General features: G+C 39.0%; 97 protein-coding genes, 2 rRNA genes, 1 pseudogene and 3 other annotated features (1 of these 103 only partly in view). Of the genes and pseudogenes, 21 read left to right on the forward strand and 79 right to left on the reverse strand.

All coding sequences use genetic code 11. The features are described from left to right. The 32 genes from ABID56_RS03440 to dnaE form a co-directional block, all read right to left on the reverse strand. A protein-coding gene (locus ABID56_RS03440; RefSeq protein ID WP_354219216.1) for a M42 family metallopeptidase crosses the window boundary here: on the reverse strand, nt 1–821 show its 5' portion. It extends 265 nt beyond the left edge of the window; only the first 821 of its 1,086 coding nucleotides appear in the window; the start codon lies at nt 819–821; its stop codon lies off the left edge, out of view. Nucleotides 822–896: 75 nt separating this feature from the next. Continuing rightward, nucleotides 897–1,385: a dUTP diphosphatase gene (locus tag ABID56_RS03445; protein WP_354219217.1), complete on the reverse strand. Its 489-nt coding sequence runs from the start codon at nt 1,383–1,385 to the stop codon at nt 897–899. Nucleotides 1,386–1,410: 25 nt separating this feature from the next. After that, entirely contained in the window at nt 1,411–1,983 is a 573-nt protein-coding gene (locus ABID56_RS03450; RefSeq protein WP_354219218.1) for a TVP38/TMEM64 family protein, read from the reverse strand. Between the two features lie 66 nt (nt 1,984–2,049). Then, on the reverse strand, nt 2,050–2,307 hold the full coding sequence (locus ABID56_RS03455; protein ID WP_354219219.1) for a DUF1294 domain-containing protein: 258 nt from the start codon (nt 2,305–2,307) through the stop codon (nt 2,050–2,052). 66 nt (nt 2,308–2,373) lie between these two features. Then, nucleotides 2,374–2,730, reverse strand: coding sequence for a 50S ribosomal protein L20 (gene rplT, locus ABID56_RS03460; RefSeq protein WP_354219220.1), 357 nt, complete (start codon nt 2,728–2,730; stop codon nt 2,374–2,376). Nucleotides 2,731–2,772: 42 nt separating this feature from the next. Further along, the gene (rpmI, locus tag ABID56_RS03465) at nt 2,773–2,970 is read right to left on the reverse strand and encodes a 50S ribosomal protein L35 (protein WP_354219221.1); all 198 of its coding nucleotides are present in this window, start codon (nt 2,968–2,970) and stop codon (nt 2,773–2,775) included. Nucleotides 2,971–3,012: 42 nt separating this feature from the next. After that, nucleotides 3,013–3,516 carry a translation initiation factor IF-3 gene (gene infC, locus ABID56_RS03470; protein WP_354219222.1) on the reverse strand — a complete coding sequence of 168 codons (504 nt, stop codon included), beginning with the start codon at nt 3,514–3,516 and terminating at the stop codon, nt 3,013–3,015. A gap of 87 nt (nt 3,517–3,603) precedes the next feature. Beyond that, nucleotides 3,604–3,756: a sequence feature (ribosomal protein L20 leader region), on the reverse strand. A gap of 391 nt (nt 3,757–4,147) precedes the next feature. Then, entirely contained in the window at nt 4,148–6,088 is a 1,941-nt protein-coding gene (thrS, locus tag ABID56_RS03475) for a threonine--tRNA ligase (RefSeq protein ID WP_354219223.1), read from the reverse strand. 72 nt (nt 6,089–6,160) lie between these two features. After that, nucleotides 6,161–6,395 (reverse strand) — a binding site (T-box leader). Between the two features lie 55 nt (nt 6,396–6,450). Then, a complete protein-coding gene (locus ABID56_RS03480) occupies nt 6,451–7,251 on the reverse strand; it encodes a hypothetical protein (protein WP_354219224.1) in 801 nt (266 codons plus the stop codon). 79 nt (nt 7,252–7,330) lie between these two features. Then, nucleotides 7,331–8,266, reverse strand: a complete 936-nt coding sequence (gene dnaI, locus ABID56_RS03485) for a primosomal protein DnaI (protein ID WP_354219225.1) — start codon at nt 8,264–8,266, stop codon at nt 7,331–7,333. Nucleotides 8,267–8,282: 16 nt separating this feature from the next. Next, nucleotides 8,283–9,653, reverse strand: a complete 1,371-nt coding sequence (locus ABID56_RS03490) for a replication initiation and membrane attachment family protein (protein WP_354219226.1) — start codon at nt 9,651–9,653, stop codon at nt 8,283–8,285. A gap of 16 nt (nt 9,654–9,669) precedes the next feature. Further along, nucleotides 9,670–10,140 (reverse strand): transcriptional regulator NrdR, encoded by a 471-nt coding sequence (nrdR, locus tag ABID56_RS03495; RefSeq protein ID WP_354219227.1) that lies wholly within the window; start codon nt 10,138–10,140, stop codon nt 9,670–9,672. 78 nt (nt 10,141–10,218) lie between these two features. After that, the gene (locus ABID56_RS03500; RefSeq protein ID WP_354219228.1) at nt 10,219–10,686 is read right to left on the reverse strand and encodes a hypothetical protein; all 468 of its coding nucleotides are present in this window, start codon (nt 10,684–10,686) and stop codon (nt 10,219–10,221) included. Nucleotides 10,687–10,807: 121 nt separating this feature from the next. Further along, nucleotides 10,808–11,830 (reverse strand): glyceraldehyde-3-phosphate dehydrogenase, encoded by a 1,023-nt coding sequence (locus tag ABID56_RS03505; protein WP_354219229.1) that lies wholly within the window; start codon nt 11,828–11,830, stop codon nt 10,808–10,810. Between the two features lie 113 nt (nt 11,831–11,943). Continuing rightward, nucleotides 11,944–12,561 carry a dephospho-CoA kinase gene (coaE, locus tag ABID56_RS03510; RefSeq protein ID WP_354219230.1) on the reverse strand — a complete coding sequence of 206 codons (618 nt, stop codon included), beginning with the start codon at nt 12,559–12,561 and terminating at the stop codon, nt 11,944–11,946. Between the two features lie 11 nt (nt 12,562–12,572). Next, nucleotides 12,573–13,205, reverse strand: a complete 633-nt coding sequence (gene ytaF, locus ABID56_RS03515; protein WP_354219231.1) for a sporulation membrane protein YtaF — start codon at nt 13,203–13,205, stop codon at nt 12,573–12,575. Nucleotides 13,206–13,264: 59 nt separating this feature from the next. Further along, nucleotides 13,265–14,098 (reverse strand): DNA-formamidopyrimidine glycosylase, encoded by an 834-nt coding sequence (gene mutM, locus ABID56_RS03520; protein ID WP_354219232.1) that lies wholly within the window; start codon nt 14,096–14,098, stop codon nt 13,265–13,267. Nucleotides 14,099–14,113: 15 nt separating this feature from the next. Next, nucleotides 14,114–16,735 (reverse strand): DNA polymerase I, encoded by a 2,622-nt coding sequence (polA, locus tag ABID56_RS03525; protein ID WP_354219233.1) that lies wholly within the window; start codon nt 16,733–16,735, stop codon nt 14,114–14,116. Nucleotides 16,736–16,794: 59 nt separating this feature from the next. Next, nucleotides 16,795–18,495 (reverse strand): two-component system histidine kinase PnpS, encoded by a 1,701-nt coding sequence (gene pnpS, locus ABID56_RS03530; RefSeq protein WP_354219234.1) that lies wholly within the window; start codon nt 18,493–18,495, stop codon nt 16,795–16,797. Continuing rightward, nucleotides 18,496–19,185, reverse strand: a complete 690-nt coding sequence (locus tag ABID56_RS03535) for a response regulator transcription factor (RefSeq protein ID WP_354219235.1) — start codon at nt 19,183–19,185, stop codon at nt 18,496–18,498. Nucleotides 19,186–19,649: 464 nt separating this feature from the next. Beyond that, a complete protein-coding gene (gene mdh / locus ABID56_RS03540) occupies nt 19,650–20,597 on the reverse strand; it encodes a malate dehydrogenase (protein ID WP_354219236.1) in 948 nt (315 codons plus the stop codon). Between the two features lie 25 nt (nt 20,598–20,622). Continuing rightward, nucleotides 20,623–21,894, reverse strand: a complete 1,272-nt coding sequence (gene icd / locus ABID56_RS03545; protein ID WP_354219237.1) for an NADP-dependent isocitrate dehydrogenase — start codon at nt 21,892–21,894, stop codon at nt 20,623–20,625. An 84-nt stretch (nt 21,895–21,978) separates the two neighbouring features. Beyond that, nucleotides 21,979–23,097, reverse strand: coding sequence for a citrate synthase (gene citZ / locus ABID56_RS03550; RefSeq protein WP_354219238.1), 1,119 nt, complete (start codon nt 23,095–23,097; stop codon nt 21,979–21,981). Nucleotides 23,098–23,309: 212 nt separating this feature from the next. Next, nucleotides 23,310–23,783, reverse strand: coding sequence for a DUF441 domain-containing protein (locus ABID56_RS03555; RefSeq protein WP_354219239.1), 474 nt, complete (start codon nt 23,781–23,783; stop codon nt 23,310–23,312). 120 nt (nt 23,784–23,903) lie between these two features. Further along, nucleotides 23,904–24,296 carry an FxsA family protein gene (locus ABID56_RS03560; RefSeq protein WP_354219240.1) on the reverse strand — a complete coding sequence of 131 codons (393 nt, stop codon included), beginning with the start codon at nt 24,294–24,296 and terminating at the stop codon, nt 23,904–23,906. A gap of 27 nt (nt 24,297–24,323) precedes the next feature. Further along, nucleotides 24,324–26,084: a pyruvate kinase gene (gene pyk / locus ABID56_RS03565; RefSeq protein WP_354219241.1), complete on the reverse strand. Its 1,761-nt coding sequence runs from the start codon at nt 26,082–26,084 to the stop codon at nt 24,324–24,326. Nucleotides 26,085–26,114: 30 nt separating this feature from the next. Beyond that, nucleotides 26,115–27,074 carry a 6-phosphofructokinase gene (gene pfkA / locus ABID56_RS03570; RefSeq protein WP_354219242.1) on the reverse strand — a complete coding sequence of 320 codons (960 nt, stop codon included), beginning with the start codon at nt 27,072–27,074 and terminating at the stop codon, nt 26,115–26,117. A gap of 144 nt (nt 27,075–27,218) precedes the next feature. Beyond that, nucleotides 27,219–28,184 carry an acetyl-CoA carboxylase carboxyl transferase subunit alpha gene (gene accA, locus ABID56_RS03575; RefSeq protein ID WP_354219243.1) on the reverse strand — a complete coding sequence of 322 codons (966 nt, stop codon included), beginning with the start codon at nt 28,182–28,184 and terminating at the stop codon, nt 27,219–27,221. Further along, nucleotides 28,181–29,041, reverse strand: a complete 861-nt coding sequence (gene accD, locus ABID56_RS03580; RefSeq protein ID WP_354219244.1) for an acetyl-CoA carboxylase, carboxyltransferase subunit beta — start codon at nt 29,039–29,041, stop codon at nt 28,181–28,183. Before accD ends, accA begins: the two co-directional genes overlap by 4 nt. 71 nt (nt 29,042–29,112) lie before the next feature. Next, a complete protein-coding gene (locus ABID56_RS03585) occupies nt 29,113–29,721 on the reverse strand; it encodes a FadR/GntR family transcriptional regulator (protein WP_354219245.1) in 609 nt (202 codons plus the stop codon). A gap of 29 nt (nt 29,722–29,750) precedes the next feature. After that, a complete protein-coding gene (gene ystJ, locus ABID56_RS03590) occupies nt 29,751–30,950 on the reverse strand; it encodes an NADP-dependent malic enzyme (RefSeq protein WP_354219317.1) in 1,200 nt (399 codons plus the stop codon). Nucleotides 30,951–31,089: 139 nt separating this feature from the next. After that, nucleotides 31,090–34,404 carry a DNA polymerase III subunit alpha gene (gene dnaE / locus ABID56_RS03595; protein WP_354219246.1) on the reverse strand — a complete coding sequence of 1,105 codons (3,315 nt, stop codon included), beginning with the start codon at nt 34,402–34,404 and terminating at the stop codon, nt 31,090–31,092. Nucleotides 34,405–34,571: 167 nt separating this feature from the next. Here dnaE and ABID56_RS03600 point away from each other — a divergent pair, with 167 nt between their 5' ends. The 3 genes from ABID56_RS03600 (at nt 34,572) to ABID56_RS03610 (ending at nt 35,731) form a co-directional block, all read left to right on the forward strand. Further along, nucleotides 34,572–34,901, forward strand: coding sequence for a YtrH family sporulation protein (locus ABID56_RS03600; RefSeq protein WP_354219247.1), 330 nt, complete (start codon nt 34,572–34,574; stop codon nt 34,899–34,901). 1 nt (nt 34,902) lies between these two features. Further along, on the forward strand, nt 34,903–35,409 hold the full coding sequence (ytrI, locus tag ABID56_RS03605) for a sporulation membrane protein YtrI (protein WP_354219248.1): 507 nt from the start codon (nt 34,903–34,905) through the stop codon (nt 35,407–35,409). A 130-nt stretch (nt 35,410–35,539) separates the two neighbouring features. Further along, nucleotides 35,540–35,731 (forward strand): YtzJ family protein, encoded by a 192-nt coding sequence (locus ABID56_RS03610; protein ID WP_354219249.1) that lies wholly within the window; start codon nt 35,540–35,542, stop codon nt 35,729–35,731. Between the two features lie 37 nt (nt 35,732–35,768). Here ABID56_RS03610 and ABID56_RS03615 read toward each other — a convergent pair whose 3' ends face one another. Further along, complete coding sequence (locus tag ABID56_RS03615) at nt 35,769–36,704, reverse strand: DHH family phosphoesterase (RefSeq protein ID WP_354219250.1); 936 nt, start codon at nt 36,702–36,704, stop codon at nt 35,769–35,771. A gap of 96 nt (nt 36,705–36,800) precedes the next feature. Here ABID56_RS03615 and ABID56_RS03620 point away from each other — a divergent pair, with 96 nt between their 5' ends. After that, entirely contained in the window at nt 36,801–37,106 is a 306-nt protein-coding gene (locus tag ABID56_RS03620; RefSeq protein ID WP_354219251.1) for a YtpI family protein, read from the forward strand. Here ABID56_RS03620 and ABID56_RS03625 read toward each other — a convergent pair. Next, nucleotides 37,103–38,407 (reverse strand): DRTGG domain-containing protein, encoded by a 1,305-nt coding sequence (locus ABID56_RS03625; RefSeq protein WP_354219252.1) that lies wholly within the window; start codon nt 38,405–38,407, stop codon nt 37,103–37,105. The genes ABID56_RS03620 and ABID56_RS03625 overlap by 4 nt on opposite strands. A 114-nt stretch (nt 38,408–38,521) precedes the next feature. Further along, nucleotides 38,522–39,202: a metal-dependent hydrolase gene (locus ABID56_RS03630; protein WP_354219253.1), complete on the reverse strand. Its 681-nt coding sequence runs from the start codon at nt 39,200–39,202 to the stop codon at nt 38,522–38,524. A 114-nt stretch (nt 39,203–39,316) separates the two neighbouring features. On the opposite strand from ABID56_RS03630, the gene ABID56_RS03635 reads away from it, so the two are divergent. Then, nucleotides 39,317–40,414, forward strand: a complete 1,098-nt coding sequence (locus ABID56_RS03635; RefSeq protein ID WP_354219254.1) for a M24 family metallopeptidase — start codon at nt 39,317–39,319, stop codon at nt 40,412–40,414. A 50-nt stretch (nt 40,415–40,464) separates the two neighbouring features. Here the strand turns inward: ABID56_RS03635 and ald are convergent, their stop codons facing one another. Then, entirely contained in the window at nt 40,465–41,577 is a 1,113-nt protein-coding gene (gene ald / locus ABID56_RS03640; RefSeq protein WP_354219255.1) for an alanine dehydrogenase, read from the reverse strand. A 79-nt stretch (nt 41,578–41,656) separates the two neighbouring features. Then, entirely contained in the window at nt 41,657–42,418 is a 762-nt protein-coding gene (locus ABID56_RS03645; protein WP_354219256.1) for an SDR family oxidoreductase, read from the reverse strand. A 157-nt stretch (nt 42,419–42,575) separates the two neighbouring features. Between ABID56_RS03645 and ABID56_RS03650 the strand changes: the two genes are divergently transcribed. Continuing rightward, nucleotides 42,576–43,022 (forward strand): universal stress protein, encoded by a 447-nt coding sequence (locus tag ABID56_RS03650; RefSeq protein WP_354219257.1) that lies wholly within the window; start codon nt 42,576–42,578, stop codon nt 43,020–43,022. A gap of 29 nt (nt 43,023–43,051) precedes the next feature. Here the strand turns inward: ABID56_RS03650 and ABID56_RS03655 are convergent, their stop codons facing one another. From ABID56_RS03655 to refZ, 13 genes are all read right to left on the reverse strand, one after another. Continuing rightward, entirely contained in the window at nt 43,052–43,867 is an 816-nt protein-coding gene (locus tag ABID56_RS03655) for an EcsC family protein (RefSeq protein WP_354219258.1), read from the reverse strand. 15 nt (nt 43,868–43,882) lie between these two features. Then, a complete protein-coding gene (locus ABID56_RS03660) occupies nt 43,883–44,863 on the reverse strand; it encodes a class I SAM-dependent methyltransferase (protein ID WP_354219259.1) in 981 nt (326 codons plus the stop codon). Between the two features lie 69 nt (nt 44,864–44,932). Beyond that, nucleotides 44,933–45,358, reverse strand: a complete 426-nt coding sequence (gene ytfJ, locus ABID56_RS03665; RefSeq protein WP_354219260.1) for a GerW family sporulation protein — start codon at nt 45,356–45,358, stop codon at nt 44,933–44,935. Continuing rightward, the gene (locus ABID56_RS03670; protein WP_354219261.1) at nt 45,336–45,995 is read right to left on the reverse strand and encodes a hypothetical protein; all 660 of its coding nucleotides are present in this window, start codon (nt 45,993–45,995) and stop codon (nt 45,336–45,338) included. Before ABID56_RS03670 ends, ytfJ begins: the two co-directional genes overlap by 23 nt. Nucleotides 45,996–47,206: 1,211 nt before the next feature. Continuing rightward, complete coding sequence (gene asnB / locus ABID56_RS03675; RefSeq protein WP_354219262.1) at nt 47,207–49,108, reverse strand: asparagine synthase (glutamine-hydrolyzing); 1,902 nt, start codon at nt 49,106–49,108, stop codon at nt 47,207–47,209. 781 nt (nt 49,109–49,889) lie between these two features. After that, nucleotides 49,890–50,738, reverse strand: a complete 849-nt coding sequence (locus ABID56_RS03680; RefSeq protein ID WP_354219263.1) for a C39 family peptidase — start codon at nt 50,736–50,738, stop codon at nt 49,890–49,892. Between the two features lie 889 nt (nt 50,739–51,627). Next, entirely contained in the window at nt 51,628–53,211 is a 1,584-nt protein-coding gene (locus ABID56_RS03685) for an amidohydrolase (RefSeq protein WP_354219264.1), read from the reverse strand. Nucleotides 53,212–53,596: 385 nt separating this feature from the next. After that, a complete protein-coding gene (locus ABID56_RS03690; RefSeq protein ID WP_354219265.1) occupies nt 53,597–53,788 on the reverse strand; it encodes an alpha/beta-type small acid-soluble spore protein in 192 nt (63 codons plus the stop codon). Nucleotides 53,789–53,864: 76 nt separating this feature from the next. Beyond that, complete coding sequence (gene thiI, locus ABID56_RS03695; RefSeq protein ID WP_354219266.1) at nt 53,865–55,067, reverse strand: tRNA uracil 4-sulfurtransferase ThiI; 1,203 nt, start codon at nt 55,065–55,067, stop codon at nt 53,865–53,867. 6 nt (nt 55,068–55,073) lie between these two features. Beyond that, nucleotides 55,074–56,213, reverse strand: a complete 1,140-nt coding sequence (locus ABID56_RS03700) for a cysteine desulfurase family protein (protein ID WP_354219267.1) — start codon at nt 56,211–56,213, stop codon at nt 55,074–55,076. A 107-nt stretch (nt 56,214–56,320) separates the two neighbouring features. Then, complete coding sequence (locus ABID56_RS03705) at nt 56,321–56,722, reverse strand: hypothetical protein (protein ID WP_354219268.1); 402 nt, start codon at nt 56,720–56,722, stop codon at nt 56,321–56,323. A gap of 15 nt (nt 56,723–56,737) precedes the next feature. Beyond that, the gene (gene ezrA / locus ABID56_RS03710; protein ID WP_354219269.1) at nt 56,738–58,432 is read right to left on the reverse strand and encodes a septation ring formation regulator EzrA; all 1,695 of its coding nucleotides are present in this window, start codon (nt 58,430–58,432) and stop codon (nt 56,738–56,740) included. Between the two features lie 110 nt (nt 58,433–58,542). Further along, nucleotides 58,543–59,151, reverse strand: a complete 609-nt coding sequence (gene refZ, locus ABID56_RS03715) for a forespore capture DNA-binding protein RefZ (protein ID WP_354219270.1) — start codon at nt 59,149–59,151, stop codon at nt 58,543–58,545. A gap of 329 nt (nt 59,152–59,480) precedes the next feature. On the opposite strand from refZ, the gene ABID56_RS03720 reads away from it, so the two are divergent. After that, nucleotides 59,481–59,960 (forward strand): GAF domain-containing protein, encoded by a 480-nt coding sequence (locus ABID56_RS03720; RefSeq protein ID WP_354219271.1) that lies wholly within the window; start codon nt 59,481–59,483, stop codon nt 59,958–59,960. 238 nt (nt 59,961–60,198) lie between these two features. Further along, entirely contained in the window at nt 60,199–60,801 is a 603-nt protein-coding gene (gene rpsD / locus ABID56_RS03725; protein ID WP_354219272.1) for a 30S ribosomal protein S4, read from the forward strand. A 75-nt stretch (nt 60,802–60,876) separates the two neighbouring features. Here rpsD and ABID56_RS03730 read toward each other — a convergent pair whose 3' ends face one another. Continuing rightward, nucleotides 60,877–62,352 carry a UDP-N-acetylmuramoyl-L-alanyl-D-glutamate--2,6-diaminopimelate ligase gene (locus ABID56_RS03730; RefSeq protein ID WP_354219273.1) on the reverse strand — a complete coding sequence of 492 codons (1,476 nt, stop codon included), beginning with the start codon at nt 62,350–62,352 and terminating at the stop codon, nt 60,877–60,879. A gap of 188 nt (nt 62,353–62,540) precedes the next feature. On the opposite strand from ABID56_RS03730, the gene ABID56_RS03735 reads away from it, so the two are divergent. Continuing rightward, nucleotides 62,541–65,282, forward strand: a complete 2,742-nt coding sequence (locus tag ABID56_RS03735) for a UPF0182 family membrane protein (protein ID WP_354219274.1) — start codon at nt 62,541–62,543, stop codon at nt 65,280–65,282. A gap of 47 nt (nt 65,283–65,329) precedes the next feature. Here the strand turns inward: ABID56_RS03735 and tyrS are convergent, their stop codons facing one another. After that, nucleotides 65,330–66,601 (reverse strand): tyrosine--tRNA ligase, encoded by a 1,272-nt coding sequence (gene tyrS, locus ABID56_RS03740; protein WP_354219275.1) that lies wholly within the window; start codon nt 66,599–66,601, stop codon nt 65,330–65,332. Nucleotides 66,602–66,642: 41 nt separating this feature from the next. Then, nucleotides 66,643–66,845, reverse strand: a binding site (T-box leader). A 125-nt stretch (nt 66,846–66,970) separates the two neighbouring features. Here tyrS and ABID56_RS03745 point away from each other — a divergent pair. The 4 genes from ABID56_RS03745 (at nt 66,971) to ABID56_RS03760 (ending at nt 72,747) form a co-directional block, all read left to right on the forward strand. Next, a complete protein-coding gene (locus tag ABID56_RS03745; RefSeq protein ID WP_354219276.1) occupies nt 66,971–70,168 on the forward strand; it encodes a transglycosylase domain-containing protein in 3,198 nt (1,065 codons plus the stop codon). Nucleotides 70,169–70,276: 108 nt separating this feature from the next. Next, on the forward strand, nt 70,277–70,915 hold the full coding sequence (locus ABID56_RS03750; RefSeq protein ID WP_354219277.1) for a GNAT family N-acetyltransferase: 639 nt from the start codon (nt 70,277–70,279) through the stop codon (nt 70,913–70,915). Between the two features lie 15 nt (nt 70,916–70,930). After that, nucleotides 70,931–71,578 (forward strand): acetoin utilization AcuB family protein, encoded by a 648-nt coding sequence (locus ABID56_RS03755; RefSeq protein ID WP_354219278.1) that lies wholly within the window; start codon nt 70,931–70,933, stop codon nt 71,576–71,578. Next, nucleotides 71,575–72,747 (forward strand): acetoin utilization protein AcuC, encoded by a 1,173-nt coding sequence (locus ABID56_RS03760; protein ID WP_354219279.1) that lies wholly within the window; start codon nt 71,575–71,577, stop codon nt 72,745–72,747. The genes ABID56_RS03755 and ABID56_RS03760 overlap by 4 nt, the downstream gene beginning before the upstream one ends. 51 nt (nt 72,748–72,798) lie before the next feature. On the opposite strand, the gene motS is transcribed toward ABID56_RS03760, so the two are convergent. From motS to ABID56_RS03780, 4 genes are all read right to left on the reverse strand, one after another. Beyond that, the gene (gene motS, locus ABID56_RS03765; RefSeq protein WP_354219280.1) at nt 72,799–73,578 is read right to left on the reverse strand and encodes a flagellar motor protein MotS; all 780 of its coding nucleotides are present in this window, start codon (nt 73,576–73,578) and stop codon (nt 72,799–72,801) included. A gap of 1 nt (nt 73,579) precedes the next feature. Continuing rightward, nucleotides 73,580–74,386, reverse strand: a complete 807-nt coding sequence (gene motP, locus ABID56_RS03770) for a flagellar motor protein MotP (protein ID WP_354219281.1) — start codon at nt 74,384–74,386, stop codon at nt 73,580–73,582. 51 nt (nt 74,387–74,437) lie between these two features. Then, nucleotides 74,438–75,439 carry a catabolite control protein A gene (ccpA, locus tag ABID56_RS03775; RefSeq protein WP_354219282.1) on the reverse strand — a complete coding sequence of 334 codons (1,002 nt, stop codon included), beginning with the start codon at nt 75,437–75,439 and terminating at the stop codon, nt 74,438–74,440. Between the two features lie 157 nt (nt 75,440–75,596). Continuing rightward, entirely contained in the window at nt 75,597–76,673 is a 1,077-nt protein-coding gene (locus ABID56_RS03780; protein ID WP_377946500.1) for a bifunctional 3-deoxy-7-phosphoheptulonate synthase/chorismate mutase, read from the reverse strand. Nucleotides 76,674–76,863: 190 nt separating this feature from the next. On the opposite strand from ABID56_RS03780, the gene ABID56_RS03785 reads away from it, so the two are divergent. Both ABID56_RS03785 and mntR read left to right on the forward strand, forming a co-directional pair. Further along, complete coding sequence (locus ABID56_RS03785) at nt 76,864–79,023, forward strand: cell division protein FtsA (protein ID WP_354219284.1); 2,160 nt, start codon at nt 76,864–76,866, stop codon at nt 79,021–79,023. A 110-nt stretch (nt 79,024–79,133) separates the two neighbouring features. Further along, nucleotides 79,134–79,559 carry a transcriptional regulator MntR gene (mntR, locus tag ABID56_RS03790; protein WP_354219285.1) on the forward strand — a complete coding sequence of 142 codons (426 nt, stop codon included), beginning with the start codon at nt 79,134–79,136 and terminating at the stop codon, nt 79,557–79,559. Nucleotides 79,560–79,635: 76 nt separating this feature from the next. Here mntR and ytxJ read toward each other — a convergent pair whose 3' ends face one another. The 3 genes from ytxJ to ABID56_RS03805 all read right to left on the reverse strand — a co-directional run bounded on the left by ytxJ (nt 79,636) and on the right by ABID56_RS03805 (nt 80,889). Beyond that, nucleotides 79,636–79,959, reverse strand: coding sequence for a bacillithiol system redox-active protein YtxJ (gene ytxJ / locus ABID56_RS03795; protein ID WP_354219286.1), 324 nt, complete (start codon nt 79,957–79,959; stop codon nt 79,636–79,638). An 89-nt stretch (nt 79,960–80,048) separates the two neighbouring features. Next, nucleotides 80,049–80,447: a YtxH domain-containing protein gene (locus ABID56_RS03800; RefSeq protein ID WP_354219287.1), complete on the reverse strand. Its 399-nt coding sequence runs from the start codon at nt 80,445–80,447 to the stop codon at nt 80,049–80,051. Between the two features lie 22 nt (nt 80,448–80,469). Further along, nucleotides 80,470–80,889 (reverse strand): DUF948 domain-containing protein, encoded by a 420-nt coding sequence (locus ABID56_RS03805; protein WP_354219288.1) that lies wholly within the window; start codon nt 80,887–80,889, stop codon nt 80,470–80,472. Nucleotides 80,890–81,026: 137 nt separating this feature from the next. On the opposite strand from ABID56_RS03805, the gene ABID56_RS03810 reads away from it, so the two are divergent. Next, nucleotides 81,027–82,142, forward strand: a complete 1,116-nt coding sequence (locus ABID56_RS03810) for an aminopeptidase (protein WP_354219289.1) — start codon at nt 81,027–81,029, stop codon at nt 82,140–82,142. 41 nt (nt 82,143–82,183) lie between these two features. On the opposite strand, the gene murC is transcribed toward ABID56_RS03810, so the two are convergent. From murC to ABID56_RS03840, 6 genes are all read right to left on the reverse strand, one after another. Beyond that, a complete protein-coding gene (gene murC, locus ABID56_RS03815) occupies nt 82,184–83,479 on the reverse strand; it encodes a UDP-N-acetylmuramate--L-alanine ligase (protein ID WP_354219290.1) in 1,296 nt (431 codons plus the stop codon). Between the two features lie 264 nt (nt 83,480–83,743). Continuing rightward, on the reverse strand, nt 83,744–84,853 hold the full coding sequence (locus tag ABID56_RS03820; protein WP_354219291.1) for a nicotinate phosphoribosyltransferase: 1,110 nt from the start codon (nt 84,851–84,853) through the stop codon (nt 83,744–83,746). 38 nt (nt 84,854–84,891) lie between these two features. Continuing rightward, nucleotides 84,892–85,512 (reverse strand): YtpR family tRNA-binding protein, encoded by a 621-nt coding sequence (gene ytpR, locus ABID56_RS03825; protein WP_354219292.1) that lies wholly within the window; start codon nt 85,510–85,512, stop codon nt 84,892–84,894. Nucleotides 85,513–85,517: 5 nt separating this feature from the next. Then, nucleotides 85,518–86,330, reverse strand: coding sequence for a DUF1444 domain-containing protein (locus ABID56_RS03830; RefSeq protein ID WP_354219293.1), 813 nt, complete (start codon nt 86,328–86,330; stop codon nt 85,518–85,520). A gap of 74 nt (nt 86,331–86,404) precedes the next feature. Further along, nucleotides 86,405–87,427: a PTS sugar transporter subunit IIC gene (locus tag ABID56_RS03835; RefSeq protein WP_354219294.1), complete on the reverse strand. Its 1,023-nt coding sequence runs from the start codon at nt 87,425–87,427 to the stop codon at nt 86,405–86,407. A 22-nt stretch (nt 87,428–87,449) separates the two neighbouring features. Continuing rightward, the gene (locus tag ABID56_RS03840) at nt 87,450–87,950 is read right to left on the reverse strand and encodes a hypothetical protein (RefSeq protein ID WP_354219295.1); all 501 of its coding nucleotides are present in this window, start codon (nt 87,948–87,950) and stop codon (nt 87,450–87,452) included. A gap of 111 nt (nt 87,951–88,061) precedes the next feature. Here ABID56_RS03840 and ABID56_RS03845 point away from each other — a divergent pair, with 111 nt between their 5' ends. After that, on the forward strand, nt 88,062–88,502 hold the full coding sequence (locus ABID56_RS03845; RefSeq protein ID WP_354219296.1) for a YtoQ family protein: 441 nt from the start codon (nt 88,062–88,064) through the stop codon (nt 88,500–88,502). Nucleotides 88,503–88,582: 80 nt separating this feature from the next. Here the strand turns inward: ABID56_RS03845 and ABID56_RS03850 are convergent, their stop codons facing one another. Then, nucleotides 88,583–89,650, reverse strand: a complete 1,068-nt coding sequence (locus ABID56_RS03850; protein WP_354219297.1) for a M42 family metallopeptidase — start codon at nt 89,648–89,650, stop codon at nt 88,583–88,585. Nucleotides 89,651–89,786: 136 nt separating this feature from the next. On the opposite strand from ABID56_RS03850, the gene ABID56_RS03855 reads away from it, so the two are divergent. Next, a complete protein-coding gene (locus tag ABID56_RS03855; protein WP_354219298.1) occupies nt 89,787–90,104 on the forward strand; it encodes a peptidase M4 in 318 nt (105 codons plus the stop codon). 688 nt (nt 90,105–90,792) lie between these two features. Here the strand turns inward: ABID56_RS03855 and ABID56_RS03860 are convergent. The 5 genes from ABID56_RS03860 to ABID56_RS03880 all read right to left on the reverse strand — a co-directional run bounded on the left by ABID56_RS03860 (nt 90,793) and on the right by ABID56_RS03880 (nt 94,055). Next, on the reverse strand, nt 90,793–91,650 hold the full coding sequence (locus tag ABID56_RS03860; RefSeq protein WP_354219299.1) for a YtnP family quorum-quenching lactonase: 858 nt from the start codon (nt 91,648–91,650) through the stop codon (nt 90,793–90,795). Nucleotides 91,651–91,666: 16 nt separating this feature from the next. Continuing rightward, a complete protein-coding gene (trmB, locus tag ABID56_RS03865; RefSeq protein ID WP_354219300.1) occupies nt 91,667–92,317 on the reverse strand; it encodes a tRNA (guanosine(46)-N7)-methyltransferase TrmB in 651 nt (216 codons plus the stop codon). A gap of 89 nt (nt 92,318–92,406) precedes the next feature. After that, nucleotides 92,407–93,207: a phosphotransferase gene (locus tag ABID56_RS03870; RefSeq protein ID WP_354219301.1), complete on the reverse strand. Its 801-nt coding sequence runs from the start codon at nt 93,205–93,207 to the stop codon at nt 92,407–92,409. Nucleotides 93,208–93,320: 113 nt separating this feature from the next. Next, on the reverse strand, nt 93,321–93,902 hold the full coding sequence (locus ABID56_RS03875) for a diacylglycerol/lipid kinase family protein (RefSeq protein WP_354219302.1): 582 nt from the start codon (nt 93,900–93,902) through the stop codon (nt 93,321–93,323). Nucleotides 93,903–93,935: 33 nt separating this feature from the next. Next, complete coding sequence (locus ABID56_RS03880) at nt 93,936–94,055, reverse strand: acylglycerol kinase family protein (protein WP_354219303.1); 120 nt, start codon at nt 94,053–94,055, stop codon at nt 93,936–93,938. 210 nt (nt 94,056–94,265) lie between these two features. Here ABID56_RS03880 and ABID56_RS03885 point away from each other — a divergent pair, with 210 nt between their 5' ends. After that, nucleotides 94,266–95,282 (forward strand): EAL domain-containing protein, encoded by a 1,017-nt coding sequence (locus tag ABID56_RS03885; protein WP_354219304.1) that lies wholly within the window; start codon nt 94,266–94,268, stop codon nt 95,280–95,282. Here ABID56_RS03885 and ABID56_RS03890 read toward each other — a convergent pair. From ABID56_RS03890 to ABID56_RS03905, 4 genes are read right to left on the reverse strand one after another with little or no spacing between them, the layout of a single operon-like run. Then, nucleotides 95,279–96,199: an NERD domain-containing protein gene (locus tag ABID56_RS03890; protein ID WP_354219305.1), complete on the reverse strand. Its 921-nt coding sequence runs from the start codon at nt 96,197–96,199 to the stop codon at nt 95,279–95,281. The genes ABID56_RS03885 and ABID56_RS03890 overlap by 4 nt on opposite strands. Continuing rightward, entirely contained in the window at nt 96,187–96,762 is a 576-nt protein-coding gene (gene thpR / locus ABID56_RS03895) for an RNA 2',3'-cyclic phosphodiesterase (RefSeq protein ID WP_354219306.1), read from the reverse strand. The genes ABID56_RS03890 and thpR overlap by 13 nt, the downstream gene beginning before the upstream one ends. Before the next feature lie 10 nt (nt 96,763–96,772). Continuing rightward, nucleotides 96,773–97,489, reverse strand: a complete 717-nt coding sequence (locus ABID56_RS03900; RefSeq protein WP_354219307.1) for a pseudouridine synthase — start codon at nt 97,487–97,489, stop codon at nt 96,773–96,775. A 12-nt stretch (nt 97,490–97,501) separates the two neighbouring features. After that, nucleotides 97,502–99,124, reverse strand: a complete 1,623-nt coding sequence (locus ABID56_RS03905) for a putative polysaccharide biosynthesis protein (protein WP_354219308.1) — start codon at nt 99,122–99,124, stop codon at nt 97,502–97,504. Nucleotides 99,125–99,213: 89 nt separating this feature from the next. Between ABID56_RS03905 and ABID56_RS03910 the strand changes: the two genes are divergently transcribed. After that, on the forward strand, nt 99,214–100,482 hold the full coding sequence (locus ABID56_RS03910; RefSeq protein WP_354219309.1) for a BaiN/RdsA family NAD(P)/FAD-dependent oxidoreductase: 1,269 nt from the start codon (nt 99,214–99,216) through the stop codon (nt 100,480–100,482). Between the two features lie 13 nt (nt 100,483–100,495). Continuing rightward, nucleotides 100,496–101,251, forward strand: a complete 756-nt coding sequence (locus tag ABID56_RS03915) for an exodeoxyribonuclease III (protein ID WP_354219310.1) — start codon at nt 100,496–100,498, stop codon at nt 101,249–101,251. A 31-nt stretch (nt 101,252–101,282) separates the two neighbouring features. Here ABID56_RS03915 and ABID56_RS03920 read toward each other — a convergent pair. The 4 genes and pseudogenes from ABID56_RS03920 to ABID56_RS03935 all read right to left on the reverse strand — a co-directional run. Further along, nucleotides 101,283–102,047 (reverse strand): annotated as a pseudogene (locus ABID56_RS03920) (FAD-dependent oxidoreductase). A 47-nt stretch (nt 102,048–102,094) separates the two neighbouring features. Further along, on the reverse strand, nt 102,095–102,415 hold the full coding sequence (locus tag ABID56_RS03925; protein WP_354219311.1) for an FAD-dependent oxidoreductase: 321 nt from the start codon (nt 102,413–102,415) through the stop codon (nt 102,095–102,097). Nucleotides 102,416–102,598: 183 nt separating this feature from the next. After that, a 5S ribosomal RNA gene (rrf, locus tag ABID56_RS03930) occupies nt 102,599–102,714 on the reverse strand. A gap of 98 nt (nt 102,715–102,812) precedes the next feature. After that, nucleotides 102,813–102,895: ribosomal RNA gene (locus ABID56_RS03935) — 23S ribosomal RNA — on the reverse strand; the annotation flags it as partial.

The raw sequence follows: 102,895 nt of genomic DNA on the forward strand, positions 1-102,895 counted from the left end.
CCTTTGTGCGAAATCATCGAAGCATCATAAAGAATAATTTGTGGCCCGTCGCCTAATTTCGCAGCCGCTTCTTTGTCTGAAACGCCTGGCATGTCACCTGCAATGCCAACATCAACACCAAAGCCAATATCTGGCTTGATCGCGTGAGCTGACGTACGTGCACCACGAAGACCTGTCTCTTCTTGTACCGTACCAACACCGTACACCTCGTTCGGATGATCTTCACCTTGCAATTGTTTTAAAACATCAATCGCAATCGCGCAACCAATTCGGTTATCCCACGCTTTTGCAAGTAACATCTTCTCGTTATCCATCACTGTGAAATCAAAGTAAGGCACGACAGAATCGCCTGGGCGTACGCCAAATTCCTCCGCTTCTTCTTTACTTGATGCTCCAATGTCAATAAACATGTCTTTAATCTCAACAGGTTTCTTACGTTGGTCAGCTGATAAAATATGCGGTGGTTTTGAGCCAATAACGCCTGTCACATCACCTTGTTTGGTGACGACCGTGACACGTTGAGCCAGCATGACTTGATTCCACCAGCCACCGAGCGTTTGGAAATAAAGAAATCCGTTTTCATCGATACGTGTCACCATGAAACCTACTTCATCTAAGTGACCCGCTACCATGACTTTCGGGCCTCCTGCTTGGCCTACTTTTTTAGCAATTAAACTGCCTAAATGGTCTGTTGTCACCTCATCACTATAAGGTGTTATGTACTGTTTCATGACGTCGCGTGCTTCACGCTCATTACCCGGAACACCTTTTGCATCCGTTAAATCTTTCAACATCTTAAGTTGATCGTCTAATGTCGTCAATGTTGGTCCTCCTCTTTGTACTAATTTTTTGACACCTTTTCTATTATAACGAAAATAAAGCGTTTTCTCAAAGGATTAATAGCCTTGTTCTTGGCGTTCGTGATTTTTTTCATTCTTATCGATATAAGCTTGGACAATATCGTCTGTAGAAAATGATAATACGTGACCTAACGCCAAATACTGATTCATAAGCCTATCATAGTCAACTCGATCTTTCGATTGCTTTAACCGTTCTATAGCTGAATACACCGATTGAAAACCTGTTGTTAGACGGTCAACATTAGGAATATCTAGCACTTCATCATCAAAGTGAAAGCCTAAGTCTAACCCGATTGACAAAATAAAATGAATGCCATCGACATACTCCTCTAATATCGTTTCTCGGTCACTTGGTCCTTTTTGACTCCAATATTTAAAGCAACGCGTTTCATTAGCCAATTCGCCAATTTCAACATATAATGCTAACACTTTGTCATCATAAATTTCATCTTTTGTTTGCGGTATCGCATTCATAATATGCTGGTCTAATTCAGCCTGCATTCTGTAAAGTCGTTTCCAATCCATCGATGATAACCTCCTACGTTTCTACTTAATCTGCATGACGTGCAAAATATTCATCCAACGTCCAGATCCATTCACGCCGTCTGAGTATGATAAACATAATAGTAAACAAGATTGCTAATACGATTATATAATGCCAGCTTAATGTGTGTAACCATTGACCAAGTGTCGTATAAAAAACGGCTAATGGCACATTAGACAACACTTGTAACTTCATATAATCACGAAAATTTCGCGTTATTTCAATCATAAGCAACGAAATAAAATGAAAATGTATAAAGGGCATTAAGCGTAACAACACAACTTGAGACGTCGATAAACCGTCTAGTTTATGACTCACGTGGTTTTTTAATTGATTCATTTTATGATTGGTTTTAGATGTGTGAACCATACCATAAAACAACAAGCTTGATAACGTGACGCCGATCCAGGAATAAAAGGTACCGTATGTTAAACCAAACAATAAACCGCCTGTAATACATATAGCCGCCACTGGTATAAATAAAAATGGACGAATGATATGAAAAATAATGAACATAACCGGGGCTACGATAGGGACATGCTGTTTAACATCATCTAACCACGATAGTGTATGTTCCATCTGACTCGCCCCCTATGCGCTAACACTTACTGTATCATATGACACGAGACGAGCCTTTATGACAGGCTAAACGAATAGCAATACAATCATCCACCCAATTGTTAGCGCTGGCATGCCATATTGAAATATAGCATGCTTTGTTTTATGTCGAAACGTAATCATGCCAAACCATGATCCTGGTGCTCCACCAACAAGTGCTATCATCCATAACGAACGTTCAGCAATCCGCCAGTGTCCTTGCTTCGCATAATATTTGTCAAGCCCCATCATGATAAATGCAATAACGCTTGCTATTAAGACTAATACATATAAAAAGATCGTCACAATACCTCTCCTCTTTCATATAGAAAAAGAGCTGCCCTTTTTTTAAGGACAACTCTTATTTAACCGTTATTTTAAAGCTGCTTTTGCTTTTTCAGCTAATTCAGCAAAGCCTTGCTCATCATTTACAGCTAACTCTGCTAGCATTTTACGGTTAACTTCAACACCAGCTAGTTTTAGACCGTGCATGAGACGGCTATATGAAAGGTCGTTCATACGAGCCGCAGCGTTAATACGTGCGATCCATAATTTACGGAAATCACGTTTTTTCTGGCGACGGTCACGGTATGCATACTGACCTGATTTCATGACTTGTTGTTTAGCTGTTTTGAATAACGTTCGTTTTGAACCGTAATAACCTTTGGCTAATTTCAACGTACGCTTACGACGTTGACGTGTTACTGTTCCACCTTTTACACGTGGCATAAGTAATCCCTCCTGATTAATCTTTCTATTTCGCGATCCTTATTATTTATAAGGCATTAATTTGTTTAAACGTGCTTCATCACTTTTAGCAACTGTCGTTTGTTTCGCTAAACGACGCTTTTGGTCTTTAGACTTGTTACGGAATAAGTGACTTGTAAACGCGTGAGAACGTTTGAACTTTCCAGTACCTGTTTTCTTAAAACGCTTTTGTGAACTTTTGTGCGTCTTCATTTTTGGCATGATAAAATCCTCCTCGAATCAAAGTTGTTTAGTTTGCTCACTTTATTTTTCGTTGATCGGAGCAAGCATTAAGAACATATTACGGCCTTCCATCTTCGGCTTCGTCTCAACTGTGCTGTACTCATTACAAGCTTCAGCGAAACGTTCAAGCACTTCTTGGCCTAATTCTTTGTGCGTAATAGCACGGCCACGGAAACGAACACTAACTTTGACTTTATCGCCCTTCTTCAAGAACTTCTGCGCATTACGCGCTTTCGTGTTAAAGTCATGATCCTCGATTTGAGGTGTTAGACGAACTTCTTTCACTTGAACTGTTTTTTGGTTCTTGCGTTGTTCTTTTTCTTTCTTCTGCTGTTCAAAGCGATACTTACCATAGTCCATAATACGAGCTACGGGTGGTTTCGCATTTGGCGCAACTAAGACGAGGTCTAAGTTGGCATTTTCCGCAATATCTAATGCTTCTTGACGTGATTTAACTCCTAATTGTTCACCATTGACATCAATGAGACGTACCTCTTTGGCACGGATCCCCTCATTAACATTCATATCCTTGCTAATAGTGAGCCACCTCCAAAAAATCTTTAAAAGTTAAGGCGCCGCAAGACAAGTGGTTTGCGTTATCGTCGCTTAATAAGCATAAAAAAAGTGTCGGTACACATACTGCACCCACACATACTTATTTCGTCGTTAGATACGCTTTAGGCGTATAAAATGCGAAAATTAAGTTACCTGTCAACTGCTTTCATGCGTCAATCAGGTGAGAAGCGGGTGCTTCTACTTGTCGTTCCTTCGCCTTATTCAATTACTTAACCTAGTATAACGAGTTGTATAGAACCTGTCAACTGTTTTTAGCATAATCATTTTCAAAATAAAGCTTTTCTCAAAGTCCGTTGTTGATATTGTGATCCGCTGCCGGTGGACGCTTTCCGACGACCCGGATGGTCTAGTGTCGACGTTGGCCACAAAAGCTGATTTCATAAGCTTCCTTGACTAATTCTGCGCCGAGTACTCGCAGGCGCAGGACGTGAACGCTTTTAGTCGACCAGGAGTCGCCACCTTCGCTTCTCACAATTCAACAACTCAGTGCTTATAATTGTATATCAAATCAACATTGTAATTTACAACAACTATTTTTAAATAAAAGGTAGCCCCACTTCATGAGGGACTACCTAACAAACTAAAGTTTACGATTTTGCACTTCATCAACAATGCGATTGACGAAGTTGTCTAATGAGATTGTTTCGCTGTCTTGTTCACCGTAACGACGGATGTTGACTGCTTCATCGTTCATTTCTTGATCACCTAGGACGAGTGAATAAGGAATTTTTTGTGTTTGCGATTCACGGATCTTGTAACCTAATTTCTCATCGCGTAGGTCCGTATCAACACGAATACCAGCGTATTGTAGCTTCTCTTCAACTTTCTTCACATAATCCATATGCGCATCTAAAGACACTGGAATAATGCGAACTTGCTCTGGTGCTAACCACGTCGGGAATGCCCCTTTATATTCTTCAATTAAGAATGCTACGAAACGTTCCATCGTTGATACAACACCACGGTGAATGACCACTGGACGGTGTTCTTTCCCGTCTTCACCAATATACGTTAAATCAAAACGATTCGGTAAGTGGAAGTCAAGCTGGACAGTCGATAGTGTTTCGTCTTTTCCGAGAGCTGTTTTCACTTGGACGTCTAATTTCGGACCATAGAATGCCGCTTCGCCTTGTGCTTCGACATAATCAACATCCATTTCTTCCATCGTTTCTTTTAATAACGCCTCTGCTTTATTCCACATTTCATCATTATCAACGTATTTCTCATTATCAGCTGGATCACGATATGATAAGCGGAAATAGTAATCGTTTAATCCAAAGTCTTGATAAACATTTTGAATCATGTGCACGACGCGCATGAATTCTTCTTTTAATTGGTCTGGACGTGCGAAGATGTGCGCATCATTCAGCGTCATCGCACGAACACGTTGCAAGCCAGCTAAAGCACCTGACATTTCGTGACGATGCATTGTGCCGAGTTCAGCAATACGGACTGGTAAATGACGATAACTATATAGTTGATTTTTGTATACCATCATGTGGTGCGGACAATTCATCGGACGTAACACTAAATCTTCATTATCCATTTCCATTGTTGGGAACATGTCGTCTTGGTAATGATCCCAATGTCCACTCGTTTTATACAAATCAACACTGCCCAATACAGGTGTGTACACATGGTCATAACCTAAACGCTCTTCTAAATCAACAATATAGCGTTCAATCGTACGTCTTATCGTTGCCCCTTTCGGAAGCCAAAGTGGTAACCCTTGTCCGACTTTTTGTGAGACCGTAAAGATTTCAAGCTCTTTTCCAAGTTTACGGTGGTCACGCTCTTTCGCTTCTTCAAGCAGACGTAAATGTTCATCTAGCTCACTTTGCTTTTCAAACGCGGTACCATAAACACGCTGCAACATTTTATTGTTACTATCGCCACGCCAATAAGCGCCTGAGATCGATAGTAATTTGAAGACTTTAATTTTGCCTGTGTGCGGAATATGTACACCGCGACACAAATCAAAGAATTCACCTTGTTCATAGATCGACACTTGCTCGCCTTCAGGGATGTCATCAATTAATTCTAACTTCAAGTCATCACCGATTTTGCGGTAACGTTCTTTCGCTTCCTCACGCGACACATCAACACGTTGAATTTCTAGCGCTTCATCGACGATTTTCTTCATTTCTTTTTCGATTTTAGGTAGGTCTTCCGGCGAAATCGTTTCCTCCATATCGATGTCATAATAAAATCCGCCTTCAATGACCGGACCTACGCCTAGTTTTACATCGCCGTATAAACGTTTAATCGCTTGTGCCATTAAATGAGCCGTTGAATGGCGCAACACTTCTAATCCTTCTTCATCGCGATACGTCACAATTTGAATGTCACCATCGTCATACAATGGCGTACGTAAGTCAACCATCTCACCATTAAACTTGCCCGCTAACGCTTGTTTCTTCAAGCCAGAACTAATCGAGCCAGCAATATCTTCTGTCGTCGTTCCTTGTGGAAACTCCTTTGCATTTCCATCAGGAAACGTTACTTGAATCATCTCACTCATGTTAAATTTCCACCTTTCTTTAATGATTATTACGTTATCTAAGACCATTAAAAAACACTCGTCCCTTAATCCAAAAGGGACGAGTGTGATTAACCCGTGGTTCCACCCTGATTCTGCTTCATATAAGCAGCTCTCAAGTCGTCGTTAACGCCGACGTGACGGTCATTATTACTGAGAAAAGTATTATTCCGTTCACAACAACTGCTCCGAGGTGGTAAACAATTTAGCATACTTGAAAGTTTTCAGCCATGACTTCCTTCTCTGTAAAGCTGTGTTAAATTGTTTCTATCCTCATCAACACATAACACGTATATTATGTACGTATTATATCGATGTTTATGATAAAAATCAATATCTATTGATCAACTTCTTGATAGGTTGTTTATTTCATGTGGAAATTCATGCTCCTCAAAAATAGTTGCGCGTTCTTGAAACAAATTTTTAACTTGATACAATGCATGCGTCTTTCGATAATTAGTAAAAATGTTGATCAATTCTGGCCTTAAAGATAACAGGCCATTCGTTAACGAGGGAATGATCAAGTAATCAGTTATAACCCTTTCTGTCGGTTGATCGATCCGTTTGCCTGTATCATCGAAAAACAACAATACATCAGCATCATACACATCGATACGACGATACAATGATCTTGATTGATCAATCCATTGCCGTAATCGCTCCATTTGATCTTGGAATTGCATTTCAAATTGCCACTCGTCAATCGCATATCCAACAACATCAACCCAATCTGAGTGACCATCAAACATAAATAGCTCGAGATTTGACAAGCTGATGTCATAAGGCGTTTCTAATTGGTGGACGTAACGAACTAAATGTGAATACAAGGATGTTAATTGACTATGTAATGGCAACGTATCCTCACTAAGGTTTAAAACAAACGGCATAATTTGCTCAATCTCTTCGTCGACTAAGTAATAATGATCTTTCAACATTCGCTTTGAATGTTTCGGTACCATCACAGCTTGCACATAAGAAAATAGTAAATCTAACCAACGAGACCACAAAACACTTTCGGTCGCAATCATTCGTACGACATTTGGATCATTAGTAACATGACTAAAAAATTGCTTGTCTTGATGCGAAAACATAACCCACTGCCTTGCATCAGCAGCTGTTTCAAAACGTAATACCCATTCTTTCATGATTCATCCCTCTTTCATCACAGTCGATATTACACCGTATGAAAAAAAGGAGGAAAACATGAAAACGCGACCTAAACAATTATAGGTCGCGGTGGTTATCGCCTGTCACTTCAACAGGTTCACTCACTTGTCTAATACGTTCCATAATTCGGGCGGCTTTTACTTCTTCTAAATCGGACTTACCGACTTTTGAAAACATTAACTCTAGTTCATTTAAATCATAATTCGATGTAAAAAATACAGGCAGGCGTTCCATCATACGGAATTGTAAAATCGCCCCGAGCACTTCATCCCTGAACCATGCTGAAGAAAATTCGGCCCCTATATCATCAAAAACGAGAACCGATGCCCGTTTAAACCGATCAATCTTTTCGTTAATCGTCGAATCGCTAATCGATGCTTTCATTTCACGGACAAATTCAGGCATATAAATAAACATCGTGTCCACCTGGATCGTCGCTAATTCTTGAGCTAATGCGCCTAACATATACGTTTTACCTACACCAAAACTACCGTGTAAGAACAGCCCTTTTTGCGGTAATTGATCTTGACTATCTTTAAAAAATTGCTGGATCCGCTTCAATGCTTCCGAACGGCCTGTTACATCTAATTTAATTTGCGAAAAACTAGCTTCGTGGACTTCCTTTGGCATATGCAAACTTTGGACAAATGAGCGTTGTTTTTCCATTTGAATCGCTTTTTGTTTGCGTTGACACTCATGATACATCAATTTAATTCGACCATTCTGTACGTGAGCCTCAGGAACATAGCCAGGAATCACATTGATACAGCCTTCGAGCGATGGACATTTCTTACAATTAAGCGATTGATAATCATATTCGTACAATTTAATTAATTGTTTATCAATCTGTTCTCGCGTTAGTTCTGGGTGTTCGGCTAATAGCGCCTGAATACGCTCTGATTGCAAAATTTTGTCGCGCATGTCATTCATCGATGTTTGAAAGTTTTCATTGTTTTTCAGCCAACTATTTAAGGCTGATTGGATCGGTTCCATCGTCATCATCCTTCAACTATTGTTTCGGTTGCGAAAAGCTTTTGAAAAAGGCTTCTAATTCTTCATCGCGTTCCTCTGATTGCTGTTCTTCATTTGGTGTGGCTTGTGATTGTTTCTGTTTTTGTTCTTTTTGCTGTTTGAACCATTTCGGTATGACTTCATTTGATTTTTTGGATGGCGATTGCTTAGCTGACGAGCGCTGTTGTTTTTTCTGTTGCCACGTTTGATACATTTTATGTTCTTGCTTAGCTAAATTCATCGCTTGTTCTGCCGTTTTAATACCTTCCCGACTCCAATGAGCGGCAATCGTTTCAATATAACTGCGGTTAAGCTTCTTTGCGTTTTTGTTAAGGACATAATGAACGAGAACATTCATGACCGGTTGTGTTAGACCGTGCTCCTCCATCACTTGTGTTAGCATGTCAACTTCTTTCATAGAGGCCAAACCGGAACTCGCATAGTCTTCTAATAATTCTCGGTGTGTAATTTGATTAAAATGTTGCACTAAACGTTCTTGTTTCGTTGCCGTCGTTTTCTCTTGAGGCTGTGTCGATTCTGGTTGCGTTTCTTCCATTGCTTCATGTTTAGCATATAAACGCGGTGGTACAGACCCATGCTTTTTATGATAAATATCTTTGCACATATCAAGGAATTCTTGACGGTCAAATACAGCATCTTCATTAATGGCCCACAGCAAGGCTTTTTCCAACTCTAAATAATCAACGTCATAAATTTTGATAACTTTTTCCATATACGATAAATTGGCGTTCGTTAAAATGTGTTTCGGTTCGATTTGTTGTTGCGTTAACATTTTATACAACCACTCTAGCGGTAATTCAGTATTAATAACAAGTGACTCATCTTGCGTTTCCTGAACCGGCTGTCGTTTATGTTTTAACGTCGTAAACACGTCATCGAAATGAACGGTCACATCTTCTACTGATTGATCGAGTTGAGGTGTTGGCGCTAGACGTTGTTGCAATGATTGGTGTGTTTCTTTTCCGACATGATGTTCTAATAAAATCGATAACGTCGGGTGATCAAAAAATTGATAGGCCGAAACCGGTCTTCTTAAAACATAATAATACGTTCGATACGTATCATCGTGCTTGAATGTTTTCAATAAACCAATGCCTTCCAACTTCTGACGTGCTTCGTAAACATCATCTAAGGACATATTTAACAACCCCATCAGATGATGGTGTGATAACTGTGAAGAACGAGCATCATGTTCACGCCAAAGCATTTGATACAGCGCAACACTCTTCATCCCAATTAACGGTTGGTATAACAAAGTCAATACTGCGTGAACATCTTCAAAAAATGCCGTCCGTTTCATAATGACGCACTGGTCATTAGGCAATAAATGTTTCATTCGATCTTGCACGTTCTTCACCTCCTGATCACGACGAATTATTCTTTGTCCGATTAATCATGTCATTCAATTCGTTCATGAACACATTGATATCTTTAAACTGACGATACACGGATGCAAATCGGACGTATGCTACTTCGTCCACTTCAGCTAACCTGTCCATAATGAGTTCACCAATATCATGACTCATAATTTCGGAATTACCTGCATCACGCAAATCGCGCTCTACCTCAAATGCTACTTGCTCGATTTGTTCAAGTGAAACCGGTCGCTTTTCGCACGCTTTAATCAAGCCTCGCTTAAGCTTCTCACGATTAAATTCCTCACGTGTCCCTTCTTTCTTCACAACGATTAATGGGATTTCCTCAACACGTTCAAATGTTGTGAAACGATACTGGCAACCGTCGCATTCGCGGCGTCTACGTATGGATTTCCCTTCATCTATTGGACGTGAATCTAACACTCTCGTCGTTTTTTCATCGCAATTTGGGCATCTCATGATTTCGCACCTCTGACTTTTATTCACTGAATCGTATATTTAGTATAACAAATATGTATGACCGTCATAAATTGTTGGTTAGTTATTTCCTCGATTTGGCGAATTCCAGTTTAAATCGAGAGACTCAATCGCTTCTATCAATCTGTTCTCACCGACGACGTGGTAAGTGTCTTGCATATTAGGCGTTTGCAAATAATCTTCTGTCATTCTAAGTGATAATGGCCTCGAGCCGTAATCTGAGTCGTGCTCAATATAAACCGTATAAGCCACTTGATGGAAATTCCCCGAAATCGGCTTTAATTCAAGTTGTTCAATCGTATCCACTATTTTAGATTGTTCACTTTCATTAGCTAATTCAGCAAATTGAAACGGGATACCACTATTAAAATTATGTTTTTCGATCCGCATTTGTTGGATTGGATTACCGTTGACATCGTCTAATAACGTTTCTCCTGAGACAACTTCTACTTCTTCACGTGTCGTCACATAGAGAACACTTCCTATAATGAAAAATATTAACGAAAATATGATCATCGAGCGGTTCATATACTGTCACCTTCTAATGTTTCATGTGACTATCATTTTATCACATTCCAACCGATAAGCGTATGGAGAAAATCGTCATACAAATTAAAAAGATCCCGAAAACAATCGGGACCCTCTCACTTTATGTTTGATGAATGACTAATTGATTGCCTACATATCGAACAAGATCGACGACACGACATGAATAACCCCATTCATTATCATACCAAGCTAATACTTTCACTTTACGATTATCCATCACCATCGTTGATAAACCATCTACGATTGATGAATAAGGCGATGTCGTATAATCGATCGATACAAGTGGATCTTGATTAATAGATAAATACTCATTTAATTCACCATTCATCGCCTCAACAAACGCTTGATTAACCTCTTCCTCTGTCACATCTGTCTCCAAATCGACAACGAGATCGACTAAGGATACATTCGGCGTTGGTACACGCAAAGCCATACCGTGTAATTTACCTTTCAAGTCAGGCAACACGTCATTGATTGCTTTAGCAGCACCCGTAGATGTTGGAATAATCGACTGTGTACACCCGCGTGCGCGTCGTAAATCTTTATGTGGGTTATCTAAGTTTTGTTGATCGTTCGTAAACGCATGCACTGTCGTCATTAAACCGCTTTCAATTCCGAAGTTTTCATGTAAAACTTTAGCAACAGGTGCTAGACAGTTCGTCGTGCAAGACGCATTTGAAATAACTTGATGGTCGTTCGGGTTGTAGTCTGATTCGTTAACCCCCATCACAATCGTTTGATCAGCTGGCTTGCCTGGTGCAGTTAACACGACTTTTTGTGCACCTGCATCTATATGTGGTTGTGCCTGTTCAGTTGAATTAAATTTACCTGTAGCTTCAATGACAATATCAATACCTAATTCATCCCAAGGTAATTCAGCAGGATTACGATTCGATACTGTTTGAACAACTTGTTGGTCAATCACTAAATGATCACCGTCAATTTCGACCGTCCCATCATAATGACCATGTACTGAATCATAACGTATTAAATGAGCAAGCGTTTCAACCGGATAACTTGCATTAATGGCTATGACATCCAATTGATCATCTTTCATCGCACGTCGAAACACCATGCGTCCGATTCGACCAAATCCATTAATTGCTACTTTTGTTGCGTTCATTTGAAGTCCCCCTCACCATGCATCTTACGCTCAATTGTATAACGTTTTATCAATAATAGTATAACACATTAAACGCATTCTTGTGAGAGATTGTGGTGAAAAAAACAAAAAAATTATGACTTAAATGAGGACGTGTTAATCTCCCATTTTTCTAAGACCGACAACAACTGCTCACGACTCGATTCAACCGTACCACCATTATCAATAATGGCATCAGCTCGTTTCTTTTTCTCAGTTATTGGGATTTGTGCGTTAATCCGCTTCAACGCTTGGTCTTCTGATACTTGATCACGTTCAGTTAACCGTGCTAGTTGAACATCCGGATCGACATAAACAACGAGCACTTTATCCACATAATCAAATAACTCACTTTCAAACAGTAACGGTATATCCATTACAATGATTGGATGTCCTTCTTCTTTCAATTGATCACGTTGATCGAGCATCGTTTGTCGAATATGCGGATGAATAATTTGATTTAATTTTTGTCGTTCGTCATCACGTTTAAACACAATCGACCCGAGCACTTCCCGGTTCAATGTCTTATCGTCATGCAACACTTCCTCGCCAAATGTGTCAACAATTTGTTGATATGCTGGTTCTCCTACTTCAACGACCTGGCGCGAAATACGATCAGCATCGATCACTGGTATTCCCCAGTTTGTCAACATATTCGAAACCGTCGATTTACCTGTCGCAATACTACCTGTTAATCCTACAACTAATGACATACGAACACCCCTTATTGTATAAAATGCCATAATCCTAAACTAATTAAAATAACACCTGGCAAAAATGACAGTGCATGAACCCAGTTAAACTGCTGACACCAACGCCCTAACCACAACCCGCTATAAAGAAAAGCAATAGAACATAACCCAATCATCATAGACGTTTGAAATACTGAAATTTGAAGAAAAGCAGCACCTATGCCACTAGCCAATGAATCAAGCGATAACGCTAACGCAATCATCACCGCTTCAATGCCTGTAATCGTACCCGAATGATCGCGGTCAGCTGTTTGTGGTTGTTTTAAAATATTCCATATAAGTGTTAAATTAAAAGTCATTTCACCATTTTCTTGATGCTTTTTAAATTTAACCTTTTGATCCTGTACCCACTGACCGATCACCCAACATCCAATCACGACAAATATTAAACTGCCTATGATATCGGTTAGCATTGGAACCATAAACCGAATGCCATCGCCGATTAAATGCCCGACAAAAAAGCTTAACGCCGTGACGAGACCGACAATCGCGATTGTCTCTTTAGGAACAGAAATGTGACGTAATTGATAGGTCATTCCAAAGAAGAAACTGTCAAAACTAACCGCCAAACTAAGTAACAGCACCATCATGATGACATCAACCAAGTGAAAAAGCTCCTTTCATAAGGGGTTCTGTTTATCTTATGAAAAGAGCTTATAAGCTGTTAGCGATAGACGGGTTGGCAATGAGGGCAAAAATGAGTCCCTCTACCTCCAACTTTTGTTTTCACGATAGGTTGTTGACAGACTACACATGGATTGTCCGTTTGATCATACACCGTTAAATCTAATTGAAATAAGCCGATTTCACCAATCGAATTTAGATACGTACGAATCGATGTACCACCTTTTTCGATCGCTTGTGTTAAGACCTGAACAATTGCTTCATGTAACACTTTCACATCATCATACGTTAACGTATTCGCTACACGTTCAGGGTGTAATCGACTATAAAATAACACTTCATCGACATAAATATTTCCTAATCCTGTCACAATCGCTTGATCTAATAACGTTGGCTTGAGTAAACGTGTCGTTTTCATTAATCGGTCATATAAATAATCGGGAGTAAAATCATCACTAAACGGTTCTAACCCTAATTTACTAATCGGTGGTGTGTCTAATTCAGTCCCTTTACGTTTTAGATGCATCGTGCCGAATTTACGAACGTCTTTATAACGTAATTCTTGATTATGATCGAGTTGAAAACGAACATGCGTATGCGTATCAACAGGCTCATCATTCGGAAACACTCCATATTTCCCTTCCATCCGTAAATGCGACACTAACACATCATCTGTTAAATCAAACAATAAAAACTTGCCTAAACGTCCGACTGATTGGATCGTTTGACCTTTCAGTCTTGCTGTAAATTCATATTGATCATCTGGTTCTTTTATAATACCTGCGTAATCAACGACGACATCATCAATCGTTCTGCCAACGACTAACTCTGATAATGTGCGTCTTACTGTTTCGACTTCTGGTAATTCTGGCATACTTGTTCTCCTCTATTATTTCGCATCGTACCAAGTGTCACCATAAGCGTAATCAACGGTTAACGGTACTGATAAATCAACGGTTTGTTCCATCGCCTCTTTCACAATAGCTTCAAGCGATTCAACATCCTCTTTCGCAACGTCAAAAATTAACTCGTCATGCACTTGCAACAGCATCGTTGCTTGAATATCCGTTTCAGCTAATTTAGTCGTGACATCGATCATCGCTTGCTTAATAATATCGGCCGCGCTTCCTTGAATCGGTGAGTTCATTGCCGTTCGCTCAGCAAAACTACGCTTATTGAAATTACGGCTATTAATATCTGGCAAGTAACGGCGACGATTCATAATCGTTTCAACATAACCGTCACGTTTCGCTCGCGTGACGATATCATCCATGTACTGTTTAACCCCTGGGTAGCTCTCAAAATACTTGTTAATAAATTGTTCCGCTTCTTTACGAGAAATACCGAGATTTTGACTTAACCCGTAGTCACTAATGCCATAAACAATACCGAAGTTCACGGCTTTAGCTTGGCGACGCATCAAGTCATCGATCTCTTCCTCCTTTACATCAAACACGTCCATCGCTGTTTGTGTGTGAATATCTTTGCCATTGTTGAACGCTTCGATTAATTTGTCGTCATTCGCGATGTGAGCAAGCACTCGCAATTCGATTTGCGAATAGTCCGCCGCAAATAAGACAGCATTGTCACCCGATGGAATGAACGCTTGGCGAATTTTGCGACCTTCTTCTAACCTGATCGGGATATTTTGTAAGTTTGGTTCAACTGAGCTAAGACGACCTGTTTGTGTTAACACTTGATTGAACCGTGTATGAATCTTTTGATTGTCTTCATGAACGACTTTCATTAGGCCTTCAAGATACGTCGACTGTAATTTCGATAGTTGTCGATAATGGAGAATTTGATCGACAATTTCGTGTTCATGTTGTAGTTTCTCTAAAACATCGGCTGACGTTGAATAACCCGTTTTTGTTTTTTTGATGACCGGTAACTCCAAGTCTTCGAATAACACTTTACCTAACTGTTTCGGCGAATTAATATTGAATTCTGAACCGGCTAATTCATGTATCCGCTTTTCGATGGAATCTAACCGTTCAGTCAAGTCTTGGTTCATCGTTTGTAAGCGTTCGACATCAATTTTGATCCCATTGTACTCCATATTAGCTAATATACTTGATAACGGCATTTCTAATTGGTAATATAACGATTCTTGTTCATTTTGTTTTAACTCTTGTTGTAATATATCAAATAGCTGATAGCCTGCGATTGCTTTGCGAACAATGTGATCATAATAGGTTGATTCGTCAGGCAAATGCTGTTTGGCTCCTTTGCCGTAAATTTCTTCATCGTACGATACGTTAGCTACGTTATAGTGATTCGCTATGGACGTAATATTTCCGTCATGACTAGACGGATTGGCAATATATGCTGCTAACTGTAAATCGAATTCAATACCTTGAACTTCTATACCCCGCCATTTTAACGCTACAACTAACGCTTTTTTATTGAAGACTAGTTTAGGTTGGTCATTGTCGTTTAAAAAGTTTCGAAAAGCTTCTTGTTCTAAGACAGATGTCGGTAACATATAGGTTCCATGACTATTTACTAAACCGAAACCAATAATCTCGGTTTCGTGATAGTTGTCATCGAGCATTTCCATATACAACAGATTAGCCTTTGAATCGAGTTGAACATCATTGAAATCATCGATGACCTCAAAATCAACGGTTTCATACGAAGATTCATGACCACCATCAACCGACTGAATCAACGATTGAAAGCCATACGTCTTAAACACTTCTAAGACATCTTTTGATTCATACCCGCTATAGTTTAAATCTTGTAATGAGATCTCAAGTGGCGAATCTTGCTTAATCGTCACAAGCTGTTTACTCATTATTGCTTCATCATGATTGGCTTCAAGTTTTTCTTTTAATTTTTTGCCTGATACATTGTCTAAATTGTCATAGATGGACTCCACAGTTCCAAACTGATTGATTAATTTAACAGCCGTTTTCTCTCCAACTCCTGGTACACCAGGGATATTATCCGATTGATCGCCCATCAATGCTTTTAAATCAATAATCTGCTCTTTTGAAATCCCCATCTTATCTTGTATCGTCTCAGGTGTGTACGTTTCTATTTCACTTACACCTTTACGCGTTAGCGACACTTGTGTGTTGTTTGAGGCTAATTGTAATAAATCTTTGTCACCCGAATAGACAGTGGTCGGGTGACCTGCATTGTCCGCTTCTTTTACAATTGTGCCGATAATATCGTCGGCTTCGTATTGATCAAGTTCATAATATTTTACGCCGAAAGCATCTAGCACCTCACGAACGATCGGAAATTGCTCAGACAATTCAGGCGGTGTCTTCTGCCTGCCACCCTTATATTCTTGATACGTCTCGTGTCGGAATGTTGTTTTACCAGCATCAAATGCCACTAATATATGTGATGGATCATGATCTTCAAATACTTTTAATAACATTTTCGTAAAACCGAATACAGCATTCGTATGAACACCTTGCTCGTTACTTAACAACGGTAAGGCGAAAAACGATCGATATAAAATACTGTTACCATCGATTAACACTAACTCTTTTGCCATATTGAACACCTCTTCAAATATTCATTCAACCACTAATTAGTATAACAAATAGCCATCGTTTATTGCGGTAACGTGACGTAAATCGTAGTTCCATGTCCTTCTTCACTATCTAAAGCTATGGATCCTTCATGAGCTTCAACAATATGCTTCACAATCGACAACCCTAAACCTGTTCCTCCAGAATGACGGCTTCTCGCTTTATCAACTCGGTAGAATCGCTCAAAAATTCGTTCATGCGCCGATTTTGGAATTCCAATACCTGTATCCGAAACACTAATGACAATCGATTCACCATCATGAAGAACATCTAACGTGATTGTCCCACCTTCTTCAGTATATTGAATCGCGTTATGAATTAAATTTAACATTAACTGATAAATGCGGTAATAATCTGCTTTGATCTTTAATTCATGATCGCAATTAAACTTTAATGTTAACGAATTAGCTTCGATTTGCGATTTTACAACGGCTGTGACGTCTTCCACTAATGATTGAGCGTCAAACTCAGACCGTTTAAGACTATAACCTTCTTTTTCTAATACAGATAAATCTAATAAGTCTTGAACTAAAATATTGAGCCTTTTCGTTTCTTTTTTGATAATCGTTAAAAACTGACCTCGTTTTTCTTCGTCCATCGCCGGAGCATCGAGCAATGTTTCAGCAAACCCTTGGATCGATGTGACAGGCGTTTTCAGTTCATGTGACACATTCGCAACAAAATCTTTACGCACTCGTTCTAGACGTTTAATTTCGGTTATTTCATGAGATACAATGACAACGCCACGCCAATCGCTTTCTTGTCCTTTAATTGGAGCCAAATATAACTCAAAGAACCGTCCGTCATGTGTTTCAATCGTTTGTTGTAATTTATCTTCAGTAAATATCGCCTCTTGAATGGCATTATTAATTTGGTCCTGTAAAATAACGTCATAGTATATTTCGCCAATAAATGGAATAGACTTCGTTTCAAATTGATTAATGAAAGCATCATTAACCAATCGTGTCATCCCTTTTTCATTAATTAATAACACGCCACTTTCCATATTATTGACAACGGTCTTTAAACGACTGTTTTGGTTTTCATATTTCGTCGTGACGTATTGCAAATGACGTCCTAATCGATTAACTAATAGCCCTAACTCCGATGCTACACCATACGGTAACTCATCAACTCTCGCTTCATAATTACCACTTGCTAATTCTTTAGATGTTTCCGTTGCTTGAATAGCAGGTTCAACATAACTATCATATAACCGATTACCGAAACGCCACAATAATATCGCCGTAAACAATGAAAAAGCGAACACACTCCACCAAATCGTTTGAGACAATGCCGGAAGAGGTAAAGGCTTTGTCGTGATCGTTAAATAATCTTGATTGTCATAAGTGTACGTCATCATTAAACGATTATTGATTAACGTCGCATAACCAAAATCATCGGTATTGTTCCGAATCGTTCGAATCACATTTAATTGGTCGTTTTGAAATGTATGTAAAATGCGTTCTTCAGATGGATTTTCATAGAATAAATCGACATTAAATTGACGGCTGTAATCATCAAGCGTGTTTTGTTTAGAATTCATCGAGCTTTGACCAATTTGTTCTGCGATATACGGTGCCTCTCCCATTAATTGATCTTCATAAGCACTTGTCACGTAATAACGAGCGATTTGATTAAATAATGCACCAATCAAGACAATCATAATAATACTAAAGACGATGTATAAAATAATTGTCCGCTTTTCTATAACAGTTCTCACTTATGATCCCTCAATCTTATAACCAACTCCTCTTACCGTTTTAATGAGCGTTGGTTTTTTTGGATTATCTTCTAATTTATCTCGCAAGTGGCTAATATGGACATCAACCATACGCGTATCCCCCATATAATCGAAATCCCAAATGTCTTTTAATAAAACATCACGACTGACTGGTTTACCGGGTTGCTTGGCTAGATAAAGCAATAATTCGAATTCTTTTTGAGTAAAACTAACAGGTTCCCCTTGCTTATAGACTTGATAATAATCTTCATCGATTGTGACATCATGCAATTTAATGGTGTCATCTGATGAAGGCTGTGATGAAGTGAAACGACGTAATACGGCATGAATACGAGCCATTAATTCCTTTGGGCTAAACGGTTTGGTCATATAATCGTCCGCACCGACATTTAACCCCGCAATTTTATCTTCTTCTTCACCTTTAGCCGTCAACATAATAACAGGCGTCTGGTATTGTTCAGCGCGCATTTTTTGGCATACTTGAACACCGTCTACTTCTGGTAACATGAGGTCTAATACGACTAAATCGAATGTGTTATGCTTCAAAGAGTCTAACGCTGCTTGTCCATCATGAACGACTGTCGTTTGAAACCCTTCCTCAGTTGCATGGTGGTCAATAAGTGTTGTAATTGATAGCTCATCATCTACAATTAATAATTTTTTAGTCATGAATCCAACAACTCCCAAATATTAATCAGGCTTTTCCTTTTATTATATAATAGTTGAAGTATTTGTTCACTATATCACGCTGATTCATAATAAAAAGATCTTAGCACAAAACCTCATCAAGCAAAGAAAACCCGAACGATTTAATTAGAAAATAAATCGTTCGGGTTTCTGCTTAATTGACGCTCCATCAAAACACTTCGCTTTCCGTGGGCACGGCTCGAGCCAGGCACCATCATCGAATAAGCTGCCTTGCAACTTCCACCGAGGAAGCCTGCCACGAAGCGCTGCTAGAAGACGCAGGTGCATCCCTCGGAAGAAAAACGCTTCCTGCGGGGTCTCGAGACTCGTACTGTTCCCACAGGAGTCTACGCGTTTTGATTCCGCTTCATGAGTGCTTAACTGTTACGACACTCAAACATTTGCCTTTTGTACAAATGAACATCCTGCTATCTCGGACCTTTTGTTTAATCTTGATTATCTAAAACATGCATGACGTGTTTGACAGATTCAGCTGACTGATCAAGCTGAGTTCGTTCATCTTCATTTAAATCAAGCTCAATGACTTGTTCAATACCATCGCCACCTAAAATAGTTGGTACGCCAAGATACATATCGTGATAGCCATACTCGCCTTCTAAATAGGCAATCGCTGGCAACATTCGACGTTGATCTTTCAGAATGGCTTCAACCATTTCTGTTATGGAAGCTGCAGGTGCATAATAGGCTGATCCATTGCCTAACAAGCCAACAATTTCACCGCCACCTTTACGCGTGCGTTCAACGATTTCATCTAAGCGTTTCTTAGAAATTAACGTTTCAACTGGAACGCCTCCAACGGATGAATACCGTAACATAGGTACCATATCATCTCCGTGACCGCCTAATACAAAACCAGTCACATCTTTCACAGAGACATTTAACTCCTGAGCAATAAATGTTTTGAATCGTGCTGAATCTAATACACCTGATTGACCAATCACACGATTTTTCGGAAAACCAGATTGTTTATAAACAGCATACGTCATCGCATCGACTGGATTTGTTAAGACGACGATATGGCAATTAGGTGAATAAGTGACCACTTGATCTGTCACCTGCTTCATAATATTAGCATTCGTTGCAACTAAATCGTCACGACTCATCCCTGGTTTACGGGCAATACCTGCTGTAATAACAACGACATCAGAATCTGCTGTATCTTGATAATCAGACGTTCCAATAATGTTAGCGTCAAATCCTTGTACAGGGCTTGCTTCTAACATATCTAACGCTTTTCCTTTAGTCGGGTCTTCCATATCTGGAATATCAACTAATACGACATCAGCCAATTCTTGTTGTGCTGTCATTAATGCCGTTGTGGCACCAGTAAAACCAGCTCCAATTACAGAAACTTTACGACGTTTATTAGGCATTGAACTCCTCCTCAATTAGCTTTGATTAGTCCATGTTTTTAATTAATTCATCAGCAAATTCAGAGCACTTAACTTGTGTAGAGCCGTCCATTAGACGTGCAAAGTCGTACGTGACAACTTTACTTGCAATTGTTTTGTCCATTGCTTTATGAATTAATTCACTTGCTTCACGCCAACCTAAGTGGTCTAACATAAGTGTGCCCGATAAAATAACAGATGAAGGGTTTACTTTATCTTGACCTGCATACTTAGGTGCAGTACCATGAGTAGCTTCAAAGATCGCATGACCTGACTCATAGTTAATGTTAGCACCTGGTGCAATACCAATACCGCCAACTTGTGCCGCTAATGCGTCAGAAATGTAGTCACCGTTCAAGTTCATAGTTGCAACCACGTCAAATTCTTTCGGACGCGTTAAAATCTGTTGTAAGAAAATGTCCGCGATAGCATCCTTAATGATGATTTTACCTGCATCTACTGCTTCTTTCTCAGCTTGATCCGCAGCGTCGCGACCTTTTTCTTCTGTAATCTTGTCATATTCTCTCCATGTGAATACTTTGTCACCATATTCACGTTCAGCAAGGTCGTAACCCCAAGCTTTGAATGACCCTTCAGTGAACTTCATGATGTTACCTTTGTGTACTAATGTCACGCTTTGTTTACCTTCATTAAGGGCATAGTCGATTGCGGAACGGACAAGACGCTCTGTTCCTTCTTTCGATACAGGCTTGATGCCGATACCTGATGTTTCAGGGAAACGGATCTTATCAACACCCATTTCGTTACGGATAAAGTCGACTACTTTTTTCACATCGTCAGTACCTTCTTGCCATTCAATACCTGCATAAATATCTTCTGTATTTTCACGGAAGATTTGCATATCGACATCTTCAGGCTTTTTAACCGGAGATGGAACACCTGAGAAGTGTTTAACAGGACGTAGGCAAGTGAATAAGTCAAGCTCTTGGCGTAGGGCAACGTTTAAAGAACGAATACCGCCACCTACTGGTGTTGTTAGTGGTCCCTTAATCGCGATTTTATATTCACGAATCGTGTCTAAAGTTTCTTGTGGTAACCATTCGCCTGTGTTATCTTTCGCTTTTTGACCAGCTAAAACTTCTTTCCACTCAATACCTTTTTCACCGTTATATGCTTTTTCAACAGCTGCTTCTAATACGCGAGATGCTGCAGCCCAAATATCTGGTCCTGTACCATCACCTTCAATGTATGGAATGATCGCTTGATTTGGAACATGCATATGTCCATTTTCTACAGTAATTTTTTTCGCTTGTGTCAATGTCATGACCTCCTAAAAATTTTAATATTTACATATTGATTGGTTGAACATCACAAAAGCCGGTTGCCCGGCTTTTCGTCATATTTATGATCTTTCTTCTAAATGAACAAATGTCTGCTTGTCTGGCCCAACATATTCAGCACGTGGGCGAATTAGGCGGTTATTTGAATATTGCTCAAGAATATGCGCTAACCAACCTGACACACGACTCACTGCAAAGATTGGCGTGAACAAATCATGCTCAATACCTAAGCTGTGATAAACCGAAGCAGAGTAAAAGTCTACGTTAGCAGGTAAACCTTTTTCTTCTTTAATGAATTCTTCAATTTTGACAGACATGTTATACCATTTTGATTCGCCTGTTATGCTCGTTAATTGGCGAGACATGTCGCGTAAATGCTTCGCGCGTGGGTCACCATTTTCGTACACGCGGTGGCCCATACCCATAACTTTTTCTTTGTTGGCAAATTTTTCTTTGATGTATGGAATAGCGTTATCTTCTTCGCCAATTTCACTTAACATCTTCATAACACGCTCGTTCGCGCCACCGTGCAATGGTCCTTTTAGCGCACCAATTGCTGCTGTTACACCAGAATAAACATCTGATAATGTAGCGACACAGACACGTGATGTAAAGGTAGATGCATTAAGCTCATGGTCAGCATGAAGGACTAACGCTTTGTTAAATGCTTCAACTTCAATGTCTTCAGGTTCTTTACCATTTAACATGTATAGGAAGTTAGCAGCAAAGCTTAGCTCCTTCTTAGGAGAAACTGGCTCTTCGCCATTTCGGATGCGTCCGAAAGCTGTTACGATCGTTGAGATTTTAGCTTGTAAACGAAGTGCTTTTCGACGGTTTGCTTCTTCCGTCATTTCATCTGCTTCATTGTCATATAATCCTAACATCGATACCGCTGTACGAACAGCTGCCATCGGATGGACGGATGATAAGTCATATGATTTCAAGTGATCGATAATTCCTTGAGGAACGGCCATTTCTTCAGCTAGTTCTGCTTTAAATGATGCTAATTCCTCTTCGTTCGGTAATTTAAGATTCCATAATAAATAAACCACTTCTTCGAAACTACAATTTTCTGTTAAATCATCGATATCATAACCGACGTATGTCAGTTTATCGTCGATGATTGAGCTTATTTGTGATTGTGTTGCGGTGATACCTTCAAGACCTTTAGTGCTAGACATAGAATCTCTCCTTCTTTAAAGAATAATGAAACAAATGGTGTGTATGTATACACCTCAATTTACAAAGCTATGCTAATACATCCCAATCACCATTATAAACAAAATTGTTTCGAAGTGAAACTATTAACTATACAAATTTCATAATAATTAGGTATAGTGCATAACTGTTATTATATATTCCCGTGTTGTGTATGTTTAAACACAGAATCATCTTATGAAACAAGCTTTAATATACCATCCACACCTTGCATGACGAGGTAGGCAATTCCAGCACCGATTAGTGGACCGACCGCAACGCCTTGTAGAAATACAACACCTAATATTGTTCCTAATACGAGCGCAGCCGTTAGATGAGGCTCATTAGCCATCAAATCTAAGCCGTCACGCGCCACATAAGCGACAAATGCCCCAGCAGCAATAGCAATCCAGGCATAATACGATTTGATACTTTGATAGAGCTCCGAAAAGCCTATTTCCCCTGTTGCAATCGGAACTAACACAGCTACTGTGATCACCACAACGCCGATAAAAATTCCTTTCGATTCTACAAAAGGCAACACACGATCTTCAAGGTTAAATAGTTTCACGCCTAATAATATATACACCGCAATTAATATCGGTTGGTTTTTTGCAATAAAGCCTAATGCAAGTAATATTAATAAAAATATTGTTGATGATGAAAACACGATGCATACCGCCTTTGTTTAAAATCTATACCTTTTATTGTAGGCTTCTTTCACGACATCCGCAAATAACGACTGATTAAAACACAAAAAAAGAAGGAGAGATTATTACTCCCCCTTCTTTTATCGCCGTATCACTTTCACGGTTCCTTTCTTGATCATCGCGTAAACTAACGCCTGTCCCCAACGTTTAAACGGGCTTCTTGTTGCAGGAATAAGCAAGATAAACCCGAATAAATCGGTTAAGAAACCGGGCGTAAACAAGACGACAGCCCCAACTAATATGGCAATACCATCAAAAATTTCTTCAGTTGGTGCGCGCCCGTAAGTCATTTCCCGCCTAGCTCGCATCAATGTCTCAGTGCCTTGGTACTTCGCTAACCACGCCCCTAAAAGGCCCGTTAAAATAATACCAAACAAGACAAACCAAACATTAAGTAAGTTGCCGAGCCAAACAAATAACGCAATTTCTATCGCCGATACGACGACGATAAGAACAAAAAGTATACGAAACATATCGCGATGCTCCTTTCGAGCAGTCGGTTATAAGACTGTTGTGCGACCTTGATAGACATTACCGTTTGTTGGATCAAGTGTGATTTCTTCACTTTCCTCAATAAGATTCGTCGCATCACTAGCTCCAACAATAACTGGGATATTGACGTTCAAACCGACGACTGCTGCGTGACTCGTTAAGCCGCCTTCTTCAGTAATCACACCGTTAGAACGCTCAATGTATGGCATCATATCTTTATCAGTACCACGAGTCACAATAATATCACCATCATTAAATGATTGTTCTAATTGTTCTTTCGTATTGGCAATAACAGCTTTACCTGCCGCCCCTACTTTACCAATACCTTGTCCTTTAACGACGATATTACCGACAACATGAACCTTAATTAAGTTTGTTGTACCACTTTCGCCGACTGGAACACCTGCTGTAATAACGATTCGATCGCCATTACTAAACAATTCAGATTCAAGGCCTTTTTCAACGGCTAGAGCAAGCATCTCATCGGTCGAATCAACAGCTTGTCCGTGTAAAGCGTGAACACCCCAAACGAGACTAAGTTGACGGCTGACATGTTCTTTAGATGTTACTGCAACGATGTTCGCTTTCGGACGATATTTTGACACATTACGTGCTGTATTTCCGCTTTCGGTCGGTGTGACGATCGCCTCTACTTTTAAGTCTTCTGCTAAATTCGCAACAGAATGACTAATAGCATCCGTAATCGTCGTATCTAACCGTTCGACATACGCACCCATCGCGATAATTTTATCGGCCGAGTTCTCTGAATACGTCGCAATATTATACATCGTTTCAACTGCTTCAACCGGATAATCACCTGCTGCTGTTTCACCAGATAACATAATCGCGTCTGTTCCATCGAAAATTGCGTTCGCCACGTCACTTGCTTCGGCGCGCGTTGGACGTGGATTGCGTTGCATCGAGTCCAACATTTGCGTTGCAGTAATAACTGGCTTACCTACGACATTGCATTGTTCGATTAAGTTTTTCTGTACGAGTGGCACTTCTTCAGCTGGAATTTCAACACCTAAATCCCCGCGTGCAACCATAATACCGTCACTGACGTTAATGATTTGTTCAATATTATCTACACCTTCGCGGTTTTCAATTTTCGGGATAATTTTAATATGTTCAGCTTGGTGCTCTTCTAACAATTCACGAATTTCTAAGACATCAGATGGACGTCTTACAAATGATGCCGCAATAAAGTCAATATCTTGCTCGATACCGAAAATAATATCATTAGCATCTTTTTCAGTGATTCCAGGTAAGTTCACACTAACATTAGGTACGTTTACACCTTTTTTATCTTTGATCATACCTGTATTCATCACTTTTGTTTCGATCTCATTGTTTTCGTGGTCAATCGACATAATATCTAGCCCGATTAAACCATCATCGAGTAGGATTTTCCCACCAGGTTCTACATCATTGATTAAACCAGGATAATTAACAGAAAAACGCTCAGCCGTTCCTTCGACATCGTCCATTGCGATATAGACTGTTGACCCTTTTACAAGTTCAACTTCATCTTCTTTAAACGTCCCTGTACGAATTTCAGGTCCTTTCGTGTCTAATAAAATACCGACTGTCGCTCCGCATTCATTAGCTGCTTCACGAATGTTTTCAATACGTGCACGATGTTCGTCATAATCACCGTGAGAAAAATTAAGTCTCGCCACATTCATACCTGCATTAATCAGTTGTTTTAACGTCTCAACCGATTCTGATGCCGGTCCAATCGTACTCACAATTTTCGTTTTCTTCATAACTTTATGTCCTCCTACTTAAAAGCTAAATTAAATGGATAAGCGATTCGATAATGCGTATAAATCTTGGTCAATTTCATGTTTTTTGTTTAACACATTCATAATATCATCATGGACTAATTGGTTGTTTTCGATGCCAACCATTCGTCCTGCTTGACCATCTTTCAATAAATCGACTGCATAAGCGGCTAATCGACTAGCTAAAACTCGATCATTAGCAGTCGGGGATCCACCACGTTGTGTATGTCCTAAGACGGTCACACGTGTCGATAACTCTAAATGTTCTTGGATGTAGTTGGCATAATCAACAGCACTACCTACACCTTCTGCAACCATGATAATGCTGTGACGTTTACCACGTTCATGGCCTCGTTTAACTTTTTCAAGAACGGCATCTATGCTCGTATCACGCTCTGGCACTAGAATACTTTCAGCACCGGCTGCTAATCCTGCCCAAAGCGCTAGGTCACCAGCATCTCGACCCATGACTTCAATCGCATAAATTCGTTCGTGCGACGTGGCGGTATCACGAATTTTGTCCACCGCTTCAATCACCGTGTTCAAGGCCGTATCAAAGCCGATCGTAAAATCAGTACCTGGAATATCGTTGTCAATTGTTCCTGGTACACCAATGCACGGAAAGCCTTGTTCAGACAGTTTCGTTGCGCCACGGAATGATCCGTCACCACCAATCACAACTAGTCCATCTATACCAAATGCTCTCATTTGATCAATGGCTTTTTGTTGTCCTTCAGGTGTTTTAAACTCTTCAGAGCGTGATGAATATAAGACCGTTCCACCTCTTTGAATAATATCACCGACTGACCCGATTGTTAACTCTTCAATATTACCATTAATCAACCCTTGATAGCCATAATAAATACCGTATACCTTTATATCATAGTAAACACAGCTCCGAACAACTGAACGAATAGCTGCATTCATACCTGGAGCGTCACCGCCACTCGTTAATACACCGATTGCTTTCATTAGATCCACCTCTTTACTACATTCAATTGTACTATTCATTTTAAATTATAACGTGACAAAATGCTATGTATATACCAAAAAGCTCGCGATTCTCGCTACATAATGTTGCAAAATGAAATAAAAAGGGAGCTGAATAACAGCCCCTTAAGTTTGAACAACAGACGCAACAGCGCCGATTTGTTTATATTTTTCCCAACGCTTCTCTAACAATTGGTCTTGCGATAAAGCATTGAGTGTCGATAATTCCGTTTCTAAGTGATTCGAAATCCAGTCAGCTTGTTGCTCTAAATCTCTGTGTGCACCGCCTTGAATTTCATCAATAACATCATCAATAATGCCTAAATCTTTTAAGTCATACGACGTAATGCGCATTTTTTCAGCTGCTTGTTGAGCTAAATTCGAATCTTTCCATAGTAAAGCCGCAGCGCCTTCAGGTGAAATGACAGAGTATGTGGCATTCTCTAGCATAAATAAACGATCACCTACACTGATACCTAAAGCACCACCACTACCGCCTTCACCAATGACGATACAAATAACCGGAACTGTTAATCCTGCCATCTCTCGCAGATTTCGTGCAATCGCTTCACTTTGACCACGTTCTTCTGCAGCTTTACCAGGATAAGCGCCTTTTGTATCGATGAACGTCACAATTGGACGATTAAACTTCTCAGCTTGTTTCATTAAGCGTAAGGCTTTGCGATACCCTTCAGGATGTGGCATACCGAAATTGCGTCGCAAATTATCTTTAGTATCTTTTCCGCGTTGATGACCGATAACTGTAACAGGTTGACCATTGAATTTAGCGATACCACCGACAATCGCTTCATCATCACCATATGAACGGTCCCCGTGCATTTCAAGGAAATCGGTGAACACTTGATTAATGTAATCGAGTGTTGTCGGGCGTTCTGCATGACGCGCCATTTGCACTCGATCCCACGGCGTCATATTGCCATACACTTCTTTTTCTAATTGTTCTAGACGGTTTTCTAGCGTTTCAATTTCGCCACTTAAATCGACGTCACTCTCACTCGTGAAGCTTTTTAATTCAGCAATCTTTTCGCGCAACTCGACGACAGGTTTTTCGAATGGTAATGCATGCTTCATGCTTGGCCACCTCCCATTTGGTGGATATCGAGGATCGTTGTAATCGTTTCTTTCATTTCATGTCTTGGCACAACGCGATCAAGTTGTCCATGTTTAAATAAAAATTCAGCCGTTTGAAAATCATCTGGTAGCTTTTCGCGAATCGTTTGTTCAATAATACGACGGCCTGCGAAACCAATCAATGCTTCTGGCTCTGCGAAATTATAATCACCTAACGAAGCAAAACTAGCTGACACACCACCTGTTGTTGGGTTTGTCATGTATGAGATAAACAGGCCACCTGATCGATCAAACCGTTCTAACGCCACGGATGTTTTCGTCATTTGCATTAAACTGAGAACGCCTTCTTGCATTCTTGCACCACCCGATGCCGTGAATAAAATAAATGGTAAGCCTTGTTCGTTCGCCTTCTCAATGGCTCTTGCTATTTTTTCACCAACGACAGAGCCCATACTCCCCATACGGAATCGAGCATCCATCACACCAATGGCGGTTGGTAACCCGTTAATCGTGCCACGTCCGGTGACGACAGCTTCATTAATTCCTGTTTTCTTCTGATCTTTCTCGACTTTCTCTAAATAATCCGGAAATTCTAATGGATTTTCAGAGGTTAAATCAGCATCCCATTCCTCGAACGATCCATCGTCAAATAATGTATCAATTCGCTCTGGGGCTGACATTTGATGATGGTGCTGACAATTTGGACACGTAAGTAAATTCTTTTCTATTTCTTTTCGGTAAAATATTTTCCGACAAGACGGACACTTAATCATTAACCCCTCAGGCAAATCTTCATGCTCTTCCTGTTTTGATACCGTCGCGTATTTACGCTTACGGTTGAACATGTCTTTTAACAAGCTGATTCCTCCTTTTACCCGGACACTTAACTTTAGTTTACATCAATGTCATTGCAAAACTTGTCATATATTCATTCAGTAGAGTCGTACATCATCATGTGGTAGTTCAATGCTTTATCAAATTGACGGTTTATAAAAGCTTTCAAAAATGGCTGAATGGTTAACTGATTAGACCTTTGTTGATCTATCGTTTGATTAAAACTCACCACTAAATGCCATATTTTTAATAGCAATTGATTCCCTAATAGATTGAATAATTGGATAAAAATCGTCGTATGCACCGCTTCATGATCTGAAACCATTTGTTCTATCGATGTTAACTCTAAAGATTCCTTTTGACTAAGTTCTCGTAAACATAGCTGTTCAAGCATAAACTGAACGTCTGTTAGTTCATCTTTTGTGTTCGCTTCTGTCAACACAAATGTCGATAGCAGTTCTACCGACTGATACGGTTTGTAGGTGCGCAGAAATGTCCCTTCACCATGTCGTGTTTCAATCAATCCTAATAATTCAATCGCACGCAACGCTTCTCGAATCGACGAGCGACTAGCATTTAATTGCTCAGATAGTTCACGTTCTGAAGGAATTCGATCACCATCTTGCAACTGACGGTCTTCAATATAGCGTCGAATTTCATTTAATACTTCTTGATAGACCTTCATTTTGGATTGGTTCGACATATGGCACACCTCAAACGCGTTGTTTCCACTTAGTTAATACTTGTTAATTCTTCTGTCTTTCGAACAACATCATCAGGGTCAACATCGACACGGGCAACACCTGATTCCATAGCCGCTCTGGCGACCGCACCTGCGACTGCTGGTGCAACACGCGAATCAAACGGCTCAGGAATGACGTAATCAGGTGACAATTTATCACCGACTAAGTCAGCAATCGCTTCAGCCGCTGCGACTTTCATTCGTTCATTAATACGTGTTGCTCTTACATCTAAGGCTCCACGGAAAATGCCAGGAAAAGCTAATACGTTATTAACTTGGTTCGGAAAATCGGATCGCCCTGTCCCAATCACTTTAGCGCCTGCCTCTTTCGCATCTTTAGGCAAAATTTCAGGATCTGGATTGGCCATAGCAAAGATAATTGGATTGTCATTCATTGATTCGACCATCTCTTGAGACAGTAATCCACCAACTGACACCCCAATAAACACATCAGCACCTTCCATCACTTCTTCTAAAGAACCCGCTTGTTTATCTTTGTTCGTAAACTTAGCAACTTCGTCTTTAACATCATTCATCCCTTCCGTTCGGCCATCATAAATAGCACCACGTGAATCACACATAATCATGTCACGGACACCGAAGTTATAAAGCAATTTAATAATCGCAATACCTGCTGCCCCTGCACCGTTTGCAACGACTTTGATGTCAGAGAATGATTTACCAGACAATTTCAACGCATTAATGAGGCCAGCTGCTGTCACAATCGCTGTTCCGTGTTGATCATCGTGAAAAATCGGAATGTTGGTTTCTTTCTTTAGACGTTCTTCAATGATAAAACAATTGGGTGCTGCAATATCTTCTAAATTAATGCCACCGAATGTTGGTTCCATTAATTTCACGGTTTGAACAAATTCATCAATGTTTTCTGTATTTAATGCAATGGGAAATGAATCGACACCAGCAAATCCTTTGAATAGTGCTGATTTGCCTTCCATCACTGGAATAGATGCATCAGCCCCAATATTACCTAGTCCTAATACAGCTGAACCATTTGTGACGACGCCGACCATATTCCCTTTCATTGTGTAATCAAACACGGCTTCTTTATTGTCATATATCGCTTTACAAGGCTCTGCTACGCCTGGTGAATATGCTAAACTTAAATCTCTCGCATTTCGAATCGGGACTTTCGAATGCGTTGCAAGTTTCCCTTGGTTTGCTTTATGCATTTGAAGTGCTTCTGCTTTTATGTTCGCCACTTATACCGCTCCTTTTTCATAATGGTCTGACCACTAACGCAATTAATTATAACAAATTACCAATGCATGTAAAGTCGTAAACGTGACGCTTACGGATAAGCGTCATTGTTTACGATTTTACTACAACATGGTCGTCTTTAAAATAAGCTTTCAACGCCTTGATGCTATCATCTGAAATATGTAAATCAAATGATGGAGCAAGCTGATAGACTTGATTTTGTTTATTAGAATACACCGTGATCGGTGACTGGCCTGGATAAGACGATTGAATTCGTTTAATTTCTTCCAACTGTTCTTGTTCATTGCCATCTAACAATTTTATAAACACTTTTTGTTGACTATCTTGTTCTAATTCATCAAGATCCACGAACGTAACATGTTGTAATATAACTTGTTTAGACCCTTGTCGCTCATCTAATTGTCCAGATACTTGGATCGTTTTTTCAGCATCAACCTCTCGACCGATTTGTCGGTATAATTGCGGAAATATCACGCCATCCATTTCACCTGTCTCATCTTCAAGCGTCACAAACGCCATTTGTTCTCCCCGCTTAGTTCGAATGGTTTTAACTTGGTGAATCGTCACCGTTAATTTGTTCACTTGTTTAAGTCGCATACGCTTAAACTGTTGAATCGAAACATATCCTTGTCGTGTTAAAGATCGCCTCATATTCTTTAAAGGATGCTCGCTAATTCTAAAGCCCATCACTTCTTTTTCCATATTAATCGCTTTAAGTAGTGAGAAATCAGGTACGTCAGTATATTGAACGTTCATATTGAACATTTCATCCATACCTGAAAATAATTCACCTTGGTCCATAGCTTGTACAACGGATGCTAACAATTGCGCTCGATTCGAATGAATGTCATCAAAACTACCGACGATTATTAACGATTCTAAAATCGGCCGTGTCACGATATTTAACGATACACGCTTACAAAAATCAAATAACCCTTGAAAATTCGATTGGCCACGAGCCCTCACAATATCATCATACGCTTGTTTACCTAACCCTTTGATAGCTAATAAACCAAAGCGAATCGTTTTCACGTCTTTCACCGTAAACTTCCCGAAACTTTCATTGACTGATGGCGGTAAAACACGCACGCCGATTTGCCTTGCTTCTTTTATATACATTTCCAATTTTGCTGAATCGTGCATGACCTGCGATAATAATTCAGCATAAAAGTAAGCAGGATAATGCGCTTTAAAATAAGCTAACTGATAAGCAATCATCGAATACGCGACAGCGTGACTTTTATTGAAACCGTAGTCCGCAAAGTGCTCAATCCAATCAAATAGTTGAACCCCTAACGACTCTTCGTAACCTTGTTCAACAACCCCATTTAAGAATGATTGTCGTAACTCCTCAATTTGTTCACGATCTTTTTTACTAATAGCTCGGCGCAATAAATCAGCTTGGCTCATAGAAAATCCAGCTAATTGACTAGCTATTTGCATAATTTGTTCTTGATAAACAAGCACACCATATGTCTCATTCAAAATCGGAGCTAAATCGTCGTGAATGATATCGACTGACTCACGACGATGCTTACGATTAGCAAATGTATCAATAAATTGCATCGGTCCCGGTCTATACAGTGAAATAACGGCTACAACATCCGCAAATGTCGTCGGTTGAATTAATCGTAATGCTTTTTTCATGCCGGAAGATTCCAACTGAAAAACGCCCGTTGTAAATCCTCTTTGTAGTAATTGAAAAGTTTTACTGTCATGGGACGGTATGTTGTTCAATGTTAACGGTTTACCTTCACGTTGATTAATTTGACTAAGCATACGTTCGATTAACGTTAAATTACGCAATCCTAGAAAATCCATTTTCAATAACCCTAAGGACTCAAGCTCACCCATCGGTAATTGTGTGAGCAATACCCCATCAGACCCAGGGAACATCGGAATACGATCAGTTAATGGACGATCACTAATGACAACACCCGCAGCATGAACCGAATGATGTCGTGGTAACCCTTCAATGACAAACGCTGCTTGAAACATCTTTTTTAAAACGTCTGACTCCGAAATATATTGCTTTAATGATGAATTGTCTTGCACCATACCTCGCAATTGCGTCGCATGTTGTGGTATAGCTTGCAATAAGTAATTTAATTGTTCTCGACTGATTTGAAACACCTTCGCCAATTCACGAATAGTAGAACGCGATTGGAACGTTCCGAATGTAATAATTTGCGCAACGCGATCATCGCCGTATTTGTTCTTAACATACTGCAAAACATCATCGCGACGATAATCAGAAAAATCAATATCAATATCAGGCATTGACTGACGTTCTGGATTTAAAAACCGTTCAAATAATAACTCATGCTTAATAGGATCGACATCTGTAATATTGAGTAGATAAGCGACGATGGAACCTGCCGCTGACCCTCGACCTGGCCCAACTAATATATGTGCTTGTTTAGCATACTTCACAAGATCCCATACGATTAAGAAATAATCCGCAAAAGCCCGATTATTAATGATCTCAAGCTCATGGTAAAGTCGGTTGTACGCATCACGTTGGCGGTCTTCGCTATATTTTTGTTTTACGCCACGTTCGCACAACGCTTTTAACATCTCTTCTGATGATTGATCGGTTTGTTTCGGAAACACAGGCAGATCAAACCATTTTTGAGTCATCGATATATCGCATGCTTGCGCTAATTCATTTGTCCGTTTAAAGGCCTCAGCCCATTCACTCACAAAATCTTCGTCATACTCATTTAACGATTTCAAGTGGGTTGCTGTATCTTGAAAAGACGATTGTTGATCTATTGTTGCTTGATGATCAATCGCCTGCAACGCTTGATAACCGATCACATCACGCTCTTGAACAAAACGAACATTATCCGTCACAACGACCTGTGATTGGTACGACCGCCCGTTATGATATAACCAATTTTCAATCAATCGATTAGCATTCGGTTGAAGGTTAATATACCAATCACCTAGCTCACGATCTAACATGGACAAGAGGTCAGACATGCGACTGTCATCTTGTAAGTAAATCAGTTCTTCAAATACATTATGATAAAACGACACGATCGGAATAATGTCTGGTAACGTAGCTAATTCCGATAAAGTTATATGTTCTTCGTTAATATGTAATCGATTAGATAAACCAACAAGTGACTGAAAACCTGTTTCAGACTTCGCTAATAAAATAAACCGAACAGGTCTTAACTCATCTGCTATATATATCGTTGTCGACATGCCAACAATTGGCTTAATTCCATATTCACGGCACGTATGGACAAACTGATAAGATCCATGCAACACATGTTCATCGGTCAAAGCTAAAGCATTGAAACCTTTTTGCTTTGCTTCTTTGACCACTTTATCGATAGAAACGGCACTCTTCATCAGGGTGTAACTACTATATACTTGCAAATGTACAAAATCCATGCATGAATCACCTTTCGCTTCGACTCAATTGTTATCTACTTAACTATATTATATCGGAGAAACCGTGAAGTTGAAATCAAACACATAAATCAATCGCATAAACATATAAATGGAAAACACGACCTATCTCATTTTTAAAATAGACAACCCTCTGAAAGGGCGATTAGATGGAAGAACGTATGATGATTTCAATAATAAAATGTTTTTTTATCGCGTTTGGTGTCTTAACAGGTGGTGCCTTGTTCGGTAGCTTAGGTGGTTATTTAACAGGACAACCTCCATTATCAGAAATGGTACTTGCAGCAAAAAAACTTCGGATTTGGGCGATTGTCGCAGCAATAGGGGGTACATTTGATGCGATATCAACGTTTGAAAAAGGGATCTTTGAAGCATCAACCATTGATGTGATTAAACAAATTGCCTTAATCATTTCTGCTATGAGTGGTGTTAAATCCGGATTAACGCTAATCAACTGGTTAACACAAGGTGATCTATAACATGCATATCCCGCCTTATTACAAAAAACCGACTTGGCAAACGTTTTTTATCGGCGTTTTAACCGGTGTCGTCGTTGGGTATATCTTTTTCCTCTATGTATATGGGGAACATACGGAGCGTTGGATCGAGGACAATTTAACGATACGCCAAGAACTACAACAAATCAAACAAGAGAATAAATTGCTAAAAGATGACCAACATGACCTGAGTCAACAAACTGAACAACGTTTAACCATTCAAGAAACAGATATCGAATGGACAAATGCTGAACAACTAGACTTAGATCGATTTACGACACACGAACTGGAAGAACAGCTACAGGCACAATTAGAATCAATCATTGGTCAAAATATCGAATCGTTATCTGAACAACGTACATTGCTTATACAGACGATCGAGAATAAAGTTTTCAATATTCGCGATGTTAAATATCAACTGACGGTTAGACATATGACAATTGCACCAACATTAATCATGTCATTAGAAATCGACTTAACATCGTCATAATTTTGCCAAAACTTTGTGACGTTTTTATAAACTTTCGAATATGTATGCGCATAGACAAATGACATTGGGTATAATAAAAGTAGAAAATAGTAACTATTCATAAGTGACATTTTTGAAAGAGGTGAGGATTATGTTTGTTCAATACAAACAACGCATTGCGAACGAGAAAATTAATCGTCTTAAAGATGGCTATTCTGCCTATGCCGAATCCGAAGAACTCATCCGCCTTATGAAACGACGTATACAAGCAAACAATTTAACTATTTACGAAGATCACACTGACATAGGTTCTTGGTTTATTCCACAAGATCGAAGTGGATAATGAACAGGCCTCAGCTCTGCTGCTGAGGCCTGTTTATTTATTCAAATTGCTCACAAACGTCATCTAATGCTTGAATGACGTTGTCAGATTCTTCCCAAGACGAAATTTTAGCACCAGATGCCATTGGATGACCGCCACCGTTAAACTGTTCAGCCACCCCGTTAATCACTGGACCTTTCGACCGTAGACGAATGCGTATAACATCGTCTTCCTCCACGAAAAAGACCCACGCCAGAACACCTTCGATATCTGCCGCAACACTGACGAATGCATGTGTCTCATCAGGCTTAATCTCATACTGCTCAAGCATATCTTGCGTTAATTTAAACACAACTAAGCCACTGTCACGGCATTCTAATGTTCTTAGTAATTCTCCTTTGAATTTAGCCATATTAAGCGACACACGATACATCTCATCATGCAATTCTTGACGGTCAAAATCATATGTCACTAATTCTTTAGCCGATTCAAACGTACGCTCTGTCGTATTGCCAAACAAAAACCGACCCGTATCAGCTATAATACCAGCGTATAATAAACGAGCAGCTTCATCCGTCATCACCCAGTCTGATGACGCTTGGTACAATTCATATACCATCTCGCAAGTCGAAGATGCATTCGGGTCAACCCACATGACATCTCCATACGGCTCACGATTTGGGTGGTGGTCTATTTTAATCAATTGCTTACCATTGTTGTAACGCTGATCACAAACGCGCTCTTCATTCGCTGTATCACAAACAATCACAAGCGCCTGATCATACACCTCATCACTAATCTCGTCCAATCGAGCTAAATACATTAAACTCGGATCCTCTTCCCCTACAACATAAACGTGTTTATTAGGATAGTTAGCTTGAATTAATTTAGCTAAACCAACTTGCGACCCATAAGCGTCCGGGTCTGGTCTTACATGTCGGTGTAAGATAATTGTGTCATATTGTTTAATCGCTTGAATAATGTCGTTTTGCATACGTTCAATCCTTTCGCATAATTGTCACTAGCCTTTTGTCATAAAAATCGATACAATAGAAACGGATTTCATGATGACAAAAAGGAGCGTTTTCTCGTGATTATTTTAGTAACGATTTTCGTCGTTTCAATCGTTTTTTATTTATATTTTAAAGTTCGTATATTGAACTATAAAAACCCGTTATACATGGAATATACTAATGGCAAGGCACGCATTGCCTTAGGTTTATTTATCAGTACATTTGGCATTAACGCGTACGGCTTTTATCAAACACAATTCGCTTTGTTTATTTGTATTATCTTTTTAGCACTTGGCATTGCACAATTAACACACGGTTATAAAGTCTTTAAACATTATCGCGAAGAAATTATCAAATTACAAGACGCTGGCGAATTAGATTAACGATTAATTAATTGAGCCATAACCATCGCTTTCCCAACTAATTCGTCGTTTGAAAAAACTTGTACGTCAATTTTGGCAAACTTTCGTCCTAATTCTAACAAGTCAGGTTTAATATTTAACATTACACCAATTTGAACAGGTTTCATGAAGAAGATTGATAAATTTTCAATCACCATGTCACCTGTTTTTTCTTTTTTTAACGTTTGATTACACGCTTCTGTTACAAGAGAAGCAAAAACCCCGTATGATAATGTCCCGATCTGATTCGTCATCTGTGGTGTGACTTCTGTTGCGAAATAACCATCTGTGTCATCTGAATGAAGTTGTTTGTTAATTAGATCATCAATCGTTTCACCAATCTGTGGTTGGCGTTGACTACTTTGTAAACCTTTAATCACATCTTGTCGGCTTATAACCCCTTTAAATGTATTCGTATCATCTACAACTGGCATCATTTCAATGCCTTGCCACACCATTGTATGCGCGGCACTCGCAAGAGATGTTGACGCTTTTGCCGTAATAGGTTGATTCGCCATGACTTTCTCGATCTTTAAATCGATTCGCTTATTAATAATATCCTTCGATGTGACAACCCCAACAACTTGATGATCACGGTTTAACACGGGATACCGACTATGTTTTGTTTGATCGTATAATGCATGCCAAGAAGATACTAGGTCGTCGTCGTATAAGACATGTGTATCATCAAAAGGCGTATAAATATCGTCCACAATGACAATCTCTTTTTTGATCAGTTGGTCATAAATCGCACGGTTGATCATCGCTGCCACTGTGAACGTATCGTAAGAACACGAAATGACAGGTAACTCATAGCGATCAGCTAAGTTTTTTACATAATCAGTTGTATCAAAACCACCTGTAATTAAAATCGCAGCACCAGCGTTTAATGCCTTTTCTTGGGCTTTGACACGGTTACCGACAATGAGTAAGCTACCCTTCTCCGTATACTTCATCATCGCTTCAAGTTTCATCGCGCCAATAACAAATTTATTCAGCGTTTTATGTAAGCCTGTTCGCCCACCGAGCACTTGTCCATCAACGATGTTAATAACTTCTGCAAACGTTAGTTTTTCGATATTTTCTTTACGTTTTTGTTCGATTCGTATCGTCCCTACTCGTTCGATGGTACTGACGAGGCCGGTAGTTTGAGCATCTTTAATGGCTCGATAAGCGGTCCCTTCACTTACGGCTAATTCTTTTGCGATCGCGCGAACAGAAATTTTCGACCCAATCGGCAATGCTTCTATATAATTTAATATTTGTTCATGCTTCGTGCTCATCGACTCACCTTATCCATTACAGTCATATAAAACCATTATATCGTTTGACGCCACATTCAGCAATTCAACCTACATGAAAAAAGCAGCCGAATAGAATCGACTGCTTAAATCATTTTATAAATCGAGTGCGTCACCTGGGTTCATGACATAACCGACGTTTTGACCTAGTGAATTCGCAAAGGCTTCTCCGTCTTGATTAATCAATGGGAATGTATTGTAATGGACAGGAACTACACGATCAGCTTTGATCCATTCAGCTGCTAAACGTGCATCATCAGGCCCCATCGTGAAATTATCGCCTATCGGTAAAAACGCTAAATCAATATCATTCAATTCACCGATTAATTTCATATCGGAGAATAATCCAGTATCCCCAGCATGATAAATCGTTTTACCTTCAACTGTTAACAGTAAACCTGCTGGCATTCCTGTATAAACGATTGTCCCGTCATCTTCAGTATAAGCTGAACCATGGAAAGCTTGTGTTAATTTGACATGACCGAAATCAAATTGATGGCCGCCACCAATATGCATTGGATGGGCATTCAATCCTTTATTACCTAAATAAGTCGCCAATTCAAACGGAGCTACAATTTGTGCATCATTCGCTTTAGCAATTTGTTCAGTATCCCCGACGTGATCATTGTGACCATGTGTTAATAAAATCACATCAGCTTCTAACCCTTCAGCTTGTAAATCGCAATTATCGTTTCCTGAAATAAACGGATCGATTAAAATAGTATGTTCGTTTGTTACAACCTTTACGACAGAATGACCGTGATAAGATACTTTCATGATTTTGCCCTCCTACATTATTTAAAATTTTCAACCAATTATAGTATCACCATTCATTTATTACCCGTTATCGTTTATGATTACACATAACAAGAAAAATTTTGAGGTGATAACATGAAAAAACGAAGCGAACAATTAATTGATGCATTGAAACAACATGACTTAGACAGCGTTTTTGTAACATCAAAAGCAAACGTCTTCTATTATAGTGGCCTTTATGCTGAAGCGCACGAGCGCCTTATTGCTGTTTATATCGACACATCAGGAAGACAAGCGATTATCGCGCCCGCGTTAGAATTGGAAGATATTAAACATACCGGGTGGTCCCATGATGTCATTACGTATTATGATCACGAAAATCCGTGGCATAAATTCAAACAATGGCTCACATCAACGGGCGAATTGCCTCAGACATTAGCCATTGAAGAAGACCATTTAAATGTCGTTCGTTTTCATGAAATTAAAGAATTAACTCAAAACGGTTCCGTCCAAAATGGTCAGAACGTATTAAATAACATTCGAGTCATCAAAGACGACACGGAACGAGAAAAACTACAGGAAGCAGCTCGTTTTGCGGATTTCGCAATCGAAACAGCTGTTCAACATATCCAGCCCGGTAAAACAGAATTAGATATTATTGCTGAAGTCGAATATGCATTAAAACGAAAAGGTATCCGCGATATGTCATTTTCAACTCTCGTGTTATCTGGCGACAAAACAGCCTCACCACACGGGACACCAAGTACAAAACCTATCGAAAACGGTGATTTCGTCTTAATGGATTTAGGTGTCGTTTATGAAGGATACTGTTCGGACATAACACGTACGGTAGCTGTAGGGCATGTGAGTGATGAACAACAAGCGGTCTATGAAACTGTTCTTGAAGCAGAGAAACGTGCGATTGCTGCCTGTCATGTTGGAACACCTTTAGGTCAAATTGATGATGCAGCACGCTCTGTTATTAATCAAGCTGGTTATGGTGATTATTTTACACACCGAATTGGACACGGCATGGGAATTGATGTTCATGAGTTTCCGTCGATGGCCTCTAATAATCAAGACCCGTTACAAGCCGGCATGACATTTACCATTGAGCCTGGCATTTATCAACCAAACGTCGGTGGCGTGCGCATAGAAGATGATATTTATATGACTGAAGACGGACCAGTTAGTTTAACACAATATCCAAAAGAATTGCAGATAATTAAATAACTGGATTTAAATAACCCTTCGTTCAAAAATGAACGAAGGGTTTAATAATCTTACAGTAAATTCCATAAGTCGTTATAATCTAATCCGTGTGCGTCAGCTACAGCTTTGTACGTCACATATCCTTGTAACGTATTAACACCTTTCGCTAATTCTGGATTATCTTGCACCGCTTCTTGATAGCCTTTATTTGCAAGCTGTAGTGCATAAGGCACTGTCACATTCGTCAAACCGATAGTTGACGTACGCGGGACAGCGCCTGGCATGTTCGCAACAGCATAGTGCTGTACACCATGGCGATCATATGTTGGATTATCATGTGTCGTAATATGATCGACCGTTTCGACAATACCGCCTTGGTCAATTGCTACGTCAACAATCACAGAACCATGCGACATTTCCTTCACCATATCTTCTGTAACCAGTTTTGGCGCTTTAGCTCCAGGAATGAGGACTGCACCAATTAATAAATCAGACTGTTTCGCCTGCTCAGCAATATTTAATGGGTTAGACATGACCGTATTAATTTGATTTCCGAACAGATCATCTAATTCACGCAAACGTGTTGGACTTAAATCGACAATCGTCACGTCTGCACCTAAACCAACGGCAATTTTCGCTGCGTTCGTCCCAACAACGCCGCCACCAATAACCGTTACTTTACTACGTTCAACACCTGGAATACCACTTAATAAAATACCTTTACCACCGCGCGTTTTCTCAAGGAATTGCGCCCCGATTTGTGATGCCATACGACCTGCAACTTCACTCATCGGTGTTAGTAATGGTAGTGTGCCTTGTTCTGATTCAACCGTTTCATACGCTATACCTGTCACTTTATGGTCAATCAGTGCTTGCGTAAGTTCTGGTTCTGCCGCTAAATGTAAATAAGTAAATAATATAAGGCCTTCATAAAAGTAATCATACTCTTCTGGCAGTGGTTCTTTGACCTTCATGACCATTTCTTGTTGCCACGTTTCTTTTGCTGATTGAACGACAGTCGCTCCTGCTTCACGATACTGTTCATCCGTGAAACCTGATCCATCTCCTGCGTTTGTTTCAACAAACAACTCATGACCTGCTTTTGATAACGTCATAACCCCTGCAGGTGTTAGCGCCACACGATTTTCGTTGTTCTTAATTTCCTTTGGCACGCCAATTTTCATAGCTAAACCTCCTATTGTGACTATTTATAAATTATGTAACCGTTTTAACTATAACATGGATTACATATTTTTAGTATCATCATGATAAATGTTTATGAATAACATCAAGTCCACCTGTCACTTCAACAACGGTACCTGTAATCATATCCGAATCGTCACCACATAAATAAGCAACGGTTCTAGCGATATCCTCACCAGACCCTGGTCGTCCAACAGGCGTTTCTGTATCGGGTTGATTTCGACTTTCGCTAATGGAGGCTTCTTTCATATCACCAGCGATTTTCCCGGGTGCTACCATGTTCGCTGTAATATGATGTTCTGCTTCCTCTAAAGCGACGGTCTTCATCAATGAAGCTAATCCGACTTTAGCTGAGGCAAAAGCTGATCGATAAATCCAACCTGAGCTATAGTCGACACCTTGAAATCCGAGAAATAATACCCTACCGAATTGTTGTTCACGCATAATCGGCAAAACGTTTCGCAATAAATAAAAAGAGGCATCTAAATTACCTCGTACCATTTCATGCCACTCATCTTCAGTGTAATCAAGCAATTTTTTACGCTCAAAAATATATGGCCCAGCATTGCTGATTAAACAATCAATACGACCAAAACGTTGGTAGGCTTCATTTATAGCATTTTCAATTGATTGTTTATCCATTGTATCTAAATGAACTACTTGTAACCGATATGAATCAGATTGATGAGCCGCAACTAATTCTTGTGCTTTTTGTTGGTCAGAACGATACGTGGCGGTCACACTGTATCCGAGTGATAAAAAATAATCTGTTATTTTTCGACCTAACCCTTTTGTTCCCGCAGTTACAATTGCATGTCTCATTATTAGAACTCCTATCATGGCTACATCTTCTAAAACTATTTTACCATGTTTGCGTCATAAAATGAACGAAATAGAACTGAGTTAATCGACTTCTCAACCAGTATGAATTTTCTGATATTCATGATATAATTAAAGTATAGAAATAAGGAGGGGTCATATGGCATTTGAATATCATAATGTTGTTATTGCAGTTGACGGTTCTAAAGCATCAGATTTTGCTTTTCAAAAAGCGATTAGTATTGCTAAACGTAACAACGCTAAATTAATCATCTCACACGTTGTTGATACTCGGGTTTATTCAACGATTGAAGCGTATGACCGCAGTGTCTCTGAACGTGTTCAAAACGATGCATGGGAACTATTAAGAACGTATCAAAACCGTGCTGAAGATGAAGGTGTTGAAAATGTCGTGACCGATTTAGAACACGGCTCTCCTAAAGTTAAGATCGCCAAAGAAGTTGCACCGAAACACAACGCCGATTTAATTATTTGTGGTGCTACTGGTATGAATACAGTCGAACGTTTCTTTATCGGTAGTGTGTCAGAACATATAACCCGCTACTCTAAAGTCGATGTACTCGTCGTAAGACCTGAAGATGAATAAATAAAGGGTGACCGTCCACTGGTCACCCTTTATTTATTCGCAGTATGAAGCGTACGATATTGATAAAAACGCGTCGCAAAATCGCTCACGTCTTTGGCTGTTTTGTAGTTCATAGCCGCACCAATGCCAATACTCATCAATGGTATTCCTTGCATCATTTTTTTGCGGAATAACACAATCGCTAATGTTTTGAAAATCGACTTCAACGGTTGTTCAGCCCATGTTGGGTCTGTCAAGGTGTCGTGATCCATCATAATAGAGTCATACTCACGAACCGCTTCTTTTAATTCTTCCCACGCTTGATAACGCAACCGTTTCGGTAGCGCCCCTGCATGAAAGATTTTTAGCGCTAATAACATCTCAATTGGGTTGTGCATATTATAACCGAAACTCGTTCCAATCAGTTGAATCGTTCGCAAATTCAAGCCAACCATAAGAGGAATATCCACACCTAGCAATAACCAGCCGCCTGAACCCGCTGTGCCTCCTTGGACAAATGAATATAAACGATTTTTGGCGACTTGTTGATGAGCCAGGTACGTCTGCTTTTCGATCGATAACGTTTGTAAATCTTCAACAGTATTGATGGATTCATCATAAGTTCGTCCGACTTGCAATAGACGAGCATACGCATCATTTTGTGTTTGTGTGCCTTGCAAAAAGGTATACGTGTATATCAACCATTGATCGACACTGTTGAAAAAGCGCTGCTGAATCACTTTAGGGAACTTATGAAATTGCTCTTGAATCCACATTTCATACAACTTCTCAAAGTCATTTGATACATACGATGCTAATTCTTGTTCCCATCGATTCAATTCCCGTAAAACGCGTTCCTCTCCCATGAACACATCCCCTTTTTACCGATCGTTTTGGAACCATTCATCAATCTGTTTAATGACGTTATTCGTTCCTTCTACATCTTTGAATGATGGTAATTGTGCTAACATGACTTTATTCGGATCACGTGTTTGTTCACCTTTTTTCTGTAATACTAATATACTACGCTTGAACTTTTCGTCTTTGAACATGGACTCAGGTAGTTCAAGCACACCCACTATATGAGCATGTTGTTTTAAGAAAGCTTGTAATGCATCTTTTTGTTCGCTCGCAAATAAGAAACTCGGCACAACAAAAAATAAATAACCGCCTTCTTTGACATACTTCAAACTTTGCTCAATAAATAAATGATGAGCAAAAGAGTGACCTTCTTCTGCCTTCAATTCATATGAACTGGCAGTATCATCATCCGGATAAAACCCAACTGGTAAATCAGATGTCACCACGTCAACTGGCTCTAATAAAATCGGTTTTAGGCTATCTTGATGAAAATACTCAATTTCTCGCTCTTGTAAATTCGTATTATTGAAAGCTAACCGAATCAACGTCGGGTCAACTTCGCTCCCGTAAGCTTCAACATCTAAATGGTCTTGTTGATTCAAAACTGTGAGTAGCAAATTACTTGAACCAGCTGCTGGGTCAAATAAACGATAAGATGTCTCCTCATCCATAAATTTATTAATTAAATACCCTATAAAGACTCCGATCGTGTCAGGTGTAATGTAATGATGTTGTTGAGTCGCACCTTTCATTCCTTTTAATATCGCTAATTGCATCGCTTTTCGACGCGCTTCTTTGTCGAATTGATCAAATTGAACAGATTGGACCTGTTCAACTAATTTTTGGCGATATTGAGGTTCTAAATCGTCAGGTACTTCTTGTTCAAACAGAAGATTACTGGCTGCGATTAATGCTTCAATATAAGGTGTATGTTCTTCCTGTTCAATCATTGTCGTCGTTTCATCTAACCATGTGAACAGATTATCAATTTGTTGCTCCATCAAAGTCCCTCCGTGAATCATAATACAGTCTTATTTTAGCAGACATTAAAGGACTTTGACAGCTATAGACTACTCTGGCGTTTCGGTTGATGATGACCATTCAGATTGTTGTTTATTTAAATAATGTTGCACTTTCTCAACAGCTTGCGGAGCTAAGTCAATTAATTTTTCGACGATATGGGTGTTTTCATCGAGATGAACCATTTGTACATCATTTGCTCTTACAATTAAAAAGGCAATCGGTGTAATAGATACACCACCACCTGCACCTCCACCGTACGGTAAATTCGATTGTGTTGTCGCATCTTGTTGAGAAGACGTTTGAAACTCACTCCCACCTGAGGCAAAACCGAATCCGACACGTGATACGGTTAAAATAACTGTTGATTTATCTGGCGTTTCAATTGGATCGCCCACAATCGTATTAACGTCAATCATATCTTTTAAATTTTCCATCGCTGTTTCCATCATGTTATGAATAGGATGTTCGCTCATTTTTATACCACCTCTTAAGTTTTTGATATTGCCATGCGATCGACAAACCGTCACATATAATGTGACCGATGCGAATCGACATTATACACGTTGCATTCGTCCTGACCGTTTTCGTTTGATAATTAGGTGATACGTCGTACTGCAAAGGTTTCGTTACCGTCAAAAAACGCGCTACCGTGTGACAGATAACACTTTTGAAACCGTAAGCCATGCCCACTAACGTCGCTGTGTGATCCGCTTTAGATGTCCCAATTTCACTCATCCAATTAAACTGTTGTACGTGTATTTTTTGCATCAACTGTTTGACACGCGGCAAGACATCTTGTTTTAAGTCAATCATTTTATCAACTACAGTCCATTCACGTTTAAGGTCATCTGTGTTGTAATGTTTCTTTTTTTCGGTTCCATGGTGTTGAAAAACTTGATCTTTTTCAACGACGTTCATTGATAAGTGATCATCAAGCTCAATTAATGGTATCGTCCGTTTTATAATCGTTTGCTTCAGCCATGACAAACGCATATAAATGTCTTGTCGGTGATCGACGTATGTAATTGTTAGTGTCAACGTCAACTTTGTAAACATAACAAACATCAATGCGATAATTAAGACTGCCATTATTATGATGACGATCACCATCTTTATTCACCCCTGACAATCTTAATATGGCTTGTAAAGGAATAATTATACAAAAAACTAAAGATTAGTGAGTAATGTCCTCGAAGATGTTATCCACCATTTCCTTTTTAGCATGGAGTGAGAAACAAAGTAAGCCCAACGAATCCTCAAATGAACCCGAAAAAATAAGTTTATTCGCTTTTATTTTCGAATCAAATCTAATTATATTGAGACCATTGGCTTCATTTATAGAAAATTAAAATTAATTGTAAGATAACCAATTTCATAATCACTTTCTTTGAAACGACAAAATTTTCATAATTTTTAATCTATATTTTACTTTTTTTAAGCCGATTGTTTATAGTTTAATTCAGCGTTAATACGATCGGCAGCTAATATTGAAGCATTATACATTAACGTAATGAAGATGGATATTCAATAAGTCCATCTTCGCCATTTTTTTGATTCAATAAAGACATATTTTTGAACCACTTATGACATCAGTAAGTCCACTACCTCCTATATAATAGACTTGCATCGATCGGTGCAAAACTATTATATAGAAGCCGTTCGTTATTTCACCATCAGGGCTTAGACCCACTTTAGGAGTATTTTCGACATCCATACATGGATAGGTTGAACGAAGGAATTTACGCGCCGAGGCGCCGAGAGACATAGTGGGGCCGCCATGTGCAAGTGGAGAACCAATGTGCGATTATATGCATCACCTGATTTTAGGAAAATGGATCATCAAGCTTATTTAGGTGCTCATCCGAATTCCACATTCAACTATAAGAGTTTAATTTTTCTACCTCTTAATCCAGCGTTTCAAATGAGAGAAAAAGAAAATCCATATTTCAGGAAGAAAGTGTTCAGAATTAATTAGCAAAAAGTGTTCATTTTTACTTGACGCTTACACTTGCCTTAATGTATGTCCACTATTAATACTAATTTTTTAAAGCTAATGTTTACGTAAATCAATCAAAAAATATTAAATCCCAGTCAGGGACATTTTAATAAGTCCACTAACTGGGATATAGTTCAGCAAGCAAATATAATAAGACTGCTTAAGTTAATTCATTATTTACATTGTCTAATTGAAAAGCAGAAAAATACAGTTTGTTTGTAGAGGAACACTATTACTAATGTTTAAAACTTTACTAACTTCTATTAAAGCTAATATATCTTAAAATGTTTTTGAGTATTATGTTTGATGTTGAGAATAATCATTTTTAAATCGCAATTTGTTTTCTCTTCGAAATAAATTTTTCTGTATCAAATTTATTTTCTATATATATCTGATGCCATAACATAAACATTAGTATTGTCCACAACTTTCGGCTATTATCAGCTTTCCCTTTGCAATGATCCTCTAGAAGTTCTATTATCACTTTTTTGTCCAGAATGTCACTTGTTTGACTCTCACTAATTAAGGTGCGCGCCCAACCATTTAATTCATTTTTAAGCCAATGCCGAATGGGTACAGGGAATCCTAATTTTTTACGATCCAAAACATGATCTGGTACAATACCTCTAGCCGATGAACGTAATAAATGCTTTGTTGTCCCTTCTGCAATCTTTTGATTAACTGGTAATTGACGGGCTATATCAAACACTTCTTTATCAAGGAAAGGGACCCTTAACTCTAATGAATGAGCCATAGTCATTCTATCAGCTTTTAAAAGAATATCGCCACGTAACCAAGTATGAATGTCTATGTATTGCATCTGATTCACAAGGTTCTCACTTCCTACTGATTGATAAAGTGGTAAAGTTATTTGTTGATATGAAATATTGTCTTGATGTATTTTTAAAACATTCTTTTTATCGTTTTCTTCAAACATTTTTGCGTTTCCAATGTAACGTTTTTCTAAAGGCTGTGTTCCTCGCTCTAAAAAACTTTTCCCTTTGACCCCTTCAGGAATAACTTGCGCTACTTTCGATAATATTCGCTTAATTACTTTTGGTGTAAATTGGAACACCTTTAAGGATTCCGGTTCACGATAAATGTTATATCCACCGAACAATTCATCTGCTCCTTCTCCTGATAAAACTACCTTTACATGTTTTTTTGCTTCCTTTGCTACAAAATATAAAGGTACACACGCAGGATCTGCTAGAGGATCATCAAGATGCCACATTATTTTAGGAAGTTCAGCAATAAATTCTTCTGGAGAAATTATATATGAATAGTTTTCAACCCCAAGGCTTTCTGCTGTTTCTTTTGCCACGTCTATTTCTGAATACCCTTCCTGTTTAAAACCTACTGAAAATGTTTTGATATTAGGATTGAATTCTTTTGCCATTGCAACAACTAATGATGAATCAATCCCACCTGAAAGGAAGGCCCCCACTGGTACATCACTTCTCATATGTACACTGACTGAATCAAACAAAACATCTTTAATTTTATTAGTTAAAAGTTTTTTATCTTGTTGTACCGGTTCAAATGTTGCCTGAAAATAACAGTGGAAAGTAAGCTTTGCATCAATTGGTTTTACAAAATAATGTCCGGGCTCAATTTTATTAATTTTTTCATTCATTGAATATGGCTCGGGTACATATTGAAAGCTCAGATAATGTTGTAGTGCTTCACGATTTATCGCTTCACCATCTTTAGAAAGTAAGCTTTTTTTCTCCGAAGCAAAATACACTCCATTTTGTCCCTCTTTATAATATAGAGGTTTTATTCCGAAGCGATCTCTTGCACCATATAACGTTTGGTTTCTTTTATCCCAAATGAGTATAGCGAACATACCACGGAGCTTTTCAAATGATCCTACACCATACTCTTGAAACATTGCTATTATAACTTCCGTGTCAGATTCGGTCGAAAACTCATATCCTTTTTCAGTTAAATCTTTTCTTAATTCAACATAATTATATACCTCACCATTGTATACCATCCAATATTGATCATCATTATAAGTGAATGGCTGATGCCCGCTTTCAATATCAATTATACTTAGACGACGAAAACCAAAAAGTATATAATCATCTTCATAATAACCTTCATCATCTGGACCCCGATGTCTGATTAATTGATTTCTTTCTACAATACTCTCAGTAACATGTTCTTTGAAATTTAAATTCTTATCCCAGTAATTTTTCAATATACCAACAAAACCACACACTTTTATTACCTCTTTTCTTAAATTATGTATTTAACCTTTTATATATTGACTGAAGAACTCATCATTAGCTTCAAACAAAATTCATTGGAGAAATATAGAATGATTCTCACCGTTTGATAATTGTTGTTTCACGGCTTTAGGATGTCGTAAACTCTTTTACAACTTCATTCATAAAAATTTTTTTCTTGATATATTACCTAGTTAGCATAGAGTTTAATACAATTGCTTGTTATTATTTTGACAAATTTACAAGAGACTCTTGAGAAATACTTTATAAAAAATAGATAAAAGTTTATCGTTTAAGTAAATTGGCCCAAAAATTAAATCGATCAATTTCGACGATATCGATAAACATAAATAACAACGCTATTGGATCTGCTTATTCCCCATAGAATATGTGGTCCGTCAGCTATATAACCAGTTATAAAAAAGCTTCTAGAGTTTTACAGTCGACCGCGAGAAAGAAATAGTGTGTTACAACAACATCTATCGAGAAACTGATATCTAGGTATATTTCGTAGAGCGATACGGACCTTAGTAACATGGTATTAATGAAAATGCGAATGGTTTGATGAAAAATATTCTTCCATAAGAAAATATATTTAGCATAGATTAATGGTGCAGTGTTAGACAAGGTACTATATTAAATTATAGACCAAAAACCCTTGAACTGGAAATCTGTATTGAAGTTTTACAAAATAAACTATTGCATTTAACTTAAAAATTGTAAGTTCAAAAACTTTAGAACCCTTAGGAATAACTTTAAAATTAAATAAAAATCCTATTTAATTGATATAGCTTGACTACCCAATTGCTCCCAAGCAGCAACAAATTCTTGTTTAGGTGCTTTTTTTTGTCTTCCATCGTATGGATCATTGAAATAAACACTTTGAGAATCGAACCCTGTTACCAAAACTGCATGTAACTTTTTCGTGATATCAATAGTACCATTTGGGGTTTCCCACGTAGTAAAGCTATCATTAGGCAAAACATTATAAGTAAGATTAGTTATGACAACAACTGGTTTCCCTTTAGCAACTAACTTTATTACATTTTCAAAGGATTGACCCGATATATCGATAGCTTTTTCACCTACATATTTTTTTGTTAGGTCAAATAGTGGCTTATGATAAACACCATATCCTGGATTCTCAATGTTATACATATCACCAACAAAACCAACATTGGGGTCACCAAAATGAATAACTCCATTCTTGTTATGATATGGTGTCTCACTTTTTTTTACTTTTTCAGCAACTTCCATTTTATTGACATCTATGTCGTGATATTGCAAGAGCATTGCTATTGATGTGACTTCACAACCTCTGGGCAGTTCTGGGTATTGTCGTATTACAGGTGCTTTAAATTGGTGTGCTATATTATTTTTTTTGATTAAATTGTTTCTTTTAATTCCAGGGATTTCAATTGAATAATCTTGTGAAATATTATTAGTAATTGAGAGAAAATTGAAATTATAAATGAGATAGGTGCCAACCCCAATACATAATGAACCAAACAATAACATATATGAAACTGCCATGTTTCGAAACACTTTTTTTCTAGTCTTTCTTCTAAGATGAAAAAGAAAAGAGAACATAATGAGTGATAATATAAAAGCAACAATCAGCATTACCTACTCTCCCGAAATTATTTTTAAATCGTTCCACACATGGTATCTCTTTGTTATCATTATAACATGACAAATTTTACTATTAAATACACCACTTAATAAAAGTCACATTCTATTTCATCACAATAATAGGTGAGTATAAAATGCAATAATTGATTTTCAATTTTCTCCTTCATTTGCTAGTGTCAACTTATTCTGAAATGAATTAATCAACAACTGATTCAACTCTCTATTTTGTACGGTTTTGAGCTATCTCACTTCGCTTGTTAACTCTTCTCTATTGGTTAGTTCTTACCGAGGCTTACCATTAAAGCAGAGTACTTATTGAAGGCTCATTATAGCTATCATATCGAGAGAAAATGCTTTTGGTATAAGCTAATTGAACTATGCTTCACATCTATAGGTGGTCGGATGTGTTGACCTGGACTTTTTGGCGCTGCGGTGTGTGTTTCACCTTCCATTTTTTATAGAACCCCAACGCTTCCTTGTTTCTTCACCTGTAGGTTATATCGATTTGTTTCAATTCCTTATTATTTAGACTTGAAGCTTCTAGTGGTGAGTTCTGTACTCGGGTATGCAAATCATAAACCCGATTCCAATTTCCGTAGAATATACCGGTGAAAATCCACCACTTCATCGTCATCTAATGTACTTTAATAGCTATCAAGCCACATGAAAGGCAGCCAATTAATTCAAAACCGCGTTTTCCGACTGAGAAAAAGCTTCTAAAACCGTTCCACTGTGTAACCTTGGCACCCCACTATTGGTTACGACTAGTCTAAGGTCTAGTCTATAACTATAAGCTTTATTACTTTGCACTTGTTCCCAAAACGTATCAATGGACTTCGTTATCAAAAACAAACATACTAAACTAAAACCGTTTGTGTAATTATTTTCTGTAAACAACTCGGCCACCGACAATCGTATGGGTCACATTCACGCTTCGGATTGCCTCAGCTGAACATTGTAAGATATCATCACTTAAAACAACGAAATCAGCTACCGCTTCAGATTGTATGATGCCTTGACGTTCTCCTTTGCCGACAATTTGAGCTGGATAATGTGTGTACAATTTCACTGCATCATACACCGATAAGCATTGTTCTGTTTGATACGTTTGTCCATCAAATTGCGAACGTCGGTCAATAGCAGCTGCTATACCATTTAGAGGGTTAACTTCTTCAATCGGCGCATCGGAACTACCGCCACATAGAATGCCCGCTTCAAGATAAGAGCGCCAAGGGTAGGACGTCTTAATTAAATCAGCACTGACTCGATCATTCGCCCAAGGGAAATCAGACGAAACAAAGGTTGGTTGAATATCAATACTGATAGGCATAACCTGCATTCGTTTGATTAAATCGTATCGCATAATTTGCCCATGAATCAAACGATCCTTAGCCCCTCGTTTAGGCGGGTGTTTTTCGAGTACATTTAATACATTTTCTGCGGCTAAATCGCCAATCGCATGAATCGCGACAGTCATGTCATAACTTCTAGCTTTTTTAACAAGTGATTCTAATTCATCATTCGTATGAATCGCAACACCATGCGTGCTTGGGTCATCGGCATAAGGTTGCGACAACAGCGCCGTTCGTCCGCCAAGTGCACCATCTGCAAACAATTTCATAGCCCCAAATTCGAGCCAATCATCTTGCACACCGTGAACGCCTTGCTCATTGATATAATCATCAACCACCTCATGATGAACGAGTAAGTGAGCACGAAAACGTTGATCACGCCCTACTGTGTATCTAAAGGCATCAGCTGTTTTTTGATACCCACCGTAATAACTTAAATCTTCACTATGCCCACTCACAATGCCATTAGATAATAAATCGTCAATTGATTTAGTAATCGCTTTTTCTAAATACGCTTGATCAGGTTCAGGCATCGTTTGTTTTAATAACTCTTGTCCTTGGTCTAAAAAGAATCCTGTTAAATCACCATGTTCATCACGCTCAATAACACCACCATCAGGTTCATCTGTATCATGATCAATACCTGCCAACGCCATGGCTTTTGAGTTCGCCACCATAGCATGTCGACATACGCGCGTCAAAATAATGGGGTTATCAGTTGCTATTTCATCAAGCTCACGACGGTGAATTACCACAGGTTCATCCCAATTGTTTTCATTGAACCCTTCAGCAATGAGCCATTCATTGGGGTCAAGTTGTTTTGAAGCATCTTCTACTGCTTTCAGTAAAGCTTGCCTACTCGTTTCGTATGTGACATCTAAGCGAAGCAAGCGCTCACCATGGCCAATAATATGTAAATGGCTATCAATAAAACCCGGTAACATCGTACCTGGCGTATAGTTCTCATGTTCGATTCGATCATTATATTGCGATTTCAGACTATCATAATCACCCGTATCAACAATGACACCTTCTTCTTCATAAATCGCTTCAACGGTATGACCTTCATCAATCATTGTATAAATTGTATCAGCTGTCCACAGATTACCCATGTTACATTCTCCTTTATTTTAACGCGTTAAATGATTGTTACCTATACTTTACCGAAAACATGACCATGACCGCAACAATTTTCTTATTGGCTTTGTTAAAGTCCGTTGTTGATATTGTGATCTGCTTTCGGTGGACGCTTTCCGACGACCCGGATGGTCTAGTGTCGACGTTGGCCACAGGACGTGACCGCTTTTAGTCGACCAGGAGTCGCCACCTTCGCTTCTCACAATTCAACAACTCAGTGCTATATCATTTAAAATCAACATTAAACTTTAACAGAGCCTTCTTATTAAATTAGTTTCACATGTGATACATAAAAAAGAGGCGGTTACACCTTAACATGTAACCACCTCTTTTCCATTCAATTTGTATCACCATGTTTAATTATTGATTCATTTGTTGTTGAGCTTGTTGCACAAGACGTTTCGTAATTTCGCCACCAACTGAACCGTTTGAGCGAGATGTTGAGTCAGGACCTAGTTGAACACCAAATTCTTGAGCAATTTCAGTCTTCATTTGGTCTAGTGCTGCTTGTACACCAGGTACGACTAAGTTGTTTGAGTTATTTTGAGTCATGTCTTTCACCTCCTCGTTACCTATTGTGAGATAACGAGGGTCCGTTCATACTATGCAAATGATGGAAGGCACGTCATTACAACAAATCATCAAATGTTTCGGTTTGTTGTGTTGTTTGATTTTTATAAACGACTGTTTCGACTTCATTTAACGCTTTTTCTATCTCCGGCGTAAAATCAACCGGCGCTTCAAATTGGTTAACTTTTTCACGACGTGGCCTCGTCTTAGGTTGTTTTGGAACAAATATAGTACAACAATCTTCATAAGGACGAATGGAAATATCGTACGTATCGATCGATTTTGCGACATCAATAATATCGTTTTTATCCATTGCTACAAGTGGCCTAATAATTGGGTAGTTCGTCACTTCGTTAATCGTGTTCATACTCTCCATCGTTTGACTCGCGACTTGTCCTAAACTTTCACCAGTCGTCAATGATAAAATATCACGATCACGCGCAATTTGCTCACTGACACGCATCATGATTCGACGCATGACAGTCATGCCGTAGTAATCTGGAATTTCTTTAAAAATCTTTTGCTGCAACTCTGTAAACGGAACATAATGAACCGTTACGTCTCCACCAAACTTCGTCAATGTTTGCGCTAAGTCTTCTACTTTTTGTTTTGCTCGATCTGATGTGAACGGTGGTGAGTGAAAATGAACAGCTTCTATTTTTACACCGCGCTTCATCGTTAAATAACCAGCAACAGGGCTGTCAATGCCGCCTGACATTAATAATAATGATCGACCGGTTGAACCGACTGGCAGACCACCTTTACCTTGTATTTTTCCAGATGTGATATAAGCTGCATCATGACGAATTTCGACTCGTATTTCAACGTCAGGTTGATGGACATCGACTTCCCAATCATCCGTGTGGCGTAACAAATGACCACCTAACACACGATTCACTTCTTGCGATGATTTTGGAAAATCTTTATTTGGACGTTTACAAACCACTTTAAACGTCTGACCTTCCTCTTTTTGTAAAGCTGCTAATGTTGACGCTTTAATCGATTCTTCATCGAGGTCAACTTTCATCGCTAAACTAAAGGATTGGATACCGAAAATATCGCGACAACGTTCAATAATTGGGTGTGGGTCTTCCCCGTTCAATAAAATATACATATGGTCGCGTTGTCCTTTAATAGACAAACCTTTATAATCGCTTAATGCTTGTTGCAAATTAGCGTGCAACGTTCTAATAAAGAACTTTTGATTTTTTCCTTTTAGTGCTAATTCCCCGTAGCGAATTAAAATGTGATCATAATTCATTCTTAATTACCCCATTATTTTTTCGTATTTTTCAATTACATGATGAAAGGCATTCAAGCATGATCGGATTTCCTGTTCAGTTTGATCGATGGACATACTAATTCTGATCGCCGTACCTGCTTGATTATCATCTAATCCACAAGCAACTAATACATGGCTCACATCATTCTCTTTTGATGAACAAGCCGATTTAGTTGATACAATGATTCCTTCCTCGCTAAGGGCGTGGATGAGCACTTCTGGTTTGAAGTGTTTCACGGACAAATTGACGATATGGTAAGCACCATCATCAGGTGAATTAATGTGAACATGTTTATACTCCGATAACTCACTTATTAGAGTACGCCTTAATGATTCTAATTCGTGATACCGATGTTCTGATTGTTTCGCAAGACGCATCGCTTTCGATAACGCAACAGCATTGGCCACGTTTTCTGTGCCCGGTCTGACGTTACGTTCCTGTGCTCCACCATGCTGAAGCGGTGTTAACCCGACATGCTCTTTCTTAATTAAACAACCAGATCCTTTCAACCCGTGAATCTTATGGCCAGAGATAGTGATTAAATCGAGGTGATTATGGTTGTATGGCAAGCTTATTTTACCGAAGCCTTGCACATGGTCGACATGAAAAACAACCTTTGGATAATCAGCTAACATATTAGCCACAGCTTCAATCGGCTGGATACTCCCTGTTTCATTATTTACATGCATGATACTAACTAAAATCGTATCATCGCGTAACGCCCCATGTAAGTCATGAAGAGAGATTTTGCCACGGCTGTCGACAGGTAAATACGTGACGTCAAAACCTTCTTGTTCTAAATAGCGACACGTTTCCAACACAGATGGATGCTCGATCGACGTTGTAATAATGTGACGCCCACGTTGTTGGTAATAGTAGGCCACACCTTTAATCGCTAGGTTATTACTTTCTGTACCGCCAGACGTATAAACGACTTCATGTGGTTTCACCTGTAATAACGAAGCAACTTGTTCTTTCGATTTAGTCAAAAGTGCTTCAACATCTCCGCCCAACGTATGAATCGATGATGGGTTAGCAAAATACTGTGTCGTCACCTTCTGAAACGTCTCAACGACATCGTTGTACGGTTTTGTTGTCGCACTATTGTCTAAATAAATCATCATGACACCGTCTCCTTTAATCTTCCGCGTTTCCATCATAATATCTTATCACACTTATCAAATTCTTATCAATTCAAGCTAATACTTACACAAAAGAAAAAGCTGTCTCTTTAGGATTCAGAGACAGCCTCATCAGGGCTAAAGATATTGAGTAATTCACTAATAGAAACGGTTCCTTTATTATCGTCTTCACTTGTAAAATAATCTCGCCATGGATCTAATGATGAATCGTCAATTGATTCAAATTCATTTGTGATTTGATTAAATCGTTCTGATAGTTCCTCATATGTGGATTCACGTTTAGCCATCTGTTTTTTCACTTCAGCTTGCTGTGCTTCATCATACATGACCCACAAAGATTCATTTGACTTCATGCTTAATGACATTTCCCCGGAAATATTATGATCTTTCGCCATATAAGTTGTTTGGCTTTCGGAAATAAACAACATGATAACGATCGCCCATGTTGCGACTAATACAATAGAACTAACAATCATAATGATACGTTCCACGCTACATCACTCCTTCTATGATGCAGTCATCTTAAGTTGCTCTTCAATTCGTTGGACGGCGCCGGGTTCAATTTCTTCTAGTACTGTTGTGACTTGTTCTAACGCTAATTCATATTCATTACGTCTGAATTGTTCTTCTGCTTCTGCTACTTTCGCTGCCAACACAGGATAACTGCTTCGATAACGGTTCGCATATTGGATGACGTATTCAGCCAACTGCGCTTGTTCAATTAATAAATTTGTTTGTTCAGCGGCACGTTCGACGTTTTTATCCGCTTCTTGCAGTGTTTCAGATACATCGTCAATATCAAGTGGTTGGACATTTAACCCCTCATTTGCACGATCGATTAATGCTTTAGCTTGGTCAATTAAATCGACAATGTATTGAGGTATGCCTGGTAAATTACTTTTATTCAAACGTTGTCTCACATAGCTAATCCGTTGTTTTAAATGATCAATATGCTCACGTGCTGTTAATTCATCTTTTCGTAAATTGTAAAGATGCTCAGCAAATGTGTTGTGTTCTTTTTCCCATTCTTCAAAATCAGCCAACCAACTCTCTAGATCGACTCGAATAGTCGAAAACGGCTGATCTTCGTGTTCAATCATTGATTTTAACCGTGTCGCTTTCTTATCTAATTGATCCAATGTTTTTTCTAATTCATATTGTTTTTCATATTTTTCATCTTTAAGATGATAATTTTCTTTTACAATCATGACGTTATTTTTCGTTTCAGCGAACGCCTCACGTGCTTGTGTCATCTTTTGCTCTATCACGTCCTCACGTTGCATAACGAAGTTTTTATCAAAGGCTTCTTTCTCTAGATGATCATAAATTTCAACCATACGAGATTTTATTTGATCAATTTTGTCTTGTACACCATCGTCTTTTCCTTTGTTTAATTGCTCAACTATGGCAAGCAATGTCTCATGATGGGTTTGAATTTCCTTTTCGACACCTAAATGTTGGACACGGTAACCACCGTCTTTCATTTCTTTGACACCATTTTGAAGCTGGTCTAGCTCCTCAGGCAATGTGTGCTTGCATAAACGATACCATTCTGGAAACACTTCTATTTTACGATCTAATTCGTTTAAGCGCGCCTTCACATTATGTATTAATTCTAACGCTTCAGTATAATTGCCATCACCTGTCAACTCTTCATAACGCGCCATTTCTTGTTGTAATTCGTCAAGTTCCACTTCAAAAACTACTTCTGCTTTCCCTAATTGATAACCATTTTGCAATACTTTTTTACGTACTTCGGAAATCAAGGGTTGTAATTTTTCAGCTTCTTCACGACTGTCTTGTTCTGAATGTAGTAGGCGATCAACTTCATCGAAAATATCATCAATCGTTTTTTCAACATTAGAAAGCTTTTGTTCCACTGTTTTCAAGCTACGTGATGCTTTACCGAATTTATACTTTTCTGCTGCTTCTTCAGCATCTAACAAATATTCTTCTACTTCGGTAAAGACATGGTCGTTAATGTCGTCCCATTCGTTTCGCCATGATTCAAACAACTCTTCTGTTTCACCCGTTAAGTTAAGGTGACGAACTTTAGCTAATTCGTCTGCTACTTGACGGTTCATCAGTTTAACTTTCCATTTTTCGAGTGTGTCGACTTTGTTATAAACTTTTTTGCGTGCTACAACTCCTACTAGAATAAAGGCAATAATGAGTATGATAATTCCTATTATGTATTCCATCGAAAGCCTCCTAACACTTTCCCGACCATATACTTATATACCCAATCATATCACGATTTAACCCGATTTGGCGAAAAAAATGTCAATTTATTTGATTTAATTTTAAATATTTAATCCTTCTTTAATAGCGGGACGAACCATTGCTTTAATAATTGAATGTATGAGTTTATAAAAATGTGTCGACTATCATCCCACTCATATTCCCTTTGCCACTCATTTCCGTAAACAAATGGACCATTCAGTAGACTTTTTAATTGTAAATAATACGCCTCTAAATCCATTTTACTTGAACTCAAGTGATCCGTTAATCGTTCAACTAACAATGTTAAATAGTATGTTTCTTTCGCCACATACGTCGAAAACAACTCACGAATGAACATATTATCCATCGTCAATTCCCGTTGAATAAAACAAGTGAATTGAAAATGCTGCTCCTTATAATGTATAATCTCCTCAATTACATGGAAGATATATTCTTTGGATTGCAAAGGGTTCTGATCATCGATTAATGATTCGAGCAATGCTAAATAACTTTCATAATACTCGACGGTTGCTTGTTCCAATAAACCTTGCTTATTTTTAAAATAATAACTGATTAATGATACATTAACAGCAGCACGGTCAGTAATCGCACGAATAGATGTCCCTTTAAAGCCATTATAATAAAAGAGTTCAATGGCTGCTTCCATAATTTTATTTCGACTTGATTGTTCTGTCATTATATATTCACCTCAACTTTGACGGCGATGCTTTTGGGTCATGGCTCTGTTAAAGTTTTATTGTTAATTTTAAAATCATAATAGCGCTTAGTTGTTGAATTGTGAGGAGCGAAGGTGGCGACTCTTGGTCGACTAAAAGCGGCCACATCCTATGGCCAACGTCGACACTAGACTATCCGGGTCGTCGGAAAGCGTCCACCGGCAGCGGATCACAATATAAACAACGGACTTTAACAAAGCCTAGGCCATATAGTTAATATTCGACAATCAAAGTCATAATCCTGTTAATTCGTAACAACAATTTTTTCATCATAAAAGGAGTTTTTTTAATGTTTGAAGTACAAGCTTATTCAGGGTCAAAACAAGAGAGTTATGAACAATTATTGAAACAGCTAGACAGTTTGTTAGAAGGTGAAGACAGTGTCGTTGCCAACCTAGCCAACGCTAGTGCTCTACTTAACCAGTTTTTAGACCAAGTAAATTGGGTCGGGTTTTACACAATGGACAATGGTGAACTCGTCCTCGGACCGTTCCAAGGCTTACCTGCTTGTGTGAAAATCCCTAACGGTAAAGGCGTATGTGGTACAGCAACTGAAAAACGTGCGACACAATTAGTTCCAGACGTTCACCAATTCCCTGGCCATATTGCTTGTGATGCGCAAAGCCAGTCCGAAATCGTTGTCCCTATCATTCAAAACGAAGAAATCTTTGGCGTCCTAGATATCGATGCGCCTGTTAAAGAACGTTTTGACGAAACAGATCGTCATTATTTAGAACAATTTGTAGAAACACTTAAAAAACACTTATAAAACAAATTCAGAATATGCCTTGACTTTATGTGCAATACATCCTATAATATCGTTTGTGTAAAATAAAAGGCAGCCTCGGTGGAATGACTGTGGTCTGCATTTTGTACCTCTTGTAATGAGGTGTATCGCGTAACTCTCTGCTGCTGGAGCGAAGGTACATGAAAGCAAAATGCGCATAGATCAGGAAACGCACTGTTTTTATTTTATGCAAAATAAAATAAAAAAGGAGGAGACGCTCGTGGCACGATTCACAGGCTCTCTATGGAAGAAATCACGTCGCTATGGCATCTCTCTAACAGGTACTGGTAAAGAATTAGAGAAACGCCCATATGCGCCAGGTCAACATGGTCCAACTCAACGTAAAAAACTTACGGAATATGGACTACAATTACAGGAAAAACAAAAACTTCGTTACATGTACGGATTAACTGAACGTCAATTCCGTCGTATTTTTGACGATGCAGCGAAAATGCGCGGTGTTCATGGTGAGAACTTCATGCAAATTCTTGAATCTCGTCTAGACAACCTCGTTTATCGCGCTGGTTTTGCTCGCACACGCGCGCAAGCTCGTCAACTTGTAACGCACGGTCACATCACATTAGATGGTGGTCGCGTAGACATCCCATCTTACCGTGTACAACCAGGTTCAGTTATTGCTGTCCGTGAGAAATCACAAAACATGGACGTAATTAACGAAGCATTAGAAGTAACAAACTTCATTCCTGAATACGTGACAACGGATGCGGACAAGAAAGAAGCTACTTTCAACCGCTACCCTGAACGTTCTGAGCTTTCTTCAGAAATTAATGAAGCGCTTATCGTTGAGTGGTACTCACGTTAATAAATCTGCCTTTGCAGATTTATTGCAAGAAGCCACCGTACGCTGTTCAAACAGTGTACGGTGGCTTTTTTATAATTATTCATTAGCTAATTTAACCTCTAACAGTTTGTCCACATATTGTACCGTTTCTTGATCGGTAGTTGTTCCCCATTCATTGTCATTCTCATACGTTTTATGACCTTGACCAGTTATGACAATCCAATCGCCAGGTTTTGCTCTTCTAATTGTTTTGTCGATAATGTTTAAACGTGAATCTTCTACTGAAATATGATTGCTGTCCCACTTATCCTTCAATAGGTTCAACTCATGAACCATATCTTCTTGTGATACATGATCTAAATCACCAATCGTTAAGTAAACGTCATCGCTATAGTTTAAAGATTCATTAATCATATCATCGCGTTTATGTTTATCTCGACTTGCTTTGAAACCTATAATATGAACGAGTTGATGATCCGTCATTTCACGTGCTGTCGATAGCACTTCTTGTATGGCTTTTGGCGTATGAGCATAATCGACGACAACATGGACTCCGTTTTTCATTTGAAATTGTTCAAAACGTCCTGGAACGCCTGGGTAAGATTTTAAGTGTTCAGCTAAGTCATTCTTATTTTTTCCGAGCTCATGATATACAGCAATCGATAACACTAAATTATACAAATTGTACACCCCTAAGACAGGTGATGGCAGATGAAAGCTCTCGCCTTTCACATGACACATGACGTCATGATGGTGTTGGTAGTTTAGCACATTGAACGACATATCGGCATTATCAGATTGCCCGACAGTTATGATGTCATGATGTTTGGTAGATAATTCATTAACCATACGTTTTCCCCATGAATCATCTATGTTAATGATTGCTTTTCCGTTTTCGTGTAATTGTTCAAACAATTTAACCTTCGTTTTAAAATAAGCGCCCATATCTCGATGATAATCTAAATGTTCGTGGCTTAAATTGGTGAATACAGCGAGATCAAATGTGATCCCAGCAACCCGTTGTTGATCTAACCCGTGAGACGATACTTCAATGACCATCACATCATCATGACTTTCGTAAGCGTAGCGGTACAAGTCAAGCACACCTGGTGTTGTTTGTGGTTGGGAAAATGTAACATCATTTATTTTACAAAGTGTTGTGCTAATCAAACTAACTGAAGACCCACCGGCTTGGAGCAAATGACTAATCATATGACTCGTCGTCGTTTTCCCATTTGTTCCTGTAACACCTATGATTGTTTTATGATCAAAAGGACATTGGTAATACGTTTTCGCTATTGTAACTAAGGCTTTTCTAGCATCTTCCACTTTAATATAAGGTACATCTAAACCATCAATATCTTTCTCACCAATCACTGCTGTTGCCCCATTTGTCACTGCGTGATCAATATAATCATGACCGTCAACCATATGTCCTGATAGCGCAACGAACAAAGAACCCGTATTAACCTGTTTGGAATGATCGACTATATTAAGAATCGTTATATGATCAATTACCCCTTTTATAATTGGCTGCTGTAAAGATGTTATTAAGTCACGAAGTAGAACCATAGGCTATTCTCCTAGCTGTTTTTTTATTTATTAAATTGTACTACTTAGTTAGAGATAATGAAAATGATTTATTTTAATTTTCAAATTTCGTACACTATCTTATGACAAACAAAGTTTAAAATGAAAACTATAATCACCAACTATATTTTGGTATAATATAGAGGAACTATGTATTGAGGAGAGATTTAATGAGCGAAGATAATGTGTTTGAACACCCAAACCAATCGAGCAAGCCAAAACGAAAATGGGTGAAACCGCTTAAATGGTTAGGTTTTATACTCATACCACTGATCATCATCGGTTTGCTAAGTTTTAATTGGTTTATTGATTACATATGGATGGATTCTGTCGGGTATCAGCAAGTCTTTACAACGATCTTCATGACCCGACTAGGATTAGGAATCGCTGGGTTCATCCTTTACTTCATCGTTGCTTATGTGACATTATTTTGGATTCATCGTGCTTACATGACATTTTTAAAGCCAAGTACGATCCCACCCATTTTAGTTAATAAAAAGTCAGCCAACCTAATTATTTTAAGTGTTGCTATTATTTTTGGTGTGATTGGTACAACGATGGTTCAAAGTATCGGTTGGGAACCTGCATTAAAAGTCCTGAATTACGAGACATTTGGTGAAACAGATCCGTATTTCAATCTAGATATATCATTTTATATCTATTTATTACCGATCTTTGAATTAGTGATCAATTTGTTACTCGGGTTAACCGTGTTTATGACCGTTTTAGTCGGGTTAGCCTATTCTGTGTTTAATATGTATCGTGACAGCCGAGTTGCACAGTGGCATTTAGGAATTAGCATCGCGTTAATCGGCTTTTTTATTGCGTTAAATCATTTATTAGAACCTTATAAAACATTGCTCACCAATCAAGTGAATTGGTTCCAAGACAGTGTTGTCTATGGGTTAAGTTACACGGATGATATGATTAATATTCCGAAATCGTATATATTAGCAGGTATCGCGGTTATCGGTGTTATTATTTTAATCGTTGCACTTGTCAAAGGTAATTTAACGTGGATGGCGATTCCGATTGCCTTATATATCACGGTTGCATTAGCTGGACAACTCGTTTCAGCAGCCGTTCAAAGTTATGTCGTATCACCTAATGAGTTCAACCAAGAAAAACAATATTTAGAACATAACTTAAATTACACGTTAGATGCCTATGATTTAAATGATATGACTGTGAAAGAACATCCAGGGGCACAAAGTTTAAGCGAAGATATGCTTGAACGAAATCAAGCCACGCTTAACAATGTTCGCATTAATGATTCAAGGCCTATACTAGATGTTTACAATCAATTACAAACATTCCGTAACTACTACGAATTTAATGACGTCGATATAGACCGATATACAATAAACGATGAATACGAACAAGTTTTCATCGGAACAAGGGAACTAAATACATCGGACCTCCCAGACCAAGCGAGAACGTGGCGTAACGAAAAGCTTCGTTATACACATGGTTATGGCGTCACGATGAGTCTAGTGAACGAAATCACTGATCAAGGTCAGCCAGAATACTTAGTACAAGACATACCACCAGAAGGCGAACTTGACATTACAAAACCGCAAATATACTTCGGCGAAGAACAATCTCAAAATGTCATCGTCGATACGAAAGTTGACGAATTCGACTATCCAATGGGAGACAGTAACCAGTCAACACGTTTCGATGCTGAAACAGGTATCTCATTGAGTGGCATCAACCGTTTATTGTTTTCGATCAGTGAAGGTTCCTTAAGAATGTTTACATCTGATCAACTGACGGATGACAGTCAATTGCTTGCGACTCGTAATATTCGTGATCGTGTCGAACGAATTGCTCCGTTTTTAGACTATGATCAAGACCCGTATATTTTTGTGCGTGATGATGGTTCTTTAGCATGGATGATTGATGCCTATGTTAAATCAGGCCAATACCCTTATTCAGAATCACATAACGGTGAAGATAATTACATTCGTAACTCCGTCAAAGTGATGGTCGACGCTTACACTGGTGAAGTTGATTTCTTCATGGTAGATGATGAAGACCCGCTTGTCCAAACGTATGCAAACATGTTCCCAGACTTATTTACACAAGATATTCCTGAAGACGTACGAAAACACTTCAGATATCCAGTAGATCTATTTACGATTCAATCAGACATCTATGGGACATATCACATGGGTAATCTAGAAATTTTCTATAACCGCGAAGATCGTTGGGAGTTTACAACAGAGCGTTATTTCGATCAAGACATTACGATGGAACCGTATTACATTACGATGGGACTTCCGGAAAATGATTATGAAGAATTCATGCTCATGTCACCTTACACACCACGTAACCGTCAAAACATGGTTGCTTGGATGGGAGCGCGAAATGACGGTGACAACTACGGTGAATTAGTAGTTTATGAATTCCCTAAACAACGTAACGTTTACGGACCACAACAAATTGAAAATCGAATTAACCAACATAGTGAGATTTCGCAAGAGCTGAATTTATGGTCACAAGGTGGCTCACGTGTCATTCGTGGTAATTTACTCACGATTCCTATTGAAGATACCGTTTTATATGTAGAACCTGTATACATTGAATCATCTAATGAAACATCACTTCCTGAAGTGAAACAGGTGATTGTTGCGTACGAAGAGGAAATTGTGATGGAAGCAACCTTTGACGAAGCGTTAGAGAAAGTTCTTGCTTTATCGAACGATGATATTCCCGATGCTGGAACTGACGATGAATCCGACAGTGAAGATCCTAGCAACGACACATCTGATGCCCCTAGTGTAGAAGCACAAGAAACGTTAGATGAAGTATCAGATCTGTTCGAGGAGTACCGTAACGCCTTATCCAATGGTAATTGGGAAGAAGCTGGACAAATTATGGACGACATCGAAACCATTATTGGTGAATAAACAAAGAGTAGAGCAGCTCTATCATTGAGCGCTCTACTTTTTATATTTTATGCGTCATGACGGATTAAGAAATATTTCTTTTTACCGCGGCGAATGACCGTGAAAGCATTGTCGATTCGGTCCTCATGATTCACAACGTATTGCAAATCTTGCTCGCGTTCGTCATTAATATAAACAGCACCGTTTTGAATATCTTCACGCGCTTGTCGTTTTGATGATGAAATACCCGCTTCTACAAGTAAGTCAATTAAGCCTTTTTCCCCTTCAGTTAAATGATACGTAGGCACGTCTTTAAACCCAACTTCAACTTCTTCTTTCGTTAAGTTCTTAATGTCGCCACCAAACAACGCTTCTGTAATGCGCTGAGCTTGATTTAAAGCATCTTCTCCATGAACCATTCGCGTCATTTCTTCCGCTAACCGTCGCTGGGCAATCCTTTGTTCAGGTCTTTCTTCAACTTCTTTTGCCAATGCATGAATATCGTCCAACGATAAAAATGTAAATGACTTCAAGAATTTAACGACATCACGGTCATCTGTATTAATCCAAAATTGGTAAAACTCATACGGACTCGTTTTCGACTCATCAAGCCATATAGCGCCACCTGCTGTTTTACCAAACTTAGACCCATCGGCTTTCGTAATAAGAGGTACTGTTAAACCGTATGCTTCAACGTCTTCTCCCTCTTCACTCGTTCGGCGAATAAATTCTAGTCCGGCTGTAATATTCCCCCATTGATCGCTACCACCAATTTGAAGCGTCACATTTTCGCGTTGATTTAATCGCTGGAAATCGAGTGATTGTAGTAACATGTAAGTAAATTCCGTATAAGAAATGCCGTTTTCTATACGAGATTCAACCGAATCCTTCGCTAACATGTAATTCACACTAAAATGTTTACCGACATCACGAAGTAAATCAATAACAGACATTTGTGATAACCAATCATAGTTATTCACGACTTTAGCGCCTGTTTGTTCATCTGAAAAATCGATGAACCGAGATAGTTGATTTTCGATATTTTTCACCCATTGTTGCACAACGGATTCTTCATTTAATTGACGTTCTTCATTGCGACCGCTTGGATCACCAATTAACCCAGTACCTCCACCAACTAATGCAATCGGGCGGTGACCCGCTTCTTGAAATCGTTTAAGCATTAATATCGGCAATAAATGACCAATGTGTAAACTGTCTGCTGTCGGGTCGAAACCACAATATAATGATACGCGATCCTCAGTTAAATGCTTTTCTAACCCCGCTTCATCCGTCATTTGGTTAACTAAATCTCTTGCTCGTAAGTCTTCTAGTATGTTCATCATAATCCTCCTTCAAAAAATATAAAAAAGCCCCTCATCCACTTAGGGACGAGAGGCTCGCGTTACCACCCTACTTGTGACCACATACAAGTCACCACTTCATTCGCTAACGGGATCAACCGTTCTCAACTCTTGAGAAAAGCTCCTAGCCGTAATTCAGTCCATACTGTGTACTGATTCGCACCACCCATCAGCTCTCTTCAACACGACATATGACCCTACTGCAACTACTCAACGCTCGTATTTATTATTTTTATCACTATATTTTTAGCATACTCTTTTAAATAATGCAACTGAATCCGCCTAATTGATGATATGACTGAATTAAAAGATATGCTATAATATAGTCGATATTTAGGAGGTCCGGCTATGAGTAATCAAGAACCCAACAATAAATTTCTAGCGTTTTTTCAAACAGGTAAATTTCCAAAAGTCACGCGCGTATCACTCGATATCGCGTGGAACGTGCTTTTATTTTTCCTTATCATCGGTATTGCTACCGCTTTTTTTGTAGGCGGTTTAGGTTTTGGCTACTTTGCTTCTCTCGTTGAAGATGTTGATGTAAGTGAAGCAAGTGAAATGCAACAAATGATTAATAGTTATGCAGAAACGTCCGAAGTTTATTTTGCGAACGAACAATATTTAGGAGAAATTCGCGGTAATATTCACCGTGAAGAAATCACAACAGACCAGGTGTCTGAGAACTTTATCGATGCTGTTATTTCAACAGAAGATGCTAACTTCTATGAACATGAGGGAATCGTACCGAAAGCGATTATGCGTGCCTTGTACCAACAGTTTGCAGGTACGCCAACACAGACGGGTGGTAGTACGCTTACTCAACAGCTCGTTAAAAACCAAATTCTATCAAATGAAGTCTCTTTTGAGCGTAAAGCAGAAGAAATCTTTATTTCACTACGTTTAGAAGAATTTATGGAAAAAGAAGATATACTTGAGGCCTATTTAAATGTCGTACCATTTGGTCGTGACTCATCTGGACGCAATATTGCGGGCATACAAGCCGCTGCACAAGGAATTTTTGATGTTGATGCTAGCGAATTAAACATAGCTCAATCTGCATATATAGCTGGTTTACCACAAAACCCTTACACATATACGCCGTATGCTGTCGGCGGTTCTATTAAGCCTGAGGAGCAACTTGAACCAGGGTTAGATCGTATGGAATCAGTGCTAGAACGCATGGAAGATGCAGGGACGATTACGGAGCAACAATATGAAGATGCGTTAAACTATGATATCGTAGCGAATCTTACGACGAAAAAAGAATCTATACGTGATGATTATCCGTACATTGCAGATGAAGTTCAAATGCGTGCGCGTGATATTATCGCTGAACAATTAGCTGAAGAACAAGGCGAGCTAGAAGAATACCGTAATGTTGACGCGACGCAACAACATTATCAAGATTTAGCTTTAAATGAATTGCGCCATAGCGGCCTCAAAATTCATACAACCATTAACAAGGACATTTATGATGAAATGCAGCGTGTTAAAAACGAATATCAATACTATGGTCCAACAATCTCAGCCCGTGTCGAAAACCCTGAGACAGGTGAGGTGACAACACAAGAAATACCAGTTGAAGCTGGTGCCTTGATGATGGACAATAACACTGGTGCGATCATCAGCTTTGTCGGTGGCCGTGATTTTGATCGTCGTCAAGTGAACCATGCAACTTATAACAAACGTCCACCTGGTAGTACGATGAAACCTCTCTTTGGTTATTCTGTTGGCATGGAACTAGGCATTATTCAGCCAGGGTCACCATTACTCGATGTTAGGTTCGAACATTACAGTTCAAGTGGCGTTTGGTCACCATCTAACTATATTACAGGGCAAGAGAAAGGACTTGTTGATGCGCGATCTGCACTTGCTGACTCGGACAACATCCCAGCATCTCGTTTAATGATTGACATTATTCAACAAGACGGAAATCCTGTACGCTTTTTAGAAAAAATGGGGATCGACGGTGGTTCAAACGTTCCAGCTAACGTATTAGGCGGATCACCCTATTTAACTGTTGAAGAAAATGTTAGTGCCTTTTCAACATTCGCCAATCAAGGTCAAAATATTGAACCTTATATGATTGAAACGATTGAAGACCGAGAAGGTAATGTCATATATGAGCACGAATCAACAACTGAAGACGTATTCTCACCACAAACAGCGTATTTAACAATCGATATGATGCGTGATGTCATCAACGGTGGTACAGCGACGTATCTAAATAGTGCACTAAATAGCCCTGGTGTTGATTGGTCAGGCAAAACAGGTACATCCGGTGACTTTGAAGATGCCTGGTTTGTTGGAACGAACCCGAACGTTACGATGGGGACTTGGCTTGGTTATTATAACCATGATGACGTTGTGAATCGATCACAATTAAATCTCAATAATTGCCCATCTTGTTCCTTAAGTTACAGTCAACGTAACTTAGAGTTTTGGTCACAACTCGTTAACGCAGCCGAACAAGTTGATCCAGAACTTGTAGCACCTGGGGAACGGTTCTCGAGCCCTGGCGGCATTGTATCTCGTAGTTTCTGTGGCTTAACAGGAGATGTCTCGAACGAGATGTGTTCTGAACTTGGGCTCGTTAAAACTGACTTGTTTAATATTGATCATGCACCATCGTCTAGTGATGCTGATATCTTCACAGAAAGTCGTTATGCTGAAATCGATGGCGACCGTTATCCAGCTGTCGATGCAACACCAGAAGAATTTACCGGTGAAGGATTCACTATGGAAAACGACTTTATTGATGAACTCGGTTGGGGTACGACTTACCGTGCTGGTTCTGGCTGGTCTAACCCAGTCGATATGAACGACATCATAGATGGCGATAACATTCCAGATTTAATATCCGTTGAAGATGAACTGAGTGACGAAGGTACGCCTAACGCACCAGCAAACGTTACACTTAACGGTGACACGTTAAGTTGGTCAGGTGCTAGTGGTCAAGTCGTAGGTTATCGCATCTTACGCGCAGCTGATCAAGACAGTTCATTTACAACAGTCGGTAGTACGACAGAAACGGAATTTGCTTTACCATCAAATGATTCTGTTTATGCTGTTATCGCCGTTAGCTTATACGGGCATGAATCTGAACCATCTGAATCAGTCGTTTACGGTACGATTGAGGAAGAGGAAGAAGACTCTGAAGGTAATGATGGGTCGGAAAACGATTCCTCAGACAACTCTGATTCCAATGAAGATGGTGATGGTGATGGGTCAACGGGGGATGACTCTAACTCATCTGGTGATGGATCAACAGATGATGGATCGTCTAACGACGATTCTGGCTCATCTGATGATGATTCTAATTCATCGGGCGACGGTTCTAACAACGATGGGTCTGGTTCTTCAGATGACGGATCAAATTCGCCAGATGATGGGTCTAACTCATCTGGCGATGGAACTGATGGATCATCTGGAAGTGATTCTGGATCAACTGATGGTGGATCAAACGATGATTCTAATTCGACGGATGACGGATCAAGCTCAACTGATGATGGAAGCTCTAACAACGATTCAAACTCAACCAATTAATTAATATTTTATTTCCTTAATGCCACTGTTTTCAGTGGCATTTTTTCTATAGGAATTACGTCACAACATGTTATAATAAAGTTACAATTCGATTTAGGTGGTGTCGCTTTGAAACATCCAAAAACATATTATCAACAAACGATCCAGCAAAATGATCAAACGATTATTGTTGAAGGACCGTTATCATCGACTTTTTTAGCTGATTATTATTTCGATGATCACTTAACGGCTTTTCGCCCACCTCACAAGCAATTTGAAGCCGTTAAATCGATTGCGGACTTTGAAGAAGGCCGTGTCATTATTGCAAGAGACGAAGACAAAATTGTTGGCTATGCAACGTTTCTTCACCCTGATCCATTAGAACGTTGGTCCGCTATTAAGATGGATGATTTACTCGAACTAGGAGCTATCGAAGTATCTCATGATTACCGTGGGTTAGGTATCGGCTCAACTATCTTAGAAGTTTCAATGCTAGACTCACAAATGGAGAACTACATTGTCATTACAACTGAATATTATTGGCATTGGGATATGGATTCGACTAGACTAAATATTTGGCAGTACCGAAAGATCATGGAACGCATGATGGGACATGGAGGCTTATCACCTATGTCGACAGACGACCCAGAAATTATGTCTCACCCAGCCAACTGTTTACTCGTAAGAATTGGCGCCAATGTTCCAAACGAATCGATTGAAACATTTGATTCGTTACGATTTATGGGGAATCAAGATCCCTGGATCTAATAGAGAGGTGATACGATGTTAGTAGAAGAAATGATGTCAAAACCGATTGTCACACTAAGCCCAAACGATTTAATTGAAGAAGCGCTAGTATTATTAAACGAACATAAAATCCGTCACATCCCTGTCATCGATGATGATCAACAAGTTGTTGGTATTTTATCAGATCGTGACATAAGAGACGCAACGCCATCTATTTTAGAAAATGACCAAAACAAAGATATATTAAAACATGATGTTTCATCTATTATGACGTCCCCTGTTATCACCGTCCATCCCTTAGATTTTATTGAAGATATCGCATCCATATTTTATGATCATGAAATTGCATGTGTCCCTGTAACAAAAGGAAATCAAATCGTTGGTATCGTAACTGAAAAGGATTTATTATATCGACTCATACAATTGACAGGCATACATGAACAAAGTTCACAAATTGAAGTTAAAGTCCCTAATAAAGTCGGTGTATTACCGGACGTCACCAAAATTGTTAGCGATCGTAACACGAACATTTCATCAGTGTATGTGTATCCTTACCAAGATAGTTATACTGAGAAAATTATTGTGTTACGTATTCAAACGATGAATCCTATGCCACTCATTGATCAATTAAAACAACATGGCTATGAAGTGATTTGGCCTAATATACCGGGGCTATCAAAATGACAGCAAAACGCACTGGCTTCATTTACTCAGATACATTTCAAAACTATAATTTTGGTGACGGTCACCCATTTGACCAACAACGCGTTAAACTTACCTACGACTTATTACAAGAAATGCAAGCGATACAACCAGAACAAATCATTACACCCCGTATTGCAAATGATCATGAAATCGCTTTAGTCCATGATCCGAAATATATCGATGCTGTAAAACGTGCCAGTCAAGGTCAACTTAAAGAAGAAGAAACATTTGAGTATGGCATAGGAACTGAAGATACGCCTATTTTTGCTGACATGCACCATGCAGCAAGTCAATTGGTAGGTGGCACGCTAACAGCAGTCGATTACGTCTTGAACGATCAATATGACACGGTCGTTAATCTTGGGGGCGGGTTGCATCACGGTTTTAGAAGAAAAGCTTCAGGATTTTGCATCTATAATGATGCAGCAATAGCCATTCAATACATCCGTGAACATTATGACTATAAAGTGTTGTATGTCGACACAGATGCACACCATGGTGATGGAGTCCAATGGATGTTTTATGACGATCCTAACGTGTGTACATTATCGATTCATGAAACAGGTCGTTATTTATTTCCTGGTACAGGTAATATAAACGAACGCGGACATAATGATGGGTATGGAACGTCTTTCAATGTTCCAATCGACGCCTTTACTGAGGATGAATCTTTTTTAGACGTGTATCATCAAACATTAACCCACGTCGCAAATTACTTCCAACCAGACATTATTGTGACGCAAAATGGGGCTGATGCCCATGTGCTTGACCCATTATCACATCTTGCTTGTACGATGAAAATCTATGAGGAAATCCCAAAACTAGCACAATCCATTGCGAACACGCATTGCAACGGAAAATGGATTGCGTTAGGTGGTGGCGGCTATGATATATGGCGGGTTGTACCTCGTGCTTGGTCACAATTATGGAGTGTGGCCAATACAGGACAAGCTTTCTCAGGAGCATTACCTAAAGAGTGGATCGACCGCTGGCGACAAGACAGTCCAGTCACGTTGCCTGAAACGTGGCATGATCCAGACGGATTATACAAACCCATTCCACGTAAAGATGAAATAACTGAAAAAAATGAAATACTTGTTCAAAAGTTACTTCAGACCGTAACAAATAATTCAAATTATATGATGTAATGAAAAAAGCCTGATAAATGACAGACAAGTCATTCATCAGGCTTTCAATCGTTAAGATGAGCTTTGATCTAATTCGAGTATAATGATTTCAACACGACGGTTTCGTTGAAGATTTTCTTCTGAATCATTGTCTGATACTGGTCTATATTCAGCATATCCTGTTGCTTCAAAACGCGTTGGGTCTAGATCCTGACTATTAATAAAATATCGAATCACACTACTGGCACGAGCTGTGGAAAGCTCCCAGTTAGACGGATAACGATACGTATTAATTGGTCGATCATCCGTGTGTCCCTCTACTTCAACATTGTTCGGCATGTTGCTTAGTAACAACGCCAACTGGTCGAGAAACGGCTGAAAATCTTCAATCAATTCAGCTTGTCCCGTTTCGAATAAGACACGTTCCTGTAACACTAAGACAACACCTTGGTCTGTTTGATTGGCTGTAATCATATCGTTCAATTCGTTTTCATCTAAGTATGCTTGAATTTCTTCATATAATTCTTGTAAATTCTCCTGGTCTTCTTCAGCTGTTATCGCTTGTTCCGTTTGATTTTCTGTTGCAGATTCGTCCTCAGAGTCATTCTCCCCATCTGTCTCGCTTTTCTCTTCAAAATCAGTCGGGTTGTCTGCTTCTACTTGAGAAGGGAGAAAATCAAAAATGACATTTTGTCGATAAGATTCCGCAACAGCGTTAAACTTGGTCGCATCAATTTGAGACATTGAGAACAATAAGATAAAGAATACCAATATGAGTGTCATCATATCTGAATATGTAACCATCCAAAGCGGGGCGCTACTTTTCGGTTGCTTTTTCTTTTTCGGCTTCATATTACAACTCCTCTTCTTGGTCTTCCTCCTCATTCTTATCATTCAGATCTTCAGCTGGTAAAAATGCACTCAATTTCTCTTCTAAAATTTTCGGATTCTGACCTGATTGTACGCCGATAACTCCCTCTACAACAACTTGTTTCATGAAAATTTCTTCTTCCGTACGTGAAACAAGTTTACCTGCAATCGGTATAAAGACAAGATTTGCAAGGACCATACCATAAAAGGTTGTTAACAAGGCTACAGCCATACTCGGTCCAAGTGTTCCTGGATTATCTAATTTATTTAACATAAGGATTAAACCAATTAATGTACCAATCATTCCCCAAGCCGGCGCATATTCACCAGCTTTTTCAACGATTGAACGTCCTTTTCCATGTCGTTCTTCAGTTGCAGCAATTTCAGCATTCATAATATCGTTAATAACTTCTGGTTCGATACCGTCAATTGCTAAATAAATGCCTTTTTTAATAAATTCATCATCTAATTCTTCAACTTCGCTCTCTAATGCTAGTAACCCTTCACGTCGCGCCTTTTCCGACAATGATATGAATAACTGTATAAGATCTCTTAAATTATAATCATCATCACGAAACGATTCGCGAAACACTCTAATACTTAGCTTCATTTCGTCTAGGTTAAAGTTAATAAATAATGCACCTAATAAACCACCAATCACGACGATCATGGAACTTACTTGGATAAATGATGTGACCCCGCCGAACCCATCATTAAAATAAATACCAAGCAAAATCATCGTAGCACCGAGTCCAATTCCGACCGGTGTCAGTATATCGCTTTTTTTCATATTCCTCTCACCCTATTTCTATAGACCTATCTACGTATTTTATCGACAACATTATGCATTTGTTGAGTCTCTTTCAACAATTCGATGAGGTAAGACGACTTGTTCTTGCTCAATTTCCTCTCCACGTAGCAATTTCGTTAATAATCGCATCGATACAGCACCAATGTCATACATAGGCTGTAAAACACTCGTTAATGTTGGTCTAACCATGTTGGCTAAGCGTGTATTGTCGAAACCAATTACGCTCAACTCATTTGGGACACTCACACCATGATCTTGAGCCCCGTGGATAACACCTAACGCCATTTCATCAGATGACGTGATAATCGCTTTAGGAGGGTGTTGTTGTTTTAAGAAATAATTCGCTGCATCTAGGCCTGATTGATAACTATCATCGCCTGGATAAATATAGTCTTCATTGAATGCTAAGCCACTCGCTTTGATAGCATCAACATAGCCTTGTCGTTTCATGTCGTTGATTTTTGCATTTAACGGTGATGTGACAAATCCTACCGCTTCTTGATCCATCTGTTCACTTAAATAAGTCACAGCATCTTTCATCGCTTCGTAATAATCGATATTCACTGATGGTAGTTGCTCGGTGTCATCAACTGTAGCAGCTAAAATGACGGGCACATTGGCCTGGTTAAACGCTTCAATATGGTCACTCGTTACAGATGACCCCATAAAAATGACACCATCAACTTGTTTTTCTAACATATTATCGAGGAGGTCGAGTTCTTTCGTCTTTTGTTGGTCGGAACTGCTTAAAATAATATGATATTTGTACATTGAGGCGATATCTTCTATCCCTCGTGCTAACTCAGCAAAAAATAAATTTGAAATGTCTGGAATAATGACACCGACTGATGTTGTTTTTCGGCTGGCTAATCCCCTTGCAACCGCATTTGGTCTAAACCCTAATTCGTCAATAGCTGTCAATACTTTTTGACGTGTGGCTGGTTTTACATTTGTGTTCCCGTTAATGACACGTGATACTGTCGCCATGGAAACGTTGGCTTCTTTAGCTACATCATAAATAGTTACACCCATTGTCAACGACTCCTTACTAAACTATTCTCTTCTGTCTTATGACTAAACAACTATATAAAGTTAAGAAATTAAATCTTTATAAAAATGCCATCAATAATAATTTTAAGCATAAGACAAAAAACACTTTATCGCAACAACATACGAAAGATTTTGCAATTTAGTCATGTGCCAAAACATTTGGTTGTTTCAGCTGTTGTATAAACGATTCAAAGGTCGGGATATCCATCTGTTGTTGAGAATCTGATAGGGCTACTGCTGGATCTGGGTGAACTTCTGCCATCACGCCGTCAGCTCCAATGGCTAATGATGCTTTGGCTGCAGGAAGTAATAAATCTCGTCTTCCTGTAGAATGAGTGACATCGACCATGACTGGTAAGTGGGTTTCTCGCTTCAACACGGGTACGGCCGTGATATCTAACGTATTGCGCGTTGCTGTCTCGTAAGTACGAATACCACGTTCACATAAAATAATATTGGCATTTCCTTGTGAGACAATATATTCTGCTGCATTTAAAAACTCATTAATGGTCGCTGCCATCCCCCGTTTTAAAATAATCGGGACATCGACCTTTCCGGCTTCTTTTAATAAGTCGAAATTTTGCATATTTCGAGCCCCGATTTGGATCATGTCCAAATAATGCTCTCCCAATGCAATATCTTGTGGGTGAGTAATCTCACTGACGACCTTTAATCCGTGTTTATCACCAACATCGCGCAAGATTTTCAAGCCTTCTTCACCTAATCCTTGAAAATCATACGGTGAGGTACGTGGCTTAAAAGCGCCACCCCTTAATAAGTTAACCCCTTGATTTTTAACAGATTGAGCAACTTGATCGACTTGTTCATATGATTCCACGGAACACGGGCCCATCACAAACTGGGTTTCACTATTACCAACATGTACATCGCCGATGGAAACAATCGTGTCATTCGGCTTTTTCTCTCGCGACACGAGTAATGTTTTATGGTAATCTTCTTCTTGTAATTCTTTTGCAGCCTTAAATATTTGTTTAAATATGTGCTCGATTGTAGCGTATTCAAAAGGCCCTTCATGTTGATCAATGATATGATTTAACATGTCACGCTCGCGTTCTGGATCATACGCTTTCATTCCTTGCGCCTTTTTAATATCACCAAGTTCCTTAACTAGGCGACCTCTTTCATTAATTAATTCTAATAATTTTATATTAACGTCATCGAGTTCATCACGTAAATTATCTAGTTGATTATTCATTTGACCCATCCTCCAGCATTAGTTTATATCATCCCGTTTTTATGGTACATTATCCTTAATAATGATTGATATAATATTCTCCAATATATAGTCACATTATATCGAACCATGGCTTTCTTGTCATTATTAGTCGATTGTCATTTCGAGAAAATTCAAAAACGTATTTGAACATAAAAATGAGGTGACTGAAATGAGTCAATTGTTCGCATTAGACATTGGAACGCGTAGCGTCGTCGGCGTTATTTTAGAAAAAGATGGCGACATTTATAACGTCATTGATATGATTTCAAAAGAACATAAAGAACGATCGATGGTTGATGGTCAAATACATAATGTGATGGCCGTATCTGAAGTGATTCAAGACGTTAAACAGGAATTGGAACAAAAACACGGTCCATTAACGCACGTTTGTGTGGCTGCAGCTGGTCGTGCGCTAAAAACACAGCAAAGTCAAGTCACGGTTAACATCGGTGAACAGCCATTAATGTCAACTGAAGATGTCTTTCACCTCGAGCTGTCAGCTGTCCAACAAGCTCAATACCAATTAGCGGAACAACATGCTAAAGAAGCGACAAGCACACAATATTATTGTGTCGGTTACTCTGTGACTCATTACTATTTGGATGACCAAGATATTGGTTCGTTAATTGACCAACAAGGTGATGAAGCAACGGTTGATATTATCGCAACCTTTTTACCGAAAGTTGTCGTCGAATCCTTATTAGCAGCACTGCAACGAGCTAACTTAGAAATGGAAGCCTTAACATTGGAACCCATTGCAGCGATTCAAGTGTTAATTCCACAATCGATGCGCAAATTAAATGTCGCTTTAGTTGATATAGGGGCTGGCACGAGTGATATTGCCATAACAAAAGACGGCACCGTCGTCGCATACGGAATGGTACCGAAAGCTGGCGACGAGATTACTGAAGCGATCAGCCAGGCGTATTTACTCGATTTTCATCAAGCTGAACAAGCTAAACGTCAGTTGATCGAACAAGACGTTATGGAAGTTGAAGACATATTAGGTTTTACAACAGAAGTCACCGTTAAAGATGTTGTCCATCAACTACATGACACCATTAACGGTTTATCTCAAGCGATTTGTAATCAAATTATGGCGTTAAACCAAGAAACACCTCAAGCGGTTATGCTAGTTGGAGGTGGTAGTTTAACACCACACTTATCTAGTTATATAGCTAATCAACTGCAACTACCGACTAACCGTGTAGCTGTTCGAGATATCGACGCGATTAAGAACTTAACAGGGCACGAACACTTACCGCATAGCCCAGAATTTGTGACCCCAATTGGTATTGCGATTGCGGCTAAACAAAGCCCTGTCCATTACATTAGTGTCACCGTCAACAATCGTTTGGTTCGCTTATTCGACGTTAAACAGTTAACCATTGGTGACTGTCTGTTAGCGGCTGGTGTGGAGGTCAAAAAACTATACGGCAAGCCTGGAATGGGGCTGTTTGTAACATTTAACGGTAAGCCAGTCACACTGCCAGGCACTTACGGCAAAGCTCCGTCCATTTATATTAATGGACAATTAGCGTCACTAAAAGATTCTATTAAACATGGTGATGTGATCGATGTCATCCCTGGAGAAAATGGTGAGACACCAGATTATACGATTGAAGCTTTAACAGGCCCAATTGACAATAAAACGGTACAACTAAATGGTCACGACATCAATTTACCAGCAAAATTAAAGCAAAATGATCGTCTTGCTCGACTAACAGACCGTCTTAGCGATGGTGATGACATACAATGGCATTCAGCTCAGACCATTCAAGATGTATTATTAAAAGAAGAGACTATTGACTTGAACGATGCAACAAAACCATTCGAAGTACAGGTCAACGGACAAACCATACAAGTCGCACCACAACAATTAAAAATTAAGCAAAATGATCGTCTTGCCCATTTAGATGATCACGTACATGATCATGATTCTATATCGTATGAATACATGCAATCTTTCACTTTGAAAGCATTAATAGACCAACTTGAAATTCAGAAACATGCAACCGTGACAGTCTTTTATCACAATCGTCCCATTGAATTAGGTACTGAATCAAACTATATGACACGTAACGGACAGCCGATTCATGAAAACGAGCTAGTCTATCCAGATGATATCATTCATATAGAACAATCAAGTCAGCAATCATTCATATTCCAAGATTTGTTTCGACTGATTGATCTCGATTTATCAGATATGAAAGGTAAACAGTTTAAACTTTACCGTAACGGGAATGATGTTGGATTCTCTGAACCGATTCAAGATGGTGATCAATTAAGCATTGAGTGGTTCAATGTTTTTGATCAAGAATCATCATAATGTATCTTTATTGATTGATATACCCGATTGCAATTGACGATAGCCCTTTTGCAATCGGGTTTAGTTTGCTAAAATAGATATTAATCACGTAATAATGACGGAGGTTCATCATGCCAACTCCAAGTATGGAAGATTATATTGAACAAATTTATTTACTCATTGATCAAAAAGGATACGCACGCGCTTCTGATATAGCGGAACGACTCTCTGTCCACCCGTCATCAGTAACCAAAATGGTCAAAAAACTTGATGAAAAGGATTATCTTCATTACGAAAAATATCGTGGGTTAGTACTGACTGATAAGGGGAACAAAATTGGCAAGCGACTCGTTTATCGCCATGAATTACTTGAACAATTTCTCGAATTAATTGGGGTTGAAGAAAGCAATGTTTACGAAGAAGTCGAGGGGATTGAGCACCATTTAAGTTGGGATAGCATTTTCAGAATAGGTGACCTTGTTGAATATTTTCAAGAAGACCCCGATCGCTTAAAACAATTAGAAGCCATTCAATCTCGGAATAACAATAAAGAATAAACGAAGAGCCTGAGAAAGAAAAATAGTGGATAATGTCACCCATCGATGACATTACCCACTATTTTTAGTATGTTTTTTATGAAGTCACGACGTTATTAAGCTGCTCTTCTGTTATATCAAAATGTGATGCATGATATTGAACATCACCCTGTTTCAAGTAAAGGACTTGAGGTGATTCGTGTTTAATGCCGACTTGGTTTGAAACTTCATTCGACAGATCACGGTTTTCTTGAATATGAATCACATAAGTCGGTACATCATGCTTATTTGCAAATGCTTCAACATGTCCTTTTGCCTGAGCACTGATTGGACATGTTAAACTATGTTTTAACAAAATAGCTTCGTCCTCACTCAACAACTGATTTAACTCTTCTTCAGCTGATAGTTGTTTTACTGTCATATGATCACTCCTTATTATAAACGCTATAATTAAACATAAAAAAAGCTGTTAGTCATGTCAACTAACAGCTTTTGAGATAACACATTCAATTAATATTGTTGAGAACGCTCGTACAACTCATTCGCTTCCTGACGTTCAAGTTCTTCAGTCGCTTCTTCAATGGCATCAGCAATATCTTGAGCTACGTCTTCACCGTTCCCATTTTGTGCTTGTTGTCTTAAATCAGCTACTTTATCTTGAAGTTGACCTTTTGTTTCTTTAACACGTTGAGACAATTCATTACTTTTTTCGTAAGCAACGTCTTTCCACTCATCAGCACGTTCTCTTACTTGTTGAGCACCTGTATTGATGTCTTCACGGAACTCTTTACCTGTTTTCGGTGCGAATAATAGAGCAACTGACGCTCCTACAATTCCACCTAATAATGTACCAATCATAAAGTCCTTGCTATTAATGTTTTCTTCTGTGTTTTGTTTTTGTTCTGTCATACGTTATCCTCCTCTTAGTGTGTTACTGTTTTTCTTTATATTTTTTCCACAAATGAATCGCTGCTTCTCCCCACTTAATCGTCTGAGATGTTTGAGCTGCATGTTCATTTGCTTGATCCTCTAATTCATCAGATAATTTCTGTAATGACTCATTGAATTGATTTACAGTATATCCTATTCCTTTAATTCCATCAAATAGAATATTAACTTTTTCTGTTTTTCCAGAAATATCTTCAGCTAAATGATTCGTTTTATTTAATAATAATTCCGTCTCTTTCGTCACACCTTGAAGTTGTCCTTCTAAACCTTCGACTGTTGTCGCAACGTTATCCAATGTTCTCGTCACAGATTTCAACGTTTTTGACACGTAAACAACTAAAACAATAAATCCAATAGCAAATGCCACAGCTGCAATTAAAGCTGCAATATGTAACAGGTTCAATTAGTCCATCTCCTTTCTAAATGTATTATACTCAATCTATACCCGAACAACGAAATTGTCAAACATCTAAATGCTTTATTTTTTTATTCGAATATATTAAACTGAGACCATCTTACATCGAAATAGGAGGCTTCATCATGCGTGATCCAAGAATCAATAAACTAGCCGATTTACTCGTTAACTATTCTGTTAAATTACAAACGGACGAAAAATTATTAATTGAAAATACGGGGTTGCAACAAGAACTCGTGTCAGCTGTCGTTGAAAAAGCCTATGAAGCTGGCGGCCATCCATTTGTTGAATTGAAAGATCAAAAAGTGATGCGATCGCTCTTAAAAGGAGCTAACGAAACCCAGCTTAAAGCATGGGAGCATTATGAATCAACCGTGATGAATGATATGGACGCTTACATTGCCATTCGTTCTGGTGATAACATTAATGAATTGGCTGATGTACCAAGTGATAAAAACCAGTTGTATGGTCAAACGGTCATGAATGTTCATCGCCACATTCGCGTACCGAAAACAAAGTGGTGTGTGTTACGTTATCCAAACGAATCAATGGCACAATTAGCTGAAATGAGTACGGAAGCTTTTGAAGATTTTTATTTCAATGTGTGTACACTTGATTATGCTAAGATGAACCGCGCAATGGATGCACTCGTTAAGAAAATGGAAGAGACAGATCAAGTGCATATCAAAGGACCTGGCACTGACTTAACTTTCTCTATCAAAGATATTCCTGTGATTAAATGTGCTGGCGAGAAAAACATCCCTGATGGTGAAGTCTACACCGCCCCTGTGCGTGATTCAGTCAATGGTCAATTAACGTACAATACACCATCACCTTACCAAGGGTTCACATACGAAAATGTGTCCTTAACATTTGAAAATGGACAAATTATTGATGCTCAAGCAAATGATAGCGAACGAATCAAGCAAGTGTTTGATACGGACGAAGGTGCGCGTTATATCGGGGAGTTTGCGATTGGTATTAACCCTTATATCCAGCACCCGATGAAAGATATCTTGTTTGATGAAAAGATAGACGGTAGTTTCCACTTCACGCCTGGTCAAGCATATGATGACGCCTATAACGGCAATGATTCATCCATTCATTGGGATATGGTGAATATTCAGCGTGCAGATTACGGCGGTGGTGAGATGTACTTCGACGGCGTTCTTGTTCGTAAAGATGGCCGTTTCGTCGTTCCTGAACTTGAAGCACTTAATGCAGATCAATTGAAAGCATAAAAATAGCCACTCGGTCACATAGATCGAGTGGCTATTTTAAATTAAGCTAACGCTTTAAACGCTTCTTCATATTTTTGTATGTCGCCGGCACCCATAAATAAAATAACACTATTATCGTGTTCTAATAGTAAATCCGTTTCATCCTCTTTCATAAATGAGGCACCGCCTACTTTTGTTTTTAAATCGTCAATCGTTAATTGACCATTTGCTTCACGTGCAGAACCAAAAATATCACATAAATAGACATGGTCTGCCTTCGATAAACTATCCGCAAATTCATCTAAAAACTCTGCTGTTCGTGAATACGTATGAGGTTGAAATACCGCAACAACATCTTTATTTGGATATTTTTTGCGTGCTGAATCGATCGTTGCATCAATCTCAATCGGGTGATGAGCATAATCATCAATTAACACTTGCCCATCTTTCCACTTTGTTTCCGTAAAACGACGCTTCACACCCGTAAATGAATAAATCGATTTGATTTTATCTGATGAGAAGTTTTCATAATCACATAACGCAATCACACTTAATGCATTTAACACGCTATGATTGCCGTATGTTGGGATATCAAATGTGTCATAATACATACCGCGTACATAGACTTCAAATGTCGTTCCCTTATCTGTCTCTACAATGTTAGCAGCTTGGAAATCGTTTTCTGGTTGCAACCCATAATAAACAATCGGCACTTGAGCATGAATTGCTTGTAAATTCTCATCATCACCGCATGCAATAATGCCTCGTTTGACATTCATGGCCATATGTTGAAACGCATCGAATACATCATTAAGATCAGTAAAATAATCTGGATGATCAAAATCGATATTCGTCATGATCGCATAATCAGGCTCGTAGGCTAAAAAGTGGCGACGATATTCGCACGCTTCAAATACAAAATATTCACTATCTTCACGTCCTATACCTGTTCCATCACCAATCAAATATGACGTCGGGACATGTTCACTAAGAGTATGAGCGAGTAAACCTGTCGTTGAAGTTTTACCGTGTGCACCTGTCACAGCGATACTCGTGTATTGTTGGACGTATTGACCTAAAAATTCATGGTAACGGTAAAAAGGAACATTCATTGCTTTAGCTTGCTGAATTTCATCATGGTCATCACCAAATGCATTACCTGCAATCACAATATGGTCGTTTTGAATATTTTGAGCATCAAATGGTAAGATCGTTATATTTTTTTCGCGTAAGATTTCTTCTGTGAAAAATGTTTTATCAATATCTGAACCTTGCACAACTTCACCTGAATCATGCAATATCTGTGCTAAAGCACTCATCCCGGTTCCTTTGATACCTATAAAATGGTAAGTCGACATGAATCGAACCCCCGTATACTTCATTCTGTAATACTATATGACGTCAGTCAAAAATTGCTTTTTTTATTATAGCAGAATGACATCATACGTCTACCATAATCCGCTAATCCAACAAAAATGCTTCTTTTCGATTAGTATGGACATTATAACACTGATTAAACCTTATCAAATGTATAGATAATTGGCTAGTTAAAGCTTATATCCTTTTAGACACTTAAACTATTATCCTTTTAACCGAAAAGAAAAGCGGTTGATTTATGACAATCAACCGTCTTGGTAATCCACTTTTTGAAGACGAGGGTTAGGCATATATTTGCGACCTTGTTTGGCTTCGTGTCGGTCGTTTAATAACACGTTATCACCGGTGAAACCGATCTTCATCTTTAACAAACTACTTCCAACGCCATACATATCTACAGGGACATGTTTAGACTCAAAGAAACGTATTTTTTCTTCAGTAAAACCACCACTAGCAACAATTTTTACATGGTCAAACCCTTCATCATCCAACGCCTTTCGTAAAGCGAAGATCAGCTCTGGATTAACCCCACGCGGGTCAAAGGAACCCATCAAATGTTGGTTACGGAAAAAATACTTATCCACCATATTTTTTGACGTATCGAGGCGGACACCTTTTAATTCATCTCCAAATTCGCGTGCGACTTTTAACGAATCAGTGATGACGTCGTTATTATAATCGACAAGAGCGAGTAATTCATCATCTGGAAAAGTGTATTGATACGCCTTAGTTGCCTTCACGATATCTCCATTATACATTTGAATGAGGGCGTGTGGCATCGTGCCCATACCTTCTTTACCCCACCATTCGTTCATAGCATGCGTTGCTTGAGCCGTTGAACCTCCGATGTAAGCGGCATAACCATCACCTGACTGTTGCGTATAATGATCATCACGATCTCCCATGAAGATAATCGGTTTTTGAATTCCCGCAGATCCTGCTGCATTAACAACTTCATAAACATTTGTTGCAACGGATGAACGTCGACCGAGAACACCATCGATAATGCCCTCTAAATAACCAAAGTCTTGATAGCGCCCCGTCACTGTTAACACAGATTCATACGGGTTAATCTTATCACCATCTTCTAATGCATATATGTCTAGAGATTCGGGATAATCAGCAAACGTATGTAATAACGCAATCGCTTCATCAACGCCACATAAAACAGCATTGTTTTTTTGGAAAAATTGCATCGTCACGATATTATCGCTTAAGTGCTCTTCGACAATCTTTTTCGTTTTCAAAAAATAAACAGCTGAAAACCAACCATCTTTTATCCGTTCATCAAATTTAAACGTTCTATTGGTTAAACGTTTGATTTTACCCTGTCGTTTCAGTTCAAATTCTTTCATCGCTGACCCCTCATCCACTTCATATTTAATGACCGAACTTATCCGGAACGATACATACTTAACGCGAACGGCTCACCAACTGTTTCTTGATCGTCTAAAACTAAAATCCCTTTTTCTTGGGGTGCATTTGGAAGATTTAATTCTCTTGCAGCACAGATCATGCCTGTTGATGACACGCCTCTAAGTTCTGAATCTTTAATCTCCAAACCACTTGGCATGATGGCACCAACTTTTGCCACGACGACTTTTTGTCCTTCTGCAACGTTAGGTGCACCACATACAATTTGCAACTGCTCATCACCAACATTAACATGGCAAACACTTAACTTACTCGAATCTTCGTGTGAATCAAGCTGATCGATTTGACCAACGACAAATTTCGGCGAGACATCAACATGTAACGATTCATTCAAATCATTTTGTTTAAAAATCGAGTCTACTTGTTTAACAAACTCTTCATCGATATTGAGTAATTCATAATGATTAACATCTAAATATGCCGACGCATTAAAAATGTTATATGCGACCGCTTCATTTGTGTCAGCCTTGGCAATACGTGTCACATCTCCATATTGTTCGACTGTTGTTTTCTCATCTGTTTGATGGAGTGTTAAAAGCAATACATCTCCTATACCTTCACGGTTATAAACAACTTGCATGATCTCTACTCCTTATCATTTTCTGGTTTTTTTTGAGCTAAAATGAAGATTGGCTCTAACGCATTATTTTCATATAAGAACGGTAACGACGTAATAGGAATACGTCCTTCGGCAAAAAATTGCATCATCATTTGTGCTAGGACATCGTAACCGACTTTGTTATGAATATCAGCAATAATTAATACATCTTGATGTGGTACACCTATCGCTAATTCACCTTCAGTGGTTGCACGCATTTCTTCGATTAAAGCTTCATTTAAAATGCGGCTTGCATCATACCCATCATTTGTTGATAAAAAGTAAAACGTGTTGCCTGCAACCTCATCTGACTTCATATCTGTCGGTAAACGACGGATATTAAACATCGCCACTTCATGAATTCGTTGCTTCGTCCAGTTTTCTTTTTCCATCATTTGTTGATCGATTAAACGATAAGACTGTCCTAAATCAATCGCATAATAAATCCGTGTTTCAGCTGTATGATCGGTGTAGATGAGTGGAACACCCTCGTTAGATTCCGTTGCGAACGAGCCCGCGCGAATCACTGGGAAAATCTGATTTTCTTTACCTTCTAGTGTTTGCTCTTCATTCATAATGTGAAGTGCTTCACTAATGTGGGAAACAAGCTCATCGACCGCTTGATCGCCTCGATTTTCCCACTTAGAGATGACACCTGGAAGTGAAATGGTGACACCTTGTCCACTATGCTTCCACTCTATACGAAATGTATCTTCATCTTTATTAAATGTTGTTTTCCATTCATTATGTTCGAACCGTTGTTCTAACATTTTTTTCATTTTAATACTTGTCATTTTCATTGTTCTTCACCCCGTCATAAAACGCATTAAATTTTATTTTATCATGACATGAATGGTTAGAAAAGTTACGGGGTTTATGCATCCAATTTCATGTCACCATCTTGAATAAGTCCTTTCTTTCGGAACCATTCAGATAAGATTAAACTAATCATAGCAGGTAACAAAATGAGTAGTAAGACGATTGACCACCATACGACAGGCTGTGATCCCATCGTTTCAACTAACATAATTGGACCAACTAATCCACTCGTCCCCATTCCAGCGCCAATCGCATTATTTTCTAATTGTAACCAAACAGTCGCGACTGGAGCTAGTAACATGCCTGCCACAGTGGGCGGTACGACGATAATTGGTTTCTTCACGATATTGGCGATTTGTAACATGGACGTTCCAATGCCTTGCGATACGAGTCCACCGAAACCATTTTCGCGGAAACTACTCGCTGCAAAACCAACCATTTGTGCAGCACAGCCTACAGTAGCTGCACCAGCTGCTAACCCTTGAAGATCAAGCATAACCGCTATCGCAACACTCGAAATAGGCGCGGTTAACGCCAAGCCCATTAATGCCGCTACAATCATTCCCATTAAAAACGGTCTTAAGTCAGTCGCCCAATTAATGATTGAACCAAATCCTTCTAATAGTGACGCTATCGGCGGTCCTACAGAAGATGCAACTAAAAAGCCAACTAAAATCGTCACGAGTGGCGTTATAACAATATCAAGCTTCGTTTCTTTACTCACTAATTTCCCGATCTCAACAGCGATTAAGGCAGCTAAAAAACTACCAGCTGGGCCACCACCAATCTCAGCAGCATAACTTCCGGCAAATAACGCACTGTATAAAACGAGTGGTGGTGCCTTTAAACCATGAGCAATCGCCACGCCAATCGCACCACCATAAATGATCGGCTGTATAGCAAAAGCGCCAACATCAACAAACGCTTGGGGTAAAAACGGGACCTCGTTTCCCAACGTTTGAATAATCGTTCCAATGATTAGTGATGCAAACAGTCCTAACGCCATATAACTCAATGACGTTAAAATATATTGTTGAAAAGATGGGTAGACACCTTTACGATGCAAGAATGCTTTCACTGGTCACGACCTCCATATATGATTACTTTTGTTCAACGGACTTAATCATGTTGATCATCATCGTGATGTCATCTTCCATTTGATTAGGTGTCGTCACAGTAGACATCTTAATGCCACCGATACCGACATGCACTTCGTATGAATCTTCTTCATAGTTATCTGCATGTAAATAAGCGAAAGCTTCATCTGTTTGGAATGTTCTTAAGTATTGGTCTTTATTTTCAATTTGGTTATAGAACCAACGACTATTGGGTGCTTCAAATTCATTAATAAACAATATATAAGATTGTCCACTATCATTAAAGACAATATTGCTAGCATTTTGTTCACTGACTCGTAGCTCATCTGGTTTATACAATTCAAAGTCATTAACGGTATAATTCGCCTCAGGTCCTTCTGTCGATAAGAACGTATCTTTCACATGACTTTCGCCTTTATCAAAGGCTTCTTCCATTGACTGGCTACAACCTGTAATGACAAGTGCTAATATTAAAAATGACAACCCTTTTAATACCAATTTCAATCCTATTCCCTCCATCATTAACATTTCATCTATAAGGCATCATCAGTTGACAAATGACCGCAAACTATTCATGATTAATCATAACATTTATACCTTTAAGGAGGATATGTCATGGAACTATCAATCTATTTAGCAGGTCAAATTCACGATGACTGGCGCGATCAATTAAAACAAAAAGCCAAACAACAAAACTTATCTATCACGTTTTACGGTCCACAAGAAAATCATGATTTATCTGATAACATCGGCGAACAAATTAAAGGTGAACAACCCAATCAAATCGACCGAGACGACGCTGCATCCAGTATTAACAATTTCCGCACCCAATTAATGATGCAACAATCGGATGCGGTGATCGCGCTTTTCGGAGAATCATATAAACAGTGGAACACCGCAATGGATGCCGGCATTGCAATCGGACTGAATAAACCACTCATTCTAATACGACCGCAATCGTTGATTCATCCGTTAAAAGAATTATCCAATCAATCTAACGTTACCGTTGAGACGATCGATCAAGCTTTGGATGTTTTAGCTTATACGTTTAAATAATCTAAAATAAGAGAGATGGACATCCTAAATGTCCATCTCTCTTATTTTAACGTGCCCACAAACGTTGTCAAGCACTGTTACTAGCTATTTTGTTTAATAGTATCAACCGTCGATTGATCAATTGATTTAACAAGTTTTGTGAGCAATTCTTTCGCTGCAGCATAATCATCAATATGAATCATCGATGAACTCGTATGGATATAACGTGAGCAAATACCGACAACAGCTGAAGGTACACCGTCATTAGAAATATGAACGCGCCCTGCATCAGTTCCACCTTGTGAAATAAAATATTGGTAAGGAATATCATGAGATTCAGCTGTATCCAAAATGAACTCTCGCATGCCACGGTGTGTGATCATCGTTTTGTCAAAGATTCTCAGTAATGCCCCTTCACCTAATTGACCAAACTCTTTGTCATCGCCTTCCATATCATTGGCAGGTGATGCGTCTAGTGCGAAAAAGAGGTCCGGATCAATCATATTCGCTGCAACTTGAGCCCCGCGTAAACCGACTTCTTCTTGTACAGTAGCGCCTGAATAAAGGGTATGATTTAATGTCTCACCTTGAAGTTCTTTTAATAACTCAATAGATAAACCACATCCATAACGATTATCCCAAGCTTTCGCCATGATTTTCTTATCATTGGCCATTTCTGTAAACGGACATACCGGGACGATCGGTTGGCCAGGTTTAACACCAATACGTTTCACATCTTCCTCATCGTCAGCACCAATGTCAATTAACATATCTTTCATTTCCATCGGTTTTTGACGTTGTTCTGGTGTTAAATTATGAGGTGGCGTTGAGCCAATGACTCCTGTGACAGGGCCTTGGTCTGTTAGCACTTGTACACGTTGAGCCAATAACACTTGGCTCCACCAGCCACCTAATGGTTGAAAACGGATCATGCCATTTTTCGTCACTTGTTTAACCATGAAACCGACTTCATCCATGTGACCCGCTACCATCACAGTTGGTCCTTCATTTTGCCGTACGCCAAACACACCGCCTAAACGATCTTGGACGACCTCGTCAGCATATTTATGTAGTTCTTGTCGCATAAATTGACGCACTTCATGTTCATGTCCTGGTGCGCCCGGGAGTTCTGTTAATGTTTTAAACATCTGTTTTGTCTCTTGGTTCACCTTTATCACTCCAACTCTAGTATAATCCTCTTTTATTTTAACAGAAAATTTTTGATAATCCATCCTATTTTATTTTCTTTTCTATCATGCTCTCGTTATAATAGGACTAAACATTGTTTAATTGGAGTGAGTATGGATGAAATGGTATAAAATTGTCGTGCCAGCCGCTGTCGGTATTGCAGTAGGAGCTGTGGCTGGTAAACGTGTGAAGGACAACTGGTTAGTACCAGAAGTCGCGCTAAATCGAGTGAAAGAAGAATTTAAGCAAGACGGACCAATTAGTGGATCGTGGATATTAATGGACAAAAAAGGTTTCAGCCATAATGGCAAATCGTATCAAGTCTATGAAGGCGGTGTCACGCGAACAATTGATGGCAAAACCGAACAGTTCCAATTCATTGTCGACGCCACAAACGGCACCCTTTTAGATAGCTATCCATTATTAGATGGCTAATATTCAAACGAAAGTATAAGACATCTAATCAAGGGGTTGAGACAAAACCTAATTCAGTAAAGTAAAACCCGGACGATTTAATTAAAAAATAAATCGTCCGGGTTTTCTGCTTGAATAACGCTCCATCAAAACACTTCGCTTGGTTCTTCGTGACATAAGCTCAACATCGGCTCTGCTGGCGCAATCGCCGTGTTTCCTTTACCGGGGCACGGCTCGAGCCAGGCAACCTCATCGAATATGCTTCCTTGCAACTTGCACCGAGGAAGCCTGCTTCGAAGCGATACGAGAAGACGCAGGTGCATCCCTCGGGGGACAAAGGAACTTCGGCTAAGTACCGGACGTCCTGTCCGAACGCCGAAGTGACCCACGTCCTGTGCGCCTTCGTGCTATTCCCGTGACGACCCGGACGGTCTAATGTCGACGTTGGTCACAAAAGCTGATTTCATAAGCTTCCTTGACTAATTCTGCGCCGAGTACTCGCAGGCGCAGGACGTGACCGAACTTAGTCGACCAGGCGTCTACGTGTTTTGATTCCGCTTCATTAGTGCTTAACTGTTATGATGTCCAAACATTCGTCTTTTGCACAATTTAATATCCTTCTATCCCAGCCTCTTTTACTAACATTCTTCTTTTGTGCAATTAAATATCCTTTTGTCGCAACTTCTGCCTATTTAAATTCAAATCTTATTTACTCATACGAATACCGTTCGCGTTCAATGTATTCATCTATCTCTTGGTTATCGTCGAAACGAACCGCACGGTAATACGCGTCGTGGTAAAACACAAACCAACGATTGTTTTCATAAGCTTCGTTCAACAAGGCTTGCTTTTCATGAACACTCGTAACAGGATAATCATCGTATGCTAACACCCATAACGGATTTTGGTGTCCATGTGTTGGCATTAAATCCGCCATATGAATGAATTGATCTAAATCATCTTCATAATGAATGACACTATGACCATGACTATGGCCACTCGTATGCGTCATGGTCAATCCAGGTAACACCTCATAACGACTTGAAAATGTTTCCACTTGATCTTGTACCGGTTCCCAGTTCTCACGCCAATACGTATTTTGCGAGCGCATATTCGGTTGTCTCATCTCATCCCATTCTACATCAGAGGTTATAATTCTAGCATTAGGAAACGTTGAACATAATTGACCTTGATCATCTCTATACGTTAAACCACTCGCATGATCGAAATGCATATGGGTCATTAATACGATATCAATCGACTCTCTCGTTAAGCCGAGTTCTTCTAACGACGAGAGCACTTGGGACTCTTCTAACACACCGAAATTACGTTTCAACTTATCATTTAATTTGCCAAAGCCGATTCCTGACTCAATTAAAAGGTTCTTCCCTTCGACTTGTAACAAAATCGGATCACAACGTAATTCGATCTGGTTTTTATCATTATGAGGGTATTTTTTCGTCCATAATGGTTTCGGTACAACGCCGAACATTGCCCCGCCATCCATGTGAGTAACGCCACCATTTAACCACGTTAATGTCGCATGTCCAATCGTTAATGTTTCCATCCTATCACCTCATATATTAAGATTGTTTAGCTGAGAAAGATGCTTCACATCGATAAATGACTTGCCCTTTTTGTGAGAATTTCTCTTCATATTCTGTCATGATATTCGTCTCATCGTCAGACGCGTGCAAATCAAGCTTTACGTCTTGTAATGTCATACCAAATTGAGAAAAACTCACTAAACTATATTCAAACAATTGGCGGTTGTCCGTCTTCATAATCACTAAGCCGTCATCCTTTAGCACGTTTTGATACTGCTCTAAAAATGTATAATACGTTAACCGGCGCTTCTCATGTCTAGACTTTGGCCAAGGGTCTGAAAAATTTAAATAAAGGCGATCAATTTCATTTTCCCCAAACATATCACGTAAATCTTTTGCATTTTCATGGATTAATGTCGCGTTTGTCACGTCAGGGTCGTTTAATTTATCGATCGCGCTAACGATGACATTTTTATCGCGTTCAATGCCAATAAAATTCATGTCCGGGTGTTGTCTTGCCATCCCATCGATGAACCGTCCCTTTCCTGTACCAATTTCTAAAGCGAGAGGCTGTTCTTGTTCAAAGCGACTCTGCCAGTTACCTCGTCGTTGATACGGATCTAACTCGACAATTGTCGGATGATTTTTAATATAGTCTTCTGCCCATGGTTTGTTTCGTAATCTCATAGTTAACACCTTTCTTTAATGACAATCTAAGTCCATTATACAATAAAAACATCTATATCCAAGATGTAATCAAGGATATAGATGTTTCATTAACGATTTATAAATAAGGCCTGTTCCTGTAATAATTGTTTTTTCCATTTTTCGCTCTCATGTTCATCGCCTTGATCGAGATGCCATAAATAATAAGACAACGATTGAGCAAGTCGATACCATTGAATACGTGCTAATAATGGCTGGTCAAGCTCAATGCCATATTGTTGTAACCAATCATCCCAGCTGTCACGTGGAATATATTGATAAAGCATCATGCTTAAATCCATCGCAGGATCAGCTAATACCGCATTATCCCAATCGATTAAATATAAATGATTATCTTCACCTAAGAGCCAATTCTCATGATTAACATCTGCATGACAGACGACTTTACGGTGATTTTCTACATGTTTTATATGCTGTGTTAAAAACTGAATGACTTGCTGCACGAATGATGTATTTAAAACGGATAATGAGCGGCTTTTCTCCTGTAATTGTACAAGGAAATGCCACGGCTCTAACGGTTTTTTACCCATACGCATAAATAAGTGCAAGATCTCAGATGAGTGATGGATTTTACTCATTAGCTGGACGACCGCTTCCTGTTGCATTTCATCTTTTGATAAAACGCGTCCTTCAAGCCATTTTTGCGCTGTAATGACATCGCCATCAGCTAGTCGTTTCGTCCATACAAGTTTAGGGACTATACCTTCTGCAGATAAAATCGCTAGAAATGGGGATGAATTACGTTTTAGAAATAACTTTTGTTGCTGGCTGTTTTCTGCTAAATATGCTTCACCGGACGTTCCACCAGCTGGGGTGATTAGCCAGTCCGAGCCTAGAACGTGTTGTTCCATGCTTCACTCACCTACTTTTCACTATGACGTGTCGTTCGAGTTCTATTTAAAAAGTCAGACTTGATTAGAATAACTTATGATTATGAATGATTTCAAGAGGTAGATTAATAAAGTTATCGAATAAACGTCTGTTTTCGATTCGATGAATTAATCTTTAATCGTTTTGCTCGTCCTGTTGTTCCATCAGTTTGAAAGGTTAGTCGCGTATCAGCTTCAATCGTTATAACTGATCCACGGTATTCGTTGACTGATTTCAATCGAGAATGTTGGCCTATCAATATTGTGGGTAATAATAGAAGTAGTAACCAACGACTCAGCGAATTAACAGTTGTAACAACAAAATCTTGTTGTGTCCAACTTGCTTTAGGAGCAATTGGGAGGCAGATCCCAAAATAAGGAAGTCGATTAACTGTTACGAGCCATGTATTATTCATTTTAATACAACTACCATCTACATTTAAAGACAAATTTTTAGTTTTTCCTCGAATAATTTTTTGGAATGTCGTTTTCATGTAGATAGACCGCCTATTACCACTATTTATAAATCTATGTTGCTTACGTTTCTGATTAACAGTTTCAGCGACATCAGCATCCAAGCCGACGCCAATACTTGTCGTAAAATAGCTTAATTGGTTGTCAGATTCATAACGTCCCAAACGAAGGTTAATCGACTCAGGGTGGTCAAATACTTTCATCAATTGCTTAAGTGGATGACGTTTAACACCAATTCATCTCGCAAAATCATTGCCTGTACCTAACGGGATGAATGCGATAGGAATATCTGCTTTCAATCCGTGTATCACTTCTTGTAATGTGCCGTCACCGCCTAAAACGACGAGGCAATCCACTTGATGACCTATGACTTAAGTCGTTATTCTTTGCACGTCCGCTTCACCTTACGTATAATAAAAGAGAACATTGATGAACGAGGTCCGGTCTGAGCTCGAAAAATTGTCGTACAATGTCGATAGCTTTTTGCCGGCCAGCCATAGGGTTAATAATCCATAGATACATGGTCATACCCCTTTTTATTTTACTTGATTTGGAGTGATTTCATTATGCAATGTCATTTTTGCGAGAAAATATCGCCACTACCAACGAGTGGGTCTATTTTTGTCCATGAACGTACGAACGCTTATCAGTATTTGAAAGAGAGCCAAGGACTCGATGGTCATGAAGAAAACACAACATTTCTCGCTATTCCTTTTTTATCCCATGATGAACTAAAATCTATCTTATATCCGATGATTAACACTGGAGCTGAGCAAAATTGGATTCGTGTGTATAGTGACGACGACGATAAACATCCCATTCACCTAACTATCCAACATTTATACCATCGCATTTCTGACCCAGAACTTGTTCAATTGATTGAAGATGAAGCTTTTGAAACGCATCTCCAACCGATTTTCAACTTGCAAACTGAAAAATTGTATGGCTACGAATCTTTGCTTCGCACCCATCAAAACGTCGTTAACCCGGGGCGATTGTTTCAATTCGCACAACAAGCAGGCTTGCAGTCGTATTTAGATCAACGTGCAAGACGTTTAGCGATTCAAACGAAAGCGAATAAAATTGGGCGAGAATACTATATATTTATTAATTTTTTACCGTCATCCATTTACAACCCAGACTTTTGTTTAAAACATACATTTGAAGCGATCGACGAATATAACGTCTCAAAAGATGAACTCGTCTTTGAAGTTGTTGAGACTGAGTATATTGACGATCTCTCTCATTTAGAAGGCATTTTAAATCGATATAAACAATCAGGGATGCGCGTCGCTCTTGATGATGTCGGTAGTGGTTACAACAACTTAGACGTATTAAGTCAATTGAGCACGGATATTATTAAGATTGATCGTTATTACGTCCGCAATTGCCATGAAAATGATGACAATCAACTATTCATCGACCGGGCCATTGACATTGCCAAGCAATTAAACCTCACCATATTAGCTGAGGGTATCGAAACCGAAGAGGAATTCCGCCATTTACAAGCGAAAGGGATTCACTTAGCACAAGGTTTTTACTTAGGTAAACCATCCGCAGACATTGTGCATGAACTCGATTAAAAATCATCCTCGACATCTTCCCATTCTGGACGTCTAATCGATGTCGTTTGAGTATGTTCTAGCAGAGCACCAGCAGCTTTTAGTTGCTGGTGCTTTAATGGGGTTGTAACTGACCGATGATGAGAAAACCATGATTCATAGTTTGATTGATCAATATATTTCGTCTGGTAAGGTAAATGATGATATTGAATGCGTCCATTTGGTGCTAGCACAACTTTTTCGATCGTGTAATCAATATCATGGTGGTTCAAAATACTTCGGACTGCTCCTTCCATACGTTTTAAGGCTGTATTTGGATTCACAATGCTTTCTTCTTTACCATCAAGACGTTGAATCCATTTACGTTGGTCAACAGCTTCAAACACCGCTTCTTCCTCATGATCAAGCCAATAAATACAGACAATAGACGTGGGCGTCACTAAAATAATATCGCCTTCCAACAGCGCTTTATTCAGTTTGAATATAGGTTTATAAAACAACAAAAACGTGTCTGGAAAACGCGTTAAAAAATATTTCAAACGACTATCACGTTCGAAAACACGATCTAAAAAAGATACTTCTTGTAACGTACTCGATGCCCATTTTAATTGAAAGTGAAATATACGATCTAAAAAATCTTGTTTTAATTCATCTTCATTGTCTGGCAGTTTGGGAACGGAATGATCAATCGTTTCAAACGGTTCATCATCCTCATGTTTTTTAAATAACCGTTTAAAAAACGTGTCTTTCTTGTCTTGTCGAGCTTCTTCATCTTCATCAACATCCGATTCAATGTGATCCCATTCTCTCTGCCTTATCCATTGTTGTTTGATCCCATCATAGTTTTCTTTTTTTAGACGAATGAACTGTCCGGGGTAGCGAAAAATATCCCGTTCATAACGTGAAACATAATCTTGAAGTTTGATTAGTTGTGCCATGATGATTCACCTTTTCCTTCTAAATGACATGTTTGAACGATACGGTATTTCGGTTGAGTGTTAGGATCAATGTGGAACAATTGAAACGCATTTGCTTGCCAATGAAGTGGTCGCTCTAACGCAGCCTCTAACTGGTCTATCCTCTTGTCTATAGAACCACCATGCCATTTCTTTGCAAGCGTAATATGCGGTTTATATGGTCTGGATTCGTTCATAAAACCACACGCTAAAGCAACGTTTTCAACCTCACTTTTCAATCGCGATAGTGGTTTTGTTCGCTCCACTTCAGCATATAAGACACGTGGTTGGTCAGGTTTCCCAAAATAATTCAGCCCATTTATGGTCAGATCAAGTGGTGCATGCCCATTTAACTGTGATAACGTATCATTTAGTTTGGACAAGGTTTCCTGTTCAACAGCGCCAAGAAATTTAAGCGTCAAATGAAAATCCTCTTCATGAACCCATTCATTATAACTGACGTGAGGTTTAACACTATGTTGCCAACTATGAAGCGTCCTACCAATTGTTTCGGGTACTTTGATCCCAATGAAATAATGACTCATCCTGTCACCCTCATTCCGTTTCGAGTAATTGATTAAGCTCAACGTCTGTTAATTCTCTCGCTTCACCCAAAGCTAACTCATCGTCTAACGTTAATGACCCCATTGCTAAACGTTTTAAATACACAACTTCTTTATCAACCGCTTGAAACATTCGTTTAATTTGATGATACTTCCCTTCCGTAATCGTGATGTATACTTTCGATTCGTACTCAGATTGTTCTGCAATATCTAAATGGGCTGGTTTTGTCACGTAACCATCATCTAACGTCACACCTGCTTGAAACTTACGGACATCATCTTCGGTGACTTCGGCATTGATGATTGCCTCATATTGCTTGTCTACTTTATGCTTCGGCGAAGTTAGACGGTGTGCTAATTGACCGTCATTTGTTAATAAGAGCAATCCTTCTGTATCACGATCGAGTCGGCCAACCGGAAATAGATGAAACTTATCATAATACGGATCAAGCAAATCAGTTACAACCTCATGACGATCGTCTTCCGTTGCTGAAATGACACCTTGAGGTTTGTGCAACATGATATAGGCATATTGTTGATAGATGATCGGGACACCACTGACAATAACGTCTGATGTTGTTGGGTCCACATGATAACTCACATCTTTAATGACCGCTTCATCAATCGTGACAGCCCCTTTTTTAATTAATTTTTTTACATCTTTACGCGAACCAAAGCCTTCGTTCGCTAACAATTTATCTAATCGCATAAACGCTTACTCCTATATAAAGAATTTCGATAAACGACGCGCTCGGTTACCGAGTAATCGTTCTAACAGTGTCGTCTTGTACACCATCCATAAGTAAGCATAACCCCCAATGATGACTGGGACAAATAATTGTAACGACACTTGCCATTTCGTCATATCACCTGAGAACGGTAAACCAACGAGGTAACGACTAATCAAAACGACAATAGCCATGATCGCGGTTAAAATGACAACCAATAAAGACTTTTTAAATAATGGTCGTAACTCAAACTGCGTCGCGCGGTATAGAACCGCTAAATTAAGAAAAGCTGCCGTCATAACACCTAAACCGGTCGCTAAAACGGCTCCCTCTGCCTCTAACCATGTAATGAGTGGAACATTAAGTGATAGTTTAATGAGTAAACCGACAGCTAAACTGATTAATGTGAAGTTTTGACGGTTCACGCCTTGTAACATCGACGCGCTAACGGTAAATAAAGCAAATAGTAATGACACGGGTGCATACACTGCTAAAATTGACCCCGCATAACTGATCGAATCGATACTATAAAACGTGCCATACGCTTCATCCGATAAAATCGATAAACCGATCGCTGCTGGGAAGATAAATAACATCACAATTTGCAAGGATTGGCTAATATACTGTCTATAACGTTGGGAATCATTTTGAGTATATGCTTCTGTAATCGATGGTAATAACGCCATCGCTAACCCAATTGCCAGAGTGACTGGAATAATCACTAGTTTATGACCATAAACGATAATAACCGATAACAATGATTCTGACACATCCGCTAAACCGATATTCGCCATCGCACGGTTAAACGTCATTTGATCGATCATTTGATATAAAGGCGTTGCAATACCGACTAAAATAAACGGACCTGCATACGATAACAATTCTTGATAAAGATCACGTTTGGCCGGCGTTTCTTTTGGTTTGGAACGTTCAACCTGTCTTAATAGATCTGGCCGTTTCTTACGATAAATATACAACAACGTCGCGCCAGAAGCGAGTGCTCCGACAAATGCGGCAAATGCTGCCAAACCAACAGCGAGCGTCATCGTTCCTTGAAATACACGTAAAACGACAAATGCTGCAATCAATAAAAAACCGATACGCACGATTTGTTCAATGACAATCGAAATTGCACTCGGCCCCATCGATGCATGACCTTGAAAATAACCACGAACTAAACTCATCGGTGCAACAACTAACAAGGCCACACTGACCATTTTAATGACAAAGGCGACATCGCTCGTTGAGTTTTGAAAATTACCGCTTTCAGGCACAAATAATTGCGCTAACCAATCAGCTGTCAAAAACATGATCAAAAATGTGATAACCCCTGTCACGACCATAAACCATAAGCCTGATCTAAACATCGTCTGTTTTGTCTGATAATCTTCTAATGCATTATATTTGGCAACGAATTTCGACATCGCCATCGGAATGCCAAGTGACGAGATTGTTAAAAAGATTTGATAGGGATTATAAGCATACGAGTAAAGCGCGCCACCCGCATCCCCTACTAAGGCAAAAAACGGGATGACATAGAGTAATCCGAGCACTTTTGATAAGTAATTAGCACCCGTTAACATCATCGTGCCTTTAAATATATTGGATTGGGACATATTTTCACCTGCAATAACTAGTCTATTTCATGTTATTATTTTATCATAAAGCGTAAACAAATTAATGAGTAGAAGGGTATGAAATCATTTTGACATATGATGTAGTCGTGATTGGAGGTGGGCCATCTGGATTAATGGCTGCTATTACAGCTGGACAATCCGGAGCTAACACCTTATTAATTGAAAAAGGAAAAAAACTAGGCCGCAAACTCGCGATCAGTGGTGGCGGACGTTGTAATGTCACAAACGTCTTACCTGATAAAGAATTAATTGAGCACATTCCTGGTAATGGCAAGTTTTTATACAGTGCGTTTAGCCATTTTAACAACTATTCCATTATTGATTATTTTGAGTCATTAGGTGTTGAACTTAAAGAAGAAGATAAAGGTCGCATGTTTCCCGTGAATGATAAAGCCATGACTGTCGTCAATAAACTCGTCGAACTACTCGACGTCTACCAAATTGATACCTCTCTTCAAACGAAGGTCGATGCTATTCATTATGGGGATACACACCATACCATTATTTTAGAAAATGGCAATAAAATCGATACGACGTCGGTAGTCATTGCTGTCGGAGGTAAATCAGTCCCTCACACTGGAAGCGAAGGACAAGGGTATGCATGGGCGAAAAAAGCTGGACATACCATTACGGAATTATACCCAACCGAAGTTCCGATGACATCTAATGCTCCGTTTATTAAAGCGCAAACGTTACAAGGTATTTCATTGCGAGATGTTGCAATCACTGCCTTAAAACCGAATGGAAAGCCAATTAAAACCCATCGTTGGGACGTCTTGTTTACACACGAAGGTATTTCAGGACCAGCGGCTTTACGGTTAAGTCAATATGTCGTCAAGGCATTAAAACGACATAATGTGGATGAAATCACGGTATCTATTGACTGTTTTCCAGATATAAACGAAGACCAACTTGTCCAACAGTTGCTTGATGCCTCTAAAGAAGTACCTAATAAATCGATCAAGCATGCATGGAAGCCATTTATGCAAGAACGTGTGTTAACGTTTTTGTTAGAACAAGCCGACTTAGATGAATATACGACCTATCATCATTTAGAAAAGAAAAAAGTATTACAACTGGCTTATTTGATGAAACATTTTAGTTTTGCCGTTAACGGAACCTTATCGATTGAAAAAGCCTTTATCACTGGTGGCGGTGTATCCTTAAAAGAAATCGTTCCAAATCAAATGGCGTCCAAAATAATGGACCGATTGTTTTTCTGCGGTGAAATTTTAGACATTCACGGTTACACAGGTGGCTTTAACATTACAGCAGCTTTTTCAACAGGCCATGTCGCTGGTATGAATGCGGCTTATATCGCACTAGAAAACCGTTAAAGGAGTATCAACTATGAACATCATCTCATGGAATGTCAATGGCCTAAGAGCAGCTGTTCGTAAAGGGTTTTTAGACTATGTACAATCTGAAGATCCTGACATCATATGTGTTCAGGAAATTAAATTACAAGAAGGTCAAATCGACTTACCATTAAACCAGTATCATATATATTGGAACTACGCTGAGCGAAAAGGCTACTCTGGAACAGCAATTTTCACAAAACAACAACCCATACGTTCGTTTCATGGCGATTTTCATCCAGCCGCTAATTCAGAAGGACGTGTACTAGGCGTAGAGTTTCAACACTTTTATCTAGTCAATGTTTATACACCCAATTCGAAACGATCGTTAGAACGCTTATCAGAGCGACTCGAATGGGAAGACCAATTTTTCGATTACGTTAAAACATTAGAAGATGAGAAACCTGTTATTATTTGTGGTGACCTTAATGTCGCTCATCAGTCAATTGATGTAAAAAATGATAAATCGAACGTTGGTAACTCAGGATTCACAGATGAAGAACGAGAGAAAATGACCCGTCTGTTAAATCATGGTTTTATCGATGTATTACGCTACGTTTATCCAGACCGGGACGACTTATTTACGTGGTGGTCTTACATGAAAACAGTAAGAGAACGGAACATCGGATGGAGAATCGACTATTTTTTAATTTCTAAACCACTTCTAAATAAGCTAGAACATTTTCAAGTCGATAGTCACATATACGGAAGCGATCACTGTCCGATTCAAATGACGATTGACTTATAGTAAAAGGGAAAAGCTCAGCTGCTTTTCCCTTTTATATGTCCTGATTAAATCGATTATACCGGAACGATGATAAATCAAACGACAATTCACCATACAAGACAAACTCAGACAAAATTTCACCGATAACACTACTAAACTTAAACCCATGCCCCGAAAAGCCACACGCGACATGAATATTTGGATAGCCTGGCAGTGGATCAATAATAAAGTCACCATCTGGCGTATTCGTATAAGTACACACTTGTCCTTCCTTATGCACCATGTCATGTGCAAACAGCCGTTTTACTTGATCCGTCACGTCATGAACATCACTTGAATAGTCACCAAACGCTTCCAACTCATCATAAGGATTAACAGCCTGACCGCCATCATGTCGACCTATTTTTATGCCTTATTGCTCAATACTCGGAAAGCCATAATATGTTTGACCATTCATATCATATGCCCAGCCTGGCAACGCTTGTTGTCCATACACTACTTCATCGGAATGAAACCATGAAAACGTTTTTCGTGTTGGTGTTAACGGAACTTGTTCTCCCAACATAGCTAACAAATCATTAGTTTGCTTGCCAGCACTAATAATCATGTGTTCTGCATAAACCGTTTCATCCTTAAGTTCAACTTTAACGTAATTAGTGTCAGGCATAATCGTTTGAACCTGAGCATACGTCTTCAATTTAGCTCCTTTTTCAATTGCTAATTCACGATAAGTTTGAAGTATACGTTCGCTCATTAATACACCAGAATCGGGTTCAAAGCATCCAACCAAGTGAGGCGCGAGGTTAAAACCAGGCATCTTTCACTGACTTTGAAAGCATTCCATTCAATTAAAGATAAATCATATTAATGTGCGCTCTGTTTAACTTCTTGAATAAATTTTGATTGATCGTCACCAATATTCAATACACCTGTTTGATAAAACAATGTTCGGTGTGAGAATCGATCTAACTCTTTCCATAATGTCATCGCTCTTAAAGCTAATGGTACATAACTGGATCCTTCACCATATGCCTGACGAATGAGTCGTGTATCCCCGTGATGTGATCCTTTATTATGAGGCGGGTTATTCGAATCGATTAATAACACACGCTTGCCTGCCTTTGACAGATAATAACCTGCTGCCATTCCCATAGACCCTGCTCTAATAATTGCAACATCATACATATCATAACACCTGCTTTATCGTTAATTAAACGCATTCTAGCAACCGCACTGTCATCTATCAAAAAAGTGTTTAATCAAAGCCTTTATGGACGATCATTTGAAATGAATACGAATGGATACGGTGTTTTTCGATAAAAAAATAACACCACATAATGATATGTGGTGTTTACGTTCTTATTATTTGCCCGGCGGCGTCCTACTCTCGCAGGGGAAGAACCCCAACTACCATCGGCGCTAGAGAGCTTAACTGCTGTGTTCGGCATGGGAACAGGTGTGACCTCTCTGCCATAACCACCGGACTACTATGATGAAATTTGTTGAAGGATTTGAGTACCTTCAAAACTAGATAAGATGTTGACCAAGCATTGATTGATGAGCGTGACTCGCGTCTTAACCGTTAGTTAAGTCCTCGATCGATTAGTATCTGTCAGCTCCACGTGTCACCACGCTTCCACCTCAGACCTATCAACCTCATCGTCT

This window comes from Alkalibacillus flavidus, assembly GCF_040545925.1.
In the GTDB taxonomy this organism is placed as follows: Bacteria; Bacillota; Bacilli; order Bacillales; family Alkalibacillaceae; genus Alkalibacillus; species Alkalibacillus flavidus.

Excerpts from the sequence above, each read along its gene's own strand:
- ABID56_RS03445 (WP_354219217.1), bottom strand. The coding sequence starts at position 1,385 with ATGGATTGGAAACGACTTTACAGAATGCAGGCTGAATTAGACCAGCAT.
- ABID56_RS03450 (WP_354219218.1), bottom strand. The coding sequence starts at position 1,983 with ATGGAACATACACTATCGTGGTTAGATGATGTTAAACAGCATGTCCCT.
- rplT (WP_354219220.1), bottom strand. The coding sequence starts at position 2,730 with ATGCCACGTGTAAAAGGTGGAACAGTAACACGTCAACGTCGTAAGCGT.
- rpmI (WP_354219221.1), bottom strand. The coding sequence starts at position 2,970 with ATGCCAAAAATGAAGACGCACAAAAGTTCACAAAAGCGTTTTAAGAAA.
- infC (WP_354219222.1), bottom strand. The coding sequence starts at position 3,516 with ATGAATGTTAATGAGGGGATCCGTGCCAAAGAGGTACGTCTCATTGAT.
- thrS (WP_354219223.1), bottom strand. The coding sequence starts at position 6,088 with ATGAGTGAGATGATTCAAGTAACGTTTCCTGATGGAAATGCAAAGGAG.
- ABID56_RS03480 (WP_354219224.1), bottom strand. The coding sequence starts at position 7,251 with ATGAAAGAATGGGTATTACGTTTTGAAACAGCTGCTGATGCAAGGCAG.
- dnaI (WP_354219225.1), bottom strand. The coding sequence starts at position 8,266 with ATGGAACCGATCCAATCAGCCTTAAATAGTTGGCTGAAAAACAATGAA.
- nrdR (WP_354219227.1), bottom strand. The coding sequence starts at position 10,140 with ATGAGATGCCCAAATTGCGATGAAAAAACGACGAGAGTGTTAGATTCA.
- ABID56_RS03500 (WP_354219228.1), bottom strand. The coding sequence starts at position 10,686 with ATGAACCGCTCGATGATCATATTTTCGTTAATATTTTTCATTATAGGA.
- ABID56_RS03505 (WP_354219229.1), bottom strand. The coding sequence starts at position 11,830 with ATGAACGCAACAAAAGTAGCAATTAATGGATTTGGTCGAATCGGACGC.
- coaE (WP_354219230.1), bottom strand. The coding sequence starts at position 12,561 with ATGTCATTAGTTGTAGGATTAACAGGTAGTATTGCGACAGGTAAATCG.
- mutM (WP_354219232.1), bottom strand. The coding sequence starts at position 14,098 with ATGCCAGAATTACCAGAAGTCGAAACAGTAAGACGCACATTATCAGAG.
- polA (WP_354219233.1), bottom strand. The coding sequence starts at position 16,735 with ATGGCAAAAGAGTTAGTGTTAATCGATGGTAACAGTATTTTATATCGA.
- ABID56_RS03535 (WP_354219235.1), bottom strand. The coding sequence starts at position 19,185 with ATGACTAAAAAATTATTAATTGTAGATGATGAGCTATCAATTACAACA.
- mdh (WP_354219236.1), bottom strand. The coding sequence starts at position 20,597 with ATGCCTAATAAACGTCGTAAAGTTTCTGTAATTGGAGCTGGTTTTACT.
- citZ (WP_354219238.1), bottom strand. The coding sequence starts at position 23,097 with ATGTCTAGCACTAAAGGTCTTGAAGGTATCACCGCAACACAATCACAA.
- ABID56_RS03560 (WP_354219240.1), bottom strand. The coding sequence starts at position 24,296 with ATGTTTCGTATACTTTTTGTTCTTATCGTCGTCGTATCGGCGATAGAA.
- pyk (WP_354219241.1), bottom strand. The coding sequence starts at position 26,084 with ATGAAGAAAACGAAAATTGTGAGTACGATTGGACCGGCATCAGAATCG.
- pfkA (WP_354219242.1), bottom strand. The coding sequence starts at position 27,074 with ATGAAAGCAATCGGTGTATTAACGAGTGGCGGTGACGCTCCAGGTATG.
- accA (WP_354219243.1), bottom strand. The coding sequence starts at position 28,184 with ATGAAGCATGCATTACCATTCGAAAAACCTGTCGTCGAGTTGCGCGAA.
- ABID56_RS03585 (WP_354219245.1), bottom strand. The coding sequence starts at position 29,721 with ATGTCGAACCAATCCAAAATGAAGGTCTATCAAGAAGTATTAAATGAA.
- ystJ (WP_354219317.1), bottom strand. The coding sequence starts at position 30,950 with ATGCATAAAGCAAACCAAGGGAAACTTGCAACGCATTCGAAAGTCCCG.
- dnaE (WP_354219246.1), bottom strand. The coding sequence starts at position 34,404 with ATGGATTTTGTACATTTGCAAGTATATAGTAGTTACACCCTGATGAAG.
- ABID56_RS03600 (WP_354219247.1), top strand. The coding sequence starts at position 34,572 with ATGGAAGAACGTATGATGATTTCAATAATAAAATGTTTTTTTATCGCG.
- ytrI (WP_354219248.1), top strand. The coding sequence starts at position 34,903 with ATGCATATCCCGCCTTATTACAAAAAACCGACTTGGCAAACGTTTTTT.
- ABID56_RS03610 (WP_354219249.1), top strand. The coding sequence starts at position 35,540 with ATGTTTGTTCAATACAAACAACGCATTGCGAACGAGAAAATTAATCGT.
- ABID56_RS03615 (WP_354219250.1), bottom strand. The coding sequence starts at position 36,704 with ATGCAAAACGACATTATTCAAGCGATTAAACAATATGACACAATTATC.
- ABID56_RS03625 (WP_354219252.1), bottom strand. The coding sequence starts at position 38,407 with ATGAGCACGAAGCATGAACAAATATTAAATTATATAGAAGCATTGCCG.
- ABID56_RS03630 (WP_354219253.1), bottom strand. The coding sequence starts at position 39,202 with ATGAAAGTATCTTATCACGGTCATTCTGTCGTAAAGGTTGTAACAAAC.
- ABID56_RS03635 (WP_354219254.1), top strand. The coding sequence starts at position 39,317 with ATGAAAAAACGAAGCGAACAATTAATTGATGCATTGAAACAACATGAC.
- ald (WP_354219255.1), bottom strand. The coding sequence starts at position 41,577 with ATGAAAATTGGCGTGCCAAAGGAAATTAAGAACAACGAAAATCGTGTG.
- ABID56_RS03645 (WP_354219256.1), bottom strand. The coding sequence starts at position 42,418 with ATGAGACATGCAATTGTAACTGCGGGAACAAAAGGGTTAGGTCGAAAA.
- ABID56_RS03650 (WP_354219257.1), top strand. The coding sequence starts at position 42,576 with ATGGCATTTGAATATCATAATGTTGTTATTGCAGTTGACGGTTCTAAA.
- ABID56_RS03655 (WP_354219258.1), bottom strand. The coding sequence starts at position 43,867 with ATGGGAGAGGAACGCGTTTTACGGGAATTGAATCGATGGGAACAAGAA.
- ABID56_RS03660 (WP_354219259.1), bottom strand. The coding sequence starts at position 44,863 with ATGGAGCAACAAATTGATAATCTGTTCACATGGTTAGATGAAACGACG.
- ytfJ (WP_354219260.1), bottom strand. The coding sequence starts at position 45,358 with ATGAGCGAACATCCTATTCATAACATGATGGAAACAGCGATGGAAAAT.
- ABID56_RS03670 (WP_354219261.1), bottom strand. The coding sequence starts at position 45,995 with ATGGTGATCGTCATCATAATAATGGCAGTCTTAATTATCGCATTGATG.
- ABID56_RS03680 (WP_354219263.1), bottom strand. The coding sequence starts at position 50,738 with ATGCTGATTGTTGCTTTTATATTATCACTCATTATGTTCTCTTTTCTT.
- ABID56_RS03685 (WP_354219264.1), bottom strand. The coding sequence starts at position 53,211 with ATGGGTAATCTGTGGACAGCTGATACAATTTATACAATGATTGATGAA.
- ABID56_RS03690 (WP_354219265.1), bottom strand. The coding sequence starts at position 53,788 with ATGACTCAAAATAACTCAAACAACTTAGTCGTACCTGGTGTACAAGCA.
- thiI (WP_354219266.1), bottom strand. The coding sequence starts at position 55,067 with ATGAATTATGATCACATTTTAATTCGCTACGGGGAATTAGCACTAAAA.
- ABID56_RS03700 (WP_354219267.1), bottom strand. The coding sequence starts at position 56,213 with ATGATGATTTATTTAGACAATAGTGCGACAACAAAACCGTACAACGAT.
- ezrA (WP_354219269.1), bottom strand. The coding sequence starts at position 58,432 with ATGGAATACATAATAGGAATTATCATACTCATTATTGCCTTTATTCTA.
- refZ (WP_354219270.1), bottom strand. The coding sequence starts at position 59,151 with ATGACAGAACAATCAAGTCGAAATAAAATTATGGAAGCAGCCATTGAA.
- ABID56_RS03720 (WP_354219271.1), top strand. The coding sequence starts at position 59,481 with ATGTTTGAAGTACAAGCTTATTCAGGGTCAAAACAAGAGAGTTATGAA.
- ABID56_RS03730 (WP_354219273.1), bottom strand. The coding sequence starts at position 62,352 with ATGGTTCTACTTCGTGACTTAATAACATCTTTACAGCAGCCAATTATA.
- ABID56_RS03735 (WP_354219274.1), top strand. The coding sequence starts at position 62,541 with ATGAGCGAAGATAATGTGTTTGAACACCCAAACCAATCGAGCAAGCCA.
- tyrS (WP_354219275.1), bottom strand. The coding sequence starts at position 66,601 with ATGAACATACTAGAAGACTTACGAGCAAGAGATTTAGTTAACCAAATG.
- ABID56_RS03745 (WP_354219276.1), top strand. The coding sequence starts at position 66,971 with ATGAGTAATCAAGAACCCAACAATAAATTTCTAGCGTTTTTTCAAACA.
- ABID56_RS03755 (WP_354219278.1), top strand. The coding sequence starts at position 70,931 with ATGTTAGTAGAAGAAATGATGTCAAAACCGATTGTCACACTAAGCCCA.
- ABID56_RS03760 (WP_354219279.1), top strand. The coding sequence starts at position 71,575 with ATGACAGCAAAACGCACTGGCTTCATTTACTCAGATACATTTCAAAAC.
- motS (WP_354219280.1), bottom strand. The coding sequence starts at position 73,578 with ATGAAGCCGAAAAAGAAAAAGCAACCGAAAAGTAGCGCCCCGCTTTGG.
- motP (WP_354219281.1), bottom strand. The coding sequence starts at position 74,386 with ATGAAAAAAAGCGATATACTGACACCGGTCGGAATTGGACTCGGTGCT.
- ccpA (WP_354219282.1), bottom strand. The coding sequence starts at position 75,439 with ATGGGTGTAACTATTTATGATGTAGCTAAAGAAGCCAACGTTTCCATG.
- ABID56_RS03780 (WP_377946500.1), bottom strand. The coding sequence starts at position 76,673 with ATGAATAATCAACTAGATAATTTACGTGATGAACTCGATGACGTTAAT.
- ABID56_RS03785 (WP_354219284.1), top strand. The coding sequence starts at position 76,864 with ATGAGTCAATTGTTCGCATTAGACATTGGAACGCGTAGCGTCGTCGGC.
- mntR (WP_354219285.1), top strand. The coding sequence starts at position 79,134 with ATGCCAACTCCAAGTATGGAAGATTATATTGAACAAATTTATTTACTC.
- ytxJ (WP_354219286.1), bottom strand. The coding sequence starts at position 79,959 with ATGACAGTAAAACAACTATCAGCTGAAGAAGAGTTAAATCAGTTGTTG.
- ABID56_RS03800 (WP_354219287.1), bottom strand. The coding sequence starts at position 80,447 with ATGACAGAACAAAAACAAAACACAGAAGAAAACATTAATAGCAAGGAC.
- ABID56_RS03810 (WP_354219289.1), top strand. The coding sequence starts at position 81,027 with ATGCGTGATCCAAGAATCAATAAACTAGCCGATTTACTCGTTAACTAT.
- murC (WP_354219290.1), bottom strand. The coding sequence starts at position 83,479 with ATGTCGACTTACCATTTTATAGGTATCAAAGGAACCGGGATGAGTGCT.
- ABID56_RS03820 (WP_354219291.1), bottom strand. The coding sequence starts at position 84,853 with ATGAAAGAATTTGAACTGAAACGACAGGGTAAAATCAAACGTTTAACC.
- ytpR (WP_354219292.1), bottom strand. The coding sequence starts at position 85,512 with ATGCAAGTTGTTTATAACCGTGAAGGTATAGGAGATGTATTGCTTTTA.
- ABID56_RS03830 (WP_354219293.1), bottom strand. The coding sequence starts at position 86,330 with ATGAAAATGACAAGTATTAAAATGAAAAAAATGTTAGAACAACGGTTC.
- ABID56_RS03845 (WP_354219296.1), top strand. The coding sequence starts at position 88,062 with ATGGAACTATCAATCTATTTAGCAGGTCAAATTCACGATGACTGGCGC.
- ABID56_RS03855 (WP_354219298.1), top strand. The coding sequence starts at position 89,787 with ATGAAATGGTATAAAATTGTCGTGCCAGCCGCTGTCGGTATTGCAGTA.
- ABID56_RS03860 (WP_354219299.1), bottom strand. The coding sequence starts at position 91,650 with ATGGAAACATTAACGATTGGACATGCGACATTAACGTGGTTAAATGGT.
- trmB (WP_354219300.1), bottom strand. The coding sequence starts at position 92,317 with ATGAGATTACGAAACAAACCATGGGCAGAAGACTATATTAAAAATCAT.
- ABID56_RS03870 (WP_354219301.1), bottom strand. The coding sequence starts at position 93,207 with ATGGAACAACACGTTCTAGGCTCGGACTGGCTAATCACCCCAGCTGGT.
- ABID56_RS03875 (WP_354219302.1), bottom strand. The coding sequence starts at position 93,902 with ATGAAAGTATTTGACCACCCTGAGTCGATTAACCTTCGTTTGGGACGT.
- ABID56_RS03885 (WP_354219304.1), top strand. The coding sequence starts at position 94,266 with ATGCAATGTCATTTTTGCGAGAAAATATCGCCACTACCAACGAGTGGG.
- ABID56_RS03890 (WP_354219305.1), bottom strand. The coding sequence starts at position 96,199 with ATGGCACAACTAATCAAACTTCAAGATTATGTTTCACGTTATGAACGG.
- thpR (WP_354219306.1), bottom strand. The coding sequence starts at position 96,762 with ATGAGTCATTATTTCATTGGGATCAAAGTACCCGAAACAATTGGTAGG.
- ABID56_RS03900 (WP_354219307.1), bottom strand. The coding sequence starts at position 97,489 with ATGCGATTAGATAAATTGTTAGCGAACGAAGGCTTTGGTTCGCGTAAA.
- ABID56_RS03905 (WP_354219308.1), bottom strand. The coding sequence starts at position 99,124 with ATGTCCCAATCCAATATATTTAAAGGCACGATGATGTTAACGGGTGCT.
- ABID56_RS03915 (WP_354219310.1), top strand. The coding sequence starts at position 100,496 with ATGAACATCATCTCATGGAATGTCAATGGCCTAAGAGCAGCTGTTCGT.
- ABID56_RS03925 (WP_354219311.1), bottom strand. The coding sequence starts at position 102,415 with ATGTATGATGTTGCAATTATTAGAGCAGGGTCTATGGGAATGGCAGCA.